Source organism: Plesiocystis pacifica SIR-1 (genome assembly GCF_000170895.1).
In the GTDB taxonomy this organism is placed as follows: domain Bacteria; phylum Myxococcota_A; class Polyangia; order Nannocystales; family Nannocystaceae; genus Plesiocystis; species Plesiocystis pacifica.
Map to the genome: position 1 here is coordinate 1 of NZ_ABCS01000024.1, position 113,884 is coordinate 113,884.

The 113,884-nt window shown below is 71.4% G+C and carries 88 protein-coding genes, 7 tRNA genes and 1 pseudogene; 53 read left to right on the plus strand and 43 right to left on the minus strand.

Annotated elements, in window-relative coordinates; translation table 11 throughout:
* Positions 1–515, minus strand: a 515-nt coding sequence (locus PPSIR1_RS14470) for an MBL fold metallo-hydrolase (protein ID WP_006971825.1), incomplete at its 3' end; no start/stop codon positions are given.
* Positions 516–871: 356 nt separating this feature from the next.
* Here PPSIR1_RS14470 and PPSIR1_RS14475 point away from each other — a divergent pair.
* Positions 872–1,501, plus strand: a complete 630-nt coding sequence (locus tag PPSIR1_RS14475) for a hypothetical protein (protein ID WP_157595552.1) — start codon at positions 872–874, stop codon at positions 1,499–1,501.
* A 7-nt stretch (positions 1,502–1,508) separates the two neighbouring features.
* Here PPSIR1_RS14475 and PPSIR1_RS14480 read toward each other — a convergent pair whose 3' ends face one another.
* From PPSIR1_RS14480 to PPSIR1_RS14490, 3 genes are read right to left on the minus strand one after another with little or no spacing between them, the layout of a single operon-like run.
* Positions 1,509–1,913 (minus strand): hypothetical protein, encoded by a 405-nt coding sequence (locus PPSIR1_RS14480; RefSeq protein WP_006971827.1) that lies wholly within the window; start codon positions 1,911–1,913, stop codon positions 1,509–1,511.
* 9 nt (positions 1,914–1,922) lie between these two features.
* Positions 1,923–2,861 (minus strand): alpha/beta fold hydrolase, encoded by a 939-nt coding sequence (locus PPSIR1_RS14485; protein ID WP_006971828.1) that lies wholly within the window; start codon positions 2,859–2,861, stop codon positions 1,923–1,925.
* Complete coding sequence (locus tag PPSIR1_RS14490) at positions 2,858–4,099, minus strand: SpoIID/LytB domain-containing protein (protein WP_006971829.1); 1,242 nt, start codon at positions 4,097–4,099, stop codon at positions 2,858–2,860. Before PPSIR1_RS14490 ends, PPSIR1_RS14485 begins: the two co-directional genes overlap by 4 nt.
* An 85-nt stretch (positions 4,100–4,184) precedes the next feature.
* Here PPSIR1_RS14490 and PPSIR1_RS14495 point away from each other — a divergent pair, with 85 nt between their 5' ends.
* On the plus strand, positions 4,185–5,093 hold the full coding sequence (locus tag PPSIR1_RS14495; protein ID WP_157595553.1) for a hypothetical protein: 909 nt from the start codon (positions 4,185–4,187) through the stop codon (positions 5,091–5,093).
* On the opposite strand, the gene PPSIR1_RS14500 is transcribed toward PPSIR1_RS14495, so the two are convergent.
* Both PPSIR1_RS14500 and PPSIR1_RS14505 read right to left on the minus strand, forming a co-directional pair.
* Positions 5,080–6,564 (minus strand): ABC transporter permease, encoded by a 1,485-nt coding sequence (locus PPSIR1_RS14500; RefSeq protein ID WP_006971831.1) that lies wholly within the window; start codon positions 6,562–6,564, stop codon positions 5,080–5,082. The genes PPSIR1_RS14495 and PPSIR1_RS14500 overlap by 14 nt on opposite strands.
* Positions 6,561–7,352, minus strand: a complete 792-nt coding sequence (locus PPSIR1_RS14505; RefSeq protein ID WP_006971832.1) for an ABC transporter ATP-binding protein — start codon at positions 7,350–7,352, stop codon at positions 6,561–6,563. The genes PPSIR1_RS14500 and PPSIR1_RS14505 overlap by 4 nt, the downstream gene beginning before the upstream one ends.
* Before the next feature lie 165 nt (positions 7,353–7,517).
* On the opposite strand from PPSIR1_RS14505, the gene PPSIR1_RS14510 reads away from it, so the two are divergent.
* On the plus strand, positions 7,518–7,943 hold the full coding sequence (locus PPSIR1_RS14510; RefSeq protein WP_006971833.1) for an HIT family protein: 426 nt from the start codon (positions 7,518–7,520) through the stop codon (positions 7,941–7,943).
* 92 nt (positions 7,944–8,035) lie between these two features.
* Positions 8,036–8,503 carry a hypothetical protein gene (locus PPSIR1_RS14515; RefSeq protein ID WP_157595554.1) on the plus strand — a complete coding sequence of 156 codons (468 nt, stop codon included), beginning with the start codon at positions 8,036–8,038 and terminating at the stop codon, positions 8,501–8,503.
* 12 nt (positions 8,504–8,515) lie between these two features.
* Here the strand turns inward: PPSIR1_RS14515 and PPSIR1_RS14520 are convergent, their stop codons facing one another.
* A complete protein-coding gene (locus PPSIR1_RS14520) occupies positions 8,516–9,418 on the minus strand; it encodes an SDR family oxidoreductase (RefSeq protein WP_006971835.1) in 903 nt (300 codons plus the stop codon).
* A 72-nt stretch (positions 9,419–9,490) separates the two neighbouring features.
* Here PPSIR1_RS14520 and PPSIR1_RS14525 point away from each other — a divergent pair, with 72 nt between their 5' ends.
* Positions 9,491–10,000: a DUF2505 domain-containing protein gene (locus PPSIR1_RS14525; RefSeq protein ID WP_086001327.1), complete on the plus strand. Its 510-nt coding sequence runs from the start codon at positions 9,491–9,493 to the stop codon at positions 9,998–10,000.
* A 53-nt stretch (positions 10,001–10,053) separates the two neighbouring features.
* Here the strand turns inward: PPSIR1_RS14525 and PPSIR1_RS14530 are convergent, their stop codons facing one another.
* Entirely contained in the window at positions 10,054–11,958 is a 1,905-nt protein-coding gene (locus PPSIR1_RS14530) for a hypothetical protein (protein WP_006971837.1), read from the minus strand.
* A gap of 303 nt (positions 11,959–12,261) precedes the next feature.
* On the opposite strand from PPSIR1_RS14530, the gene PPSIR1_RS46050 reads away from it, so the two are divergent.
* Together PPSIR1_RS46050 and PPSIR1_RS14540 are read left to right on the plus strand one after the other, a co-directional pair.
* On the plus strand, positions 12,262–12,591 hold the full coding sequence (locus PPSIR1_RS46050) for a PspC domain-containing protein (RefSeq protein WP_086001328.1): 330 nt from the start codon (positions 12,262–12,264) through the stop codon (positions 12,589–12,591).
* A 189-nt stretch (positions 12,592–12,780) separates the two neighbouring features.
* Entirely contained in the window at positions 12,781–13,383 is a 603-nt protein-coding gene (locus PPSIR1_RS14540; protein ID WP_157595555.1) for a hypothetical protein, read from the plus strand.
* Between the two features lie 252 nt (positions 13,384–13,635).
* On the opposite strand, the gene PPSIR1_RS14545 is transcribed toward PPSIR1_RS14540, so the two are convergent.
* From PPSIR1_RS14545 to PPSIR1_RS14560, 4 genes are all read right to left on the minus strand, one after another.
* A complete protein-coding gene (locus PPSIR1_RS14545) occupies positions 13,636–14,310 on the minus strand; it encodes a hypothetical protein (RefSeq protein ID WP_006971840.1) in 675 nt (224 codons plus the stop codon).
* Positions 14,311–14,337: 27 nt separating this feature from the next.
* Positions 14,338–14,817, minus strand: a complete 480-nt coding sequence (smpB, locus tag PPSIR1_RS14550; protein ID WP_006971841.1) for an SsrA-binding protein SmpB — start codon at positions 14,815–14,817, stop codon at positions 14,338–14,340.
* A 189-nt stretch (positions 14,818–15,006) separates the two neighbouring features.
* Entirely contained in the window at positions 15,007–15,405 is a 399-nt protein-coding gene (locus PPSIR1_RS14555) for a hypothetical protein (RefSeq protein ID WP_006971842.1), read from the minus strand.
* A gap of 14 nt (positions 15,406–15,419) precedes the next feature.
* Positions 15,420–16,289, minus strand: a complete 870-nt coding sequence (locus tag PPSIR1_RS14560; protein ID WP_006971843.1) for a hypothetical protein — start codon at positions 16,287–16,289, stop codon at positions 15,420–15,422.
* Positions 16,290–16,920: 631 nt separating this feature from the next.
* On the opposite strand from PPSIR1_RS14560, the gene PPSIR1_RS14565 reads away from it, so the two are divergent.
* The 8 genes from PPSIR1_RS14565 to PPSIR1_RS14600 all read left to right on the plus strand — a co-directional run bounded on the left by PPSIR1_RS14565 (position 16,921) and on the right by PPSIR1_RS14600 (position 18,416).
* Positions 16,921–16,993, plus strand: a tRNA-Ile gene (locus tag PPSIR1_RS14565).
* A gap of 62 nt (positions 16,994–17,055) precedes the next feature.
* Positions 17,056–17,126 (plus strand) — tRNA-Val (locus tag PPSIR1_RS14570).
* 19 nt (positions 17,127–17,145) lie between these two features.
* Positions 17,146–17,218 (plus strand) — tRNA-Val (locus PPSIR1_RS14575).
* Positions 17,219–17,241: 23 nt separating this feature from the next.
* A tRNA-Ile gene (locus PPSIR1_RS14580) sits at positions 17,242–17,314 on the plus strand.
* Between the two features lie 144 nt (positions 17,315–17,458).
* Positions 17,459–17,532: transfer RNA gene (locus tag PPSIR1_RS14585), tRNA-Phe, on the plus strand.
* A gap of 130 nt (positions 17,533–17,662) precedes the next feature.
* Positions 17,663–17,736 (plus strand) — tRNA-Lys (locus PPSIR1_RS14590).
* Positions 17,737–17,813: 77 nt separating this feature from the next.
* Positions 17,814–17,887: transfer RNA gene (locus PPSIR1_RS14595), tRNA-Lys, on the plus strand.
* Positions 17,888–18,068: 181 nt separating this feature from the next.
* Entirely contained in the window at positions 18,069–18,416 is a 348-nt protein-coding gene (locus tag PPSIR1_RS14600) for a PilZ domain-containing protein (RefSeq protein WP_045116024.1), read from the plus strand.
* Between the two features lie 228 nt (positions 18,417–18,644).
* Here PPSIR1_RS14600 and PPSIR1_RS14605 read toward each other — a convergent pair whose 3' ends face one another.
* The gene (locus PPSIR1_RS14605) at positions 18,645–20,195 is read right to left on the minus strand and encodes an SGNH/GDSL hydrolase family protein (RefSeq protein ID WP_006971845.1); all 1,551 of its coding nucleotides are present in this window, start codon (positions 20,193–20,195) and stop codon (positions 18,645–18,647) included.
* Positions 20,196–20,298: 103 nt separating this feature from the next.
* Here PPSIR1_RS14605 and mnmG point away from each other — a divergent pair, with 103 nt between their 5' ends.
* Positions 20,299–22,050, plus strand: a complete 1,752-nt coding sequence (gene mnmG, locus PPSIR1_RS14610) for a tRNA uridine-5-carboxymethylaminomethyl(34) synthesis enzyme MnmG (protein WP_045116025.1) — start codon at positions 20,299–20,301, stop codon at positions 22,048–22,050.
* Between the two features lie 58 nt (positions 22,051–22,108).
* Here the strand turns inward: mnmG and PPSIR1_RS46055 are convergent, their stop codons facing one another.
* Complete coding sequence (locus PPSIR1_RS46055) at positions 22,109–22,471, minus strand: PilZ domain-containing protein (RefSeq protein WP_086001331.1); 363 nt, start codon at positions 22,469–22,471, stop codon at positions 22,109–22,111.
* A gap of 466 nt (positions 22,472–22,937) precedes the next feature.
* Here PPSIR1_RS46055 and PPSIR1_RS14615 point away from each other — a divergent pair, with 466 nt between their 5' ends.
* The 9 genes from PPSIR1_RS14615 (at position 22,938) to PPSIR1_RS47840 (ending at position 35,824) form a co-directional block, all read left to right on the plus strand.
* A complete protein-coding gene (locus PPSIR1_RS14615; RefSeq protein ID WP_006971848.1) occupies positions 22,938–24,833 on the plus strand; it encodes a GNAT family N-acetyltransferase in 1,896 nt (631 codons plus the stop codon).
* 19 nt (positions 24,834–24,852) lie between these two features.
* Positions 24,853–25,404 carry a YeeE/YedE thiosulfate transporter family protein gene (locus PPSIR1_RS14620; RefSeq protein ID WP_006971849.1) on the plus strand — a complete coding sequence of 184 codons (552 nt, stop codon included), beginning with the start codon at positions 24,853–24,855 and terminating at the stop codon, positions 25,402–25,404.
* Positions 25,404–25,745, plus strand: coding sequence for an NADH-quinone oxidoreductase subunit NuoK (locus PPSIR1_RS14625; RefSeq protein WP_006971850.1), 342 nt, complete (start codon positions 25,404–25,406; stop codon positions 25,743–25,745). The genes PPSIR1_RS14620 and PPSIR1_RS14625 overlap by 1 nt, the downstream gene beginning before the upstream one ends.
* A gap of 1 nt (position 25,746) precedes the next feature.
* Positions 25,747–28,149 (plus strand): hypothetical protein, encoded by a 2,403-nt coding sequence (locus PPSIR1_RS14630; RefSeq protein ID WP_006971851.1) that lies wholly within the window; start codon positions 25,747–25,749, stop codon positions 28,147–28,149.
* Positions 28,146–29,897, plus strand: a complete 1,752-nt coding sequence (locus tag PPSIR1_RS14635; RefSeq protein WP_006971852.1) for a proton-conducting transporter transmembrane domain-containing protein — start codon at positions 28,146–28,148, stop codon at positions 29,895–29,897. Before PPSIR1_RS14630 ends, PPSIR1_RS14635 begins: the two co-directional genes overlap by 4 nt.
* Positions 29,887–31,815, plus strand: a complete 1,929-nt coding sequence (locus PPSIR1_RS14640; RefSeq protein WP_006971853.1) for a proton-conducting transporter transmembrane domain-containing protein — start codon at positions 29,887–29,889, stop codon at positions 31,813–31,815. The genes PPSIR1_RS14635 and PPSIR1_RS14640 overlap by 11 nt, the downstream gene beginning before the upstream one ends.
* A 25-nt stretch (positions 31,816–31,840) precedes the next feature.
* Positions 31,841–33,133: a diaminopimelate decarboxylase gene (lysA, locus tag PPSIR1_RS14645; protein WP_006971854.1), complete on the plus strand. Its 1,293-nt coding sequence runs from the start codon at positions 31,841–31,843 to the stop codon at positions 33,131–33,133.
* Positions 33,134–33,158: 25 nt separating this feature from the next.
* Positions 33,159–33,524, plus strand: a complete 366-nt coding sequence (locus tag PPSIR1_RS14650; protein ID WP_006971855.1) for a VOC family protein — start codon at positions 33,159–33,161, stop codon at positions 33,522–33,524.
* 128 nt (positions 33,525–33,652) lie between these two features.
* Positions 33,653–35,824 carry a hypothetical protein gene (locus PPSIR1_RS47840; protein WP_157595556.1) on the plus strand — a complete coding sequence of 724 codons (2,172 nt, stop codon included), beginning with the start codon at positions 33,653–33,655 and terminating at the stop codon, positions 35,822–35,824.
* 9 nt (positions 35,825–35,833) lie between these two features.
* On the opposite strand, the gene PPSIR1_RS14665 is transcribed toward PPSIR1_RS47840, so the two are convergent.
* Positions 35,834–37,210, minus strand: coding sequence for an OmpA family protein (locus PPSIR1_RS14665; protein ID WP_006971858.1), 1,377 nt, complete (start codon positions 37,208–37,210; stop codon positions 35,834–35,836).
* 64 nt (positions 37,211–37,274) lie between these two features.
* Positions 37,275–38,345 carry a vWA domain-containing protein gene (locus tag PPSIR1_RS14670; RefSeq protein WP_086001333.1) on the minus strand — a complete coding sequence of 357 codons (1,071 nt, stop codon included), beginning with the start codon at positions 38,343–38,345 and terminating at the stop codon, positions 37,275–37,277.
* Positions 38,346–38,560: 215 nt separating this feature from the next.
* Here PPSIR1_RS14670 and PPSIR1_RS14675 point away from each other — a divergent pair, with 215 nt between their 5' ends.
* Entirely contained in the window at positions 38,561–39,610 is a 1,050-nt protein-coding gene (locus PPSIR1_RS14675; protein WP_006971860.1) for a glycoside hydrolase family 16 protein, read from the plus strand.
* On the opposite strand, the gene PPSIR1_RS14680 is transcribed toward PPSIR1_RS14675, so the two are convergent.
* The 4 genes and pseudogenes from PPSIR1_RS14680 to PPSIR1_RS51220 all read right to left on the minus strand — a co-directional run.
* Positions 39,595–40,443, minus strand: a complete 849-nt coding sequence (locus tag PPSIR1_RS14680; protein WP_006971861.1) for a TauD/TfdA dioxygenase family protein — start codon at positions 40,441–40,443, stop codon at positions 39,595–39,597. The genes PPSIR1_RS14675 and PPSIR1_RS14680 overlap by 16 nt on opposite strands.
* Positions 40,444–40,477: 34 nt before the next feature.
* Complete coding sequence (locus PPSIR1_RS14685; RefSeq protein WP_006971862.1) at positions 40,478–41,638, minus strand: HRDC domain-containing protein; 1,161 nt, start codon at positions 41,636–41,638, stop codon at positions 40,478–40,480.
* A complete protein-coding gene (locus PPSIR1_RS42725; RefSeq protein WP_006971863.1) occupies positions 41,635–41,919 on the minus strand; it encodes a hypothetical protein in 285 nt (94 codons plus the stop codon). The genes PPSIR1_RS14685 and PPSIR1_RS42725 overlap by 4 nt, the downstream gene beginning before the upstream one ends.
* Positions 41,920–42,353: 434 nt before the next feature.
* Positions 42,354–42,557, minus strand: a pseudogene (locus PPSIR1_RS51220) (LysR family transcriptional regulator); the annotation flags it as partial.
* 98 nt (positions 42,558–42,655) lie between these two features.
* On the opposite strand from PPSIR1_RS51220, the gene PPSIR1_RS42730 reads away from it, so the two are divergent.
* The 3 genes from PPSIR1_RS42730 (at position 42,656) to PPSIR1_RS14705 (ending at position 46,746) form a co-directional block, all read left to right on the plus strand.
* Entirely contained in the window at positions 42,656–44,407 is a 1,752-nt protein-coding gene (locus tag PPSIR1_RS42730) for an iron-containing alcohol dehydrogenase (protein ID WP_086001335.1), read from the plus strand.
* A gap of 14 nt (positions 44,408–44,421) precedes the next feature.
* Complete coding sequence (locus PPSIR1_RS14700; protein WP_006971865.1) at positions 44,422–45,756, plus strand: homogentisate 1,2-dioxygenase; 1,335 nt, start codon at positions 44,422–44,424, stop codon at positions 45,754–45,756.
* A 90-nt stretch (positions 45,757–45,846) separates the two neighbouring features.
* Complete coding sequence (locus PPSIR1_RS14705; RefSeq protein ID WP_006971866.1) at positions 45,847–46,746, plus strand: DUF1554 domain-containing protein; 900 nt, start codon at positions 45,847–45,849, stop codon at positions 46,744–46,746.
* A 24-nt stretch (positions 46,747–46,770) separates the two neighbouring features.
* Here PPSIR1_RS14705 and PPSIR1_RS14710 read toward each other — a convergent pair whose 3' ends face one another.
* From PPSIR1_RS14710 to PPSIR1_RS14720, 3 genes are all read right to left on the minus strand, one after another.
* Complete coding sequence (locus PPSIR1_RS14710) at positions 46,771–48,426, minus strand: long-chain fatty acid--CoA ligase (protein ID WP_006971867.1); 1,656 nt, start codon at positions 48,424–48,426, stop codon at positions 46,771–46,773.
* A 169-nt stretch (positions 48,427–48,595) separates the two neighbouring features.
* Positions 48,596–49,672 (minus strand): hypothetical protein, encoded by a 1,077-nt coding sequence (locus PPSIR1_RS14715; RefSeq protein WP_157595557.1) that lies wholly within the window; start codon positions 49,670–49,672, stop codon positions 48,596–48,598.
* 242 nt (positions 49,673–49,914) lie between these two features.
* Positions 49,915–51,837: an ATP-dependent DNA ligase gene (locus tag PPSIR1_RS14720; RefSeq protein WP_006971869.1), complete on the minus strand. Its 1,923-nt coding sequence runs from the start codon at positions 51,835–51,837 to the stop codon at positions 49,915–49,917.
* Positions 51,838–51,899: 62 nt separating this feature from the next.
* Here PPSIR1_RS14720 and PPSIR1_RS14725 point away from each other — a divergent pair, with 62 nt between their 5' ends.
* Together PPSIR1_RS14725 and PPSIR1_RS14730 are read left to right on the plus strand one after the other, a co-directional pair.
* Positions 51,900–52,541: a hypothetical protein gene (locus PPSIR1_RS14725; protein WP_006971870.1), complete on the plus strand. Its 642-nt coding sequence runs from the start codon at positions 51,900–51,902 to the stop codon at positions 52,539–52,541.
* Between the two features lie 58 nt (positions 52,542–52,599).
* Positions 52,600–53,427: a hypothetical protein gene (locus tag PPSIR1_RS14730; RefSeq protein WP_157595558.1), complete on the plus strand. Its 828-nt coding sequence runs from the start codon at positions 52,600–52,602 to the stop codon at positions 53,425–53,427.
* Here PPSIR1_RS14730 and PPSIR1_RS14735 read toward each other — a convergent pair.
* Together PPSIR1_RS14735 and PPSIR1_RS14740 are read right to left on the minus strand one after the other, a co-directional pair.
* The gene (locus PPSIR1_RS14735; RefSeq protein ID WP_006971872.1) at positions 53,412–54,803 is read right to left on the minus strand and encodes a sensor histidine kinase; all 1,392 of its coding nucleotides are present in this window, start codon (positions 54,801–54,803) and stop codon (positions 53,412–53,414) included. The two genes, PPSIR1_RS14730 and PPSIR1_RS14735, sit on opposite strands and share 16 nt — an antisense overlap.
* The gene (locus PPSIR1_RS14740) at positions 54,800–55,489 is read right to left on the minus strand and encodes a response regulator transcription factor (RefSeq protein ID WP_006971873.1); all 690 of its coding nucleotides are present in this window, start codon (positions 55,487–55,489) and stop codon (positions 54,800–54,802) included. The genes PPSIR1_RS14735 and PPSIR1_RS14740 overlap by 4 nt, the downstream gene beginning before the upstream one ends.
* A gap of 104 nt (positions 55,490–55,593) precedes the next feature.
* Between PPSIR1_RS14740 and PPSIR1_RS14745 the strand changes: the two genes are divergently transcribed.
* The 4 genes from PPSIR1_RS14745 (at position 55,594) to PPSIR1_RS14760 (ending at position 61,475) form a co-directional block, all read left to right on the plus strand.
* A complete protein-coding gene (locus PPSIR1_RS14745; RefSeq protein ID WP_006971874.1) occupies positions 55,594–56,433 on the plus strand; it encodes an SDR family oxidoreductase in 840 nt (279 codons plus the stop codon).
* A 266-nt stretch (positions 56,434–56,699) separates the two neighbouring features.
* Complete coding sequence (locus tag PPSIR1_RS50155) at positions 56,700–60,242, plus strand: vWA domain-containing protein (RefSeq protein ID WP_086001336.1); 3,543 nt, start codon at positions 56,700–56,702, stop codon at positions 60,240–60,242.
* Positions 60,239–61,024, plus strand: coding sequence for an integrin alpha (locus tag PPSIR1_RS42735; RefSeq protein ID WP_232296483.1), 786 nt, complete (start codon positions 60,239–60,241; stop codon positions 61,022–61,024). Before PPSIR1_RS50155 ends, PPSIR1_RS42735 begins: the two co-directional genes overlap by 4 nt.
* Entirely contained in the window at positions 61,017–61,475 is a 459-nt protein-coding gene (locus PPSIR1_RS14760; RefSeq protein ID WP_198154515.1) for a hypothetical protein, read from the plus strand. The genes PPSIR1_RS42735 and PPSIR1_RS14760 overlap by 8 nt, the downstream gene beginning before the upstream one ends.
* Positions 61,476–61,535: 60 nt before the next feature.
* Here PPSIR1_RS14760 and PPSIR1_RS14765 read toward each other — a convergent pair whose 3' ends face one another.
* On the minus strand, positions 61,536–62,279 hold the full coding sequence (locus tag PPSIR1_RS14765; RefSeq protein WP_157595559.1) for a hypothetical protein: 744 nt from the start codon (positions 62,277–62,279) through the stop codon (positions 61,536–61,538).
* A gap of 76 nt (positions 62,280–62,355) precedes the next feature.
* Between PPSIR1_RS14765 and PPSIR1_RS14770 the strand changes: the two genes are divergently transcribed.
* Positions 62,356–64,266 (plus strand): hypothetical protein, encoded by a 1,911-nt coding sequence (locus tag PPSIR1_RS14770; RefSeq protein ID WP_157595560.1) that lies wholly within the window; start codon positions 62,356–62,358, stop codon positions 64,264–64,266.
* Here the strand turns inward: PPSIR1_RS14770 and PPSIR1_RS14775 are convergent.
* Both PPSIR1_RS14775 and PPSIR1_RS14780 read right to left on the minus strand, forming a co-directional pair.
* Positions 64,245–70,022: a protein kinase domain-containing protein gene (locus PPSIR1_RS14775; protein ID WP_198154516.1), complete on the minus strand. Its 5,778-nt coding sequence runs from the start codon at positions 70,020–70,022 to the stop codon at positions 64,245–64,247. The two genes, PPSIR1_RS14770 and PPSIR1_RS14775, sit on opposite strands and share 22 nt — an antisense overlap.
* Positions 70,023–70,166: 144 nt before the next feature.
* Entirely contained in the window at positions 70,167–70,988 is an 822-nt protein-coding gene (locus PPSIR1_RS14780) for an enoyl-CoA hydratase/isomerase family protein (protein ID WP_006971881.1), read from the minus strand.
* A gap of 107 nt (positions 70,989–71,095) precedes the next feature.
* Here PPSIR1_RS14780 and PPSIR1_RS14785 point away from each other — a divergent pair, with 107 nt between their 5' ends.
* The 4 genes from PPSIR1_RS14785 to PPSIR1_RS14800 all read left to right on the plus strand — a co-directional run bounded on the left by PPSIR1_RS14785 (position 71,096) and on the right by PPSIR1_RS14800 (position 75,180).
* Positions 71,096–72,142 (plus strand): AraC family transcriptional regulator, encoded by a 1,047-nt coding sequence (locus PPSIR1_RS14785; RefSeq protein ID WP_006971882.1) that lies wholly within the window; start codon positions 71,096–71,098, stop codon positions 72,140–72,142.
* Positions 72,143–72,155: 13 nt separating this feature from the next.
* Entirely contained in the window at positions 72,156–72,683 is a 528-nt protein-coding gene (locus PPSIR1_RS14790; protein ID WP_006971883.1) for a hypothetical protein, read from the plus strand.
* Between the two features lie 99 nt (positions 72,684–72,782).
* Positions 72,783–74,252 (plus strand): hypothetical protein, encoded by a 1,470-nt coding sequence (locus PPSIR1_RS14795; protein ID WP_006971884.1) that lies wholly within the window; start codon positions 72,783–72,785, stop codon positions 74,250–74,252.
* 49 nt (positions 74,253–74,301) lie between these two features.
* Complete coding sequence (locus tag PPSIR1_RS14800) at positions 74,302–75,180, plus strand: hypothetical protein (RefSeq protein ID WP_006971885.1); 879 nt, start codon at positions 74,302–74,304, stop codon at positions 75,178–75,180.
* Here PPSIR1_RS14800 and PPSIR1_RS14805 read toward each other — a convergent pair.
* The 5 genes from PPSIR1_RS14805 to PPSIR1_RS14825 all read right to left on the minus strand — a co-directional run bounded on the left by PPSIR1_RS14805 (position 75,177) and on the right by PPSIR1_RS14825 (position 81,150).
* Entirely contained in the window at positions 75,177–75,704 is a 528-nt protein-coding gene (locus tag PPSIR1_RS14805) for a hypothetical protein (protein WP_006971886.1), read from the minus strand. The two genes, PPSIR1_RS14800 and PPSIR1_RS14805, sit on opposite strands and share 4 nt — an antisense overlap.
* A gap of 65 nt (positions 75,705–75,769) precedes the next feature.
* Complete coding sequence (locus PPSIR1_RS14810) at positions 75,770–76,894, minus strand: hypothetical protein (protein WP_006971887.1); 1,125 nt, start codon at positions 76,892–76,894, stop codon at positions 75,770–75,772.
* Between the two features lie 139 nt (positions 76,895–77,033).
* On the minus strand, positions 77,034–78,329 hold the full coding sequence (locus tag PPSIR1_RS14815; protein WP_006971888.1) for a metallophosphoesterase family protein: 1,296 nt from the start codon (positions 78,327–78,329) through the stop codon (positions 77,034–77,036).
* Positions 78,326–79,888 carry a hypothetical protein gene (locus tag PPSIR1_RS14820; protein ID WP_006971889.1) on the minus strand — a complete coding sequence of 521 codons (1,563 nt, stop codon included), beginning with the start codon at positions 79,886–79,888 and terminating at the stop codon, positions 78,326–78,328. The genes PPSIR1_RS14815 and PPSIR1_RS14820 overlap by 4 nt, the downstream gene beginning before the upstream one ends.
* Positions 79,889–80,040: 152 nt before the next feature.
* A complete protein-coding gene (locus PPSIR1_RS14825) occupies positions 80,041–81,150 on the minus strand; it encodes an RAD55 family ATPase (RefSeq protein ID WP_006971890.1) in 1,110 nt (369 codons plus the stop codon).
* A gap of 65 nt (positions 81,151–81,215) precedes the next feature.
* On the opposite strand from PPSIR1_RS14825, the gene polX reads away from it, so the two are divergent.
* Positions 81,216–83,447, plus strand: coding sequence for a DNA polymerase/3'-5' exonuclease PolX (gene polX, locus PPSIR1_RS14830; protein WP_006971891.1), 2,232 nt, complete (start codon positions 81,216–81,218; stop codon positions 83,445–83,447).
* Positions 83,448–83,510: 63 nt separating this feature from the next.
* On the opposite strand, the gene PPSIR1_RS14835 is transcribed toward polX, so the two are convergent.
* Positions 83,511–84,464 carry a YHYH protein gene (locus tag PPSIR1_RS14835; protein WP_006971892.1) on the minus strand — a complete coding sequence of 318 codons (954 nt, stop codon included), beginning with the start codon at positions 84,462–84,464 and terminating at the stop codon, positions 83,511–83,513.
* Positions 84,465–84,754: 290 nt separating this feature from the next.
* Between PPSIR1_RS14835 and PPSIR1_RS42740 the strand changes: the two genes are divergently transcribed.
* Positions 84,755–85,636 carry a formylglycine-generating enzyme family protein gene (locus PPSIR1_RS42740; RefSeq protein WP_157595561.1) on the plus strand — a complete coding sequence of 294 codons (882 nt, stop codon included), beginning with the start codon at positions 84,755–84,757 and terminating at the stop codon, positions 85,634–85,636.
* Between the two features lie 54 nt (positions 85,637–85,690).
* Here PPSIR1_RS42740 and PPSIR1_RS14845 read toward each other — a convergent pair whose 3' ends face one another.
* Positions 85,691–86,983: a hypothetical protein gene (locus tag PPSIR1_RS14845; RefSeq protein ID WP_006971894.1), complete on the minus strand. Its 1,293-nt coding sequence runs from the start codon at positions 86,981–86,983 to the stop codon at positions 85,691–85,693.
* Positions 86,984–87,207: 224 nt separating this feature from the next.
* Here PPSIR1_RS14845 and PPSIR1_RS14850 point away from each other — a divergent pair, with 224 nt between their 5' ends.
* On the plus strand, positions 87,208–88,716 hold the full coding sequence (locus PPSIR1_RS14850) for a lamin tail domain-containing protein (protein ID WP_006971895.1): 1,509 nt from the start codon (positions 87,208–87,210) through the stop codon (positions 88,714–88,716).
* A gap of 75 nt (positions 88,717–88,791) precedes the next feature.
* Here PPSIR1_RS14850 and PPSIR1_RS14855 read toward each other — a convergent pair whose 3' ends face one another.
* Positions 88,792–92,286, minus strand: a complete 3,495-nt coding sequence (locus PPSIR1_RS14855; protein ID WP_006971896.1) for a serine/threonine-protein kinase — start codon at positions 92,284–92,286, stop codon at positions 88,792–88,794.
* 35 nt (positions 92,287–92,321) lie between these two features.
* Between PPSIR1_RS14855 and PPSIR1_RS14860 the strand changes: the two genes are divergently transcribed.
* From PPSIR1_RS14860 to PPSIR1_RS14885, 6 genes are all read left to right on the plus strand, one after another.
* Complete coding sequence (locus tag PPSIR1_RS14860; RefSeq protein WP_006971897.1) at positions 92,322–92,858, plus strand: HD domain-containing protein; 537 nt, start codon at positions 92,322–92,324, stop codon at positions 92,856–92,858.
* Between the two features lie 74 nt (positions 92,859–92,932).
* Entirely contained in the window at positions 92,933–95,353 is a 2,421-nt protein-coding gene (locus PPSIR1_RS14865) for a gluzincin family metallopeptidase (protein ID WP_157595562.1), read from the plus strand.
* A complete protein-coding gene (locus PPSIR1_RS14870; protein WP_006971899.1) occupies positions 95,350–96,039 on the plus strand; it encodes a hypothetical protein in 690 nt (229 codons plus the stop codon). Before PPSIR1_RS14865 ends, PPSIR1_RS14870 begins: the two co-directional genes overlap by 4 nt.
* Entirely contained in the window at positions 96,036–97,091 is a 1,056-nt protein-coding gene (locus PPSIR1_RS14875) for an HTTM domain-containing protein (RefSeq protein ID WP_006971900.1), read from the plus strand. The genes PPSIR1_RS14870 and PPSIR1_RS14875 overlap by 4 nt, the downstream gene beginning before the upstream one ends.
* A complete protein-coding gene (locus PPSIR1_RS14880) occupies positions 97,088–97,342 on the plus strand; it encodes a hypothetical protein (RefSeq protein WP_006971901.1) in 255 nt (84 codons plus the stop codon). Before PPSIR1_RS14875 ends, PPSIR1_RS14880 begins: the two co-directional genes overlap by 4 nt.
* Before the next feature lie 7 nt (positions 97,343–97,349).
* Entirely contained in the window at positions 97,350–98,861 is a 1,512-nt protein-coding gene (locus PPSIR1_RS14885) for a sodium:solute symporter family protein (RefSeq protein ID WP_006971902.1), read from the plus strand.
* Here PPSIR1_RS14885 and PPSIR1_RS14890 read toward each other — a convergent pair.
* On the minus strand, positions 98,845–100,773 hold the full coding sequence (locus PPSIR1_RS14890) for a DUF885 domain-containing protein (protein ID WP_006971903.1): 1,929 nt from the start codon (positions 100,771–100,773) through the stop codon (positions 98,845–98,847). The two genes, PPSIR1_RS14885 and PPSIR1_RS14890, sit on opposite strands and share 17 nt — an antisense overlap.
* Positions 100,770–101,432, minus strand: coding sequence for a histidine phosphatase family protein (locus PPSIR1_RS14895; protein WP_045116027.1), 663 nt, complete (start codon positions 101,430–101,432; stop codon positions 100,770–100,772). The genes PPSIR1_RS14890 and PPSIR1_RS14895 overlap by 4 nt, the downstream gene beginning before the upstream one ends.
* Before the next feature lie 56 nt (positions 101,433–101,488).
* Here PPSIR1_RS14895 and PPSIR1_RS14900 point away from each other — a divergent pair, with 56 nt between their 5' ends.
* Positions 101,489–102,355 (plus strand): hypothetical protein, encoded by an 867-nt coding sequence (locus PPSIR1_RS14900; RefSeq protein ID WP_157595563.1) that lies wholly within the window; start codon positions 101,489–101,491, stop codon positions 102,353–102,355.
* 96 nt (positions 102,356–102,451) lie between these two features.
* Here PPSIR1_RS14900 and PPSIR1_RS14905 read toward each other — a convergent pair whose 3' ends face one another.
* The 3 genes from PPSIR1_RS14905 to PPSIR1_RS14915 all read right to left on the minus strand — a co-directional run bounded on the left by PPSIR1_RS14905 (position 102,452) and on the right by PPSIR1_RS14915 (position 107,653).
* Positions 102,452–102,778 carry a hypothetical protein gene (locus PPSIR1_RS14905; RefSeq protein WP_006971906.1) on the minus strand — a complete coding sequence of 109 codons (327 nt, stop codon included), beginning with the start codon at positions 102,776–102,778 and terminating at the stop codon, positions 102,452–102,454.
* Between the two features lie 293 nt (positions 102,779–103,071).
* Positions 103,072–106,449, minus strand: coding sequence for an error-prone DNA polymerase (locus PPSIR1_RS14910; RefSeq protein ID WP_006971907.1), 3,378 nt, complete (start codon positions 106,447–106,449; stop codon positions 103,072–103,074).
* Between the two features lie 127 nt (positions 106,450–106,576).
* The gene (locus tag PPSIR1_RS14915; RefSeq protein ID WP_006971908.1) at positions 106,577–107,653 is read right to left on the minus strand and encodes a hypothetical protein; all 1,077 of its coding nucleotides are present in this window, start codon (positions 107,651–107,653) and stop codon (positions 106,577–106,579) included.
* Positions 107,654–107,795: 142 nt separating this feature from the next.
* On the opposite strand from PPSIR1_RS14915, the gene PPSIR1_RS14920 reads away from it, so the two are divergent.
* Genes PPSIR1_RS14920 through PPSIR1_RS14930 form a run of 3 tightly spaced genes read left to right on the plus strand, consistent with a single transcriptional unit; the run spans position 107,796 to position 110,247 of the window.
* Positions 107,796–108,866 (plus strand): hypothetical protein, encoded by a 1,071-nt coding sequence (locus PPSIR1_RS14920; protein WP_157595564.1) that lies wholly within the window; start codon positions 107,796–107,798, stop codon positions 108,864–108,866.
* Positions 108,867–108,868: 2 nt separating this feature from the next.
* Positions 108,869–109,420 carry an RNA polymerase sigma factor gene (locus PPSIR1_RS14925; protein ID WP_053335368.1) on the plus strand — a complete coding sequence of 184 codons (552 nt, stop codon included), beginning with the start codon at positions 108,869–108,871 and terminating at the stop codon, positions 109,418–109,420.
* Positions 109,417–110,247, plus strand: a complete 831-nt coding sequence (locus tag PPSIR1_RS14930) for an outer membrane protein assembly factor BamD (RefSeq protein WP_006971911.1) — start codon at positions 109,417–109,419, stop codon at positions 110,245–110,247. Before PPSIR1_RS14925 ends, PPSIR1_RS14930 begins: the two co-directional genes overlap by 4 nt.
* A 312-nt stretch (positions 110,248–110,559) precedes the next feature.
* Here PPSIR1_RS14930 and PPSIR1_RS42745 read toward each other — a convergent pair whose 3' ends face one another.
* Together PPSIR1_RS42745 and PPSIR1_RS14940 are read right to left on the minus strand one after the other, a co-directional pair.
* On the minus strand, positions 110,560–111,867 hold the full coding sequence (locus tag PPSIR1_RS42745; RefSeq protein WP_006971913.1) for a vWA domain-containing protein: 1,308 nt from the start codon (positions 111,865–111,867) through the stop codon (positions 110,560–110,562).
* Between the two features lie 183 nt (positions 111,868–112,050).
* Complete coding sequence (locus tag PPSIR1_RS14940) at positions 112,051–113,574, minus strand: YihY/virulence factor BrkB family protein (protein WP_006971914.1); 1,524 nt, start codon at positions 113,572–113,574, stop codon at positions 112,051–112,053.
* Positions 113,575–113,884 lie beyond the last annotated feature (310 nt).

Consider the following 113,884-nt stretch of genomic DNA (forward strand, 5'->3'; position numbering starts at 1 on the left):
GAGGCGCCGCCGTGGTCGACGCGCCAGGCCACGCAGCCGTTGGGGTGGTCGACGAAGGCGTGGCGCACCCGGGCCTCGCCGACGCGCACGACCTCGCTCGCGCCGAGCTCGTGGAAGGCCAGGTCCGCGCGCATGGCCTCCATGCCCACCGGGAAGGTCGGGGGGCGCATCTGCTCGGACAGCACCTCGCGCACGCCGGGCTCGTCCGCCGCCCCAGCCCCGCGGACGTGCCACAGGTCGACGCGGTTGCCCGGCATGTAGGCCGGCCCGAAGAAGGGGAAGCCCTGGATGTGGTCCCAGTGCAGGTGGCTGAAGAACAGGTTGACGTGGAGGCGACCGGCCCCCGTCGCTCGGGCCAGGTCGCTGCCCAGGCGACGGATGCCCGTGCCCGCGTCGAAGATCAGCACCTCACCGGCGACCTCGACGGCGACGCAGGGCGTGTTGCCGCCGTAGCGACGGGTGGACTCTCCAGCGGTGGCGATGGAACCTCGGACTCCGTAGAAGCTGACTCGCATGCCCGGCTACATTGCAACCTCCGTTCGAGCTTGAAAGTTGCGTGATTTCAATGGCTTGCTCGAATGGGCGGGCGCGGGTGATCCACAGCTGATCCAGCATGGAGCAGGGCCTGCGCCAAGTTGGAGCAGGGGACCAGGGCTGGCTCGGAGCCCCGCTCGGTGTGGGGGGGCGCCGCAGCTCCCCCCGATCGTCGGTCGAGAGTGACCGCTCCGTCTGAGTCGTGGACGTGGGGCAGGGAGGGAGTGGCGTCGTCCACGACGGCTAAAATAGTCAGAGGGGTGGCCAAACTCGTTTTGGCCGACCTTCTGAGAGCGGCCGGCTTTACCCTCGGCAGAGTCGGGCCATACTCGAATGCATGTTGGATGGTCGTCGCGTGGCGGAGGAGGCCTGGCCCTTCGCCCTCGGTGAGAGCCCCTTTCGGGTTCGCGCGGCCGCCTACGCCGAGCTCGTCGAGTTCGTCGACAGCCACCTCAGCGGGGGCTTCGTCGAGGCGCTCGAGGACGTCGATCCGGCCGTGCTCGCGTGCTTCGAGGAGCTGCCCGGCGCGGACGCGTGGCTCGACCTGACGCCGCTGGTTCACGCCAGGCGCTGGTGCGCGCGACACTGCGGCCTGCGCGAGGAGCAGCTCGGTCGCAAGTTGGCGCGACTCCGAGCCGAGCGCCAGCTGCGGACCTGGGCCCGGTGGACGCTCCGCATTGCGCCGGCGCGACTGCTGGCCCGGCGCATGCCCGAGGTCTTTGGCTTGCAGATCGATTTTGCCCAGGTCCAGGCCCTGGCCCTCGACGACGGGCGGGTGGGCGGTCGGATCCAGGGGATCCCGGCCTGCCTCGCCGAGCACGTGGTGGGCGACGCCTGCGCCCACGCCGAGCGGGTGCTCGAGCTGTGCGCCGAAGGGTCGCGCCTGCGTGCGGGAGCTCCGACCGTCGACGGCTCCGAGCACGGGGTCGATCTCGTGAGCGTGTCCTTCGAGCTCGAGCTCGTTTGAACTCGGACTAGTTGGGGGCTTCGCCCTGCCCGGAGGCGGGCTGCTCGAGGCTGAAGTAGGCCGGCCGCGCGAACCCGCAGCGGACGCAGCGGAGCTGGACGACTCGCAGCCGACGCCCGCCGAGGGTCTCGACCTGCTGGCCCTGGCTGCGCATGTCGCCCTCGCACACCGGGCACGGCCAGCGCTCGGCTCGACCTTCGATGACCGCGGGCGAGCGCACGTGGATCGGCCGGGAGGGGTCGGCGCCCGGGAGCTCGGCGGCGTCGGGGAGCGGGAGCATGGCCGGGAGCTCGTGAGCCTGGCCGCGGGCCTGCTCGAGGACGCGGCGACGGCTGACCCGGCGCTCGTGCCCGCGCCGGAGCAGGATCGCCACGCTAGCGAGCACGAATGCGACGAGGAGGATGTCGGCCACGACGGGCTCCTAGCTCAGCGTCTCGACCAGCTCCTCGCCGAGCTCGTCGTCGGCGGCGAGGATGAAGTCGGTGATCAGCCGCGAGACCTCGACGGGCGCCATGACCGGGCCCATGTGGCCGACGCCCTCGAGCTCGACGTAGCGGGCCAGCTCCCGGGGCCAGGCGCGGGCGAGGATGCGGCTGCAGTCGCGGCCCGAGCGGGGCGAGTCCGAGCCCGCGAGGGTCAGCAGCGGCAGGCCGGCCTTGGCCAGGGTGCGGAGGTAGCGAGACAGGGGCAGGGCGTCGAGGGCGGTCTCGCGGACCTCCTGGAACATCTTGCGCCGCGCGGCCAGCCACGGGCGGCGCTGCTCGGGCCCGAGCTCGGCCCAGGTCCCGGGTCCGCTCCAGTAGTCGAGGAAGCGCTCGACCCAGGCCTCGGTCACGCCGAAGGTCGGGTCGAGGAAGCGCCCGTCGGTGTTGTACTGGTCGAGCTCGGACAGGGCCTCGGTCGCGCCGGTCGAGCGCAGCACGCCGAAGCAGGTCGGCTCGTACAGGGCGATGGAGCGCAGCCGGGTGGCGAGGGCGCTGCGCTCGTGCGTGGCCTCGAGGGCTTCGACGGCCTCCACGGCCGCGCGCAGGCCGACGCGCCCGCCGTAGGAGTGGCCGACGAGATGCACCGGCCCCTCGCCCTCGCAGGTGCGCAGCACCGCCTGGACCAGCTCGACGTCGTGGGTCGTCTCGAATTCCTCGTTGGCGGGCCAGGGCGCGGACTCGCCGTAGGCGATGAAGTCCGGGGCGAGCACGCGGTAGCCGGCCCGGGACAGGCGCTTGGCCAGGCGCCGCCACTGCTTGCCCGAGAGCCCGGTGCTGGACAGGCACAGCACCGTCGCGTCGGTGCGCGGGCCTGGGACGGGGCGCCACTCGTGGACGCAGATCCGCAGGCCGTGGGTCGAGACCTGGAAGCTCAAGGGCGGGCGCTCCCGAGCGCGGCCTTGGCCCGGCGCGCGCGGGATCGGGCGCGCAGGGGCGCGCCGAGGAGCAGCAGGGCGAGCCAGGGCAGGGCGCGACGGTCTCGGTCTTGGTTGGGGCTGGGCTCGGCCGCGCACGCGCAGCCGGCCTCGTCGAGCTCGAAGGCGTCCGCGCCAAAGCCCCCGCCCGGGCCCTCGTCGCCGAGCTCGTCGTCTCCGCCGTCGTCCTCTTCGTCGCCCAGGCCGGTGTCGCCTCCGTCCGCGCCCTCGTCCGTCGCGGGTCCGCAGATGCCGTCCTCGCACACCAGGCCCGGGTCGCAGCCGCCGCCCATGGTGCAGGGGCAGCCCTCGGCGCCGATCGGGCAGTCCTCGGTGGTCGCGTCGCCGCTGTCTTCGGCGGAGCTCTCGCCCTCGTCTTCCGGCGAGGGCTCGCCCTCGTCTTCGGTCGTGGTCTCGCCGCCGCCGGTGGAGCTGTCCTCGTCGCCCCCTTCGACGCACGCGCCCTGGGCCTGGACGACGTTGATGTCGGCGCCGTAGTAAAAGCGCAAGATGGCGTCGTAGTCGTAGCCGTTGTGGTTCTCGAGGCAGCGCGCGCCCCACTGCGACATGCACCCGCGGTTTTGGCCGTAGCCGACCTCCCCGGGCTCGAACACCCAGCCCAAGGTGGTCTGCTCGACGTCGAAGCCAGACAGGCCCTGGTTGTAGGTCACGAAGCCCTCGGTCCCGCCGCCTTGGCCGATGCACTCGGGCGGGGCGGTGCCGTTGTCGCCGGCGACGTAGAAGCTGTAGGTCAGGGTGTCGCTGTGGCTCAGGTAGATGCCGCTCGTGGCCGCGACCGCCTCGTAGACCGCCTGGCTGGGCTCGGAGGCGCAGGAGTAGACCTGGCAGCCCTGGCTGTCGCACACGCTGCCGTGCTTCTCGACGTAGTAGTAGGCGACCGAGCGGGCCGCGATGGCCTGGGCCTTGAGGGCCTCGAGGTTCGCCCCGCCGTTCTCGCACATGACCACGTGGGGCAGGTAGTCGGTCTCCATGTCGACCACGCCCGTCCCCTCGACGAGGATCTCGCAGTGGGCTTCGTCGAGGGGCGCGGGCACGGCCTGGGCGTTGTTGTAGGTGCCCCGGAGCATGGCGGCCGCGTCCCCGTTGCCGTCTTCGCCGGAGCACGCCGCGAAGCTCAGCGCGGCCGCGCACGCTGCCAGGGCCAGAGCCGGGAGGGAGCGATGGGGCGCGCGAACCATGGGTTCATGGTCGCACGTCGGGCCCAGGCCGCCAACGATGCGCTATGGTCTCGCCCGTGTTGCGGGAGCCCGTCGGATGATCTTCGTGTCCGGGACCAAGCGCAGCGGCACCTCGATGTGGATGCAGGTGCTGGCGGCGGCGGGCGTGCCGATCCTCGGCCGAGCTTTTCCGCGCAATTGGGCCAGGACCCTGCGCGAGGCCAACCCCGAGGGCTTTTACGAGAGCCTGCTGCGCCAGGGCGTCTACTACCGGACCAACCCCCACCCGACCACGGGCGAGTACTTCTTGCCGGACCAGGTCGAGGGCTACGCGGTCAAGGTCTTCGTTCCGGGCGTGGTCCGATCGGAGCGGGCCTACATCCGCCGCCTGGTCGCCAACGTGCGGGCGTGGCGAGACTACGCGGCGTCCATGGCCCGGCTGCACGCCCTCGAAGACCGGGCCATGGCCGAGGCGGCGGCGCGCTCGGCCGAGGCCGAGCCGAGCCCCTCGGAGCCCGTCCGCTTCCCCCCAGTGTTCGAGTGGTGGATGGAGAACTTCGCCCTCGTCCGCGACATCAGCCTGCGTCGCTATCCGGCGCGCTTGCAGGCCTACGACCGCGTCGTGGATGCGCCGGCGCAGATCCTCGGCCCGGCGCTCGAGTGGCTCGGCGTGCCGGACATCGACGCTGGACTGGCGGCGGTCCGCCCCGAGCTGCGCACCCAGGTCGACAGCGAGCTCGCGCTCGAGGCGGCCCCCGAGCTCCCCCTCGAGCCCCGCCACGCCCGCGTGTTCGACGAGCTCTACGCGGCCATCCACGACGGCGCGGCCCTCGACGGCGCGCTGCTGTCGACCCTGAACCAGACCAACCGCGAGCTGCTCCCGCGCCTGCGCCAGGTCCAGGCCAAGGTCGCCGCCTATCAAGTCCGCGTGTCCCGGGCGAACCCGAGGCGGGCCGAGGCCGTCGCCGGGCTGCCCGAGTGCTCCTCGGGAGCCGGGCCGCTCACTGACCCGTGAGCACGCGGGCGGGGTCGGTCCGCGCGGCCCGGGTCGCGGGGAAGAAGGCCCCGACCACGCAAAAGGCGATGGCGAAGCCGAAGGCCGCGAACAACAGGGCCGGGTGGAACTCGAAGTAGGTGTGGGGCTTGTAGGGGAACTCGGGGATGTAGCGCTCCGAGACCCAGTCGAACAGGCGCCCCGCGCCGATCGCCACGGCCACGCCGACGCTCCCCGCGAGGGCTCCGACCACGGCCGCCTCGCTCAGGATGATGCGCCGGATGTCGCGGCGGCTGGCCCCGAGGGCGCGCATGATCCCGATCTCCTGCTGGCGCTCGTACACCAGCATGAAGAACACGTGCATGATGTTGACCGCCGCGATCCCGACGATCACGATGCTGACGAAGCCGAACACCATCATGAAGATGGTGATCAGCAAGGCGGCCTCCTCGGCGCCCGTGTCGGTCACGTCGAGCTGCATGTCCTTGACCGCCGCGGCCACGCCCGCGACGTCGTCCTTGGACCGGATCTGCAGCACCGCCGAGTGGTAGATGCCCGCGGTCTTCTCGTCGCCAAACTCGACGTTGAGCCGGCGGATGTAGCCCACCGGCATGGTCATGCCGAGGTTGATGGCCGTGTCCGAGAAGCCGACCAGCATGCCCTTGGCCGAGAGGGTCCGGTCCTTGGCCGAGGCCTCGACCATGGACGCGCCGAAGGTCAGGTCGAACTTGAAGCCGACGGCCGAGTCGGGGTTGATCTTGGGGAAGCCGTGGGCCCGGCGGACCGAGCCGTTGTAGAGTTCGACGATGTGGTTGGAGACGATGATCGGGATGTATTGGCGGCAGCGCGGGTTGTCGACGGGCTTGGGCGGCGGCTCCTTCTTGCGCTGCTTGGCCCGCTTGACCTGCCGCTCCCAGGTGGCGAGCTCGTCGACGCCCCAGCAGTAGTAGGTCTCGCCGTGGGTCTCCGTGCACTGCTCGTCGGTGTCGCACATCGTGGCCGAGGGCAGGCTCTGCCAGCCGTTGAAGCCCTCGACCCCGGCCTCGAAGTCCTCGAAGGGGTACTCGCCGTCGACGTCCTCGCTGACCAGGACCGGCTCGACGCCGTCGGCGATGAGCTCGGCGCGGAGGTTGTTGCCGAACAATTTTTGGCCGCCGTAGACCATCGAGGGGATGGTCAGCTTCATCTTGGGGTAGACGGCCTCGACGTTGGGGATGGCCTCGAGGGCCTCGACCTTGGCCTCGTCGATGATCTCCGTGGCCAGCGGCACGCGCAGCACGCTGACGTCGATGTCGAAGCTGCGGGGGATGACCTCGATCTTGTCGAGGGGGAAGATCTCTCCGAGCACGACCTTGCGGACGCCGCCGCCGAGGGCGAGGAAGAAGGTGAAGGCGGCGATGCCGACGACGATGCCGATGGACGCGAGCAGGAAGTGCTTGCGGTTTTGCTTGAGGTCGTCGACGGCGATGCCGAGCAGGCGAGTGAGTCTCACGGCTGGGCCTCCTGGCTGGGCGCGGCGGCTTCGGTGGGCGCGGGGGTGTCGTCCCCCCCGTCTTCGGTGGGGTCGAGCTCCGGTCGTTCCCGGGTGGCGAATTCACCCGCTCCCTCGACGACCTTGCCGTCGTGGATGCGGACGACCCGCTTGCAGGCCTTCGAGATCATGTCGTCGTGGGTGACGATGATGAGCGTGATGCCCTGGTCCTCGTTGAGGGCGCGGAAGAGATCGAGGATGGCGTGGGCCGTGGACGCGTCGAGGTTGCCCGTGGGCTCGTCGCAGATCATCAGCCGCGGGCGGTTGAACAGCGCCCGGGCGATGGCCACGCGCTGCTTTTGCCCGCCCGAGAGGGTGTTGGGCAGGGCGTCGCACTTGTCCGCGAGCTCGACCTGCTCCATCACCTCGCGCCCGCGGGCCAGGGCGGCCTCGCGGGTCATGGACTCGCTGCCTCGGGCGAACACGGCGGGCAGCGCCACGTTCTCGAGGCAGCTCATGTGCTCCATCAGGTAGAAGCTCTGGAAGATGAAGCCGATGTTGCGGTTGCGGTAGTCGCTGATGCCGACGTCGTCGAGGCTGTCGAGCTGGCGCCCGTCGACCTCCACGCTGCCCTCGTACTCGCTGTCGAGGGCGCCGAGGATGTTGAGCAGGGTCGTCTTGCCCGAGCCCGAGCGCCCGACGATGGCGACGAACTCGCCCTCCCCGATGTCGACGTCTACGCCGCGCAGGACCTCGTTGACCACTTTGCCCGTGGTGTAGCTCTTGCGTACGCCGCGGAGGCGGATCATCGCGTGGACGATAGCCGCCGGTCTGGGGCCGGTCAAACTCGCGCACAGCGTCAAATTGTCAACGCGGGGGCCGGTCCTGGGGGGTGGCGGAGCGAGCGGGAGATTTGGGCCGGTGGCGCTGGGCTGGGGCGACTCGGGGCGACTATACTTCGCGCGAGAGGTCGCATGAGCCAGGGAACGGTATTTGACAAGATCCTCGACGGTGAGCTGCCTTGCCACCGCGTGTACGAAGACGACCAGGTCCTGGCCTTCCTCGACATCGCGCCCCTGGCTCCGGGCCACACCCTGGTCATCCCCAAGCAGCGCCGGGCCTTCCTCCACGAGCTCGACGACGAGGTCGCGGCCGCGCTCGGGCGCGCGCTGCCCCGGGTCGCGCGGGCGGTCATGGCTGCGACGGGGGTGCCCGAGTACAACGTCCTGCAAAACAACGGGAGCAGCGCGCACCAGGCCGTGTTCCACGTCCACTTCCACATCATCCCGCGCGTTGGCGAGCACGGCCTCGGGGTCGGCTGGGTGCCCGGACAGCTCGATGGGGAAGAGGCGCGGAGGCTGCTCGGGGCGATGCATGCCTCACTAGCGAGCGAGGCTTAGTCCACCCCCCGCGCGCCCAGGCGTCGTAGACTTCTGGGTGGACGGTCATGGTCACAGACCACCACAACCCGGATGCCGAGACGAAGCAGCCCATGAACTTGCCTCCCAACTACAATGGGGCAGGGGCCTCGCGCTCGAGCGGGAGCTACGGACAGGGGGGCTACAGCGTCGCGGCCTCTCAGAGCACGCCCGTGGCCTCGGTCTACGGCCACTCCGTCGAGGAGCTGCCCGGGGCGCAGCTGAGCGTGTCGCAGCCCATCGACGGGGGCGGGCCGCTCGACTCGACCCAAAAGGAGCTCGCCGAGCTCGAGGAGAAGGGGACGCTGTGGCTGCTCGCGGCGGCGGGCGGCTTCTTCCTCGGCCTGGGTTGGGTCACGGGCCCGCTCGCCTGGTACTTCGGTGGCAAGCTGCGCGGCCGCTATCGGGCCCTCGGCCTGCACCCGGCGCCCTCGGCCAACTGGGCCTGGGGGCTTGGCCTGGCGAGCACGGTCATCTACGTGTGCTCGATCGTCTCGCTCGTCGCCTTCATCTTGTTCGTGGCGCTGGCCGTCAGCGTTTGAACTCGACGTCCGCTAGCCGTCCGAGCGGGCGGCGAGGCAGGCGTCGAGGCCCGCGCGGTAGTCCGGGTAGCGCAGCTCGACCCCGAGCTCCTCGCGGATGCGGGTGTTGGCCACGCGCAGGTTGTCGCTCCAAAAGCTCCGCGCCATGGGCGAGAGCTCGGCGTCCTCGAAGGCGACGGGGGGGGGCGGGTCCACGCCGAGGAGCTGCGCGGCGTACTCGATCACCTCGGCGCTCGAGCAGGGCTGGCCGTCGCTCAGGTTGTAGGCCCGGGGCGAGCGGCGCGGCCCGTCGATGGACCGGACCAGGACCTCGACGATGTCGTCGACGTGGATGCGGTTGAAGACCTTGCCGGCCTTGACCACGCGCCGCGCCCGGCCGCTCTCGACGCGCTCGAGGGCGCTGCGCCCGGGCCCGTAGATGCCGGCGAGGCGGAACACGTGGGCGCCCGCGGCCAGCCAGCGATCCTCGGCGGCGACGCGCCGGCGCGTGCGCTCTTTGCTGGGGCGGCGGGGACCGTCCTCGTCGACCCAGGCGCCCTCGTGGTCGCCGTAGACCCCCGTGGTCGACAGGTAGGCGGCCCAGCGCAGGCCAGGGAGCTCGGCCGCGAACTCGGGGTGATGCCGCAGCACCGGATCGTCGGGGCCGGGGCGGATCGAGTGGACCACGTGGGTGACGCCCGCGAGCGCGCGCGCGGGCAAAGGCGCGCTCCCGTCGAAGGCGACGAGCTCCCACGGCCGCGTCGCCGCGGCGGAGGCGGGCAAGGTCGCGGCCTTGGCCTCGGGATCCCGCGTGGTCCCCACGATCTCGAAGCCGCGGGCGTGCAGGCGCAGGGCCAGTCGGGTCGCCGTGTAGCCCAGGCCCAGGCACAGCAGACGACCGGGAGGGTCGGCGGGAGACTTCGGAGATTCGGACACGCCCGCTAGCGATAGCACCCGCGGCGAGCCGCCTCCAGCGGGCGCTTGTCAGGGCCGAGGGCGGCTGATTAGATGAGCCCGATGATTGGCCAGACCCTCGTGCACGAGATCAACTGTACGCCCGAGCGCATGTGGGAGCTGTTCTTCGACGATCAGTACAACATCGACCAGTACGTGGGATCCCTGGGCTTCACCAAGTGCGAGATCCTCGACAAGCAGGACGACGGCGAGGTCCTGCGCCGGCGCATGGAGTGCATCCCCAAGATCGACATGCCGCGGGCGATCCAAAAGGTCGTCGGCGACCGCACCGGCTACATCGAGTCCGGCGAGTGGACGCGCAGCACGGGGGAGTGGCGCTGGTCGCTGAACCTGTTCGCGTTCGGGGAGAAGCTGCGCGTGGGCGGGACCATGCGCCTCGAGCCGCTCCCCGGCGGGCGCTGCAAGCGGGTCACGCCCTTCGAGGTCGAGGCCAAGGTGTTCGGCATCGGCAAGATCGTCGAGAAGACCTCGGCCGACAACATCGTCAAGGGCTGGAACGACAGCGCCGCGTTCGCCAACCAGTACGTCGCGCGGAATCCTTAGGATCCACCGAGTGCTGCGACGCTGCCACGGCTCGACCTCCGCCAGCGATCGGGCTACTTCTGGGTCTTGCGCATGTGCGCGTCGAGCTCTTCCTGGCGCAGCTCGACCAGCTGCTGGCGAAGGTCCCACACGGCCGTCTGCGCGCGGTCGTACTCGTCGTAGTCGACGATCCGCCCGTTCATGTAGGCCTGCGCCGCCGTGGCGAAGGGCGGGGCGGCGTTGGGGTAGCGCCAGCGCATGTCGGCGCGCAGGCCATCGCTGACGACGCCGAGCTGGACGCCAAAGTCCCCCATGAGCTCGGCGAGCTCGTACTGGTTCACGAAGCGCTGGCTGGCCTGCTTGCGGTTGACCCGGTTGAGCTCGTCGAGGGCGCGGAGGAACTCCTTTTTGCGCGCCTTGAACTTCCGGGAGTGCGGGACCTTGGCGGCCTCGTCGGGGCTCAGGGTGTGGTGGTCGTCGATGCCGTAGAGGAAGTCCTCGGGCTTTTGCTCCCAGGGCTCGTTGGTCTCGACGAGGGAGATGAGCTTCCAGCTCCAGTAGCTGCGGAAGGCGGGCGTGGGCTGGCTGCCGCGGGCCGGGTGATCGGCGCTGGCGAGGGTCTCGGCCTGGGCGCCCGCCTGGGCGTTGGTGGTTCGGCTGATCAGCCCGGGGTCCGTGGTCATCAACAGGTGATCACCGACGATGGCCAGCTCGACCCGGCGCCAGTCGGGGACGCTCAGCTGCCAGCGCCCACGCTTGGCCTTGAGCGCGCCGCCCATGGCCTTGTTGCGCGCGAGGCCGTCGAGGGCCGCGGTGATCGCCGCGGGGTCGCGCAGCCCCACGTACACGCCGCCGCCGAGCTGCTTGGGGATCTCGCCGAGCTTGGCGCTGTTGGGCGCGCCGTCGAGGGTCACGGCCAGGCCCGCGTCCCCGCGCAGGGCGGGGAAGATGTCGGCGAGGAAGTCGACGCCGATCTCGGACTTGGCCTCGGCGTTGAGTTTTTGGAGGTTCTCGCCCTCGGTGCGCAGCACCATGTCGAAGAGCTCGAGGGCGGCGGTCACGTCGACCTGGCCCTCCTGCAGCATGAGCAGCTCCTGGTCGAGGCCGCGCAGCAGCGGGGACTCGTTGGCCATCGGCGTGAACACCCGGCGCAGCAGGCTCTCGGGGCTCATGCGCACCCGCGCCTGGGCCTGGATGCCGCCGCTTTGCAGGTCGCCGGAGATCAGCGCGACCTCCATGGGCCCGAACAGCTCCCGGACGAGGGCGCGCTCGCCCGCTCGCTCGCGCTGGCGCTCGGCCTGCCACTTGCGCTCCTCGGCGAGGCGCTCTTCGAGCATGCGAATTTCCTCTGCGTCCGCGCCGCGGCGACGCGCCGCGTCGATCTCGTCTTCGAGGTAGCGGACGCTGTAGTCGTCCCCGGACTGATCGGCCTCGATCGCCGCGAGCACCTCGGGGACGTTGACGAAGATCATGCCGTCGTCCTCCTTGCCGAGCTGATCCCGAGACCAGCCGAACAGCTCGGTGCGGCCCAGGGACTCGCGGGGGTCGAGGGTCGCGGCCATGGCGGTGTAGTCCCGGCGCAGCTGCTCGGGATGGTCGGCGACCACGAACATGGCCACGTTCTCGCGCAGGACCAGGCTCAGGCCGCTCTCGAGGCGCATCACTCGGCCGAGGCCGACGTCGGAGACCGCCGGGCTCTGCCCCCCGGTGTCCCGGAGCACGCGCATCACCGACTCCTCGAACAGCTGCGCGTCCTTGGTGGTGACGTAGGCGAAGGCCGCGAATTCGGGGGCCTCGAGCAGGCCGCCGCCGACGGGTCCGTCGATGTCGATGCCGAGCTTCGCCCAGTCGCCGGGGGACAGGGGATCGGCGCCGATCGGCCCGACGAGCTGGGACCAGATGAGCTCGAAGTCGGGGATCTGGCGGAGGGGATCGAAGTAGGCCAGGAGCTCGGCCGGATCGCTGACCTCGACCAGCAAGAGCGCGTCGTCGGGCAGGAGGTCGGCGGGGTGCTCGAACGGGGAGGGCCTCGACGGTCTCGGCCGCCTCGCTGCCGGGCTTGCGACCGTCGGGCTCGGCGGGCGAGTCGAGGCCGCCGACGTCGATGGTGCTCGACGGCGTCTTGCAGCCCTGCGTCGACGCGAGCAGGAGAGACGAGAGGGCGAGGGGAGCGAGGCGCTTCATGCCGGGCAATGGTACTGCCTGGCCAATTCGTGGGGGCCACCCGCGCGCGGGTGGGGTCCGGGAATGAAGCGGCGCGGGCTCGTCTTGGCGGGGGAGCAATGAACGACGCGAGCCAAAGGCTGACTCGATCCAACAAAGAACGCATGGTCCTGGGTGTGTGTGGCGGCATCGCCGAGCGCCTCGACCTCGACCCGACCCTCGTCCGCCTCGCCTTCGTCGTGTTCTTCTTCGCAGGACCCGGCTTGCTCGCCTACCTCATCGGCGCGCTGGTGATCCCGAAGGCGCCGGCGCTCCCGCCCTCGGTCCGGATCCGACCCCTGCCCTACGAAGGGGCGAGGCCGCCGTCGGGGTCCCCCGCGTACGCGACGCCGGGCGATCGCGCCATGGCGCGGGTGCCGAGCGGTGGCGCCGCGGTCCGGCGCTACTGACGTCGAGTCCGGCCAGGGAGCCGCGCGAATTTGGCCAAGGATGGCCACTCTGCGTGCACTCAGCTGCACTTCGTACGCTAGAACACATTCCTTCCACGACTAAAGGCGTTGATTTGTAACGTCTTTTTGTCCGTGAATTTCTTTTCGCGGACTCGTGCACGGGTGTTGTATTTCATGTACAGTCAGCTCGTGAGCTTCCCTAAGATGATGTGCTCGGTGTCACTCGGGACCCTCATGGTCCTCGGGGCTGCCTTCTTCGTGATGACCGACGTGAGCGCGAGCGGCCTTCACGACGTGGACCTGCCCCTCGAGAGCTCGGTCCCCTCGGACACCCTCAGCCAGGCCGAGCGCTTCGCGGGGGAGTACCGCTTCGTGGGCGGTCAGCGCGAGGCCGACGGCATCGACGCCGCCATCGAGGCGAGCGCGGACGCGCTCTCGCCCATGCTGCGCGGCCTCGGGCGCAAGAAGCTCAAGGCCACCAACCCCGTGCCCAAGGGAATGCGCATCGCCGTCAAGGGCGACGCGCTCGAGCTGACCATCGACGGCAAGGGCTTCAAGGCTGGCCTCGACGGCAAGCCGGACTCGCAAAAGTCCTCCGAGGGCGACGCGGTCAAGGTCAGCTTCAAGTTCCGCGACGGCAAGCTGGTCCAGTTCATCGACGGGGCCAAGGGCGACCGCCACAACTACATTCGCCTGAGCGAGGACGGCAACCGCCTGACCATGAAGGTCAAGGTCTCCTCGAGCCACCTGCCCGTGCCGGTCGAGTACAAGCTGACCTTCAAGCGCAAGTAGACGCCTGACTCCGGTACGAGTCCTCAGAGACTGTGAGTAACTCACAGTCTCTGTCTATTTTAGCCGTCGTGGACGACGCTACGGCCTCTCTGCCCCACGACCCTCTCACAGGCCGTGAACCAATCGCCCCCTCCAGGGGGCGACCCGATGTCCACGCGAAGGCACGAACTCCATTGCTCACGAAGCTAAAGCGGAGGAGCGGAGCGACGAAGCGCCCCCGGTCTCGAGGCGCTCGTGGGGGCAAAGTTGAGCTCAGCCGATCGCGTCGCGGATGTCGTCCGCCGACTCGATCGGCGCTCGCGTTTCGGCGTCGCTGCTGAGCGCCCAGTCGAGCCAGGCGCGGAGCAGGGGGCCGCGGCGGCTGGGCCCGAGGGCGCTGCCGTCTTCGAAGCACCAGCCGTTGAGCCACAGGCGCGTGCCCTTGAGTCGGGCGAGATCGCGGTGCAGATGGACCAGATCGAGCTCCACGGCGCGGGCGTCTCGGCGCAGGCGCGCGCGCTCGGGGGGATCTTCGAATAGCGAGACGCGGTAGTGCAGCTGGGCCCCGAGCTCGAGGCGCTCGAGCCGGGCGCCGAAGCCCGCCTCGGCGTGGGCGAGGAGCTCGGGGAAGCGCTTGGATCGGGACGCGCGAAACTCGAGAGCCAGCATGCGCGGGCAGGGGCGTCCGTCGATCTCGCGGGTGACGCCGTCGCGCAGGGCCCCGAACACGGCCTCGACGACGCCGGGGGTCTTGGCGGGTAGGGTCAGCAGGGCGTCGATGGCCGCGGCGTCGCGCTGGTGGCTCAGGGCGTTGACGACCTTGCGCTTGCGCCCGGGCGCGGCCTCGGTCAGCGCGATCACGCGGGCGCAGTCGGTGGCCGACAGCGGCGCGGTCGTGGCCAGGGCGAGCAGCCCGTCGAGCTCCGCGAGTCGGTCGAGGTCGTCCATGGTCCGCGCCGGGCCCGATCGAGGACGCTAGCGATGCTCCCGCAGCGCCCGCTGCATCTCCCGCTTTTGATCGCGCTCTTTGATGGCCGCGCGCTTGTCGTGGACCTTCTTGCCGCGCCCCAGGCCGATGAGGATCTTGATGCGTCGGCTCTTGAGGTAGACGACCAGGGGCACGATGGTCAGGCCCTGGGTCTTGACCGCGTCGTGGAGCTTGTCGAGCTCGCGCCGGTGCAGCAGCAGCTTGCGCGCGCGCAGGGGCGGGTGGTTGCGGGCGTGGGCCTGGGGGAACTCGGCGATGTGGGCCTGGAGGAGGAACAACTCGTCACCCCTGAACTGGCAATAGGCCTCCTTGAGGCTGATCCGGCCGTCGCGGATCGACTTGACCTCGCTGCCCTGCAGGGCGACCCCGGACTCGAGCTCCTCGAGGATCTCGTAGTCGTGGGTGGCCTTGCGGTTCTCCTCGAGGACCTCGTCCCCGAGTTTGCGCTTCTTTTTCTTCTTGGCCAAGACCGGCAAACCTACGCCGGGCCCTGGCCGCGGGCAAGGCTGAGCTCACCAGGCGGCGTCTGGGGCCGCGGACGTACAAAAACCGCCGCGGGAAGCCCGCGGCGGTCGAGGGATCAACTTCAGACTCGCTGGCTCACAGGGTCGACCAAAAGCGAGTTCTGCCCAACCCTCTGTCCCCAGGTCCACCACTCAGGCTTCGCGGGCGATCGCGTAGCTCTTGGACAGGTCGGGGTCCTTGGCGATCTCGTAGAGCAGGGCCTCGAAGGACTCGCGGTCCATGCCGGCGGCCTCGAGGATCGTGTCGGCGTTGGCGGGCGTGGCGGCGATGTCGTTGGCGAGGGTCACGGCCTTCTCGACCTTGGGGTCGAGGGGCTCGGCATCGGCGACCTCGGCATCGGCGTCGCCAGCTTCCGCGGCGCCGGCATCGGCAGCGGCCTCGGGGGTGCCGGCGTCGGCCTTGGCCTCGCCAGCTTCGGCCTTGACCTCGCCGGCGTCGGCCTTGGCGTCACCGGCCTCGCCGCTGTCGCAGGCCGTGGCCGCGAGGGTGATGGAGAAGGCGAACAGGGTGGTCTTGATGAACGTGCGCATGATGGTCCTCCTCCTCACTGCGGCTTCCCGCCCTTGGGGCCCTTCTTGCCGGGACCCTTCTTGCCGGGGCCCTTCTTGCCGGGGCCCTTCTTGCCGGGGCCCTTCTTGCCGTCGGGGCCGGGACCCTTCTTGCCGTCGGGGCCGGGGCCCTTGTTGCCGGGACCGGGCGCGCCGTCGGGACCGGGCGCGCCGTCGGGACCGGTTTGGGCCTTGTCCTCGGCCTTGTTGGCCTTCTTCATCGCCTTCTTGGCCGCTTTGTGCTTGGCCTTGGCTTTGGCGTGGCGCTTTTGGGCCTTCTCGAGCATCTTCTCGTGGCGATCCTTGCCGGTCAGCTCGACCTCCTTGCCCTCTTCGCGCAGCTTCTTGCGGAGCTCACGGACCTTGCGGCGACGCTTGCGACGCTTCTCGCCGAGCTCGGCGATCTTTTGCTCGAGCTCGGCCTTCTCCTCGTCGCTCATCTCCTTCATCTCGGCCTTGCGCTCGGCGATGGCCTTGGCGAGCTCCTCGCCGCGCACGCCCTGGGCGATCTGGCGCTTGACCCAGATGCCGAAGGCCTTGCGCTTGCCCTTGGTGCGGACCTGATCGGCCTCCTCGTTGATGACCTCGGCCATGTCACCCGCGGACACGGCACCCTGCTCGGCGGCGTCGAGGGCCTCGTCGAGATCGGCCTCCTCGACGCCGGCGTCGCGGGCATCGTCAGCCGCGATGGGCAGGTCGATGACCAGCAGGATGTCGTCGGCGAGGGCCTCCTCCTCGGTGGGCTCTTCGGTCTCTTCGGCTGCCGCCGCGTCGCCGTCACCGTCATCTGGCATCGCAGCCAGGGCGGGGACGGCCACCAGCATCGGCACGGCCATCAGCATCATCTTCAGCGTGGTCTTGGTCATGGGGGGTTCTCTCGAAGGCGATGGTAGCCCAATGGTTCTGGTGCAACGCAGCGGACTGCGTTGCTCGTACGTAAAGCCAACGGCCACTGTTGGGGGCGTGAGGCCTCAGAGAGTTGGCCAAAACGAGGTCTGGCCAACCCTCTGTCTGTTTTAGCCGTCGTGGACGACGCCGCGCCCTCGTCGGCCAAAACGAGTTTTGCCCGACCCTCTGCCTATTTTAGCCGTCGTGGACGACGCCACGCCCTCCCTGTCCCACGTCCACGACTCAGAGACGTGAATGAATCCACAGTCTCTGACTATTTTAGCCCCACGTCCACGACTCAGACCCCGGGGGCAAAAAAACAAAAAAGTTCGAGCCTCTCGCCTTGACTTTCGAAAGGCTACAGCTAATCCCTAAGACGTCGGCGCCAAATGGGGCGACGACGAGTAGGTAGAAGAGACGATGAAACGCTTCGTGACCAAGCCCCGCATGACCGCCCGAGTTGCCGCTCGCGTCGAGAGCATTGCGGTCGTCGGCTTTGGCTCGCGTCGAGTGTTTTGATTCTCGACCGCGACCACGGCCGGCACGCAGGGAGGCTGGGGGACCTCGGGTCCCGAGCAGCCTCGGCGGCGCCCTCGAGCGCACCGCACTCGGCCTGTAGTTCAACGGTGAGAACGTCCGTCTGATGAGCGGGATGTTGCTGGTTCGATTCCAGCCGGGCCGACTCTCACGCCACCGCCACGCTGGCGCGCAGTCCAGCACCTCGACCGCCCGTGGGCGCGTCGCGGGTCCTTAGCTCAGGGGTAGAGCGTCGCTCCGACACGGCGAAGGCCCTGGTTCGATTCCAGGAGGACCCACTCGACATCACTCGAATTCCGACCTCTAGCTCATTCGGAAGAGCGCTGCTTTCACACGGCGGAGGTGCCCGGTTCGAACCCGGGGAGGTCGACTCGACCGCGGAAGCGGTCGCACGCTGGGATGGCCGAGTGGTTCAGGCAGCGGACTCATAGCCCGCCCGACGTGGGTTCGATCCCCACTCCCAGTACTGGTGACGCGCACACTCGGTGCGCAGCGCCCCAGCGCGCGCCCTTCGGGGCTGCCGCGCGACCCCAGAAAGGAAACAGACCAATGTACGAGCGATACCACTGCCTCGACTGAGGCCCGGGCCCTGCGCCAGCAGGGCCAACTACCCGGAGAAGCTGAAAGGGTTCAAGCGCTCGGCTGAAGACCGAGAGAAGATAGGTTCGACTCCTTCCTCCGGGATCCGATGTAGATAGAACTACATCGTGAATGATGACAGTGGAGAACGCGATGTTTCGCTACGGAATTCGACTACATGAATGGTTCAGGTCGTAGGTTCACCGTCCCCACCGCGTGATCGGTGAACCGAAACGGGGGTGTAGCTCAGATGGTCAGAGCGACGGATTCTTAACCCGTAGGTCGTGGGTTCGAAACCCACCTCCCCCTCTTTTCGCCGCCTCGCGCGTCAATCCCCCTTCGGGCCTCGAGCCCGGACGGTGGCGCGAGGCGGCGATGTTCTTTAAGGGCTCGAAGCTCAACCTGGTCGAGCTGCGGATTTTTAACCCGCTGGTTGTGGGTTCGAATCCCACCGGGCCCTCGCTCTTTGTTGCGTCACGCCATGCCGCTCGCGCATGTGTTACTGGAAATGTGCACGGAGTACATCGGGTGTCGGTAATTCATGTGCGGCGGATCGATTAATTTCGGGGCGTGGTCCAGCTCATGCCATGGACGCCGTGGCCGAGTTGGAACCCACCCTTGCGTGGGTAAAGCTGCCAATCATGGAGAGCACCACCAGCGAGCGACGTCGTCAGCCTCGAGCCCCGCTGATCACGGACGGCGAGATTGACTTCGGAGACCACCGCGCGCCCTGTCGGGTGGTGGACGTCTCGCGCACGGGGCTGGCGGTGATCACCGAAGCTCGGCGTCCGCCCATGCGGGTCATTCGGGTGCGCTTTCGGATCGGCGGAGCAGACGCGAGCTGGGCCGAGCTCGACGCGACCGTCGTGCGCGCCGAGCCGGCGGACGAGGCGGGCGTCAACGCGCTGTGGGGCATGGAATTCCAGCCCATGGAGCCGGGGACTCGCATCAAGCTGCGCAGCTATGTGACCACCGAGCTCAGGAACTAGTCCCTGTCCACTTTAGCCGTCGTGGACGACGCCACGCCCTCCCTGCCCCACGTCCACGAGTCAGAGACTGTGAGTAAATCACAGTCTCTGACTATTTAAGCCGTCGTGGACGACGCCACGCCCTCCCTGCCCCACGTCCACGACTCAGGGACTGTGAAATTTTCACAGTCTCTGACTATTTTAGCCGTCGTGGACGACGCCACGCCCTCCCTGCCCCACGTCCACGACTCAGGTGCAGTCGGGATCGTTGGCCTCGCAGGCGAGCACGGCGAAGGTGTACTCGCCGCCTTGTTCGACGCCTTCGCCGTTGACGTAGGTGTCGAGGGAAAAATAGTAGGTGCCGGGCTCGAGCGCGGTCTCGATCAGGCGGTCGTCGCGGAGGATGCAGCCGGCCTCGCTCGCGCTCGCGTCGAGCAGGTGGACGTCGACGTCGACGCCGCTGTGGTCGAGGACCAGGGCGCGGAGCTTGGTCGGGGTGTCGAGCTCGAGGCGGTAGAGGTGCTCGGGCCCGGACTCGTCCGCGCTGCTCCCGCAGCCCGTGTAGACGTCGAGGAACACGCCGGGTCCGTCGTTGCTGTCGCGGGTGTCGGCGAAGGGCAGGGCGTCGATGGCGAAGGCGTCCTCGAAGCTGCCGTCGCCGACGAGCACTGACGCGTCGTCGGGATCGCTGGGGGCCTCGTCGACGAGCGCGCGCTCGAGGCGAGCGAGGACCTCGAGGCCGAGGAGGTTGCGGACGTTGTAGCCGTGCTCGAGGGCCTCCGGGGTGAGCAGGCAGGCGCCGCCGGGGAAGCCCTCGAGGTGCAGGCCGTCGTTGGACAAGCCGTAGCCGCCGAGGGGCTCGAGGGCCTCGCGCAGATCGACGAAGGGGACCTGCCGGGCCTGGGCGAGGCCGCGGGCGACGGCGTTGTAGCTCTGGACCCACAGATCGGCGGGCGCCTGGTCGAGGCGCCGGGAGATGCCGAACACCACCGGCACGACGCCCGCGTCGATGAGCCCGTCGAGCAGGTCGCTCATGTTCGCGTGGTAGCCGGGCAGGGCCGAGGCGTAGGTCAGCCCCTGCTGCATGTCGTTGGCGCCGTAGTGGACCAGGGCGAGGCTCGAGCCTTCGGGGTGGACGGCGGCTATCTCGGCCTCGACGGGCGAGGGGTCTCCGTCGATGGCCCAGCCCGCCGTCTTGCCGACCTCGGCGGCGAGGGTGTCGCGGTCGAAGGGCGTGGTCTCGCCCGCGTCGCCGAGCAGGAAGAAGTCGAGGCTCGGGCCGAGCTGGGCCTCGTAGTCGCCGAGGTCTACGGGCTCGGTGGCGAAGCAGTACAGGGTCTTGGTGTTGACGGTGCTCGACGCCCCGACCTTGATGAACAGGTCCTCGGGGGCCGCCGGGGCGGCCGAGCGGATCGCCGCGAGGGCCTCGAGGGTGGCGGCGGTGATGGGCGAGTGGACGCGTCCGCCGGGGTAGAGCGGCGGGCTGAGGGGAGGGGGAGGTTCGCCGCCGGTGTCGCTCGACTCGTCCTCGCTCTCGGACGCCGCGCTGTCGTCCGAGGCGCCAAGGTCGGGGCGCGGGTCGGGCGAGGTGTCCGTCGTCGAGCTCGCTTCGGTCTCGCCCGCTTCGTCGGCGCCTTCGGTCCCGGTCAGCCCGTCGTCATCGAGGGCGGGCGGTCGCTCCGAGTCGTCCGCGCAGCCTCCCACCGCGAGGGCGAGGACGAAGGTCACGCGGAAAACAGCGGTGCGCATGGTGCGGGCTGAGTCGTGGACGCGGGGCAGGGAGGGCGTGGCGTCGTCCACGACGGCTAAAATAGATAGAGGGGCGGACAGGACTTGTTCTGGCCGACCCTCTGAGTCTACGCGACAGCGCAATCCCAGTCTCTTGCTAGACTCCGCCGCGACCATGGACGCGAGGATGATCGTAGTCGGGGCTGGTCACGCCGGCCTCGAGGCGGCCTTCGCCGGGGCGCGCCTGGGCGTGGCGGTCACGGTGGTGACGGGCAGCGTCGGGACCATCGGGCAGACGCCCTGCAACCCGAGCATCGGTGGCGTGGCTAAGGGCCACCTGGTCCACGAAATCCACGCCCTGGGCGGCTTCATGGGCAAGGCGGCGGACGCCTGCGCGATCCATGGCCGCAAGCTCAACCTCAGCAAGGGGCCGGCGGTGCACTCGACCCGCCTGCAGGTCGACAAGCTGCGCTACGGGGCCTTCGCCCAGGCGGCGATCCTGGACCACCCGGGGGTCGTCGTCCGCGAGGGCCTGGTGGTCGCGGTCGAGGTCGGCGACGACGGGGCGGTGACCGGGGTGCGCCTCGCCGACGGCGAGCGCGTGGCCGGCCAGGCCGTGGTCGTGACCACCGGGACCTTCCTGGGCGGTGTGCTGCACACCGGTTCGACCAAGACGCCGGGCGGCCGCGTGGGCGAGGCCCCGGCGACGGAGCTGTCGACCCAGCTGGCCACGCTCGGCTTTCGCCTGGTCCGGCTCAAGACCGGCACGCCGCCGCGCCTGGACCGGACGACCATCGACTGGGGCGCCCTCGAGGCCCAGGGCAGCGACGACCCCTTCCCGCGCTTTTGTGCCCCCGACGAGCCCGACGCGCCGCCGCGTCTGCCGGAGGCGCACTGCTACATCACCCACACCAACGCGGAGGTCCACGCGCTGATCCGCGAGCGGCTGTACGAGTCGCCGATGTACTCCGGGCAGATCGAGGGCGTGGGCCCGCGCTACTGCCCCTCCATCGAGGACAAGGTCGTGCGCTTCGCCGACCGCGAGCGCCACCAGATCTTCCTCGAGCCCGAGGGCCTGCAGCCCGACGCGCTGATCTACCCCAACGGCATCTCGACCAGCCTGCCCGCCGAGGTCCAGGTCGAGATGGTCCGCGGCATCGCGGGGCTCGAGGCCGCGCGCATCGTCCGGCCGGGCTACGCGGTGGAGTACGACGCCGTGGATGCGCGCGCCCTCAACCATGCCCTGGCCAGCGACGCGATCCCGGGGCTGGCCTTCGCCGGGCAGATCAACGGGACCTCGGGCTACGAAGAGGCGGGCATCCAGGGTCTGCTCGCCGGGGCCAACGCGGCCTTGCGCCTGCTCGGTCGCGAGCCCCTCGAGCTCGGCCGCGACCAGGCTTACGGCGGCGTGCTCGTCGATGACCTGGTCACCGTCGGCTGCGACGAGCCCTATCGCATGTTCACGTCGCGGGCCGAGTACCGCCTGCTCTTGCGGGAGGACAACGCCGACGAGCGGCTGGCCGGCATCGCCCACGCCCACGGGCTGATCCCCACGGCGCGCTGGGAGCGGATCCTGCGACGACTCGAGCGCGTCGCGGCGTGCGTCGACGGACGAGCCAACGAGGAAGGGGAGGAGGCTTGGATCGTGGCCAAGGCCCGGGCCCGCAAGACCTACGCCGGCTACCTCGAGCGCCAGCGCCGGGAGGTCGCGCGGATCCGCGGCGAGACCGGCAACCTGCCCCTTCCGGCGGACCTCGACTACTTCGCCATCGAGGGCTTGACCCGTGAGTCCGCCGAGCGCCTGGCTCGGGTCCAGCCCAGCTCGACGGCCCAGGCAGCCCGCATCCCCGGCATGACCCCCGCGGCGCTGTCGTGCGTGTGGGCCCACGCCCGGATCCTCAAGCGCCAGCGCGCCCGCCAAAATTGACCGCGCCCGCGGTCCCAGGTGGCGGGACGGCGGGCGCCGAGGGGTCGCTCTGGTGGAATCAGGAGCGGGTGCGATCGATGAGCTCGGACAGCAGCGACTCGTCGAGATCGCTCATGTCACGAAAGCGCACGGCGATGCCACGCTGGCGGCCGCCGTCGGCCGTGCCGGAGCGAACGACCTCCGCTTCGAGCATCAGCGGGTTGCGGTTCACGCCTCGGTTGAAGGCGAGTGTCACCGTCGCCCCAGGAGGCAGCGGCCGGTTTGTCCGAACGAACGCTCCATTGGTCGATAGATCGATCGTGCGCGACATCAGCATGTAGTGATGATCTGGCGCATGAAGCTTGAGCTCGATGGCAACCGACACCCGCGGACGGGCGCGACGTTCGGCGGAAGAGGTCGAGTCACTCACGGCGAGTTCCACTTTCCCCGTATAGCACTAACGAAGTCGTTGAAAAAACGCCTGAATCGCTAGAAAACAGCATAATTGGGAAGTTTTTGTGGTGGCTAGACTACGTCTTCGACAGGTCTTGAAAGATGGGTGAGAGCCACGCTCGGAGCGACGTTGAAGTCACCGAGTGGGTCAAAATGCACCAATGAGGAAAAACGGGCATCTAGACCCAAAGGACAGCAGCGGAGAAAGCGGGGTTCGAATGCGAGCCAGCAGGGTCTGGCGCGGATCGAGCGGTGCCTGCTGCGCATTTTGGAATGGAGATCTCTTTTCGGCGCGGCACGAAAATCCACACATTGGGCGCCCCCCAGGCCTGCGCGCTCGGCGTCCCGTCTTGACCCAGGGCCCTCGCCGAGCACAATGCACCCGCCTTGGCCCACCTCTTTCAAGCTCGATGGCCCACTCTCTGGTCGGCTGTGGCTCGCAGCGGAGCGCTACGATGAAGGTCCACTTCATCGGCATCGGCGGCACGGGCATGGGCGCCCTCGCTGGTCTGTTGAAGGCGGCCGGCCACGAGGTGCGCGGATCGGACGGTCCGCTCTATCCGCCCATGTCGACGCAGCTCGAGAGCGCCGCGATCCCGGTGTTCGAAGGCTACGCGGACGCGCACCTCGACTGGGGCCCCGATCGGGTGGTCGTCGGCAACATTTGTCGCCGCGATCACGTCGAGGTGTTGGCCGCCAAGGCCCGCGACGTCCCCCTCGAGAGCTTCCCGAGCATGCTCGCGGCGAGCCTGCTCAGCGAGCGCCGATCCTTCGTGGTCGCGGGCACGCACGGCAAGACCACGACCTCGAGCCTGCTGACCTGGCTGCTGCGCGTGGCCGGGGCGGACCCCAGCTACTTGATCGGCGGCGTGCCCCAGAACCTCGGGCGCGGCTCTCACCTCGGGCGCGGCGACGTCATCGTGCTCGAGGGGGACGAGTACGACACGGCCTTCTTCGACAAGAAGTCGAAGTTCCTGCACTACCGGCCGGTCAAGGCGATCCTGACCAGCGTCGAGTTCGACCACGCGGACATCTTTGACTCCTACGAGCAGATCCGCGACGCGTTCGTGGAGTTCGTCGAGCTGATCCCCGCGGACGGGCTGCTGGTCATCGACGCGGCCAACGAGGGCGCGGTCGAGGTCGCCGCCAAGGCCCAGTGCGAGGTCCAGAGCTACCGCGTGCTCAATCGCGGCGAGGCGCCCAGCGAGGACCTGGCGACCTGGTGCGTGCGCGTGACCAGCCGGCCCGGGGCGCGGCGCACTGCCTTCGAGCTGTACGAGCGGGGCTCGCTGGTCGGCAGCTTCTCGACCCTGCTGACGGGGGCCTACAACCTCGCCAACATCACGGCCGCGTTCGCGGTCGCGCGCTCCGAGGGCTACAGCGTCGAGGCCCTGGGCGAGGCCATCCGCTTGTTCCGCGGGGTCAAGCGCCGCCAGGAGCTGCTCGGCGTGGTCCAGGGCGTGCGCCTGATGCAGGACTTCGCCCACCACCCGACGGCGGTCGATCTGACCATCCGCGCGCTGCGGCGGCGCTACCCCGAGGGGGCGCTGCACGTGTGCTTCGAGCCGCGCTCGTCGTCCTCGCGCCGGGACGTGTTCTTCGACGGCTACACCGCGGCCTTCGACGCGGCCTCGCGGGTCTACGTGGCTCCGGTCTACGCGCCCGAGCGCGTCCCCGACGGGCAGGTGCTCGACACGACCGCGCTCGCCAGTGCGCTGCGCAGCCGGGGCGCGACGGCGTCCAACTACGGGAGCATCGCCGAGCTCGGCGACGCCGTGATCGAACACGCGGCCCCTGGTGACACGGTGGTGCTGCTCTCGTCGGGGGCCTTCGGGGGCCTGGCGGACACCCTGCTCGAGCGCTTTGGCGACGCGGTGACCTTTGGCCACACCGAGGACCTCGGCGCCATCAATACGCTGCTCGAGACCTGCGGCATGGCGCGGCTCATCGACCCCGAGGCCGTCGAGACCCTGGTCCTGCGTCCGAGCCGGGAGCGGCGCGAGGCCGCCGAGGCGCAGGGCAAGGCGATGCCGCCGATCCTCGGCTGCGTGCACCTGCAGATCGCGGGCGAGCGCGCGTTCTTGTTTGGCCTGGCGGTGGCGCCGGAGACCCGCGGCGAGGGCCTGGGCTGGGTGCTGGCCGACAGCATCATGCGCCGGGCTCGGAGCCTGGGCGCGCGCTGGGTCAACCTGATCGCGGGCCAGACCGCCGAGTTCTTCACGCGCAAGCTGGGCTTCGTGACCATGGACTTCGACGAGATCGAGCCGAGCCTGCGCGCGCTGTCGAATTTCGAGGCGGCGTACAGCGAGGGCGCGCTGTGCATGGCCCACGAGCTGACGCAGGAGCAGTGAGCGCGCTGGAGGGGGCGAGTTGAGCGCGGCCTCGGTGGCCTTCTTCGCGTCGGCGCTGCTGTGCCTCGGCGGAGCCGGCTACGCGGTCACGGCCCGCCGCCTCGATCGTGCCCTGGCGGCCTTCGCCGTGTCGATCCTGGCCGCCGCCGTGCCCCTGGTTCAGCTCGGGGCGGGCTCCGTCGCCGCGCTCGTCGTGCTCGCGGGCGCCGGGGTGCTCGGGCTGCTCGCTGGCGTCGATCACCTGGCTCGGGCGACGGCGCGGACACAGTCGAGCGAGGCGGACACCGAGGCCACGCCCCCGCGGGCGCGCCCGTGGAGCTACTGGATCCTCGCGGGCTCGGGCGTCGCGGCGCTGATCTGGGTGTTGCTCGCGACGGGCTCGCGGCAGGTCGTCGAGGCCCCCGAGCCGCCCCGCGGCTTCGCCGAGTCGAGCCAGGCCGCGTGGCTGAGCCTCGGCTCCGAGGGGGCCTGGCTGTGGCCGTCGACGGTGGTCGCGCTCTTGGCCCTGTGCGCGGTCCTGGCCGGGGTCTTGTCGATGGTCTCGCCAGCGACCGGGGAGGGTGGACGCTGATGTTGCCCACGACCCACTACCTCTACTTCGGCATCGCGCTGTTCGCCCTGGGTCTGGGGGGCGCTGCGCTGCGCCGCTCGCTGATCGCCGTGTTGCTCTCGGTGCAGCTGATGTTCATGGCCGCCGCGGTGCTTTTGTGCGCCTACGTCCCGGTTCACGGGGCGGCGCAGGGGCGCGTCGCCGCGCTGCTCATCGTCCTGGTCGGCTTCGTCGAGGTCACGATCGCGGCCGCCGTGGTCGTCCGCGCGATCCGCTCGGGCGAGCCGGAGTCCTCGCCGGTGGCCTGGCTCGAGGACTGGGCCGAGGACTGGGCGGCGCGCTCGGAGGGGGAGGGGAGCTGAGGTGGCCCGCGACTTTCCGCTGTGGGTGTGCGTGCTCTTCCCCTGCGTCGTCGGCTTGCTGGCGGTGTTCGGCGCCCGCGTCGGCGCCCGGATCCTGGGCTCGCGCCGCCTGGTGCTCTTCGCCCACTACCTCGGCCTCGGGGCCATGGCCCTGTGCGCGCTGTTTTGCGTCCAGGGCATCGAGCTGCTGGCGATCCCCGACGACCCCCGGGGCCTGGCCCACACGCCGTGGCCGGACTGGCTCGTCCCGGGGCGGCTGGGCGGCAGCGACTCGGGCGAGCTGCGCCTGAGCCTGACCCTCGTGGGCGATCGCCTGTCGATGCTGGCGACCCTGAGCGTGGCCGTCCTGGCGGCGATCGCCCGGGTCTTCCTGGGCGGCAACGCGGGCCTGCGCGACCTGGGCCTGGGCCCCGAGTTTGGCCCGCGGACCTGGCTGAGCGCCGACTCCGAGGCCCTCGCGGCCATCGACGGGCGCCTCGACGGCGACCCCGAGGTGCGCGAGGCCGCGATCGCGGCGGTCCGGGACCTGGGCCTGCTCGGTCTGCTCGAGGCCGGCGCGGTGCTGGTGATCCTGGCTTCGAACCTGGCCTTGGGCGCGCTCGGGTGGGCGCTGCTCGGCCTCGGCGGGGCCGTGGCGGTGGCGCGCTCGCGCGGGGGAGGCGAGCGCAGCGGCACGCCCCTGGGCGACGAGGCGCGGGCGAGCGCGGCGAGCCGGGTCTTGGTGATCGGCGTCAGCTCGGACCTGGCCCTGGGCGCGGCCGCGGTCGCCCTGGTCGTCGCGGGCATCGGCCTGGACCATTCGCTGCTGTGGTCGCCGGACGTGGGCTTGATCTTGCTCGAGCGCGGGCTGCTGAACGCGCCCGTGGCCGAGCTGCTCGCGGCGATCTTCGTCGCGGCCGTGCTCGCGCGCGGGCTGGCCCTGGCCTGGTCGGGCCCCTCGGCGGTCGAGGCGGTGCTCGAGACGGTGCTGGTCCCGGCGGCGGGGGTCTACCTGCTCCTGCGTCACAACCGGATCCTCGCGTTCGCGCCCACGGTCCTCGCGGTGGTCGCGGTGGTCGGGCTGGTGGTCGCGCTGGCGGGCGCTGGCGCGGCCTTGCTGCGGCCCGAGGGCGGGCGCGGAGCTGGCCACGAGCGCCGGGGCGCCCGGGCGCTGCGGGGTCGCCGTGGCGTCTCTGGGACGGGGGTCGCGTGGCTCGGTCTGATGCTCATGGCGCTGGGTGTGGGCTCGTGGCGGACCCTCGTGGCGCTGGTTTTGGCCCACGGGGTCGGGCGCCTGGGTCTGCGCCTCGCGCTGCTCTTGCCCGCGCGGGCGGAGGTCGGCGGGGCGCTGCCGCTGTGGACGGGGCGCGTCGCTCGGGTCGCGTGCTGGAGCGCCGCCGCGATCGCGCCGGGGCTGGGCTTCGCCGCCCTCGCGCAGACCCTCGTCGACGTCCTCGGCCGCACGAGCCTGCTCGGCTCGATCTACGCATGGTTCGCCGCCTTCGCCGTGCTCGCGGTGGGCTTCGTGCACGCGGCCGCGGTCGCGCGCCTGTGGTACGAAGAGCTCGGCGTGCGCGGGCGAGCGGGCGAGGCTGAGGGCGCGGACGGCCTCGACTGGCTGTCCCTGGTGCTCTTGTCGCTGCTCAGCCTCGGGCTCGGGCTGGCCTTCATCGGATCGTGGTTTGGCCTGGCGCCGAGCCCCATCGCGTGGCTCGACCAGATGCTGCCCGTCGCCGGTGGCCACGGCGGGGCCCCCCTGGGCCTGCGCGAGGACTTCCGCGAGGGCTTTGACTTCGCGCGCTCGTGGCGGGTTGGGAGCGCGGCCGTGCTGGCGATCGTCACCGGCTTCGCGTGGATGTGGACCCGCGACCGCTTCCGCCGCGGCGACGAGCGGGTCCTGGCGGGTCCGGTGCGGGCGGCTGGCTTGGTCCTCGACGGCCCGCGCAAGCTGTGGGCCGGGCTGACCTTGCTCGCTCGAGGCGTCGCCGAGCTCGCGGCCCAGGGCGTCGGCCGGGGCGCGCTCGAGGAGGGCCCCCGGGTGCTCGCCGTGCTGCTCCGCGACCTCGCCCGCAGCTTGCCGCGCGGGCCGACGCGGCGGGCGTGGCTGCTGTCGGGCTCGCGGCGGGGCGTGGTCGGCCTGATGCTCGGCGTGACCCTGGTGCTCGGCTGGCTCTACGCCAAGCCCCACGTCTCGAGCCTGCTGCCGGCCGAGGGCTACGGCTTCGGCGGCCTGCGCCCGCGCTTGATCCGTGCTGGAGGCGACAAAGAAAAAGGGGGGGCGAAGGGCGAGGCGGCCCAGCCCCTGCCGCGGAGCGTCGAGGACGCCCGGCGCCAGCAGCTGCAGTTCGAGCGCAAGCCCGGCGACCCGCGCCCCGACGGGGGCGAGACGGACTTCCCTGCGCCCGCACCGGAGGGCCAGCCGTGACCGAGACCCTGCTCGCGCTGGCGCCCCAGCTGCTCACCTGGGCCGTGCTCATCCCCGGGCTGATGGCCGTGCTGATCGCCGCCCTGCCCCGCTCGGAGCCGGCGCTGGTGCGCGGCCTCGGCCTGGTCGGCGCGCTGATCGAGGCGGTCGTGCTGCTGGCGCTGCTGTTCGCGCTCCAGACCACCGCGCCCGTAGAGGCTGCTGCAGAGGCTGCAAACGCCGCGGGGGCCGGCGCCGAGCTGGTCCCGGAGCTGCCCAGCCTGGCCGTGAGCCGCGCGTGGATCCCCGGCCTGGGCGTGCGCTGGTCGCTGGCCCTCGACGGCACGGCGGTGCCCTGGCTGCTGCTCGTCGCCTTGCTCTTTCCCCTCGCGATCATGACCGGCGGGGACCCCAAGCCCGGCGAGCCGCCGCTGATCGTGGGCATGCTCGGCCTGCAGTCGGCCTGGGTCACGGTGCTGCTCGCCCAGGACCTGGTCGTGCTCGTGGGCGGGTGGGAGCTGGGCGTGGTCCTGGCGGCCGTGCTGATCGGTGAGCGCGGAGACGGGCGCACGGGCGTGCCCGGCCGGACCCGGGCGGCGCGGCGCTACGCGGCCCACGCTCTCGTCGGCGCGGGCGCGCTGCTCGGGGCGGTGGCGCTCGTGGGTGTCGGCCACGCCCACGCGACCGGAGGCGTGCTGAGCTGGGAGCTCGCCGTGCTCGAGCAGATCACCCTCGACGCGAACACGCAGGCGCTGGGCTTTGGCCTGGTCATCGTCGCCGTGCTGGTCAGCTTGCCCCTGGTTCCCGCGCACACCTGGACCGTGCAGCTGGGGGTCAGCGGGCCCACGCCGGTGGTCGCGGTCATGCTCGGCGCGTCGACGGCCATGGGCCTGTTCCTGCTGCAGCGCGTGGCGCTCCCGCTGTTCCCGCTGAGCGCGGGGGTGTGGGCGGAGACCCTCGCCGGGCTCGCGGCGATCGGGGCCGTGTACGCCGCCGCGGTGTGCTGGGCCGAGCGCGAGCCTGGGCGTTTGCTGGCCCACGCCGCGCTCTTGCACCTCGCCCTGGGCGTGGTCGCGGCGCTCTCGGGCAACGTCGCCGCGCGCGTCGGCCTGGGGCCCTTCGTGCTCGCCCACGGCCTCGGGCTGATCACGCTGACGGCGGTGCTTCACTCCTTGCGCCGCAGCGGCGTGGGCGACCTCGGCGAGCTGGCTGGCTGGGCCGCGGTCGCCCCCCGGGCCGTGAGCCTGGGCCTGCTGTCGATCCTCGTCCTCGCCGGCGCCCCGCTGAGCGCGGGCTTCTTCGGCGAGCTGGCCATCGTCGTCGGGGTGCTGCGCGACGGCAGCCTCGAGCTGCTCCGCCCCGGGCTGTGGACGGCCCTGGCCATCCTCGCCCTCGGCGTGGGCACCCTGGGCCTGCTCGTGCGCCTGTGGCAGGCCAGCCGGGGCAGCCCGCGGCCGGGCCTGGGCGATCGGGTCGTGGACCTGTCGTTGCGCGAGACCCTCGTGGGCGCGGCGGCGATGGTCTTGGCGCTGGTCATCGGCGTCGCGCCTGGAGCCCTGATCGCGCGCACCGAGCCCGCCGAGCAGGAGGCCGTCGAGCGCCTCCACCTCGGCCGCTGCCTGGCCATCGAGGCGCGCAACAGCCCGCGGCCCCGGGTCCGGGACGAGTTCGAGAGCGTGTGCCTGGATCCGGGCGCGCGCATCCTGCAGTTCTACGGCCGAGCCACAGCTGCAGCTGACGCGCACGCGGGAGGGCACCATGACGACTGACGCCCCGAGCCTGGCGGCGCAGCTGTGGGCCGTCGCGCCCCTGTGGATCCTCGCCCTGGGCGCCCTGCTGACCCTCTTGCTCGACGCCTTCGCCCGCGCGCGCGAGCCGGGCTTTTTGCGCGGGGTCGCCCTGGCCGTCGTCGGCCTCGCCGGCTGGGTCAGCCTCGGTCGCCTCGACCTGCGCGGGACGGGGGAGACCCTGCCCGAAGTCCTTCCGGGGGTCACCCAGGCCCAGGGCGCCTACGTCCTCGACGGGGCGCTGGTCGTCGACGCCACGGCGACGCTGATGGACGCGCTGATCCTGCTCGCGCTCGGGGGGGTCATCGCCCTGGCCCGCGAGCACGGGGCCGCGCGCAGCTCGGGCGGGCGGGGCTTTGGCGAGCGCGAGGCCCTGCTCCTGCTCGGGGGCGTGGGCGCGCTGACGCTGTCCCACGCGGGCGACCTGCTGGTGGTCTGGCTCGGCGCCGAGCTCCTCGCCGTGTCGGCGCTGGTGTGCATGCTGGCCACGCACGACGCCGCGTCGACGCCGGCCAAGCGCGGGGCCGTGCTCGGCCAGCTGGTCCCCTCGCTCATGGCCAGCGGATTGTTCGTGCTCGGCCTGGCCCTGACCTTCGCGGCCCTCGGGAGCACCTCCCTCGACGGCCTCGGCGGTCGGGTGACCTCGGTGTTCGCGGGCTGGGGCGGCGTGCAGCGCTGGCTCAAGGTGTTCGCGACCTACGGCGACACCATCGCGGAGCTCGACCCGGCGCGCATCCAGCAAGGCCGGGCCGAGATCGTCCGCGGCCTCGCGCCGGCGGCCCTGCTGCTCCCGGGCCTGCTGCTGATGCTCGCCTCCTTGCTGGCCAAGCTCGGCCTGCTGCCCTTCGCGCGTCGGCGCGAGCTCGCCGAGGACGGGCCGCTGCACGTGACGGCCCTGCACGCGACGGTCGGGGTCAGCGCGCTGATCGCCGTGCTGTTGCGGGTCTACGTGGGCGCGCTGCACAGCCCGCGCCTGGTCAACGAGCCCTACGGCTGGACCGGCGCGCTGCCGACGGTCGCGCTGCTCACGGGGCTGTGGGCGGCCCTCGCTGCCCTGGGCCAGCGCCGCCTCTCCCGGGTGGTCGCGCTGCTGAGCCTGGTCCAGCTGAGCCTGGTCGTGCTCGGGCTGACGGCGGCGGCGAGCTTCCACGGGCACATCGGCGTGGGCGGGCGCTCGCTGGCCCCGGAGTTCGAGATCGTGTGGGCGCAGCTCGCCGGGGACGAGGCCTACGTGACCACCCTGGCCCTGCTGCTGACCCACGTGGTCGCGGCCGTGGGCGCCTTCTCGGCCATCGCGGCGAGCCAGGGCTTTCGCGGGCCAGAGGTCCGCATGCAGCACTGGGCTGGGATGGCCGCGCGCCGTCCGGCCCTGGCCTTGGCCTTCTCGGTCTGCCTGCTGTCCCTCGTCGGGCTGCCGCCGCTGGCCGGCTTCGTCGCCAAGCTGGGGCTGCTGCGGACCCTGGCCGAGCACAGCGCGCTGCGCTGGACCCTGGCCGTGGTCGGCCTCGAGCTGGCGGTCTGCGCCTGGGTCGTCCTGCGCATCCTCGCGGCCATGTACTTCGGCGACGAGACCGTCAGCGAGCCGGGCGATCGTCGCCCGCCGGGTCCCTGGCCCGCCCGGGTCGCGGCGGCCTGCGCCCTCGCCTGCGTGCTCATGGGCATCGGCGGCCAGCACCTGCTCGCGGTCTTGCGCGTGCCGGCGGCGATCGGCTCCTTCGAGGTCGGCGTCGAGGAGCGCCTCGACTGGGTGCTCCAGCGCCAGCCGAGCTGGGCGGCCGAGGACGCGCTCTTGGACGCGGACGCCGATTCGGATGCGGATGCCGCCGAGGTCGAGGACGCGGGCGCCGAGGACGAGGGGGACGCGCGGATGAGCCTCGACGAGCCCGGGCGCGTGCTCTGAGCCGGGTCTTTGTTAGGCTCCGCCCGTGAGCGTCCTGCCTGCCCAGCTCCTCCCCGACAACGCCAGCGTCACCGCCGACGGGCGCCTGCAGATCGCGGGCGTCGACATCCTCGAGCTCGCGCGCGAGTTCGGGACGCCGCTGTTCGTCCACGACGAGGACCACATCCGCGCGCGCTGTCGCCAGGCCCGGGAGGCCTTCCCCGACGGGGTCGCCTACGCGAGCAAGGCCTTCCTGTGCCGGGCCATCGCCGAGCTCGCCCACGAAGAGGGCATGCACATCGACGTCGCCTCGGGCGGCGAGATGCACCTCGCCCTGCAGGCGGGCGTGCCCGCCGACCGGCTGGTCCTGCACGGCAACAACAAGAGCACCGCCGAGCTGCGCTACGCCCTCGAGCAGCGCGTGCACCGGGTCGTGGTCGACTCCTTCGACGAGCTCGATCGCATCGAGGCCCTGGTCGCCGAGGGCCTGCCGGCGCCGCGCGTGCTCCTGCGCATCACCCCGGGGGTCAAGGCCAACACCCACGAGTTCATCCAGACCGGCCAGGACGACTCCAAGTTCGGCTTCGGCGTGCGGGTCGGCCACGCCGATCGGGCCATCGAGCGGGCCGCCGCGAGCCCGGCCATCGAGCTCGTCGGCCTCCACGCCCACGTCGGCAGCCAGGTGTTCGAGGTCGGCTCCTTCGAGAAGGTCGCCGAGGTCCTCGCCGGCATCTTCGCCCGCTTCCAGGCCAAGACCGGGCCCAACGCCCGGATGGAGGAGCTGTGCATCGGCGGCGGCCTCGGGGTCGCCTACGTCGAGGGCGAGGCGGACTGCGGCATCGTCGAGTGGGGCCAGGCCGTGCGCCGGGCCTGCGCCGCCGCGGGCATCTCGGCCAAGATCACCGCCGAGCCCGGCCGCTCGATCATCGCCAGCTCGGCGATCACCCTCTACACCGTGGGCACCATCAAGGACATCCCCGGCGTGCGCACCTACGTGTCCGTGGACGGGGGCATGAGCGACAACCCGCGCCCGGTGCTCTACGGCAGCGGCTACGAGACCTTCCTGCCCCGGGCGACCGACGCCGACCGGCCCAAGACCATCCGCCTCGTCGGCAAGCACTGCGAGTCCGGCGACCTGCTCGTGCGCGAGGGCCTGGTGCCCGCGGACATCCGCGTCGGCGACATCATCTCGACCCCGGTGACCGGGGCCTACGGCTACTCCCTGGGCTCCAACTACAACAAGGTGCCGCGCCCGGCGGTGGTGTTCGTCAAGGACGGGCAGGCCCGCCAGGTCATCCGCCGCGAGACCTGGGACGACCTGCTGCGCTTGGACTGCTGAGCTGGGGCAGGGGTAGTCTTCGCCCATGCCGGTCCCCGCCCACTGCGTCCACTACCTCGAGATCATCACGGACGACCCCGAGGGGACGGCGGACTTTTACGCGCGCGCCTACGGCTGGAGCTTCGCGCCCCCCGACGCCGCCTTGGGAGGCGCGCGCGTGGGGACCCTGGCCGACGGCTCGCTGTGTGGAGTCCGGGCGCCGATGCACGATCAAGAGCGGCTCCTCGTGCGGCCCTACCTGCGCGTCGACGACATCGACGCGGCGGTGGCGAAGGCCGTGGCGCTCGGGGCTCGCCTCGCTGTCGAGCCCATGCCGCTCCCTGGCCACGGCCGCATCGCCATCTTCTTCCTCGGGGAGATCGAGCAGGGCCTGTGGGAGGTCGGCGAGTAGCCGTCTCGGCCGGTCCGTTCTCGGCTATCGAAATCTAGAGGCGCTCGAGCGAGCCGTGACCGAGCGCCGCCGCTGCGAACCCGAGATCATCGCGCACCTCGGAGCCTCGGCCGCTGTATGGTGGGAGCTTGGATGCCGAGCTCAGGGCCGTCTCGCTGCGCCGGGGCAACACGCTTCCGGGCGGGGCCTCGCGCTGGCACCACTCGCTCTTGGTCCCTGGGCTGCGGGCCTACGCCGTCGAGTCGCGGGGCCTGACCCTCGAGAGCCGCGCGCTCGGGCCCACCACCCACGGCTACCTCGTCGAGGGCCGCCAGAGCCGGGCTCAGGTGACGATCGTGCGCGAGGGCGAGCTGCTTTATCGCCGAGGGGGCCGCAGCTACACCCTGGGGCCGGGGGATGTCGCCCTGGATCCCGAGATTCACTACGACGAGCGCTGGATGGGCGGGCGCTTTTGCGTGCTGATGCTCGACTACGACGCGCGCTGGGGGGAGGCCCCGCGCAGCTTCGAGCTCGGTCGGCTGTCGGCGATCGATCGCGGACGCACGCAGGCCATGGCGGCGGCGCTCGAGTCGGGGGTCGGCGGCGGCCCCCTCGACGGCCTGCTCGAGCTCTACCGGGGCCTCGGCGTGGGCCTGGCTCGCGGCCGGCGGTGGGAGCCCGAGCCGGCGCTTCAAGAGCTCGCCGGGGCCCTCGGCCCGTGGATGTCGCGGCTGGACGGGCAGCCGATGTGGTGTGACTTCGAGCGCGCGACGCAGAGCCCGGAGCGGACCTTGCGTCGTCGCCTCGGCGCGCTCTTGGAGCTCGTCGGGGGTGGCCGAGCCCTACCAGGGGCTGAGGCCGCTGCTCAAGGTCCACAGGCTGATGACGGCGGCGCTGTTGATGAGCGCGGCGAACACCAGCGTGGCCGAGGTCGCCGCGGCGGTCGGCTACGGCAGCGCCCGGGCCTACTGCAACGCGGCTCGGCGGGCGGGCTGGGCGACCCCGCGAGCGACCCGAGCGCGGACCCTCGGCTGAAGGGGCGGGCAGCGGGTGGCCGAAGCGATGCATTGCGAAGGTCCCGAGGGCCGCTCATCGTGGCGCGCATGTTTCGTTCCCGCTACGCGCGCCGCACCGCACTGAGTCATGGACGTGGGGCAGGGAGGGCGTGGCGTCGTCCACGACGGCTAGAGTCCCTGGGCTCGACAGCGTCCATCGCGCTGTTTGCCTCGCTCGTCGGGGGGTGCGGCATGGGCAGCCCTGACTGGGGCGACGGCTTGGCCGTGGAGTGTGGGCTGTACGAGGAAGACGCCCTGATCAACGCCAGCACCGTGGAGCGCCTGCCCGAGGGCGCGGTGGTCGAGGTCCCCGAGCTGCCCGAGCTCGACGACACCGTCAACGCCAGCGGCGTGTACATGACCGCGGCCTCGGCCTTGCCCCTCGCGCCCGGGCTCCAGACCCTGACCTTCAACGTCACCGTCGACGGGAAGTCGGCCTCGACGACCTGCTCCATCGATCGTCCGGTGTTCCCGGTCAGCGTCGAGCCGGTCGCGCGCACGACCGAGCCCTTCGCCCGCGCCGAGATCGTCTACGCCCTCAGCGGCGACGACGGCAGCTCCAGGAAGGCGCGCCTCGACGCCGCCCTGACCCCCGCGGGGCAGTTCGAGGTCAGCTTCAAGCCGTGGAAGCCCAAGTCCGTCGAGGTCAACGGCGCCGCCGCCGAGGTCGACGAGGGCGGCTACGTGCAGGTGCCCGTCGACGCCGCCGTCGGGGCCAAGGCCAGCTTTCGGGTGACCAACCTCGACGACCAGAGCGTGGACTTCGAGGTCGAGCTCGTCGAGCTCCAGCCCTGGGCCGACGACGACGTCGAGGCGCTGGCGAGCGGGGCCGAGGCGGGCTACGCGTGGGCGGCGAGCGGCCGGGATCCGGCGGCCGAGGAGGGCTCGATCAGCGCGCTGCTCGTCGAGCCGAGCGCCAAGAAGATCCTGCGCCACGTCGGGCCCATGCGGGCGCTGAGCGAGGTCGAGCGCGTCGCCGTGGTCGAGCGCGACGAGCTGACCGTGGATGTCTGCGAGTACAGCGGGGGGGCGAAGATCTGGCGCATCGCCGAGCGCGCCAAGATCACGCTCTTCGACGCCAAGACCGGAGCCAAGCTCGCCTCCAAGACCCTGCGCGGCAAGCCGTCGCGCTGCCCCAAGACGGCCGAGTTCACCGTGCTCGAGACCGACGAGAACGACCCCGGCGGGGCGGCCTTCGACCAGCGCCTCGAGGGCCCCATCGGCGAGGCCCTCGACGAGTGGTTCGACACCCACTCGCAGCGCTGACGCGCGCGCTCAGTTCTTGGCCCCGTCGCCGCTGACCGGGCCGCCGCCGAGGATCGTGAACTCGATGCGCCGGTTGTTGAAGCGGCCGGCCGAGGTGTCGTTGGTGTCGATGGGCTCGTCCGGGCCGGCGCCGCGGGTCTCGAGCCGGCTGCCGTCGACGCCGTTGTCGACGAGCCACTTCTTGACGGCCTCGGCCCGGCGCCGCGAGAGATCCATGTTGTGCTGGTAGCCGCCGCGGGAGTCGGTGTGGCCGCTGATCTCGACGCGCAGGTCGGGGAAGCGGTTGAGGACCTCGGCGGCCTGCTCGAGCTGCGGGATCGAGTCCTTGGTGATGGTGTCCTTGTCGGTCTCGAAGTTGACCCCCTGCATGATGCCGCTGAGCGAGGTCAGCTCCTCGGGCACCTCGTCGGGGCAGCCGTCGTCGTCGAGGAAGCCGTTGCGGTCCTCGGGCTCGTTGGGGCACTGGTCCTGGGGGTTGGGGACCTTGTCGTTGTCGTCGTCGGGGATGCAGACCGTGGGGCAGCCGCTGGGCGGGTCGCCGGGCACCTCCGGGCAGGCGTCGTCGCGGTCGCGCACGCCGTCGCCGTCGGCGTCGTTGAAGGTCGGGCGCGGCCGGTCGCGCTCGCGGCCGAGGGTGATCGACAGGCCGACGAGGATCTCGGGCGAGACGATCACGCCGTCCCCGACCCCGCGCTTGTTGCTGATGATGCCGCGGCCGTCGACGCGCAGCATCACGTAGCGGTTGATGAAGAACTTGAGGCCGCCGCCGAAGTGCAGGCCGATGTCGACCTCCGAGCCGACCGCGTCGCCGTTGCTGTCGACGCCGAGCACCCCGACGCCGAACAGGCCGAAGGGGGTGATGCTCCAGTTGCCGACCTGGCCCAGCAGGTGCGCGCGGGCGGTGTACATGGTCGCGGAGTTGGTCGGGCCGTCCTCGCCGAAGCCCACGCGCATGGGCATGGCCGCGCCCTCGGCCTCGGCGCCGAAGTGGCGCAGGGGCATGTAGGCGAAGCGCAGGCCGAAGTCGGGGCCGATCGGCGACCAGCGCCGGTAGCCGCGGTCGGGGGCGTCGGGGTTGTCCTGGAACAGCTCGAGGTCCGGGTGCGGGAAGATGACGCCGCCGAACAGCCCGACCTCGAACATGTTGGGCTCGGGGGCCCAGCGGTCGATCCACCTGTCGTTCTCGTTGCCGCGGGTCCGGGCCTTGCCCTCGGACTTGGCCGAGGCGCCGCCGCCGTCGACGGCCACGGACGCGCTGCCTTCGGCGGACGCGTCGGGGCCCTCGTCGGGGGGCGCGGCGTGGGCCGAGCTGGGCGCGAAGCCCAGGCCCACGGCGGTGGCGAGGATGCAGGAGAGGGACAGGGGGACGCTCGCAGAGCGGGGCATGGACGGTCTCGGAGGAGTGCGGGGAGAGGGAGGAGGCGCGCGGGGAGGGGAGTCGGCGGTTCGACTATTCGACGGCTTCGCAGTCGCAGTTCATCTCGATCACGATCTCGCCGTCTTGGATCGAGTCACAGGCCGCGCCGACGAGCTCGATCTGCAAGCTGCCGTTGAGCTGCCAGCCGTCGCTCTCGTCGTAGGGCACGGGCTCGTCGTTGATGGTGACCTGGCAAAAGTCGATGGCCTCGGGCAGCAGCGCGGTGTCGAGGTCGATGGTGCACTCGCGCACGCCAGCGATGATCTCCGAGAAGGCGTCGATGAGCGAGGCCTGATCGAGGGCCTGGTAGTAGACCGCGTCGCTGCCCCCCGGCTGCACGCCGGCGCCGGCGTTGGCCATGTCCTGGAGGTGGTCGGCGGAGATGCCGGATCCCACGGACACGATCACCGTGCGCACGCCCTGGGCGTAGGCGGCCTGGGCCGCGGCGACGGCCTCGGGCTGGCCCTCGTCGGGGTTGGGCTGCGCGCAGGTGTCGGGCTCGCCGTCCGTCGCCAGCACGATGACCTTCTCGCCGGGGTCGGGGTCCTGGGCGACGACGTCGGCGACGCTGGTCAACGCGGAGCCGGTGGGGGTGTCGCCCTCGGGCGCGGCCGACTGGTAGAGCGCGGTCATGTCGGCGAGGGCGTTCAGGGCCAGGGGCGTCGACTCGACCCGCGGGCACATGTCTCCGGGGTTGTCGTAGAGTGACAGGCCGAAGCGAATGTCGCCCTGCAGCGGCGCGACCACGCCGACGTCGGGGTCGAGGAGGGTGTCGCCCACGGCCTGCCAGCGCGAGATGCCGCCAAAGTCCTCGTCCATGGAGCCCGAGCGGTCGACGAGCAGGGTGATGTTGGGGGTCTGGGGGCTGAGCTCGACCTCGGCCACGGGGCACTCGAAGCCGTCGTCCTCCATGGCCTCGTCGCCGTTGTCGGTGGTGTCGGTCTCGGTCGGGCTGGTCTCGCCGACCTCGTCGGCGGCGGTCTCTTCCTCGGGGCAGAATTTTTGCCCGAGGCCGTCGTCGACGCAGGGCACGGCGCAGCCCGAGAGCGCCGCGAGGGGCAAGGCCGCGGCCGCCCACATCATCCAATCCCGAGTCCAAGTCATGTCTAGTAGTGTCCCGCGATCGCGGCTGCAGGGCACGGACAAACGCCGAGGAAATCTTGGCGTCGCAGCCTACGGGATGAGCGGGCTCGGGGACGGCCCTGGCGCGAGGCTCGGGAGGGTCTTGAGCCTTGTTGGCTTTGCCGAGCCCTGTCCTCGGGGTGGTGCTCTCGCGTCCGAGCGCGCATGCTCGGCCCATGACGACGAGTCGTGTTTCCGTGGATGGGTCGGCCTGTCGGCTGGGCGTTGGGGTCCTCGCGCTGGCGCTCGCGTCAGCGTGCACGCCCGCAGAAGACGGCGGGATCCCGCAGCCCACGGACGAGGGCGCGGCGTCGGAGGGCGAGCGCGACGACGAGGCGGGCACGGACACGACGACGGGCACCGACACGACCACGGATACGGACACGAGCAGCAGCTCGGACGGCTCCGGAGAGACCGGCGAAGAGAGCTCGGAAGACAGCGGCGAAGAGACCGGGCCGCTCGCTGGAGATTGCGACCACGCGCCGCCGCCCGGGTGGACGCAGGTCTGGTGTGACGACTTCGCCGAGGCCATCGATCCGGCGAACTGGTCCTTCGAGGTCGACGGCCTCGGCGGCGGCAACAACGAGCTGCAGTACTACACCGACCGCCCCGAGAACGCGCGCATCGAAGACGGCGCGCTGGTCATCGAGGCCCTCGAGGAGCAGTACACCGGCCCCGACGGAACCCGCGACTACACCTCGGCCCGCCTGCGCACCTTCCAGCTCGCGCAGTGGACCTACGGCCGCGTCGAGGCCCGCATCCGCCTCCCCAAGGGCCAGGGGCTGTGGCCGGCTTTTTGGATGTTGCCCACGGACTGGGTCTACGGCGGCTGGGCGGCGTCCGGCGAGATCGACATCATGGAGCTCGTCGGGCACGAGCCGGAGACGGTCTACGGCACCCTGCACTACGGCGGGGAGTGGCCGACCAACACCTCGAGCGCCAGCGTCCCGCCGGACTTTGGCAGCCACGGCTACAGCCTCGAGTCCGGCGACTTCTCCGAGGACTTCCACGTGTTTGCGATCGAGTGGGAGGAGACGCAGATCCGCTGGTACGTCGACGGGCAGCACGTCCAGACCCAGAGCCAGTGGTGGTCCGAGGCCGCGGACTACCCGGCGCCCTACGACCAGGACTTCCACCTCCTGCTCAACGTCGCCGTGGGCGGGACCTGGCCGGGGTCTCCAGACGAGACCACGGTCTTTCCTCAGCGCATGACCGTGGACTGGGTCCGGGTCTACGAGGCGGGCTGAGCTGGGCCGACGGGGACGTCGCCCGCGATGGTGACGCGCTCGAGCTCGCGGTGCGCCGGCCAGTAGTCGTTGACCGGGCGGTGGATGGTGCAGCGGTTGTCCCAAAAGGCGATCGCGTTGGGCGACCAGCGGAACCGGCAGGTGTGCTCGGGCTGCTCGAGGTGCTCGTAGAGGTAGGCGAGCAGGCTGTCGGACTCGCGCTCGGGCAGGTCGAGGATGTGGGTGGTGAACAGGCGGTTGACGAACAACCCGGGCTTGCCCGAGCGCGGGTGGACGCGGACCACCGGGTGGACCCGCGGCGGGTGGGCCTTGGCGGCGGCGCGCAGCCGGGGCGAGGCGTCGGGCTCGGCGAGGCTGTGGCGAAAGCCGTGGGTGAAGCTGTGCGCGGCGCGGAGACCCTCGAGGCGCCGCTTCATGGTGGGCGAGAGCGAGTCGTAGGCGGCGATGGTGCTGCCGAAGAGGGTGTCGCCGCCGCACTCGGTGAGGACCCGCGCGCGCAGGATGGAGCCCAGCGGCGGCGCCTCGAGGAAGGTCATGTCCGTGTGCCAGGTGTCGATCTTGGGCTCCTCGTCGGGGGTGACCCGGAGGATGTTGACCGCGTCGAAGCCCGGCACGCTCGGGAAGGAGGGGTGGGGCACGGGCTCCCCGAATGCCCGCGCGAGCGCCAGGTGATCGGCGGGCGAGATGTCCTGGTCGCGGAAGAAGAGCACGCCGTGGGCGAGCAGCGCGGCCTCGAGAAACTCGGACTGCTCGGCGCTCAGCGGGGCTCGGAGATCGACGCCGCGGACCTCGGCGCCGACGGGGGGCGTCAGGGGGTGGATGCTGGGCTGCATGGCGCGCGGAGTATGACGCGCGCGCTCGCTGGGGTCACGAATTTGGGTGGCAGCGCTCGCGCAGCTGGTCGCCGTAGCGGGCGATGCGTTTCGGCCCGAGGTCCGGGCAGGCCTCGAGCTCCGCGGCTCCGTGGGTGGCCAGCCAGTTCAGCGCCCGAGGCGGGAGCACGACCTGCATGGGCACCTCGCGGGCCTCGGCCTCGGCCCGGCGCCAATCCTTGAGCCGGCTGGCCCGGGACACCTGCGACGAGGGCGGGCGCTCGCGCTTGGGCTTGGGCGGGACCTCGGCGAGGGGGTCGCCGCCCTCGAGCCCGGCGGCGATGGCCGCGAGCAGGCCCTCGCCGTGGCTCTGGATGAAGCCCCGGCGCAGGCGCATGCGCTTTAATGCGGCGGCGTCCCGGGGTGCCCGGCGGGCGAGGTGGACGAGGGGTTCGTTGGCGATCAGCCGCCCCGGGGGGTGGTCGAGCTCGCGGCCCTTGTCCTCGCGCCAGCGGTAGATCGCGGCGAGCACGGGGAGGCGCTCGGCCGGGAGGTCGCGGGCGCCCTTGAGCTTCCACATCCGGCTGGGGTCGAAGGCGCTGCGGTGGGCCGGCGCCGCGGCGACGCTGGCGTTGGCGATGGCCAGCTCCTCGTCGAGGTCGGCGGCGCCGATGCGGGCCTCGAGCTCGCGGCCGACCCGGGGCAGGTGGACCACGTCGTCGAGGGCGTAGCGCAGGGCCTTGGCGTCGATGGGCCGGCGGCCCCAGTCGTGCTGCTTGTGGGCCTTGGGCAGCTTCTGCTCGCACACGGCCTCGACCACGGCGGCGTAGCCCGTGCGCGACCAGCCCAGGAAGCTCGCGGCCTGCTGGGTGTCGAACAGCCCGCCGAGCGCGATGCCGAAGTCGCGCTTGAGGCAGGCGACGTCGTACTCCCCGCCGTGGATCCACAGGCGCAGGCTCGGGCTGGCGAGGGGCTCGGCGAGGGCGGCGAGGGCCTCCGCTCGGGGCTCGCCGGAGTCGCCGGCGAGGGCCAGGGTGTCGACGAGGAAGAGCGCGCCGGCGACGTTGAGCTGGAGCAGGCAGACCCGCTCGCGGTAGGCGAACATCGAGTTCGACTCGCTGTCGAGGGCGACCCAGGCCGCGTCCCGCATGCGCTGGGCGAGGGCCGTGAGCTCCGCGTCGGTGCGCACCCAACTGTGCTCGGGGAGCTCGGTCATCGCGGCACCATAGCAGCCCCGGAGATCTGGGCAGCCCCCTCGAACAGCGCGCGCCGCTTGGCCAGGGCCGCCCACAGATGATCGGCCAGGGCGCGGACCCGGGCCGTGTCGCGCAGATCGGGGTGCCGCAGCAGCCACAGCGCGCTGGCCTTGGGCAGCAGGGGATCGAGGCGGCGCAGCTCGGGGTCCGCGTCGCCGACGAAGCAGGGCAAGATCCCCCGGCAGCTCGAGCAGCGGACCACCCGGTGCATGGCCGCGATGGTGTTGACGGCCAGCAGCACCGGGGCGTCGCCGTGCTCGCGCGCCCACCAGCGCGCGGCGGCGAGGCCCTCGAGGCCGCCGGTGAAGCGCGCCCAGGGCAGGGCGCCGTCGGCCTCGACCTCGACGCTGGCGCGGACGTAGGGGGCCCAGGCGACCGCGGCGATGCGCCGGCCGAGGGCGTCCTCCGGCGGCCGCGGGCTCGGGCGCAGGCGACGTCTGCCTCGCGCGCGGCCAGGTCGTAGAAGCGGTCAGCGAAGGACACCTGGAGGTCGATGGCCGGGTAGCGCCGGCGAAACTCGGCCAGGGGCTCGACGAGCAGGCCGACGAGGGTCTCGGGCGCGGTCAGGTGCACCGTGCCGGCTGGTGCGGCGTCGAGGCCCGCGACGGCTCGGAGCAGGTCGTCGACCCCATCTTCGAGGCGCTCGGCCAGGGGGCGCAGGGCTTCGCCAGCGGCGGTGGGTGTCAAGCCGGTGGGCGCACGCTCGAACAGGCGCGTGCCGAGGCTGCGCTCGAGCCCGGTCAGCCGGCGCTGCACCGTCGAGGTGTTGATCCCCAAGTGCGTCGCCGCAGCGGAGAGGGTCCCGGCCCGAGAGATGGCCAGGAACACCGGGATGTCGTCCCACTTGAGGGGGTTGTCGCTCGCGCCATGGCTTTGCATTTATGCAATTCCTCTTGGCAGAGTTTTCTATTTCGTGGCGAGGCTGCAAATCCTAGTCTTCGAATGTGCCCAGCCGAGGGCGCCACGGAGCCAGGTAAATGCGGGAATTCGAGCTTCAATCACCGATTCGAGTCGTCTTTGGGCCCGGCGCGGAGGCCCGGGCCGCGTCGGTGCTGGAAGAGCTCGGCGCAAAGCGCGTGCTGCTCTTGGCCCAAAGCCGGCACCGCGAAGGCGCCGAGCGCGTGGCGGCCGCGCTGGGCGAGCGTTCGGTCGGGATCTTCGACGGGGTGACTGTCCAGGTGCCCGAAGACGTCGCCGCCGCGGCCACACAGATGGCCAGGGAGCGGGACGCGGACTGGGTCGTCGCCCACGGTGGTGGGTCGGCGATCGGCGTCGCCAAGGCGGTCGCCCTCGAGCTCGAGGTCCGCGTCGGGGCCATCCCCACGACCTACGCCGGCTCCGAGCGCACGCCGATCTGGGGCCGGACTCGGGCGGGCATCAAGGAGACCGGACGCGACGAGCGGGTGCGGCCGCAGCTGGTGATCTACGACCCGAGCCTCGCCGCCGGCCTGCCCCAGGCGCTGTCCCTGCTCAGCCTGCTCAACGCCCTGGCCCACAGCGTCGAGACCCTCTACGCGGCCGAGGCGAGCGACGCGGCTCGAGACGCGGCGCGGGCCAGCTTGGCGCCGCTGCGCGCCGGCATGGAGGCCCTCGCCGCGGACCCGGGCGACCTCGACGGTCGGGCCGAGGCGCTCTACGGCGCGGCCCTGGCCGGGGAGGCCCTCGGCGGCGCGTCCATGGCCCTGCACCACAAGCTGGCCCACGTCCTCGGGGGCGAGCATGGTCTGCCCCACGCCCAGACCCACGCCGTGCTGCTGCCGCACACCTTGGCCTTCAACGGCCCCGAGGCGCCGGCCATGCTCGCGGCGATGCGCGAGGTCTTTGGCGACGATCCTGCGCGCTGGCTCGCCGAGCACATGCGCGCTTGGGGCCTGCCGACTTCCCTCGAGGCCCTGGGTCTCGGGCGGGCGGACCTGGGCCGGGTCGTCGCCCGGGCCGTCGAGGGAGCCGCGCGCTACCCCAACCCGCGGACCATCGACGCCGCGGGTCTGGGCGGGCTGCTCGACGACGCCTGGCACGGGCGCACGCCCATCGCCGAGCACGGGCGTCGCGTCCTCGCGGATCGATCTGGAGCGCACGCGGGTGTGCCCGCGACCCTCGCCGGGGCGCCGCTGGAGAGCGCGCGTCTGGCCGTGCTCGCCGTCCACGGCCGGGGCAGCAACGCCGATGCTTTCGTCGCCCAGCTGCGCAGCTTCGCGGGCGCCCACGAGGACGTCGCCTGGCTCGCGCCCCAGGCCCTCGCCAACAGCTGGTACCCCCACGGCTTCCAGGCGCCCTGGGTCGACAACCAGCCCCAGCTCGACGGCGCCCTCGCGGCCCTCGACGCCGCCTGGGCCGAGCTTCGCCGCGCGCTCCCGGCCGAGCGCATCGTGGTGGTCGGCTTCAGCCAGGGGGCGTGCCTGGCCCTGACCTGGCTCGAGGGGGCGCCCGCCGAGCTCCGGCCCAAGGCCGTGCTCGCGTTCAGCGGCGCGCCCACGCCGAGGCCCGAGGCCCTCGCGGTCGCCGATGGCTGGGCCAAGCTCCGCGGCGTGCCCGTGCACCTCGGCAAGAGCGAGGACGATCGCTGGGTCCCCTGCGAGCCCTTCGACGCCGCCGCCGAGGCCCTGCGCGCCGCCGGGGCCGAGCTCTCGGTCCACCGACGCCCCGGAGACCTCCACGCCATCCACGACTTCGATCGCCGCGCCCTCGTCAACCACCTCGACCCCCACCTCGAGCAAGCCACGCCCTGAAGCAGAGCCGAGCCATGACCGACCCCAACCAGACCCCGTCCTCCACCCCCGAGTACCAGATCGGCTACGGCAGCGCGCTGCGCAGCGAGGCCCGCCCCGGCGCGCTGCCGACCGATCAAAACGCGCCCAAGCGAGCGCCCTACGGCTTGTTCGCCGAGCAGATCAACGGCACGGGCTTCACCGTCGAGCGCGCCCACAACCTCCGCGTGTGGCTCTACCGCTTGCGCCCGGCGATCCACGATCGGCCCTTCGCGCGCATGACCGCCGGCGAGGCCCCGCCCCACTTCAGCGGCGACTTCAGCGAGGCGGTGAGCACCCCGGAGGTCCAGCGCTACCAGCCCCTCGCGCTCGCCAGCGGCGGCTCCACGGACTGGCTCGACGGCGTGCAGACCTTCGCCGGCGCCGGCGACCCGCGCATCCGCCGGGGCATGGCCATCCACCTGTTCACCGCCGACGCCGACATGCAGCGGGTGTTCGCCAACATCGACGGGGACCTGCTCTTGGCCCCGGAGCACGGCCGGCTGCACATCCGCACGGAGCTCGGCCGCCTCGAGGTCGGACCCGGCGAAGTCGCGATCTTGCCCCGCGGCATCCGCTTCCAGATCACCTTGCCCGAGGGCCCCGTGCGCGGCTTCGCCAGCGAGCTCTTCGACGGCCACTACCTCCTGCCCGAGCGCGGCCTGATCGGCGCCAACGGCCTGGCCGACGAGCGCCACTTCGAGGCCCCCGTGGCCGAGTACGAGGACGTCGCCGAGGACACGGTCATCGTCGTCAAGCAGGGCGGAGTGTTCTGGCAGACGACGGCGCCCAACAGCCCCTTCGACGTGGTCGCCTGGCACGGGAGCTACGCGCCCTTCAAGTACGACCTGCGCAAGTTCATGAGCTACGGCTCGGTGAGCTGGGACCACCCCGACCCTTCGGTGCTCACGGTCCTGACCTGCCCCATGGACGGCAACACCCGCGGCAGCGGACGCAACGCCGTCGACGTGGGCGTGTTCATGCCGCGCTGGGACCCGACCGAGCACACCTTCCGCCCGCCTTACTTCCACCGCAACAGCGCCATCGAATTCAACGCGGTGATCCAGACCCCGCGGACCAAGGGCGCCTACCCCTCGGGGGCGTTCAGCTTCACGCCCTACCTGACGCCCCACGGGGTCAGCCACGTCGGCCACGCCGCGGGGGTCGAGGCGCCGGACGAGCCGCGCAAGACCAGCACCGGGGACATCTGGCTACAGTTCGAGAGCACCTACTCCCTGGGTGTGCTTCCGCGCTGGCTCGGGAGCGAGCGTCGGGACGGGGAATTCCTCCAGAACTTCACGGGCTACGCCGAGGGCGAGCTGACGAGCTGAGGGCGTGGGGCAGCAGGGGGCTCTTTCTGGCCGACCCTCGGATTTGAGCGCGCTGTGGTCCTTTGGGGGGAAGCTTGGCATGCTCGCGGGGTGCGAAGCCTTCCCCTTGCGCCTGCTCTGAGCTCGCTCGCCCTCGCCGTCGCCCTGTCCGGTCTCGCCTGCTTCGAGGACACGCCGCCGCCGTCCGGGGGCGAGGGGACCGACGAGTCCGAGTCCACGTCCGAGGACGAAGCGAGCGCCGACGAAGACACGAGCGCGGGGACCGAGGTCGGGACCGAGTCGACGAGCGAGTCCGAGTCCGAGGAGTCGACGAGTGAGGCCGAGACGACCGAAGACGAATCGGCCGACACCGAGCCCGAGCCCGAGTGCGGCAACGGGGTGGTCGAGGACGGCGAGGCCTGCGACGACGGCCCCGAGCCGCCGCTGGCCGAGGGGGCGTGCAAGCCCGACTGCTCCGGGGTCATCGAGACCCGCCAGCTGCTCCTGGGCGAGGTGCTGAGCGACGGCGACCTGGGCAACAACCCCGTCGCCACCGTGGACGCCGCGTGCCCCGTGGGCTTCGAGGCGATGTTCGCCGACGGCGTGGCCCGGCGCGCGACCACGACCCCGTGGCAGAGCGCCGACCCCATCGACTGGCCCGTCCAACCCTACACCCGCTACGTCAACGACCAGGCCCAGGAGGTGTGGATCACCGACGCCGTCGCGCTCATCGGGGTCCGCGACGGGGCCCACGTGCCGATCACCAACATCATCGCCAGCAACGGCCGCTGCGACCCGTTTTGCATCTCTCGGGACATGGTCTCGGGGCTCAAGGACGACGGCACCACGCTGACCAGCGACAATTGCAACGGCTGGTCCGAGGGCGGCATCGGGACCCAGGGCAGCGTCGGCGACTTCGAGACCGGCGAGTACGTCACCGGGACCGTGGCCTGCAACTTCAACGTCGACCTGCTCATCGACACCTACCGCCCGGTCTGCGTGGAGCAGTGAGGCGGCCGAGGTGGACCGGCTGGGCTAGCCCTCGGCGTTGGCGAACCAGCCCGCGAGCTCCTGCCGGAGCGTGCGCTTGAGGAACTTGCCCGTGGCCCCGCGCGGGATCTGCTCGCGGTGGGCGTAGCCCTCGGGCAGCCACCACCTCTCGAAGCGCTCGGCGAGGTAGGCCGTGAGCGCGGCGTCGTCGAGGGTCTTGCCCTCCTTGGCGACCACGACCGCGACGGGGCGCTCGGACCACTTGGGGTGGGGCACGGCGACGACGGCGGCCTCGGCCACGTCGGGGTGGCCCATGAGCGCGTTCTCGAGGGCCACGGAGCTGATCCACTCGCCGCCGGACTTGACCAGGTCCTTGGTCCGGTCGGTGATCTGCATGGAGCCCTCGGCGTTCATGGTCACCACGTCGCCGGTGCGGAACCAGCCGTCCTCGGTCCACTTGTCCTGGGCGTCGACGCCCCCGTGGTAGCTGCCGGCGATCCACGGCCCGCGGACCTGCAGCTCGCCCATGTGCACGCCGTCCCAGGCGACCTCCCTGCCCTCGTCGTCGACGATGCGCATCTCGACGAAGGGCGGCGGGGTGCCCTGGCGGGCGCGGATCTTCAGCTGCTCCTCTTTGGGAAGCTCGAGCTGGTGGGGGCGCAGGCGGGACACCGAGCCCAGGGGCGTGGTCTCGGTCATGCCCCAGGCGTGGATCACCGTCATGCCCATCTGATCCATGGTGTCGATCATCGACTCCGGGGCCGCCGAGCCGCCCACGACCATGCGCAGGCCGGGCTGCAGCGCCCACTTGTCGGGGTTGGCCCCGACCAGCTTCATGATGCCCATCCAGATCGTCGGCACGCCCGCGGACACGGTGACCTTCTCCTTGGCGTAGAGGTCGAGCAGCGCGTCGGGGGCCAGGTGCGGGCCGGGGTGGACCTGCTTGGCGCCGACCATGGTCGCCGTGAACGGCAGGCCCCAGGCGTTGACGTGGAACATGGGCACCACCGGGCACAGGCAGTCGCTGATCGACAGGTTGAGGCTGTCGGGCAGGGCCGAGGCGAAGCTGTGCAGGATGGTCGCGCGGTGGCTGTAGACCACGCCCTTGGGCCGACCGGTGGTCCCGGAGGTGTAGCACATGCCGATCGGATCGTTCTCGTCGACGGGCGGGGACTGCCAGCCGTCGAGCTCGGCGCTCCCGGCCTCAATCAGGGACTCGAAGTCGGCGCCCTTGCCCCCCTCACCCGTGAGCGTGTCGGGGAGCTCGGCGGGGGTCCAGCGGACCACGAACACCTTCTCGAAGGGCAGCTCGCCGCCGAACTTGGCGAGCAGGGGCAAGAGCACGTCGTCGATGACGAGGTAGCGGTCGCCGGCGTCCTGGACGATGTGGCCCAGATCCTCGGGCGACAGGCGCAGGTTGAGGGTGTGGTAGATGCCGCCGGCCATGGGCACGCCGAAGTACACCTCCATGTGCGCGTGGTGGTTCCACATCAAGGTCGCGACCCGGTCGCCCTTTTGCAGGCCCGCGTCGAGCAGGCCCTTGGCGAGGGCCCGGCTGCGCCGGCGCAGGTCGGCGTAGGTGTGCCGCCGCAGGGACTTGTCCGGGGCCTGGCTGACGACCTCGACCTCGGGGAAGAGCTGGGCCGCGCGGTCGAGGAGGTGGTTGGTCGTCAGCGGGAAGTTCATCATCGTGGCGTGCATGGGCGAGCTCCTATTCCTCTCGGGTGTGGGCGGTGAGGGGAGGGCATGATGCCACGGGCGCGCCCCAAACGCGGAGGAGCCCGGCCGGGTCGGCTCGGGCTCCTCGCGGGTCTCGTGGTCCTTGGATCGCTCGACTCGCTCGACCCAGGGCTCGCTATCGCTGCGGGCTTTACTGGGGATTGGGGATGCACTCGACGTCGCCAAAGGGCGCCGCCAGGTTGTCGCAGTTGCCCGTCAGCACGTCCGAGGCCTCGAGGGTCACCTGGCCGGTGTCGACGTCGACGGAGTAGAGCGAGCTGCCGTCGCCCGAGATGCCGCAGGCGTAGAGCTTGTCCTCGCTGGGGTGGAACTCGATGCCCACGGAGCCAAAGTTGTCGTCCATGGCGATGGAGCCGAGCTCGCTCGCGTCGTCGCCGTTGAAGGTGTAGAGGCGGTCGTCGCTGGCGTTGATGCCGTAGAGCACGTTGTCCAGGGGGTCGGACCAGGTCAGCCCGGTCGCGCCCCAGTCGCCCGGCAGCGGGTTGAGCACGACGGACGCGGCGGTGTTGGGGTCGATGTCGAGGATCACGTCCTGGTTGGAGGACGAGCCGAACATGTTCTGCAGCTCGTTGGAGGTGATGCCGTTGACCCCGGTGAAGCCGCTGTACTGACCGACCTCGGTGCCCTCGCAGGTGCAGGGGTCGATGAGCAGCATGGTGTCGCCGGTGGTGCTCTTGCCGACGGAGGCGTAGAGCTGGTTGCTGTTGAAGGTCAGCGAGGTGAAGTTGGCGTTGGCCGGGATGCCCTCGGGCAGGATGAGGTCCTCGCAGATCACCGTGGTCGTGCCGACGTCGCCCTCGACGGTGCTGATCTGCAGGAGCTGGTCGATGTTGTCGCCGAACTCGTCGACGGTGAGGATCCACGGCGCGAACTCCTCCCCGCCGGTCTCGGTGTCGGTCTCCGTCTCGGTGCCGGTGTCGGTGTCGGTCTCGGTGCCGGTGCCGGTGCCGGTGTCGGTGTCGGTGCTCGTCTCGGTGCCGGTGTCGGTCTCGGTGCCGGTGGTGTCGGTGCTGGTGTCGGTGCCGGTGGTGTCGGTGCTCGTGTCGGTGTCGGTGCTCGTGTCCGTCTCGGACGACTCGGAGCCGCTGCCGGACTCGGACTCGCTGCCGGACTCGGACTCGCTGCTCGACTCGGCGTCCGTGCTGTCCGAGGCGGTCTCGCCGACCTCGTCGGCGCCGCCGTCGGCGTCGTCATCCCCGCAAGCCATGGGCGCGAGGCTGAGGCCGAGAATGGCCGCGCCTCGCATTACGTTTAGTGAAAAGCCGGTGCTTCGCATCACCGACAGTAGAGCGGTGAACCATGGTGCGCGCAACTCGAACAGACGTGATCGTCGCCCCATGGCGCCGTGTGAAGGCGTTTTGGGGCTGACCCCACGGTCGGGCCGATCCCTGGGCAGAGCCCGTGCAGCTGGCGCCTCGTGCAAGGTCGCCCGCGAGGCGTCGACAGCCGTCAGCCCATGCGCTGCTGGAAGTAGAGCTCTTCGATGGCCGAGACCTTGTCGGCCTCGCCCGCGTGCTTGTCGGAGCGAATCGCGACCAGCTTCGGATCGCGCAGCTTGAGCTCCTTGGTCACGTTGTCCTTCACGATGCCCTCGAAGCGCACGACCACGACGATGTGCGGGCGCAGCTCGACGCCCGGGCGCACGCCAGAGGAGCTCTGCCGCTCGACCCGCTTCCCGGTCATCAGGCCGTTGCGCATGATCTCGGCTTGGATCTCGCGGTCGCGGTGGACGTCGACGCCGGCCACGTCGCCCACGTCGACGAAGCCCCCGTCGGCCGTGCGTGCGCCGATCGCGAAGCTTCCGAACATGCCGGCCTTTTGCTTGGTGGTGACGGAGAAGATGCCCTGCAAGAGCACCAAGTCGAGGGTGATCTCGGGCTTGCGCTTGAGCCAGTTGGGGTCGCGGCGGGCGAGGGCGTAGACCCCGTCGAGGTCCTTGGTGATGATGCCCTCGTGGCCCTGGTTGCGGAAGTATTGGTAGAGACGATTGACGTCGTTCTTGTTGTTGGCCAGCTGCCCCTCGGCGATCTCGAGGGGGATGGGCAGGGGCCAGTTGGTCGCCGGGCCGAGGAAGCTTTGCAGGGCCTGGCGGCGCTGGCGTAGCTGCAGCTGGGTGAGGTCCTGGCCGTTGAGGTACACGAGATCGAAAGCCGCGTACTTGAGGTTGACCGGGCGCTGGACGACCTCGCCGGACAGGCTCGCGTAGACCTCGTAGACCGTGGCCGGGCGCGGGCCGTCGAGGTCGAGGACCGTGCCGTGCAGCTCGCCGTCGATGATCACGTCGCGGCAGGGCAGGTTGGTGATGGTCTGGCGCATGCCCCGGATCTGCTCGAGCCAGTCCTTGCGCCCGCGGGTATAGGCGGCGCACAGCACCGAGCCGTGGGCGTCGCTGGACTTGTGCAGCATCATCCGGATGCCGTCGTACTTGCGCTCGACCCACGCGGGGTACTTCTTGACGCCGTCGGTGCTGCCGCTGGCCAGGGCCGGCTTGATGGCCACGAGGGGCTGGAGCCGGACCTCGCGCAGGCCCTCGGCGCCCTTGGTCGCGAGGGTGTTGGCGACGGCGAAGGGGTCGCTCAGGGCGATGGCGTGCTGCACCGCCTCGGGCTCGACGTCGTAGTAGGTCGCCAGGGCCTTGGCGATCACGGCGCCCTCGTACTCGAAGCCAAAGTCGGCCTTGCGCAGGATCAGCCGGGCGAGGAAGTAGGCCTCGACCTTGCCCATGCGCGTGAGCAGGGAGCGGAGCAGCTCGAATTTTTTGCTCCGGACCGCGTCGGGCAGGAACTCGAGGGTCAGCAGGACCTCGCCGGCGGTCAGCGGGGTCTCGCCCTTGAGCTCGCGGCGAGACTCGGCGAACAGCACCCCGACGTCGCCGACTTGGGTCAGGCGGTCGAGCATCTGGCGGCGGGTCTTCATGTCGACCTGCATCAGCAGGCGGACCAGGCTGTCGCGCTTGAAGGTGCTGGTCCGGCCGACGAACACGTCGCCGACCAGGCAGCCGATCTTTTGCACCGCCGACAGGCCGATGTCCTTGTCGAGGAAGGACTCGACCAGGGCCGCGCGCCCGGCCGTGTCCGGGGGCGGGCTGATCTGCAGCTGAAACAGGCGCGCGCCCTTCTCAGGGTGCATGCGCATCAGCGGGATGAACAGGCCGCGGCACAGGGAGTAAAAGGGGATGGTCTCGAGCTCGGACAGCGATCGCCCTCGCTCGGACAGGCGGCTGACGCAGAACTGGACGTGCAGCGGCAGGCCGAGGGTCTGCTCCATGTAGGCCGCGCCGGGGCGGTGGCTGCCCAGGGCGCCGGTGAGCTGCTCGAGGTTGTCGCCGGAGTGGAACCAGCGGCGGACGGTGGCATCGTCGACGATGTGCACGGCCGGGCGAGGGTAGCAGCTTTGGGGCCGCTCCTGGGCTGGGGATCCGCTAGCATGCGCCCGTGTCAGCCAAGGCGCTCATCGGTGGCCTCGTCCTCGGCCTGGCCCTCGGGGCCGGGGGCTCTTACGCCGTCCAGACCTACGTGCTCGAGGCCCCCGCGTGCTCGGGCCGCTGCGGGTCCGGCACGGTGTGCGTCGAGGATCTGTGCGTCGCGGCGGAGCCCGAGATCGACGCGCCCGAGGCCGAGCCCGAGGAGCCGGCCAAGAAAAAGCGCAAGGGCAAGCGCAAGAAGAAGAAGGGGGCTGGGGCCGAAGCGGACGCGGAGGCGGGCGGCCCCGCGATCGACGACGACTCCGACGTGCCCGGCTTCGATCCCAGCGCCGACCGCAGCATCGGCGAGCGCGACGGGGTGGGGCGGCTCAGCGACGCCCAGGTCGACGCCGAGCTGGCCAAGCTCGACCGGCCCTTCCAGCGCTGCGTCCAGCAAGCCAGCGAGCGCGTCGACGATCTCGGTACGGGCAAGGTCAGCCTCAGCTTCGGCGTCGACGGCAAGGGCAAGGTCACGGGGGTCAACGTCTCGGCGCCCGCGAACCTGAAGGACGCGGGCATCGTCCCGTGCGTGCGCAAGGCGATCTTCGCCCACAAATTCCCCGCCTACGACGGGCCCGAGACCCGGGTCCGCTCGAGCTTCCACGTCGACTGAGAGGGTCGAGCTGGCGCCGCTCATCCTGCGCTCAACCTTGGTCGCGCAGGGTCTGGCCATGCAGATCGCACTCCGTCGTTCGTTTCGCTCGCTCCACCTGCTGTTCGTGCCCCTGGCGCTGAGCTCGGGCCTCGCCGGCTGCGAGGGGTCGACCCTCGACGAGGACCCGCCCGAGGTCCGCGAGTCCGTCCGCGGTGCGCGGGTCTGCGAGCTCTTCGAGCTGACCCTCGAGGGGGAGCACCTGGCCATGGACGTGTGGAACAGCGGCGACTTGCACGATTGCCCCGACGCGTGGCTGGCCGCGGTCGATCCCCAGCGCTACGCCGTGGGCGGCCCTCGGTGGCGCTCGGTCGACGAGCAGTACACCGTGGACGCAGACGGCGAGCCCGTCGGCTTCGACGCCGAAGCCCTCGAGGTGCCGGCGGGGCTCGGTCAGGACATGTTCCTGGCGGCCCAGGTGCTGTTGATGCCGCTCGCCGTGCTCGAGCACATGCTCGGCGTCGACATCGAGTCCCTCGACGATCTACCCCCGATGGTCCACCAGACCATCCTCGACGGGACCCTGGCCACCGAGGGCTACGCGATCAACGAGGTCGAGCGCGCGCTGACCACCCGCATGGTCCACCACGCGGGCAGCGAGGTGTTCGTCCTCGACGACGGCGAGTGCCGCTACGCGATGAAGTACTACACGAACATCGTCGACCCGACGCTCACCAACGAGGACGCGGTCGCGGAGCTCGGCGACAAATTCGAGCACCTGCCCCAGGGCTGGCGCTTCGAGGTCTTGAGCTTCGAGGAGGACCTGGTCGTCGCCGAGCTCGACGGCGTCGCGCACGTGATCGCCGACGAGTTTGGCAACTCCTACGATCGCTACGCGTGCGATTGATCGATGCCGCTGGTCTCGGGCGCGGCGAGGGCCGGGCCGCGGATGTGGACGGCGAGCCCGGGCGGGTCGAGGACCTCGAACGCGAGGGTCCAGCCGAAGCGCTCGCAGACCTCGGCGACGATCGCCAGGCCCAGGCCCGTGCCCGAGGGTCCACGCGAGCGCGCGTCGTCCTCGCTGACGTGGCGCTGGGCCAGGCGCGGGAGCTGGGCCGGGCTGAGCCCGGGGCCGTCGTCGATGACCGCGAGCTCGAAGCCCTCCTCGCCTTCGTCGAGGACCAGGGTGACCTCGCTGGTGGTGTGCACGATCGCGTTGTGGGCCAGGTTGGCGAGGGCCTGCTCGAGCGCGGCCGGCTCGCAGGTGGCGAGCAGGGGCCGCTGTGGCCAGCTGCCCCGCACCTTGATCCCGTGCAGCGCACCCAAGGTGGCGAAGCGCCCGACCACGCGACGCAGGACCTCGCCCAGATCCTGGGCGCGCTCGCTCGGCGCCAAGCCGTGCTCGAAGCGGCTGGCCAGGCGCAGGTTCTCGGTCAGCTGGGTCAGGTAGACGACGTCGTCGATGGACGCGGTCAGCTGCGCGCGGGTCGAGGGGTCCTCGGCCTCGCGGACCAGACCCTCGAGGCGCAGCTGCAGGGCCGCGAGGGGGGTGCGGACGTCGTGGGCGACGTCCTGGAGGTGGACCTCGAGGGCCTGGGTGCGCGCGTGCAGGGCGTCCGTGGTGGTCACGATCCGCTCGTGGCTGTGGGTGAGCTGCCGAGCCAAGCGCCCGAGGGCGTCGTCGCCCGGGGCCTCGATGGGCACGAAGTTCGCCGCGTCACCGACCTGCTCGGCCCGCTGGGCGAGGCGCTCGATCCGTGCGAGGAGCGGGCGGATCGCCACGAAGATCGCCAGCGCGCTGGCGAGGGCGAGCACGACGGTGAGGCTGAACACGAGCACCGAGGAGCCGCGGCGCCGGTTGGCCTCGGGGGCGCTCCACTCGAGGCGGAACAGCTCGCAAGGCCCCGGCGGCCCCAGTCGGGCCAGCGCGCGACCGCTCCGGGGCGGCGTCCGCGTCGCGGTCACGACGGCGTCCGAGCTCGCCCGCAGCTCGGCGACCAGCGCGGGGTCGAGGGCCGGGGCCGCGGGGTTGGCCGAGCGCAAGGTCGCGCCGTCGTAGGCGTAGATGGACTGGCCGTCCCCGCGGACTCGCCAGCTCGCAGGCTCGCGCAAGCAGGCGTCGACGCGGGATTGTTGCAGCGCCCCGTCTACGCTGAGGTTGGCCGCGCTCGCCAGCTCGGCCGCGTTCTTCGTGGCCAGGACGAAGACGAAGGTGCCGCCGAACAGGACCCCGAACACCGAGACGAGCAGCACCCGGGCGATCAGGCCGTGGGCCCGCCTCATGGCCTCGAAGCCTCGCTGGGCTCGAAGCAGTAGCCGACCCCGCGCACGGTCTGGAGGGCCTCTCCGGCGACGCCGAGCTTCTTGCGGATCCGCGCGATGTGGCTGTTGAGGGTGCGATCGCTGCGCCTGCCGTCGACGGGCAGGGCCGCCTCGGCCAGCTGCCGACGCGACATGACCCGCCCGGGGTTTTGGACCAAGGTGGCGAGGAGGTTGAACTCGTGGGCCGTGAGCTCGGCGTCGCGTTCGCCAACTCGGACCAGGCGGCGGTCGAGATCGAGGCGCACCTCGCCCCAACGCAGCTCGCGGCGCGAGCTCGGCCGCGCTTCACCGAGGCGCGCGCGGATCCTGGCGAGCAGCTCGTCCATGAAAAAGGGCTTGCTCATCCAGTCGGCCGCGCCGAGCTCGAAGCTGCGCAGGCGATCGTCGAGCTCCGTGCGCGCGGTCAGGACCAGCACGGGCACGCTCGAGCGCCCCCGCCGGGCCTCGAGCAGCTCGTAGCCGTCGCGCTCGGGCAGCATCATGTCGAGCACGACCAGGTCGAAGCCGCCGGCCAACATCTGGCGCATGCCCGAGGCGCCGTCGAGGCACAGCTCGCACGCGTAGCCGGCCCCGCGCAGCCCCCGGACGAGGCCGCTGGCGATGCCGGGGTCGTCCTCGATGATCAGGATTCGGCGGGGCTGGGCCACGCTCGAGCGTATCAAGGGGCCCGGCTGGCTCGGGGGAGGGGCGCTGAGCGGGCTCGGGGAATCGAGGCTTTTTCTCGCGCCGCGTCCCGTCGTAGCGTGGGCCCATGGCGACCATCCTCGTCACCGGAGCGTCCTCGGGCATCGGCCTCTCCACGGCGCGGCTGCTCGCCAGCCGGGGCCACCGCGTGTTCGGGACCAGCCGGCGCAGCCCCGAGGCGGTCGTCGCCAAGCTCGGCGCCCAGCCCTTCACCTTCGTGACCATGGACGTGCGCGACCCCGGCTCGGTCGCGGCCGCGATCGCCGAGGTCCACCGGCAGATCGCGGACGAGCTGGGCCCGGATCAGGGTCTCGACGTGGTCGTCAACAACGCGGGCATGGGCGTGGCCGGGGCCCTCGAGGACACCTCGGACGCCGAGGCCCTCGAGCAGCTGGACACCAACTTCCTCGGCGTCCACCGGGTGTGCCGGGCCGTGCTCCCCGACATGCGCGCGCGCGGGCGGGGGCGCATCGTCAACGTCGGCTCCCTCGCGGGCCGGATCACGCTGCCCTTCCAGGGCTTTTACAGCGCGAGCAAGTACGCGCTGTCGGCCTACACCGAGGCGCTGCGCATGGAGCTGCGGGCCTTCGGCGTGAGCGCGACGCTCATCGAGCCGGGCGACTTTCAGACCGGCTTCACCGACGCCCGCCAGCTCGCCGCCGCGAGCGAGGGCTCCGCCTACGCGCCGACCATGACCAAGACCATGGCGGTGTTCGAGGCCGACGAGCTCAGCGGCCGCAGCCCCGACGAGGTCGCGCGGGCCATCGCGCGGGCCATCGATGTCCGCAACCCGCGGGTCCGCTACACCGTCGGTCCGCTGGGTCAGCGCCTGGGCGTCATGCTGCGCAGCCTCATGCCCGAGCGGGTGTTCGAGGCGATCTTCTCGAAGCTGTACAAGCTCCGCTGAGGCCGGCCAGCCGGTCGTGGGGCGCGTGAGCCCGGCGTGCGCGCGGCAGGGATCAGTCGTCGGCCGAGCTGCACTGCCTCATCGAGTTCATCGAGCTCATCGACCGCGAGCGCGGTGGGTCTGTCTCGTGCCCTGACGAGAGCCCAGCAGAGGCTGGGTCCGTGGTTTTGGTTCGAGAGAGGCCACTGAGCCGCACCTGACACTTGGTCACTCGCGCACTCATCAACTCATTCACCGATCCCCGATCCAGAGAGAAGCCAACACCCATGACCTCGACCGCACTGCGCCGCATCACTGCGTTGATGGCGCTTCCACTCTTCCTCGTGCCGCTCTCGAGCGCCCAGGCCGGGCAGCTCACCCAGGGCGCCGGCGCGACGACCTCCGTCCACGCGACGATCGACGTCCACGTCGCCTTCCCGCCGACCCAGGACGAGCTCGACGAGCTCGACGAGGTGCTCCAGGAGAGCGCCCGGATGATCTGCGACGTGACCGAAGGCGGCGTGCTGATCACCGACTACAACCTGGCCAGCAATGGCTACTCCTCGGCGCACGCGGACATGTACGTCTACCCGCCGGACTGGAACAACAAGGCCGTGGTCAGCCCCTCGGGGCCCTTCGGCTTCGGGCGCTTCCTGACGGCCGTGTTCGGCCAGGGCCCGGGGGTGTGGGGCCACGAGTTCGCCCACCTGCTCCTCGGCCTCAAGGACCAGTACTTCGACCAGGACTTCAACTACGGCTGCGGCATTGGCCACGGCGTCGACGACGTGGTCGATCGCCACAACAACTCGATCCTTCAGTCCTACACGGCGCGCTGCTACGACCCGACGGTGATGAACAACGTCGCGGCCTACTCGAGCGAGTCGTGCACCAACGACCAGCACTGCATCGACAACGCCCCGGGCTTTCCCAAGTGCGGCGCGACGGCGCCGCTGACCTCGGAGCTCAACGTCCCGGCCAACTTCGAGTCCCGGCTCGGCGACAACAACTACCCCGGCCCGCGCCAGGGCGAGATGCTGTGGCTGCAGGCCAACGTCGGCGTCAACGTGCCCCAGGACGACTGGAGCGAGACCTCGCGGACCATCTGGTTCGTCGAGGCCGACGGGACCGAGGCCTGGAGCTACGACATCTACATCGACGCGCGCCAGACCGCGACGGGGACCTACGAGCTCCAGGCTAGATTGCGCGACGTCCAGGGCAGCGACAAGGTCGTCCTCGACTGGCAGGTCGACGGGACGGAGGTGGTCCCGACCCTCGAGGTCGAGTTCGACTCGATGGCCGCCTCATGCCGCGGGCACGCCTCGCTCCGCCCGGCGGACGCCGTGATCGTCGACGGGATCCCGACGGGCACCGACCAGGTGCAGCTGATCATCCCGGCCTCCGAGCTCAACGCCCCCGGCGCGACGGACATCATCCTCGACGTCACCCTCGACGGTGAGCTGTGCATGCACACCAACGACGACGCGATCTACATCTACTCGGCGACCTTCCCGGATCCCCTGCCGACGAACTCGGCGGCGGCCATGGGCGGGGCCTTCGTCGGGGCCAAGTACGACGCGAACTCGGACCCCGAGTACCTGCAGATCGAGCAGTGCGACTCCTACGCCGGGGAGCGCTTCAACTCCGTGACCCAGCTGTGGGAGGCGAGCAACCAGTGGGCGAAGGTCCGCAAGGAGGCGGCCAAGCGCTTCGCCAACACGCCCTGCGACATCACCAAGATCGGCGAGCTCGGCTACTGCTGCGACGCCCAGGCGGGCTGCAAGGACTCGAGCCACCAGTGCATCTACGGCGCCTGCGTCGATCCGGACGCGGTCTGTGACCCCGACGTCGACTCGCAGTGCGGCCGCCACCTGCTGGGCACGGGCTCCGACTGGGAGTACCTGCGCTACAACCTCGAGTACAACTGGCAGCGCTCCGCCCCGGGCTTCGCCAAGGACCTCGACCTCTCCTTCTTCATGCCCGCGGGCACGCCGAACTCGGACCCGCGCTCGCCCCTGACCGACTGCGTCACCCACACGGCGACGGTCCACCACGACTTCGACGCCTACGACACCGTGGCGCTGGTCCTCGATCGCTCGAAGTCCATGGACCAGGACCAGGGCTCGCGCAAGCGCATCGAGTGGGCCCAGCGGGCGATCTTGAAGTGGACCGACCACGTCGCCGACGGCGGCTCGGTGCAGGCCTCGCTGCGCAAGTTCAACCAGGACGCGCCGCCGGCGGTGTTCGGGTTCAAGACCGTGCTCGACGCCGTCGTGGGGGGCGAGACCGCGACGGAGATCGACAGCACGGCGATCGAGGAGTACCTCGAGGACATCGAGCCCGACGGCTCGACGGCCATCGGCGACGCCATCGACGCGGCCGTCGCCGCGCTCATGGCCCACGACGACCTCGATCCGAACTCGAGCAACAACAACGCGATCTTCCTGATCACCGACGGCGAGCAGACCAGCGGAGACAAGGATGTCTGCGACGCCCTCGAGGATGCGGCCAAGGACGACGTCCCGGTCTACATCGCGCCGGTCGGCTCGTTCAAGGAGGACGGCTTCGCCTGCGTCGAGGGCACGGGCGGCAAGCTGCTCGGGGCGGTCCTCGACCACGAGATCCCCGGGGCGCTGTTCGAGATGCACACGGACTACGAGGGCCAGGCCCTGTCCCTCGCCTACGAGCGCAGCGCCGTGTCCGGGCCCATGGGCGGCTACCCCTCGGACCGCAGCTACACGCTGCGCGTCGAGCCCAACGCCGAGGCGTTGAGCTTCCTGATCACCCCGGACTCGACCTACTTCAACACCTGGGACCTCGAGTTCACCCTCTCGGGCCCGCTGGGCGAGAGCATCACCGAGATCGACGCCAGCTACGTGACCGTCGACCCCAACGGCTACTCGATCAGCGTGCGCGTCCCGAACCCGAGCGCGGGCGACTGGGAGATGAAGCTCTCGGCGCCGAACATGCCCTCGAAGCTCGAGCCCGAGGTGCAGACGCTGATGGCCCGGGTCGAGCACCCGGGGCCGCGCTGCGACGCGCGCGTGGCTCAGCCGCTGATCGAGTCGAGCACGGACGCGGTCGAGATCACGGCCGGCGCGGTCTGGGACTACCCCCTGGCCGAGGGCGTGACCTACACGGCCACGGTCCGCGACCCCGCCGGGACCACGTCGACGGTCCCACTGACCGTCGACGAGGACGGCCTGGCCCGGGGCAGCTTCGACGGCTACTCGACCGACGGCATCTACCTCGTGCGCGTCAACTGTGACGTCGCCGACGACGCCAAGCACGCCTACGGCGAGGACGCGGACGGGCGGCTGACGGAGACGACCACGGTCGACTCGGGCTTCGAGCGCGTCCAGACCGTGGCCTTCACGGTCGACGCCGGCCTCTACCCCGACCCGATCGGGGACTGCGACGACGACGGCGTGAGCGACAGCGTCGAGGGCCTCGGCGACATGGACGGCGACGGCGTGCCGGACTACTGCGATCCGGACACGACGGCGACGAGATCCCCGACAGCGTCGAGGGCCTGCTCGACGGGACAAGCGACGGCGTCCTCGACTTCCTCGACGTCGACGCGGACGACGACGGCGAGCACGACAGCGTCGACGACGACTGGGAGGACGCCCTGTCGGGCGTGCGCTACGCCGAGGGCGACCTCAACGGCGACGGCCTCGTCGACCGCGTCTGGGGCGAGCCCGACTACGACTCCGGCCGCGGCCGCGTGGTCGTGGACTACGGCGGGGTCGGGGCGGACAGCAGCTACGGCCTGGACACCCCCGGCATCAACGGCGTGGCCGCGGTCGACGACCACTTCGGCGCGACGGTGACCATCGGCGACTTCGACGGCGACGGCTACGACGACCTGGGCGTGGGCACGCCGGACTCGGACTACTCGGGCCTGACCGAGGCCGGGACCATCAACGTCATCTACGGCTCGTCGACGGGCCTGACGACCCTGGGCGACCAGTACCTGAGCAGCGACAGCCCGGGGATCAACGGCGTCGCCGAGACCAGCGAGCGCTTCGGCCTGCGCCTGTCTCACGGCGACTTCAACTGCGACGGCTACGACGACCTGGTGATCGGCGTGCCCGACGAGTCGGTCGGCAGCACCGTCGACGCGGGGGCGGTGCACGTCATCTACGGCTCCGCTGGCGGCCTCTCGACGGTCAACGACCTGTGGTACCAGGGCAACTCCGGGGTCAACGGCAGCTCCGAGGCGGGCGACCGCTTCGGAGAGACCGTCGCGGCCGGAGACTTCGACGGCGACAGCTGCGACGACCTGGTGATCGGCGCGCCGACGGAGAACTGGGGCTCGACGGTGGACGCGGGCAACGCCTACGCGATGTACGGCGGCGCCACGGGCCTGAGCACGACGGGCGACTGGACGGTGATCCAGGGCGTCATCTTGGGGGCCATCGGCGTCGACGAGTTCTTCGCCACGCGCTTGTGGGCCGAGGACCGCAACGACGACGGCTACGACGACCTGCTCGTCATGACCCCGGGCGACCCCTGCGGCGTGGGCGAGAAGGGCTTCAACGAGGTGTTCGGCTCGGCCTCGGGCCTGAGCGCGACCGGCAGCACCTGGACTTGCGAGGTGCATCGTGACTGAGCGTCGACGCCTTCGAGTGGCCGCGGCGCTCGCCGCCCTCGGCCTGGCCGGCCTCGTCGTCGCGGGCGTGGCCTGGACCCGAGGGGGCGGGAGTGAGGGCTCGGCCCGGGGCGAGCTGCCCCCGGAGGCCCTCACCGACACCCGGGGCCAGTGGGCGGAGGTCGTCCACTACGGGGCGATTCCCTCTCGACCCGTCGACCCGGCCTCGCCCGGCTTCGAGGGTCGGGAGGACGACGACTGGCAAGAGCTGTCCGCGGACGAGCGCCGCGAGCGAGCCGAGCGGGCGGTCGAGGAGCAGCTGGCGGTGATCGAGGCCAGCGTCGACGAGGCGGAGCGCGAGCAGTTGCGCGCCCGAGCGTTCATGGACCTGTCCGCGGCGCGGGCCGAGTTCTTCGCCACCGAGGCGGGCGAGCGCCGCTACCTCGAGCTCGAGCTCCGGCTCGAGGGCTGAGGGCGGGTTTGACCCCGCGCTCGAACGCCGGCCGTCCCCAGGGGCGGCCGGCGTCTTTGCTCAGGGGCAGCCGTCGGTGATGTCGCCGACGTAGAGGCGGACGTCGCGGAGCTCCGCGCCCTGGCCGTCGTAGATCCACGCCACGTCGTAGGGCCCGCCGTCCATGGCGTAGGAGATCGAGCCGAGCACCCCGCCGACGCAGTCGTCGTCGGCGAGCTCGAGGTCGGTGAGCTCGTAGACGTTGACCCCGGTGCCGAAGGCCCCGACGGTCACGGGCGCGGAGGGGTCCACGGTCGAGTCGAGCACGGGCAGATCGACGGGCTCGATCTGGAACAGATCGACGGGCAGGTTGACGGAGCAGCCGCTGTCGTTGAGGTCGATGACCAGGGTCGTGAACTGGGTCGTGAAGGTCTGCTCGTTGAGCTCGTGATCCACGTAGAGGTAGACCCGCTCGCCGCCGCCGATCGACGAGGGCCCGGGGACCGCGAGGGCGGCCGCGCCGTTGTCGGTGAGCGGGGAGGGGAAGTCGCTGGTGCTGGCGAGCAGGCGGAACAGCTCCGCGGTGGTCGCGGGCTCGCAGCTCGAGGTCGTCTCCTCGGTGCTCTCTTCGGTCTCGGTGGTGGTGTCCGTCGAGTCGCCGCTGCTGTCCTCGGTGGCCTCGTCGGTCAGGTCGCCGAAGCTGGTCTCCTCGTCGCCGTCGTCGTCGCTGGGGCAGGCGAGGAGGGGGAGGGCGAGGAGGGGGAGGGTGAGCAGGGGGCGGGCGAGGGCAGGCAGGGCCAGGGAGCGGGAGCCGGGGGCGGGCATCGGGGCGATCATCGGCCCGGGACGCGGGCCTTGTCCAGGCGCGTGCGCGCTCGGTCGTCCCGACTATACTCGGGGGGTGGGAGCTGCGAGCCTGCGTGGATCGGCCGTCGCTGCGGCTCTGAGCCTGAGCCTGGGCCTGAGTCTCGGCCTGAGCGTGGGCGGGTGTCAGGGGGAGCGCCGCCCGAGCACGCCCGGCTGCGAGCCCGAGGCCCTCGATCGTCTGGGCGAGCGCCTCGCGCTGATCCCCGTGTCCGAGCGAGGTCGCCAGGTCTGGCCCGGGGTCGAGGGCGCGTGCCCGCGCTTGCCCGAGACCTTCCGCCGCCACTTCGATCCCATGCACACCGCGGAGGCGGGGACCCGCTTTCTCCGCGAAAGCTCCATGCCCGAGACGCCGCTGACCAAGGCGCGCGAGGAGGCCCTCGCGGCCGAGCGCGTCGCGCTCGAGGCCAAGGCCTGCCCCGCGCGGGCCAAGCTGCGCGGGGTCGGTCGCGGGGACGCGGCGCAGGCCCGGGCCGAGGCGGTGTTCGAGACCTGCGGGTTCGACCGCTTCGGGGTCGTGGACGCCCAAGCGCTCGGGCCGACGCCGGGCGTGATGAGCTTCGCCCTCTACCAGTGGTTCCTCGACCAGGGGCTGAGGCCGGCGAGCGCCCAGCCCGTGGTCCGGGCCCTCTACGGCCTCGAGGCCTCGGCGGCCCAGGGGGTCACGCGGCCCTCGGGGCTGCGCCTGCCGGAGGTCCAGGGCGGGCCGTGGCAGGCCGAGTGGGGCCAGGAGCCGCAGCGCGGGGGCGGGGCCGAGACGATCGTCATCGGCGTCGCCGCTGACGGCATCTTCGTCAACGCAGAGCAGGTCCACGTGTTCGAGGGCGATCGGGCCTACGGGGACTACGAGGCCGACTACCCCGTGCTGATCCCCCAGCTCTACGACGAGCTCGAGCGCTGGTCCCTGGGCGCCCGCGAGGCCGCAGCGGCGACGGGGGACGAGTGGGTGGGGACGGCGGTGCTCGTCGTCGACGCGCCGGCCCCTTACGCGACGGTGATCAACGTGCTGCACTCGGCCCGGGGCGCGGGCTACGAGCGCTACGCCTTCGCCGTCGAGCCCGAGGGCTTCCGCAACCGCTACGTGCCCACCCACGCGCCGGGCGGCTACCGCGTCCTGGACGACGTGAAGCCGGGCGACCGCGGCCACGACTCCCGCTACGCCCCGGACACCCTCAGCCTCGAGCTGATGAACTCGGGCCTGACCCTGCGCTCGCGGGTCGGCCTGGACCTGAGCGCGCAGCACCCCCGGGGCTCGACCGAGGCGGTCGCGCAGTGGGCCGAGACCTTGCGGGCGCTCGAGCCCAAGGCGCGGCGCGTGGTGATCTCGGCCTACGACACGATCACGACGCAGGAGCTGCTGGCGGCGATCGTGGCCGCGCGGGGCCCCGAGTGCGGGGCCGCCGAAGACCCCGCCTGCGCCTTGCCCGAGGCCGTGCTGCTCACCGAGTACGCCCACGAGGACGAGTCCGCTGGCGGGACGATCTACGTCAGCGGCCGCTTCGCGCACTCCGAGCGGGTGTTCCCCGGCGAGGTCCTCGACTACTCGGACGAGGCGCGCGGGTACGGGCACGAGGACGCGGACTCCGAGCCGCCCAAGACCGCGCTGGGTGTGCGCGTGATCGTCCCAGAGGTGGAGGGCGCCGTCGATGCGCTGCTCGTCCACCGGGTGGTCCGAGCGCGGCTGTCGGGGCTGCTCGCCTGCTTGGACGACGGGACCTTCGAGGAGACGGGACCCGTCGGCCAGCTGATCGTCGCGCTCGCCCTCGACGGCGAGGGGGCGGTGCAATCGGCGACCCTGGGCGAGAGCACCGTGCCGGGGGACGCGGCCGCGCCGTGTGTCGTCCGCAGCTTCGAGGGCCAGCGCTTCCCGGCGCCCCTCGACGGGAAGCCGGCGTCGGTGCGCGTGCCCCTGGAGCTGCGCTGGGGCTACGAACCAGCGACGCGCTGAGGCGCGGGGCAGGGGGTCTCGGTCGGGAGCTCGAGGGTGAAGCAGGTGCCCACGCCGAGCTCGGTCTCGAAGCTCAGCCGGCCGCCGTGCTCCGTGGCGATGCCGTGGCTGATCGCCAGGCCCAAGCCCGTGCCCTTGTCCCGGGCCTTGGTCGTGAAGAAGGGGTCGAAGAGCTGGGCGCGGGCGGACTCGGGGATGCCCGGGCCGCGGTCGCGGACCTGGAAGCGGACCCAGGTCGCCCCTTCGCGCTCGCAGGCGTCGACCTCGAGCTCGAGGGTCATGCGCTCTCGGGGCAGCTCGGCCTCGACGAGGGCGTCGCGGGCGTTGGTGACCAGGTTCATGAGCACCTGCTGGATCTGCTGGGGGCGGCAGGGGACCTGGGGGAGGGCCGGCGCGAAGCGGGTGCGCAGCTCGACCCCGTCGCGGCGGAGGATGGTCTTGACCAGCAAGGAGCTGGCGTCGACGAGCTCCCGGGGCGCGACGCGCTCGAGGGCGGGGGCCTGCTCTGAGCCCTCGCGGCGCGCGAAGGTCAGCAGGCCGCGGACGAAGGTCGTCACGCGCTCGGACTCGTGGATGATCTCGCGGGCGAATTCGTCGACGGTGGCCTCGTCGCAGGACTCACCGCGGAGCAGCTCGGCGTAGTTGCGGATGCCCTGGATGGGGTTGTTGATCTCGTGGGCGACGCCGCTGGCGAGGGTGCCGATGCTCTCGAGGCGCTGCTGCTGGCGGAGCTTGGCCTCGAGCGCGGCCTTGCTCTGCTCGGCGACGCGGCGCTCGTGGATGTCGGTGAGCACGGCGAGGACGCGGGCGAAGTCGCTGCTGCCCGAGTCTGCGCCGGACTCGGAGCCCTCGCGGCCGAGGACGTTGGGGCTCAGGGGGTTGAGCCGGACCATGGTCCAGCGCTCCGGGGGGCTGGGCTGGACTGGGGCTGGGGCGCGGGGGGAGCTCGGCGGCGGGATGGCGAGGCACAGCTCGAGCTCGCGCAGCTCCTTGGTGTCGAGCACCTCGGCGAAGCACCGCCGCCAGCGCTCGAGGCCCTCGGGGTGGTCGGGGTGGATGAGCCCGGCGAAGCTCGAGCCGAGCACCTCGTCGAGGCCCGCGTGGGCGCCGAGGGTCGTGTCGACCAGCTCGACGCTGGCGTCGAGGTCGAGGACGGCGATGCTGTCGGGGACGCCGTCGATGAGCGAGCGCAGGCGCTGCTCGCTGCGCTGCAGCCGGGCGAACAGGCGCGCGTTCTGGAGCGCGTTGCCGGCCTGGGCGAGGACCATGTCGAGGATCTCGACGCGCTTGCGCGTGAAGGCCCGGGGCCCGTGCTCGTTCTCCAGCACGATCAGCGCGACGAGCTCGCCGCGGTGGGTCATGGGCGTGCACAGCAGCGAGGGCACGCCGGTGCGCACGATGTAGGGGTCGACGGAAAAGCGCGGGTCCTCGCGGGCGTCGTCGAGGACCTCGGGGCGCAAGGTCCGGGCGACGTAGCGGGCGACGGAGGCGGGCAGGCGATCGCCCGCGCGCTCGAGCTCGAGGGGGGCGGCGAGGGTCTCTTCGGTGGCCAGGGTGTCGCCCTCGGCGACCACGGCCAGGGTGCCGCCGCGCTCGAGCAAGATCAGCCCCCGGCTCGCGCCCGCGTTCTCGATGGCGCTGGCGAGCACGCGGCGGACGACCTCTTCCAACCGCAGCTCTTCGCCGATCGCCCGCAAGGTCGCGAGCACGGAGTCGAGGTCGAGGACGTGGTCGCTCTCGGACACGGAGCGGTGGGTGTCGAGGCGAGGGCGGGGCGGGAGCCCGATGCGGCTGGTCGTCGAGGTGTTGGGGGCCCGGGGCGCGCGGGCCTCGGAGGTGGTCCGCGCCAGGGTCGTGGTCGCGGTGCTGAGGATCGACGCGTGGGTCTCGGCCGAGAGCACCTCGGGGAACTCGTAGTCCATGCGCGCGACGACGGCCTGGGCCCCCCAGCGGGCGTAGCTGCGCCGGGCGCTGACCCGCATGGCGTGGGCCAGGGAGCCCCAGCCGCGGGCCTCGGCCAAGCAGGCGAGGCGCTCGCAGGCCAGCCCCGCGAGGCCGTGGACCCCGCTGCGCGCGCTCTGGGCGTGGGCGCGCTCGTAGTGGGCGAGGGCCCGCTCGGGCCGCCCGTCGACACGGGCGAGCTCGCCGGCGACGAGCTCGGCCATGGGCTCGTAGTTGATGGCGCAGGCCCGGGCCCACTTGCGGAGCAGCCGCAGGCGCTGGCGCATCCGTCGACGCATGCGCCAGCGCTCCCGCGCCGAGCTGCTGCGCGCGTGGCGGTAGCTGGCGAACAGCGCGCTGGCCATGGCGTGCTCGGCCGTCAGCCACATCCCGACCAGGTCGCGCTCGAAGCGGTGGGCGATGGGCTCGGCCCGCTCGACGGCCCGCTCGCGCTCGCCGAGCAGCCACAAGCCGTAGCTCTCGAGGTGGATCAGGCTGGTCCGCTCGACCCGGGCGGCCTTGCGCTGGAGCACGTAAAAGCCGGGGCCCGGGATGACGCCGGGGCGCCAGTCTCGAGCGCTGAGGGTGTCCGCGAAGTGGGTGGCGATGGCGGTCGCGGGCTGGTCGAGGAGCTCCAGGGAGCCCGCCCCGGGCAGGTTCTGGACCCGGCGCGCGACCTCGAGGACCTCGCGCAGGTGCATGCCCGAGGACAATCGATAGCCCATGCTCGGGCCGAAGCCCTGGGTCGCGTTGAGGCGGTCGCCGGCCTCGAGGGAGTAGCGCAGCAGGTCGAGCTGCTCTTGGTGGAGCTCGGCGAAGGGCCGGTGCCGCGGCGCCGTCAAGATGGAGTAGGCGTAGCGGACCCGCGACTGCGCCTGGGGCGGCAGGGCCCGGGCCTCGGCGTAGCGGACCGCGAGCTGGCCCAGGCGCGCCCCGTGGGTCGAGCTGAACAGCGCGGTCACGATGTAGGCGAACTGGGCGAAGGCGTCGACGAGGGCGGGGTGGTGGCCGCGGCGCAGGAGCATGCGCGCTTGCAGGGCGAGGAGCCAGGCGAAGTGCGGCGCGCTGACGCTGAACGCGGTCCGCGAGGCGATGGTCAGGAGCTGGATGCGGGTCAGCTCGAGGGGGTCGTCGACGGGGCGCAGGGCCATGAGCGCGTCGAGCTCGACGGCGCGGACCAGGGCGAAGGAGCGCAGCGCCGCAGCGAGCACGCGCACGGGGTGGACCTTGGCGGGGATGTCGACGCCGAGCTCGCGCAGGCCGGCGGTCGCGAGGGCGAAGGCGTCGGCGTTGCGCCGCTGGATCGACAGGATCTCGGCCCGACGCACGGCGACCTTGGCCCGCTCGATGGGCGAGAGCTCGAGGCGCTCGAGGGCCTCGAAGGCCGCGGCCTCGGCCTCGGTCTCGCCGGACAGGCCGATGGCCAGGGCGCGGCCGAAGTAGGCCCGAAAGTGACCCGCGCGGCCCGAGCGGGCGGCGTCGGGGTGGCCCGCGAGCCGCGACTCGATCAGCCCGACGGCGTCCTCGAAGTAGCGCCGCGCCGAGCTCCACGCCCCCGCGTCGAGGGCGGCCTGGCCCGCGCGCAGCAGCCAGGGCTCGACGGCGCCGTCGTCCCCGCTGGACCGGTCGAGCCCCGAGGTCAGCGGTCGACCGAGCTGCTCGCTGAGCTGCTCGGGATCGAGCGCGCCCGCGAGCGCGGCCTGGAGCTGATCGGCGATGGCGAAGGTCTGTTCATCGCTGACGCTGCGCTCCCCGTCGCGGACGCTGTCGGCGTCGACGCGGGCGAGCAGGGCCCGGGCGATGCGGGCATGGACGAGGGCGCGGGCGTCGGCCTCGAGGGCCGCGATCGCGGCCTCTTGCAAGCGATCGTGGACGAAGGCGTAGGTCCGCGGCCCCCGCGAGTGGATCAGCCCGGCGGCCTCGAGGGTGTAGAGCCCCGCGATCAGCTCGGCGCGCGACAGGCCCTCGCGGGCGCTGACCTCCCCGAGCAGCTCGAGCTCGAAGTCCGCGCCCTGGCAGCCGGCGATGGCGAGCAGGTGGCGGTCGGTCTCCGACAGCCGCGCGAGCTTCGACGCGAGCACGCCGAGGATGTCGTCGGGGATGCCCGCGCTGGCGATGGCCTCGAGGTCCCAGCGCCAGCCCTCGAGGCTCGGCCGCAGCAGCCCGCGCTCGCCGAGGTGGACCAGGAACTGACGCAGGAACAGGGGGTTGGCGTCGGTCTTGCGGACCAGCAGCTCGGCCAGGGGCGCGACGGCCTCGGCGTCGCGGCCGAGCAGGTCGCCGAGCATGGCCTCGACGGCGCGCCGATCGAGGGGCCCCAGGCGCAAGGTCGGGGCCTCGAGCTCCCGGGCCCTCACCAGGGCGGGGTGGTCCGCGCGAATCTCCCCGGTGCGGTAGGCGAGGATGAACAGCACGGCGCCGAGGGAGGACTGGCCGAGCAGGCGCGCGAGCAGCTCTCCGGTCCCGCCCTCGCTCCACTGCAGGTCGTCGATGATCACCACCAGGGGCGCCGGGGCGGACAGGGTCGCGAACAGGCGCTCGAAGGCGAGGTGCAGGCGGTTGCGGCCCTCGGCCAGATCGAGCTCGGGGGCCGCCTCGACCTCGCCGAGGATCAGCGCGAGGGGAGGGATGCGCTCGGTCAGCATGCTGGCGACGGCGCCCAGGCCCCGGCGCAAGCGCTTTCGCCACCGGCTCAGGGCGTGCTCGCTGCGCGTGAGCAGCTGCTCGAAGTAGGTGCTCAGCCCGGCCAGCAGCGCGGCGTAGGGGCTGTCCCGGGCGTCGAGCTGAAACTTGACGTGGACGGCCGTGCTGCCCTCGGCGATCATCGGCGCGTCGAGCTCGCGGATCAGCGCCGACTTGCCCTCTCCAGGCGCGCCGCTGATCAGCAGCAGCTGGGGCGTGCGGGCCTCCCGGAGCCGAGCGAAGTGTTCGCGCAGCGCCGCCTGCTCGGGCTCGCGGCCGTAGAGCTGGTGGGGCATCAGCAAGGTCGCGCTGTAGTCCGCCGAGCCCAGGGGGAAGTCGGGCTCGGCGTTCTGGCCGAGGGCCGCGGCGAGGCGCTCGAGGTCCGCGAGCAGGCCCCGGGCCGACTGGTAGCGGTGCTCGGGGGCCTTCTCGAGCAGCTTCATGACCATCGCGGACAGCAGCGCGGGCAGGCCCTCGCGCAGCTCCTGGGGCGGCCTCGGTCGCCGGGCGAGGTGGGCGTGGATGAGCTGCTGGGGGATGTCGGTCTCGAAGGGGCGGCGGCCGGTGAGCAGCTCGTAAAAGGTCGCGCCCAGGGAGTAGAGGTCGCTGCGCAGATCGACCTCGCGCCGGGTCTTGCCGGTCTGCTCGGGCGAGATGTAGGGCAAGGTCCCGGCGATCACGTCGGGGTCGTGGACCAGGCGGCGCTGGCTCTCGAGCAGCACGGAGATGCCGAAGTCGGCGATGTAGACCTTGCCCGTGCCCGCCTCGATCAGGATGTTGCTGGGCTTGATGTCGCGGTGGATGATGCGGCGCTCGTGGACCTTGGCCAGGCCCGCGGCCAGGCGCGTCGCCACGCGTAGGAAGGTGGGCAGGGCCATGGGCTTGCCGCCCGCGAACTCGGCCAGGTTCTGGCCCTCGACGTAGTCGAGCAAGAGCACCAGCTGATCGCCGCTGCGCTCGATGCCGCGGGCGCGCACGACCTCCGGGATGTCCAGTGCCTGCAGCAGGCCAAACTCGTGCTCGACCCGGGCCCGGCTGGCCTCGTCCTCGAGCTCGAAGACCTTGGCGACCACCGAGGTGCCGTCGCTCTCACGACGCGCGGCGTAGACCTGGGCGCGCGTCGAGGCGCTCAAGCGCTGCAACGTCACATGACCCGGGAGCGGGAGGACCACACCCCATCATAGTGCGCCCAGCAGCACGACCGCGCCCGTCCTTGGGGCGTGGGGGCTCGCGCGGGGCGATTGTCGTTGCCGGGTGCGTTCGCGCCCCCCGTCGAGTCAGAGCATCCGCGACCAAAGCGGCCGGGTGACCAGCAAACCCAGGAACATCATCGCCGGCCCGCGCTTTTTCTTGCCCCACAAAAAGTCGAACTGGGCGCGCAGGAAGGGCTTGCCGAGGAAGGCGTCGGCGAGGGCCTCGGACTCCCGGGCGTTGATGGCGAGGAGCTCCTCGCGCGTCATGTCGCCGCGGTAGCTCCGCCCGCCGCCGGCCTCGATGGCCGCGCGGGCCCGGGCGTGGGCGGCGTCTTGGAGTTTGTCGTGGTCGACGAGCTCGGTCACGAAGCCGGCGGCGAAGGCCTCGGCGGCGGTCGGCTTCCAGCCCTGCGCGCCGAGCATGCGCTCGGCGTTGCGCGCGTCCATGATCTTGGCGAAGAGCACGGACGAGCAGCCCTCGGGGGTGATGCCCAGGCGCGCGAAGGGGGTCGAGAAGGTCGCCTTGTCCGACGCCACGATGGCGTCGCACAGCGTCGCCGAGGTCACCGCAGCGCCGATCGCCGGGCCGTTGGCGGCGACGATGATCGGCTTGGGGAAGTTGATGAAGGTGTCGAACAGGCCTCGGTTGCGCTCGATGATGAACGCGCGGAGTTTCTTGGGGTGCTCGGGGCGCATGACGCCGCTGAGGTTGACCCCGGCGCAGTAGTAGGGGTCGGCCCCGGTGAGGATGACGGCCTCGGTCTCGTCGGCGTCCGCGAGCCGAGCCAGCGCCTCGTAGAGGGCGGTCATCATCTCGACCGTCCAGCCGTTGAGGCGGCGGGGGTTGTTCATGGTCAAGGTCGTGACACCCTCGCGGGTGGACTCGAGGAGCAGCTCGGAGGCCATGGCGGCGGAGCATACCCGAGGGCCAACGCAGTTCCAGGGGGCCCTGGGGGGATGCGAAGGGAGCGCTGGGCTGGGGTCGGCGTTGGCGCGGAGGGTAGACTGTGGTCATGGCGCGCAGCGACGCGGGGGACGCGGGGGACGAGCGGCTCGAGGACGGCATGTCGGGGCACCTGGTCACGGCGACGACGGTGTTCGCGATGACCCTCGGGATCCCGGCCGCGCAGCTCGAGTCGGCCACGGGCCTGAGCATGGCCGAGCTGACCGATCCGGACGCGCGCCTGCCCAACGTGACCGTCGCCAAGATCTGGCCGCTGATGCTCGCGGCCCAGCCCGAGCGCAGCTTGCCCCTGGCCATGGCCACGGCGGCGCCGCGGGACTACATGGGCCCGCTCGCCTACGGCATGCAGTACGTCGACAGCCTGCGCGAGGCGATCGCGTGCATGAACACCTACCGCAAGGTGCTCTCGTCCGAGCTCGAGTTTGGCGAGGAGCTGCGCCCGGGGCAGACGGTGTGCTGGTTCACCCACCCCAACGACGCCCTCGACGAGGGCGCGAGCGGGCTGGTCGGCCTGGCCCTGGGCTTTCGCTTCGTCACCGACCTGCTCGCCATGCCCGACGCCGTCGCTGGCGTCGAGCTCTACGGCCGCCCCCTCGGCCCGGCCGCGGACTACGAGGCCTTCTTCGGGGTGCCGGTGCGCTTCGAGACCGGGCGCCTGGCCATGGTGTTCCGCAGCGACCGCATGGACGCGCGCCCGCCCAGCTGCAATCCCGAGATCTACGCCTACATCCAAAAGCGCCTCGACCTGGCCCGAGAGCGCCTGCGCGTGGCCGACGGCCTCGGCGGGGTGCGCGAGGCCATGGCCCGCCTGGCGACGCGCTCGGAGTACGGGGCCGAGGCCCTGGCCAAGGAGCTGGGCATGAGCCTGCGCGCGCTCCAGCGCCACGTCGCCGCCGAGGGCACGACCTTGCGCGGGCTCATCGACGAGATGCGCGAGGCCAACGCCCGCGAGCTGCTCACCGATCGCCGGCTGAGCGTCGAGGAGGTCGCCTTCTTGCTGGGCTACTCCGACGAGCGGGCCTTTCGGCGGGCCTTCAAGCGGACCAGCGGGTCGACGCCGGCGCAGTACCGCCGCAGCCTGCGGCCGCGGATCTGAGTGGGGCCATGCCATGCAGGCGGTCGAGTTCTCCCACGCGCGCTTGCCCTGGATCGTCGGGGCCGTCGCGCTGGCTTGCGGCGCCGCGGGCTGCGTCGGCCTGGGCATCGCAACGCCGCACCTGGCCATGATCGGCTGGGGGCTGGCGGTGCTCGCGGCCTTCGTCGCGTTTGGCTTTTGGCTCGTCGATCGGCGCGAGCGCGAGGGCGTCGCGGCCATGCGCGGCGGGGCGGTGCTCGGATCCTGGGGCGGGGAGGGCCGCGCGCGGGTCGACGTGGGCGCGACCTTGGCCGTGGTCGACGGGAAGCCCCGGCTGTTTCACGTGAATTTTCGGCGGGCGACGGGGGTTCGCCTGAGCCAGGACGAGGGCGGGGGGACGCTGTGCTTGGACGGCGTCGGCAACGACGGCAACGGCGACCTCGCGTTCCGCTTCGAGCTCCCCGTCGCGCCTGCGGACCTCGGCGCGGCCCGGGCTTGCGGCCACGCCCTGGCCGAGCACTTTGGCGTGGGCTTCAGCGAGGGTCCTCCAGACGCCCGTTGAGCGCGGGGGGCGGCGGAGCCACGACCGCATTTTTCGCAGAAGCGGATTGCGAGGCCTCGCACAATCGTGCTCAATTCTCCGGTGGCCTCTCGGTACCGGATGAACTTCGTTTGTGCGCTCTTTTCGCTGGGGGCCCTCGCTTGCACGGCGCCGCCCTCCGGCGATGAGCAGGGCGACGACGACATCGGCGACACGGACGCGACCGAGGACACCGACGAGGGCGAGAGCTCGACCTCGGCGGGCACCGACGACGGGGACACGAGCTCGGACACCGGCGCGGCGCAGCGGCCCAACTGGCACGAAGACATCGCGCCGCTGGTCTACGAGCACTGCGTGGGCTGCCACCGCGACGGCGGCATCGCGCCCTTCGCCCTCGAAGAATTCGGGCAGGCCTCCGCGTTCGCCACCTTGATGCACGACGCCGTCCAGGCCGGGACCATGCCGCCGTGGGGCGCCCAGGAGACCGAGGACTGCCAGCCCATGCACGGGTGGAAGAACGACATGCGGCTCAGCGACGAGCAAAAGCAGCTGGTCGCCGACTGGCTCGACCTGGGCACGCCCGAGGGCGACCCCGCCGACGCCGTCGAGCTCCCCGAGCCGCCCAGCCTCGAGCTCGAGAACCCGACCGTCAACCTGGTCAACCCCGCGCCCTACACCGTCGGCGGCACCCAGGACAGCTTCAAGTGCATGGTCGTCGACCCGGGCAACGAGCAGGACGTGTGGATCACCGGCATGCAGATCGTCCCGGACAACGCGGAGGTCGTGCACCACGTGCTGACCTACATCGACACGGAGTCCGTGACCGACGACATGGTCGACCAAAACGGCATGTTCGACTGTCCTGGGGGCCTCGTGAGCCTCGACGGGGGCAACCAGATCAGCTCCTGGGTCCCGGGCGGCGTGCCCATGCAGACGCCCCCCGAGGTCGGCTTTTACATGCCCGTGGGCGCCAAGATCGTGATGGCCTACCACTACCACCCGACCGGCGCGGGGGACCAGGTCGACCAGAGCTCCATCGACCTGCGCTGGACCACGGAGGAGCCCGAGGTGGCCGCCTACGCCGGGGTCATGGGGGCGGCGTTCAGCTCCTGGAACGTGCAGCCCGGCCCCAACGATCCGCCCGGGAGCAACGGCATCTTCGAGATCCCGCCGGACATCTCCGACCACCTCGAGGTCTTCGAGCTCACCGTCCCCAGCATCCTGCCGCCCGTCGAGGTGTTCACCGTGGGCAGCCACATGCACTACATCGGCGTCGACATGAAGGTCATCATCGAGCGCGACGGCGAGGAGCTGTGCTACCTGCAGACCCCGAACTGGAACTTTGACTGGCAGCGCCTCTACGACATCGACCTGCCCGTGGGCGAGCTGCCGACGATCCAAGGCGGCGACATCCTGCGCCTCGAGTGCACCTACGACAACACCCTCGACAACCCCGCGGTCGCCGAGCTGCTCGCCGAGCAGGGCCTCGACGAGCCGGTGACCATCGGGGTGGGGGAGCAGAGCCTCGAGGAGATGTGCGTGCTGCTCTACGGCGTGGCGACGAACCTGCCGATCGGCGACTTCCTCTAGCGGGCCAGGCGTGGGAATGACGCGCGGGTGCTGGCGCGTCGCATGGGCCATGCTTGCCCTCGCGCTCGTCGCCGCGCTCTTGGCTCCGGAGCTCGTCGAGCCCGTGATCGCGCTCGAGGGCGTCGCCGCTCACCGCCAACGTTTGCGCGGCGGCGGGGTCGTGCAGGTCAACGCGTGGTGCAGCGAGTGGGGCGGGATGACCGCGGGCGTCGCGGCCCCCACGCCCGGAGACGCCGACGCGCCGATCCACACCTTCACGGGCGGCCCCTTCGTGGAGATCCTCGACGATCGCCTGCTCATCGAGGAGCACCACGGCGCCGGCTCCGATGGTTCCGGTGAGCCCCCGCGGCCGCCCGTGGGCGCGACGGGGGTGGTCGACGCCCTCAACGGGGCCTACCACGTGACCCGGATGGTGCGTCTGGACCTTCGAGATGGCTCGCGCATCGACGCGGGCTGGGACAGCTACGCCGGCCTCGCGGCCCTGGGCTCGCAGCGCTTCGTGATCGTCGCCCGCGACCCCGTCGAGCGCTCGGGCCATGAGCCGCGCCGGGCCCAGACCCTCGAGCGCTGGGACCTGCACCGCGGGGAGCTGCGCGTGCTCGCGCGGCCCGACATGCCGCTCGAGGCCCGGCGAGACTCGCGGACCGTGACGGTGCGGGTTGGCCTCGACGAGGTCCTGCAGCTCGACGGGACCAGCGGCGCCGTGACCCGCTCGAAGCTCGAATCGCCCCTCGAGGCCCACACCATCGAGCTGGCCGCGGATCCGCTGGCGAGCGACTGGGGGCCGCTGCGTACGACCGAGCCCTCGCTGCGGGTGCGCAGCGGCGGCGAGCTCATCGCGCCGGCGGTCGGCGGCTGCGGCTGGGGGGCGCTGCGCGTCGGCGAGCTGGTCTTCGTCGACGGCGGCGTCTACCGAGCTCCGAGCTAGGGCTTGGGGCTGCCGGCGACCGAGACCAGGTTGATGCAGTAGCGGTTGCGCCCCTGACGGTCGGGGATGTTGTGGCCGAGGTGGGTCCCGTCGATGGACACGCACTCCCCATCGGGGAGCACCCGCACGTAGTTCCAGTTGACCTCTTCGTCGCGGAAGCTCGGCCACCCGTGGGCCTTGGACTCGGCGAGGAAGTCCTCGAAGCTGCGGCCGATGGGCGCCCGGAACAGCTCCTTGCCCGAGTTGGCGTCGTAGTAGCTCGTGGGCTCGCCGCTGCGGTCGACCTCGCTCAGCCACTGGGTCGTCAGGAAGTAGCCCGAGCGCTCGGCGTAGTGGCGGTTGAAGTTGCAGATCCGGTCGGCGAGCTGGGTGTCGCAGCCGTAGCGCAGGGGGTCTTGGACCGGGGTCTCGGAGCTGCCGTGGGCCTTGGGCCGCATGAGCGAGTCGTGGCCCATGACCGGCAGCTTGCCGGCTTCGGGTTTCCAGTCGGGCGGGGTTTGACAGCCTTCGTAGTTCTCGGACATGGGACCTGAGCTCGCTCCGTGGGCAAGCTAGCACGCGCTCGGTGCGCTGTCGGCCAAACCCGCGCTCACGGGCTCTCCTCGCTCAGCAGGCCCGCGAGCCACGCCTCGACGTCTTCGTCGGCTGCGCGCACGTAGATGTCGGCGCGGTTGGTGTTCACGACCACGCCGGCGGGCTTGCAGCGCTTGGCCTCGCGGCGCGAGTACTCGAAGGTGCGCTCGGCGACGACGGCGTCGCGGACGACGTCGTGCACGGTCACGGTGCGGGTCACGCCGTAGATCGCGGGCCCGTAGCAGCGGCGGACCTCGACCGCTTGTGTCTCCTCCCGCGCGACCCAGCGGGTCGTCCAGCGCGGCGGGTCCCCGACGGTGATGAACGCGCGGGCGCGCGGCCGTCCTTTCGAGGTGGCGTCGCTCGCCGCGGCGGCGAGCCCCTTGGGAGAGGTGTGCTCCGGTCGGAAGGGACGCCACAGGATGCCCGGGCTCGCTTCGACCTGGGCGGTCGGGGGATCCTCGAGCCAGCGCTGGAGGAAAGGATCGAGGCCGTCCTCGCTCAGCTCGAAGGTCGAGGTGCCGGCGTAGACCTGCGCGTCCCCGTCGAAGGCGAGGAGCTCGGCCTCGACCTCGCTCGGGTCGCCGCGCAAGGCCGCGAGGGCGCTGAGGAGGTTGACCGAGCCCGAGCCGATGCCGTGCGCGTCGACCTCGATGGACGCGCCCGCGACCGCCACGCGATCGCCCGTGGTCGTCGCGACGGTCACCTCCACGTCGCCGTTGGTGTCGAGGGTCCCGGTCTGGTCCGAGAGCACGGCGGCCCCGTCCTCGGGGAGCTGCTGGATGACGCCCGCTTCGTAGTCGAGGGTGAGCTCGATGAAGGCGCTCGCGTTGGTCAGCGTCGACGAGCGCGCCACGTGCAAGTTGAGCGCGCGCGTCTCGGGGTAGTAGCCCTCGAGGCTCTGTTCGAAGCGGGCCACGCCCGAGGCGTCGGTGCGCGCGCGGACCATCGCGTCGTCGCTGGCCCCGAGCATTCCGGCGTAGGGCACCACCGAGCCCTCGGGGGCGTGGAGCTCGATGGTGACCGAGGAGGGGCCATAGCCGACGATCTCCGCGGTGGCCTCGAGGTCGCGCTCGCACCCGGTCAGCGTGACGGCGAGGACAGCCAGTGACAGCCCGAGTCGTTCGATCTTGCTCCGCACCGGCCCAACGCTACGACTCCTCGCGCGCCGTCACCAGGCCCGAAGCGCAGGAACATGGACGCTCGCGGAGGCAGGCGCGCTCGCCTTGGCGTTTCGCCGTGGAGCATCGATCGGCGATCGCCCATGGCGCGGGGAGACTTTAAGCCTCGTCACAGATCGGCATGTCGCTGGTCGTGTTCTGGACCGGGATGGCCCCCGGCGTAGGCACCTCGACGAAGCAGCGCTCGATGGTGTCGCCGGTGAAGGTCAGGCGCACGTAGCCGTAGAGGGGGTGGCCGGCGCCCTGGGCCGCGCCGGCGGTGCCGGCGATGATCTCCTCGATGTCTCGGCCGGCGACGTTGAGGTCGAACTCGTCGAGCATGTGGGCGTGGCCCGCGATCACGGCGTCGCCGTCTTGGTGGGCGAACTCGCCGAGCATGATCATCGCCATGGCCTCGTCGCTCCATCCGGCCGCGCTCAGCTCGGCGTAGGGCGGGTGGTGCATGACGGTCAGGGAGTGGGCCTGCTCGCCCTTGGCGAACAGCTGGGGGAGGCGGCCGATGATCGAGGGGGCCAGGCTGCCGCTGCCGGTGTCGAGCATGGCGAGGTGGCTGTCGCACACGTCGAAGGCGTAGTTGCCCGGGCCGAAGGCGAGGTTGTAGTGGGGCTGGTAGCCGTCGTAGACGTCGTGGTTTCCGGGGACCAGGGCGATGGGGAAGCTCGCGGGCTCGAGGGCCTCGGCGAAGGCGATGAACTCCTCCTCGGTGGCCGTCTCGGTCAGGTCGCCGGCCATCACGGCGCCGACGAAGAGCTGCCCGGCCTGCTCGGCGTAGACGGCCTCGTCCTGCATGCGCTCGAGGATGCGGGCGAACTGCGTGGGGTTGGTCTGGACGTCGCCGAGGGCGGCGATGCGGTAACCGTTCGCGTAGCCCGAGCAGTCGAGCTCGACGCGGACCCAGGTGGTCTGGCCCGGGCTGACGGGCGCGGTGATGGAGCGGGTGGTGCCCTGTCCTTCCGCGACGAGCTCGACTCCGCCGGGCGCCAAGGTGCGCACGAGCGCGCGGGGGTGGACGTTGGTCAGGCGCAGCTGGACCTCCTGGGCCTCGGAGCTCGCGTCCGGGCGCAGGCTCAGGGCGTAGGCGCCCATGTGCGCGCCCCGGGCCTCGACGATCTCCCCGAGCTCGCGCACGACCCCCTCGGCGGCCCAGCTCGAGTGGTCCTGGACCTCAGCGGCGGCGTCGGTCTGGAAGCGGACCTCGACGCCTTCGGAGCTGCGCAGGCGGGCGACCTCGTTCTCGGCGAGCACCCGGCACTCGGCGCGGGTGTAGTCCGGGGTCGCGCACTCGACCTCGGTGCAACCTTCGAGGGTGGTCAGGCCGAGGGCGCCGAGGCCCAGCAAGGAGGCGGCGCCGATGAGGGCGTGGCGGGGGCGGAGGCGGTGGAGACGCTGGATCATCGTCGGGCTCCAGGGGTGATGTCGGGCAGGACCACGCCGAGGCGCAGGAAGGGGGTCAGGGCTGAGCCGACGCGCGCGCCCACGTCGACCTGGTAGGCGACGAAGGATCCGCGCGGGCGGAAGCGGACCGCGTATTGGACGACGAAGTGGCCGAAGAAGCCGACGACGGCGCCGGTGTTGTAGCCGGGGCTGGTCAGGCGCGAGTGGATGTAGCCGAGGGTCAGCTGGCTGACGGCCCAGGTCTTGCGATCGGCGGGGCCGCCCAGGTGCGGGCGCAGCAGGGGAACGTCGAGGTCGAACCAGGTCTCGCTGTAGAGCGGGCCGAGGGCCGGCTTGCCCCCTTGGACGGCGCCGGGCTGTCCGTAGCCGACCATGTCCCAGCGCGGCCCGAGGTAGAAGGTGAAGCGTTGGCGTGGAGAGACCTGCCAGCGGGCGCCGACGTTGAGCGGGGTCAACGAGACGCGCTGACTGACGCGCTGCTCCCCGCCGGCGAGGTTCAGCTGGTCGCGCTGGATGAAGAACAGCGGCTTGTAGCGCAGCTCGAAGGAGCGGAACTGGTCCGGGCCGCGCAGCGCTCGGGCCTCGGCCCGGGTCTGGCCCCGGCGGCGACGCGGGGGCAGGCGCATGGCGAGGTCGAGGCCGAGCTCGACGTCGAGGCCCTGGATCTCGAGGGCCGAGTCGAAGTTGCCGCCCGCGCCGTTGCCGACCCCGTTGGGGTCGAGGGCGGTCTGCGGCCGGGGGTCGCGGTCCAGGGAGCTGCCCAGGTCGCCGCCCACGGAGCTGACCAGGCGCAGGCGCCCGAGGTTGCGGGGGAAGGCCAGGGTCGGCGCCAAGGAGCCGGACAGGGAGTAGGGGACGCTCTCGTCCGTGGTGCCCGAGCCCCCGGGCCCCACGCTCAGGCTCATGGTCGGGGTGTAGAGGCGGTCGTAGATGGCGGGCCCGTCGTCGCCGAGGAGGGCCGCCGCGCCGCCGATGACCGCCGAGCTCACGGCCACGAGCCCCCCGCCGATGAGGCTCACGCCCGGATCGCCGACCTTGTTGCGGTCGCTGGCGTTGTAGATCAGGTAGGTGGCTGCGCCCGCGACCAGGATGCCGCCCGTCGCGAGGTAGAGGCGGCGCTGGGTGGTCAGGAGGCACGGCTCGACGCCGGGCAGGCAGCGATGCAGGCGGCGCCCGGCGGCGTCGGGGGGCAGCACCGGGGGGTTGTTGGGGTCGAGGGAGGGCGGGGGAGGCTCGGGCGCGTCGGTTGCCTCGGCACCCTCGCTGGGCTCGGGCTCGGGCTCGGGCTCGGGCTCGGGCTCGGTTTCGGGCTCAGGCTCGGTTTCGGGCTCGGGCGTTTTTATTGGGGGCTCGGGCGCTTCGATCTCGACCGGGTCGGGCGCGGGCTCTGGAGCGGATTCGGGCTCTGGAGCGGACTCGGGCGGCGCGGGGCTCTCCGCTGACTCCGCCGGCGGGGTCTCGAGGGGCGCGTCGGCGGGCGCCTCGTCGGCAGCGTCGCCAGCGGCGTCTGAGCTCGGGGGCGCGAGGCCCAACAGCAACACGAGGCACCAGTTGATCATGACCAGGGTTCCACGGGGAGGGCGGGAGACTGCGCCCGAGGGCGTGTCGAGCCCGCTGCGACTGGAGCTGGGGTCCAGCTGCGAGCGGGCTCGACGAGGGCGCGAGGGCCTGCGCCTTCGAGGGCGCAGGGTTCATCGGGGCCTCGGTGGCCTCAGGGGAGGGGCAGCACGGCCTTGTCGTCGGGCTGCTTGTCCGACACGCCGAGCTCGCCCGTGGGCCCCTGCTCGATGCGGATCGGGTGGGGGAAGGTCGGCGCCGACACGCACTTGACCGAGCGGACGACGTCGATGCGCTCGCGGTACTTGCCGCCCCACTCCGAGGCCATGTCCTTGGAGGTCAGGCCCATCTCCTCGATGAGGAACACGGCGTCGGCGGTGTGGACCATGGCCTCGCCGCCCACGGGCGCGCCGGTGTCCTTGATCTGGCCGACGCACAGGCAGGTCACGCCCTGCTCGTGGTTGTAGGTCTTGAGCGTGCTCAGGTGGTCGGCGGTCTTGCTCCGGCTCGGGTCGAGCATGTTGAGGGAGTCGATGACCACGAAGCCGATGCCGGCCTTCTCGACGAGGTAGCGGTACTTGGCGATGAAGTCGTCCCAGCTCTGGCCGCGGTGGTACTGCGACTCGATCACCCACATGTTCTCGAGCACCTGGGTGCGGAAGTCCTCGGCGCTCAGGCCCGTGGCCGCCATGCCGATCTTGGCCATGCGCGAGCCGAGGTCGTCGCGGCCCGAGCCGGCCTTGTCGTGGAAGCCCTCCTCGGCCACGACGAAGGCGCACTTGATCCCGGTCTGGGCCACGCGCGCGAGGGTGCCGAGGGTGGTCCGGGTCTTGCCCTTCCCGGGCGGGCCGACCAGAGCCATGGTGCAGCCCTTGGGCAGGCCGCCGAGGCTGGTCTTGCTGTCCTCGCTCAGGCACAGGTAGTCGAGCACGGTGCCCGTGGCCAGGGGCTCTTGCTTGCGGATGAGATCGTCGAAGGTGGCCGGGCGGATGATGTCGGCGTCGAGGCCGGCGTCCTCGTCCTGGGCGAGGTCACCCTGGAAGGGCGCGGCGGCCGGGTCGAACTGGGGCGCCATGCCCATGCCGCCGCCCATCTGCCCCATCATCTGCATCATCTGCATCATCATGGGGTTCATGCCGCCCATCATCTGGGGGTTCATGCCGCCCATCTGGCCCATCATCTGGTTTGGCATCTGGCCTTGCATCTGGCCTTGCATCTGGGGGTTCATGCCGGGCATCTGCGGATTTTGATTGTCGTTGGACATGTCGGTGGGGCTCGCTCGCGAAGGTCGGATGGGAGAGACTGTGGGGGCCGGACGATACCGCGAAAATGCCCCTCGAAAACACCGAGATCGCCGCGATGTTCGTGGAGATGGCCGACCTCCTGCAGATCAAGGGGGGAGACCGCCACCGCGTGGGGGCCTTTCGGCGCTCGGCTCGGATCATCGAGGGCCTGCCCCGGCCGGCGGCTCAGATGCTCGAGCGTGGTGAACTGCCCAAGATCCGCGGGGTCGGCAAGGGCACGATCCACCGAATCAAGCAGATGTTGCGCCGCCACAGCTGCGACGACCTCGACGAGCTCCGGCGCAGCGTGCCGCTGGGGCTGCGCGAGCTCCTGAAGATCAAGGGCATCGGGCCGACCATGGTCCGCAACATCCACAACCGCCTGGGCGTGACCACCCTCGACCAGCTCGAGCACGCGGCCAAGGCCGGGGCCATCGAGACGATCCCGCGCATGGGCCTGTCCCACGCCCAGAAGATCCTCGCGGGCATCGAGGCCTACCGCAAGCGCCGGGGCAAGACCGCGCTGATCGACGCCGAGCGGGTCGGCCGGCGCATCGTCGCGGCCCTGCGCGAGCTCCCGGCCGTCGAGGGCATCGCCCTGGCGGGCAGCGTGCGTCGACGCAAGGCGACCATCGGCGATCTCGACGTGCTCGTGGCGACCCGGGACCCGGCCCCGGTGCTGGCGCGCTTTCAGACCCTGCCCGAGGTCGAGAGCGTGCTCATCGGCGGGCGCGGGACCGAGGGGCGCTGCTCCGTGCGCTTGCGCAATCAACAGCAGGCCGACCTGCGCCTGCTCCCGCCCGCGAGCTTCGGCGCCGGGCTGCACTACTTCACCGGCTCGAAGCAGCACAACATCGAGCTGCGCAAGCGCGCCAACGCCATGGGCCTCAAGGTCTCGGACAAGGGCGTGTTCCACCGCGAGGGCGAGGCGTTGATCGACGGCTGCGCCGACGAGGAGGCGGTGTTTCGCCACCTCGGCCTGCCCTGGATCGCGCCCGAGCTGCGCGAGGGTCGGGGCGAGTTCGAGGCCGCCGCGCGCGGGCGCCTGCCCCGGTTGGTCCGCGACGAGGACCTGCTCGGCGATCTGCACATGCACACCACGGACAGCGACGGGCGCGGGAGCTTGCGCGACATGGCCGCGAAGGCGGCGGCCCTGGGCCACCGCTACATCGCGATCACCGACCACTCCAAGGCGCTGCGCATCGCCAACGGCCTCGACGAGGCCCGCCTGGCCGAGCAGCTCGGGCGCATTCGGGCCTTCGAGGCTCGCGGCGAGTTCCCCCAGCTGCGGGTGCTCGCGGGCGTCGAGGTCGACATCCTCGAGGACGGGCGCCTCGACCTCGACCCCGAGCTCCTCGCCCAGCTCGACTGGGTCATCGCCAGCGTGCACCAGCGCACCAACCTCTCGCGCGAGGCGATGACGCGCCGGGTCGTGCGGGCCATCGAGAGCGGCGTGGTCGACTGCATCGGCCACCCCACCGGGCGTAGGCCGGGCAAGCGCGATCCTTTCGCCCTCGATCTGGAGGCCGTGATGGCGGCCGCGCGCGAGCACGACGTCGCCCTCGAGTGCAACGGCGGCCCCATGCGCATGGATCTTGGCGACGTCGACTGCCGGCGCTGCGGCGAGCGGGGCGTGTCCGTGTCCATCGCCACCGACGCCCACTCGCCGGCGCACCTCGGCCGCCACGAGTACGGCCTGGCCATGGCGCGGCGGGGCTGGCTCGAGCCCGCTCAGATCGTCAACGCGCAGCCGTGGGAGACCCTCGCTCAGCGACGGACCCGGCGGCTGCGCGAGCACGGCCTGGGCGGGGGAGGGGTCGCCGTGGCCGTACCGCGAAGCGAGGGCGCGGCTGGGTTTGCGGCTGGATACGAAGGTGGTGAGCTGGCCCCGGCCGGCTTCGTGCTCGAGTCCCTCGAGGTGGCCCAGGAGCACGCGTGGGGCGAGGGCGATGAACTCGAGGTCGAGCTCGTCTCGCCGGTGCCCGTCGAAGCGCCCGCCGAGGTCGAGCCCCGACGAGTCGAGCCCGAACTCGAGCTCGAGCTCGAACTCGAACTCGAACCGGCGACCGAGGAGGAAGCCGAGCCCAGCCCCGTCGACGCACTACTCGAGGCGCTCGCCCAGCGCCCCCTCGCCGAGGAAACCAAGACGCGGCTCTCGGTTTGGCTGATGCAGGGCGGAGGCGACAGCGATCCTACGCTCGAGGCCGCACTGCAAGCGCTCGGGGGCAACTCGTTGCAGCGAGCCTTTGAAATCATTTACGACGGTACCGAGGTGTAGGGGATCGGTAGGTCGATTGTCGCGAGAGCGACTACGTCGTCCGCTCACACACGGCGCCTGGGATCAAGGGGGGCCGCCCATGCCGACGCCTTGGGGCGTGCCCCGGTAGCAGCCGAGCACGTAGGGGAAGGTCGCGGTCGCGTGGTAGCCGTAGTTGCCGTTCGCGTCGTAGCGGCCGTTGCACTCGTCGAGCACGCTGGGGTCGTCGCTGGGCTGGTACTCGTGGTTGTCCCAGGCGTAGGTGGTCGGATCGCCGGTCTGCACCCAGCCCGAGTGGAACTCGACGACCTCGCTGCAGCCGGCGTCGAGGCAGCCCCGCGGCCCGTAGATGGGGAAGCCGTCGAGGGCGTAGCCGATGATCGGCGAGGGCTGGTCGGGCCCCGGGTCCATCTTGAAGCACTCGGTCACCATGGCGTGGAGGTGGTAGACGCCCTCCATGGCGGTGTGCCCCAGGCAAAAGTCGACGATGTCGTTGTAGACGGGGTCGCCGAAGGGGTCGGGGAAGGGGCCCTCGTTGGGGCCGAAGATGGGCAGGCCGCTGACCGAGAAGGCCTCGAGGCCGAGCAGGGGGACCTCCGTGGTCTGGGCGGCGACCTCGGGGAACTGGGGGATGCGCCACGCGTAGTCCTGGGCGCCGAGGGGGTTGGGGGTCAGCTGGACGAACTCGTAGTGGGGGATGCCGTTGGACTCCACGACGAGCTCGTCGTGCTCGCAGTAGACGTTCAGGAAGGGGTCCGCGTAGGCGCCGTTGTTGGGGTCGGGCTGGGGATCGACGAACTGGTCGACGGGGCAGTCGCTGGGCTGACCGCCGGTCGTCTCGCCGCCGGTCGAGCCGGTGCCGTCGTCGGTCCCCGCTTCGTCGGTCCCGCTCCCGTCGGTGCTGCCATCTTCGCCGACCTCGTCCTCGCTCCCGGCCGTCTCGCCGCTGTCGTCGTCGAGGGTGCCGGGGTCGTCGGTACAGCCTGCAAAGGCCAAGAGCGCGAGGGCGCACAGGGTCAGGGGTTTGGTGGTGGGCATGGCCGCCCCCGTGTGCAACCAGTGTTCCGCGCGTGGGCGCATGCCGCAAAGGGGGTGTTAGTCGGACGTAAAGGCGCTCCAGTGGGGTCTAGTGCAGTGAATTCTGCCAAACGCGTACTGTGCCGATTGCGCGCCGCGGGACCGTTCGCGCGTCGCCCGATCGGGGGAGGGCGGGCCTGGCTCGCGGACTGCGAGCTTTGCCGATGCCCCCGCGCGGAGAGTGCAGCTTCTGCGACGGCGCCCCGCGATTCCGCTCGTGCCACGGGTCTCATCGTGCCATCGTGCCGACCATGCGTTGGTCCTTGGCCCCCCACTTCGTCGTTTCCACCACCCTCGCTCTGACCGTGCTCACGGGCTGTCCCGGGGACGACACGGGGGGATCGGACGAGGCGGAGGAGTCGGGTACCCAAGCAGACGAGGCAGAAGAGTCGGACACCGGGGAGCCGCCGGACCCCAACCTCATCGCCATCACCGGCGGGAGCTTCGAGATGGGCTGCCCCGCCGGGGCCGAGGCCTGCGACGCCGACAACCCCCTGCGCACGGTCACGGTCTCGGACTTCGCCATCGAGCGTACGGAGGTCACCATGACGGCCTACACCGAGTGCGTGGACGCGGGCGGCTGCTCGGCGACGACCAACACGGACACCAGCTGCACCTTCGGATCGCCTGTGCTGCTCGAGCACCCGATCAACTGCGTGAGCTGGCAGCAGGCGGCGGACTACTGCGCGTGGAAGGGCCGGCGCCTGCCCACGGAGGCCGAGTGGGAGTACGCGGCCCGGGGCGCCGAGGGCCGGACCTTCCCCTGGGGCGAGACCCCGGCCAGCTGCACCCTCGCCCACATGTTCATGATGATGGGCGACGGCGGAGACTACGGCTGCCTGACGGGGATCACCGCCAACGTCGGCACCTACCCCATGGGCGAGACCCCCGAGACCCTGGCGGACATGGCCGGCAACGTCGACGAGTGGGTCGCGGACTGGTACGCCGCCGACTACTACACGACCGGTCCGAGCGCCGACCCCCAGGGCCCGGACACGGGCACCCAGCGCGTGCACCGGGGCGGGGACTTCCTCGACGCGAGCCCCAACAACCTGCGCAGCTTCGAGCGCTGGCGCTCGAACCCCGACAACGACGGGCCCTCGCGGGGCTTCCGGTGCGCCGCAGACGGTTGAGTCGTGGACGTGGGGCAGGGAGGGCGTGGCGTCGTCCACGACGGCCCAAAATAGTCAGTAGTCTTCGCCGGCGTCGTCGGCGAGTGTCGTGTCCTCGCCGTCGAAGGCCTGCTCCGCGCGCAGCTCGGCCTCGAGCTCGGGGCAGGTCCCCGGGTAGAGCAGGGCGTGGGGGTCGGGGCAGCGCAGCTCGGGTCGGGGGTAGAGCGGGGGCGCGGGCGGCTGGCCGTCGACGACGATGGGCGCGGCGGGGCGCTCGGGGAACAGGCCGACGTAGCTGAAGCCCTCGGGGCGCAGGGCGAAGACCAGGACGTCGAGGCCGTCCTCGCTGGTCCACAGGCACCACAGCGGGAGCTCGCCGCGCTCGATGGCGGGCAGCAGGCGGCGGTCGGGGAGGGGGCAGTGGGCCTGGGCGGCGGGCAGGCGGGCGCTCGCGCGGCGCAGGGCGTCGAGGGTCTCGCGGCCGTCGAGCTCGCGGGAAGGATCGACGATCGGGCGGGCGCCGAGCTCTCGACGATCGGGGAGACCGACGCGGGCGTCGGGGGCCAAGGTCGCGCGAAAGGCCTCGAGATCCTCGGCCGCGACGGCGCTCATGAGTACGCCGAGTCGACGCAGGGCGACGCTCGGGAGGGGTCGCCTCGTCTTCGTGCTCTCGTCGGGCGGGAGCATGGCCGCGACGGCGGGCGCCGACGCGTCGGGGGCGAAGGCGGCGAGCAAGCTCCCGGCCGCGACCTCGCCCGGCGCGTCGCCGAGGGCAGGATGAGCCCGCGGGGGCTGCTCGGCCTCGTCATCGGCCGTAGCGAGTTGCTCGATCACCCCGGCCATGGCCGCCTCCGGGCACGCGCTCGCCAGCCAGCTCGCCCGCCACGTCGTACCCGCGGGACCCTCGAAGAAGGCCCAGCGCCGGTCTTCGTGGGCGGACAAGCTCGCGCCGCCGTCGAGGGAGGTGATCGCGTGCTCGCCCTCGAAGCCGCGCGCGTGCAGGGCCAGGGCCGCGTCCCGGTCGAGACCCAGGACCGGGCTCAGGCGAAGCTCGCCGCCTTCGAAGGCGTGCACGCAGTCGGACTGCTGGGACTCGCCGCGGTAGGCCCCCCAACCACAAGCATCCGTCAGGGCTACTGGATCGACGCTGCTGCGGTTGATGCAGCAGATCGCGGGGGCGGAATCGTCCGGTGAGAGATCGCTGTGTGCCGCCTCATCGAGGTCGCAGCCTGGGTCGGGTGCGGAGGCTTCGGAGGACACGTCGGGGCGGACCGCTCGGTCCTCTCCACCCACGGGCGGCGAGCCTCCGCAGGCCGTGGCTCCGAGCACGACCAGCCCGAGGGCCGCGCAGACGCCGAGTTCGGCCACTTTGACCGAAATCTCGGTGATCGCAGAGACCCGGACGGAGCCCCGTGCGGGGAGCGAAGCGGTGGGGCGAGGGCGCACGGGCAGACAAATACAAGCGCGCACGGGGGTAGTGCAAAAGTCGACGGCTGCGCCCTTCGCGTCACGGGCGTTGCGTCTGCGAGGGCTCAGTGTAACGCACACGGTAGGTTTTCGGTGGCCGACCTTGGGGGTAGGTTCCGCTCGTCATGAAGTACGGAACCGCGACCAGCCTTTGCCTTGCTACCAGCCTGATCTTCACCTTCGCCTGCACGGACGACGCCACCGACGACGGCGCGGACGAGGTCGGCAGCGAGACCGACACTGACACCGAGTCCTCGACCGACGACGACGTTGGCACCGAGACGACGAGCGGGACGGAGACCGAGACGGAGACGGAGACCGAGACGGAGACCGAAACCGAGACGGAGACGGAGACCGAGACGGACACCGGGACCGAGACGGACACCGGGATGGAGACCGACACCGGGATGGAGACGGACACCGGGACCGAGACGGACACCGGGATGGAGACCGACACCGGGATGATGGGGGAGGACGACACCATCTACGACATCCAAAACGGCACCATCCCCACCGACACCCCCGTCGACGTCCAGGGCGTGTGGGTCACCGGCGTCGCGCCCTCGGGCAACGCCTTCTTCGCCCAGGAGCCCGAGGGCGGCCAAGAGAGCGGCGTCTACGTGTTCGTCGCCGACGCCATCGACCTCAGCGAGCTCGCCGTGGGTGACCTCGTCGACATCACCGGCGTGGCCGTCGAGTTCAACGACCTGACCGAGATCGACGCCAGCATGGGCACGGTCACCGAGGTCGGCGTCATCGAGCCCATCCCGGCCCCCGACCTGATCACCACCGCGGACTACGCCGTCGACGTCGGCGAGCCCTGGGAGGGCGTCTACGTGCGCATCGAGGGCGACCTCGAGGTCGTCAACCTGCCCGGCTTCGACGAGTTCGACGTCAACGACGGCAACGCCGACGGCCGCGTCGACAACTTCCTCTACAACATCTTCGACGACGGCGGCGCGAACTTCCCGAACTTCAACCTGGGCGCCAGCTTCACCGCTGCCCAGGGCCCGCTGAACTTCAACTTCGGCGCCTTCAAGGTCGCCCCCCGCAGCCCCGCGGACCTCGAAGGCTACATGGAGCCCGAGAACATCATCGCTGGCATCGACGACCTGCTGCCCGGCGACCTGGTCATCACCGAGATCATGTTCGACCCGGACGTGTGCGGCGACACCAACTGCGAGTGGATCGAGGTGTTCAACGCGACCGACGCCGACGTCGACCTGCTCGGCCTGCGCATCCAGGACGAGAACCTGTCCGCCGAGGGCGACGTCGACGTGTCCTTGGTGGTCGGTCCTGGCGCCTACGTGGTCCTGGGCAAGGGCCCCGAGGCCAGCTGGGGCTACACCGATCCGGCCGACGCCTACACCGGGTCCAACCCCGGCTTCAACAACTCCGGCGACGACCAGGCGGTGATCCTCAACAGCACCGAGATCATCGACTCGACCGCCAAGTACGTCGCCCAGGGCGGGGCCGACAACGGCATCTCGTGGAAGCTCGACCCCAACCAGATCGACGCCACGGCCAACGACGACCCGGCCAACTGGTGCTTCTCGACGGTCGACTTCGGCGACGGCGACCTGGGCTCCCCGGGCGAGGTCAACGAGGCCGCCTGCAACATGAACCTCCCCTGAGCCGAGCTCGGGTCTGAGCGCGAGGGCGGCCTTTGGGTCGCCCTCGTTTTTTGTGCTGCCCTCGTTTTGGGGCGCTCAACTGGGCCAGCCGGCGACCGTGGTCTCCATGCGCGCGCGCTCGATGGCCACGTCGGCCCAGTTCTCCGGGGCCTGGGCGAGGGCTTCGAGGGCCGCGGCGGCGACGGCTCGGGCGCCCTCGGGCCCCTCGTAGCGCGCGTTGGCGGCGAGGGCTTCGGCGTAAGCGAAGATCAGGTTGGCGCGCTCGACGGGATCGTCGATGCGCTCGCGGACGGCGTAGGCCCGGGCGCCGGCCTCGACGGCGCGGGCGGGCTGTTGGCTGTCGAGGTGAAAGCGAGTCAGCGCGCCGAGGGCGAAGGAGCACTCTTCGTCCCGGAGCGAGCGCCCGTCGCCCTGGGCGCGGTCGAGGCGGGCCTGGGCGCTGTCGAGCTCGGCCTTGCGGGCCTGGGCCGCGCACAGCTCGAAGGCCCGGTCAAAGCGCAGCTGGGCCTGCTCGCGCTGCCCGAGGGCGGCCTCGGCCCGGGCAAGGTCGACGACGCGCTCGACGTAGCGCGGGTGGTCCTCGCCGTAGGTGACCCGGGCGACGTTGGCCCCGCGCTCGAACAGGCGCAGGGCCTCGTCGGGCCGATCGAGGCCGAGGTTGAGCTTGCCGAGGTTGCCGAGCACCAGCGCGACCCACTGATGGTTGGGGTCGAGGGTCTCGAAGATGCGCAGCGCCCGGGTCTGCACGGCGATGGACTCCTCCATCTTGCCCAGCCGGCCGATCACGTTGCCGAGGTTGAGCAGGGCCAGGCCGACGCGGTGGTGGTCCGGGCCGAGGGCGGCCTCGGTGACCGCGACGGATCGGCGCAGGTGCGGCTCGGCCTCCTGGTGACGCTCGAGCCGGCGCAGCACCGCGCCGTAGTTGGACAGGAACTGGCCGAGCTGGCTGAGGTCGCGCTGGTCCTCGGGCAGGGCGTCGATCTGCGCGATGAGGCTCTCGAGCTCGAGCACGGCCTGGTCGAGCTGGCCCGCGCGGACCAGGGTCACGGCGAGGCCGTTTTGGGCGTGGAGCAGGCTGGGGTGCCCGGGCGGGTAGATGCGCCGGGCCATGTCGAAGGCCGTGTGCTGCAGGGCCAGGGCTCGCTCGCCGTCGAGGTCGCTGAGGTTGCCCGAGAGCGTGACCAGGGCGCGCACGGCCTCGGGGTGGTCGGGGCCGTAGATGGCCTTGGCCAGGTTGAGCGCGGCCTCGGAGGCCTCGGCGGCCTCGGCGGCCTTGCCCTGCATGTCGAGCAGGTCGGCCTGGAGGTTGTACCAGCGCAGCCAGGTGGGGTGCTGATCGCCGAGCACCTCGTCGATGCGCGCGCGCGCGGCCTCGAGCTCGCGCTCGACGGCCTCCGGCTGATCGGCCATGAGGTGCAGGTGCGCGCGCTCCATGGTCAGCTCGACGACGAGCTCGGGCGGCGACTCGAGGCGCTCGACGAACAGCGCCGAGAACTCGTGCCACACCCAGGCGACCTCGATGGCGTCGCGCTGGCGGGCGATGGCGGACAGGCCCTGGCTGGCGCGCAGGGCCGTGGGCAAGTCGTCGCGGGTCCCGGCCGAGCGCAGCACCGCGCGAAAGCCCGCCTCGGCCTCGTCGTCGTGGTTCAGGGCCAGATCGAGCTCGGCCGCGAGCACCTGCGCCTCGTCGTGGAGGGAAGGGCAGGTGCGCAGGGCGGGGCGGGCGAGCAGCGCCTGGGCCGCGGCGGCGCCGTCTTGGTAGAGGCCGGCGTGGTCGAGGGCGCGGACCCGGTGCAGCGCGCCGTGGAGCTCGGCGCCGCAGCCTTCGCCGGACACGAGGGCGCCGACCCCCGCGTCGACCTGCTCGCGGGCGTCCTCGCGGCAGGTGCTCGGGTCGGGCAGGGCGTCGGCGGTGGCGAGGGCGTGGGCGGCCACGCCGGGGCGCTCGGCGGCCTCTTCGAAGATCGCGAGCACGGCCTCGAAGGCGGCGAGCTGGTCGTCGAGGCAGCGGCGCTCGGCCGCGGCCACGCGCCCGCTGCGATCGACGGGCGCCCGCTCGTCGGCCGCGCGCCCGCTCCCGTGCGCCATGCACAGCTCGCGCCGCGTTCGACCCCAGCGCTGCGTCCAGCCCTCGAAGGCGGCCTCGACCCGCTCGGCGTGGGCGGCCGCGTAGTGCTCCCCGCCGGCCTCGAGGGCGCGGCGCAGGTCGGCGCGGCGGCTCGACCAGGCCGCCGCGGCGCCCTCGGCCGTGGCGTCGCAGGCCCTGGCCCGGCGCTGCTCGACCCCCCACGCGCCCAGCCCCACGCCGGTGACCAGGGCCAGGCTCAGGCCCGCGCTGATCACCGCCCGACGGCGACGCCGACGGCGGAGCCAGGGGTCGTCGGCGAGGGCCTCGAGCAGGGCCTCCATCGACGGCCAGCGCGCGGCGGGGTCGTGGCTGAGGCCGCGCTCGACGATGGCGTCGACCCAGCCGGGGACCTCCCGGGCGCGGGCCGAGGACGGACGGGGGCGGCGCTCGTCGAGGGCCAGGGCCTGGACCCGGGCCTTGATGTCGTCGCCGCAAAAGGGCGGCTCGGCGTAGAGGGCCTCGTAGAGCGCGATGCAAAACGAGAACTGGTCGCTGCGCCCGTCGATGGCGTCGCCCCGGAGCTGCTCTGGGGCCATGTAGGCGGGCGTGCCCATGGCCGCGCCCGCTCGGGTGACCCGCAGGGCGAGGGCGCGGCCGACCCTCGAGCCCGAGCTCGAGGTGCTCGCCAACATCCCGCCCCCGGTGCTTCGGGTCCCGCGCAGCTCCTGGCTCGAGCGACCGGACGCGTTGGACGAAGACGCGTCGGAGGAGGGCGCGTCCGCGACCGGCCCCGTCGGCACGTTGGCCCGGGGCTGGACCCGGCGCGAGCCCGAGCTGGAGCCCGCCTCGGCCTCCTCGACCGCGCTCGCGCGCATCGCCGCCCCGGAGTCGCCGAGGCTCTCGAGGGCCCGGGCGCTCGCGCGGACCAACCCAAAGTCCGTGACCTTGGGGACGCCGTCGAGGCCGATGAGCACGTTCGCGGGCTTGAAGTCGCGGTGGATGAGGTCCGCGGCGTGGGCCGCCGCGAGGCCCCGGCCCGCGGCGATGAACAGCTTGACGATCTCCCGCCAGCTGCGCTCGGTCTGCTCGAGCCAGTCCTCGAGGGTCCCGCCGGCGATGTACTCCATGGCCACGAAGGTCTCGCTGCCGAAGCGGCCGACGTCGTAGACCGCGGCGACGTTGGGGTGCGAGACCCGAGCCATGGCCTGGGCCTCGCGCAGCAGCCGGACCTGGGAGTGGTCGGCGCTGCGCGAGTGCAGCAGCTTGATGGCGACCTGGCGCTCGAGCTCGGGGTCCTCGGCGAGGAAGACCGTGCCCATGCCTCCGACGCCGAGGCGATCGAGCAGGCGGTAGCGCCCGACCATGGGGTCGGCCGGCTCGTCGTCGAGGCCGTCGGCGTCGTCGTGGGTCGCCTGGGGATCGAAGAGAAGTTCGCCCTCTCCCGGCCTCCGCGCCGCGTCGGCCTCGCAGACCGTATCGAGCAGCTGGTCGTCCCCGGGCACGATGCATGTGTAGACTAGACCAGGCGAGCGACGCCATGGCTGAATCGACGCACGATGCAATCCCCGCGCAGGCCCGAGCCTTCGCCATCGAGCACCACGGCGACCAGCGCTACGGAGACGGGCCCTACGTCACGCACCTCGACGAGGTCGCGGAGCTGATCCGAGCGCAGCTCGGAGGGGGAGCCGGCGACGCGTTGCTGCGCACGGTCGCCTACCTCCACGATGTGGTCGAGGACACGCCGGTCACCGCCACGCAGGTCGCCGAGCGCTTCGGGGCTGTGGTCGCGGGGGCCGTCGAGCTCCTCAGCGATCCCCCTGGGGCCAACCGCAAGCAGCGAAAGGCGGCCCTCCACGCCCGCTTTGAGCGGACCTCTCCCGAGGACGCCGCGGGCCGGGCGGCGCTGATCGTCAAGGCCGCGGATCGTCTGGCCAACGTCCGCGCCTGCGTGGCAAATGGTGACGCGCGATTGGCGATGTACGCCGACGAGCACCCCGCCTTTCGTGGGGCCGTCCACCGCCCGGGACTGTGCGACGCGGTGTGGTCCGAACTGGACGCTCTCGTTGCGCGCTGAATCGGTGGCGGCAGCCTCGGACTGCCTGGACTGGTAGCCCGGACGGGCGAGGTCTCGGTGATAAGCTGACCAGCATGCGGATGCGTCGGTGGCCGAGCAGTCTCCCCACTCCGGGTCGGGTCCTCCTGCTTCCCCTGGCCGCGGCGCTGGCCGTGAGCGCCGCCGCGCCGGCCCTGGCTGCGCCGCCCCTCGATGAGGAGGGAGAACTCGCTGCGCCAGACCCCGCGGTCTTGAACGCGCGCGCGGTCGACCGCGGCCTCGCGCCGGGCAGCCTGCGTTACGCCGCCGTGGCGCACAGCCCCGCGGGGGTCTGGGTGGGAGCCGGGTCCGAGCTCGCCGAGCGGCGGAGCCTCGCGCTCCACGGCCTGCCGGTGCGCGGCGCCTTCGAGACGGTCTGGCGGTCTCGGGCGGGGGCGGGAGCGGGCACGAGCGTAGAGCGCGTGATCGCGGCGCGCTACCCCGAGGCCCCGCCGCAGCTGCTTCCTTCGCAGGCCCGCCTCGACGCCGAGCAGGCCGCAGCCCAGCTCGCGCCCCAGCTGCTCCCCGCGCAGCGCGAGGGCATCGAGGCCACGCTGGTCTACCTGCTGATCCTCGATCGCCCCGTGCTGGCCTGGGAGCTCGACGTGCCCCTGAGCCACGGCGACGCCAACGGGGGAGCGCCCGCGAGCCGCCCGCGGGCCTGGGTCAGCGCCGCGACCGGGCGGGTGCTCGCCGTCGAGGACCAGGTCTTCTTCATCAACGAGGCCGAGGTCTACACCATCAACCCCGTGGACACGCCGGCGCCCGAGCTGGTCACCCTCGAGAACCTCGACCCCGAGCCCGAGCCGTGGGAGGAGGGCATGACCCTGCCCGAGGGCAATTTCCTCACGGGCAACCGCCTGCGGGTGTTCAACTGCATCGACGAGGAGCCCGGCGTGTTCGCGCCGTGGCGCCAGGACGAGGAGTGCTTCCCCACCCAGCAGGTCCAGGCCGACGCCGAGGGCGACTTCTTCGTGCCCGTGCCCGACGTGACCCTGAGCGAGGACAACCTCGACGCCCAGGACCTCTACGCCGAGCTGTCGATGTACTACCACGCCGAAAAATTCTTCGGCGAGCTCGAGGCCCGGGGCGTCGAGGGCTTCCCCTGCGAGGTCTCGAACATGGTCGCCAACTTCCACTGGCTGACCCCGGCCCCGGACTACCCGGAGCTGTCCTTTGGGCCCTACAACAACGCCTACTACTCGGGCAACTGCGACATCGCCAGCGGCCCGACCATGCTCTTTGGCCAGGGCGCCGCGGTCGACTTCGCCTTTGACGGCGACGTCGTCTACCACGAGCTCGGCCACGGCATCGTCCACCTGCTGACCCCCGAGGGCCTGCGCAGCTACCACACCCGGGCCGACGGGGTGCTGCGCGACGCGAGGGCGCTCAACGAGTCCATCGCCGACTACCACTCGATGATGATCACGGACCTGGCCGAGCTCGGGGACTACGTCGGCTTTTACTGGCCCGAGTTCGACCGCGCGTGGATCCGCAGCGCCGAGAACGACAACGTCTGCCCCCGGGACATGGCCGGGCAAGAGCACAACGACAGCGCCCCGTTCACGGCGGCGCTGTGGGAGGCCCGCCAGGCCCTGGGCGGCGACAAGCTCGACGCGGTCGTGCTCGGGGCCCTGCCGCTGCTGCCGGGGGACGCGACCCTCGAGCAGGCCAGCGCCGCGCTGCTCGAGATCGCCGACGCGGGGGTCGCCGCGGGCACTTGGAGCGCGGGCGAGCGCGACGAGCTCGAGGCCATCCTCGACGGCCGCGGGGTCGTCGACTGCCCGCGGGTGGTCGAGACCGACATCCTCGACGAGCTCGAGGACCCGCCCTTTTTGTACCTGCGCAACAAGAGCGACGGCGTCTCGCCCTTTTGGCCCGGGCCCGTGCAGTACCGCCACGTCGTCCCCGAGGGCTCGGACAACCTGCTCATCGACTTCGAGCTGTCCGCCAAGGGCAACTCGGCGGGGCAGCCGGTCAACACCGACCTCGACACCACCGTGGTCATCAAGCGCAGCAGCGTGTCCGAGGACGCGCCCGTGAGCTTCACCTACACCCTGACCAGCCTCGGCAGCCAAGACGGCGAGGGCTCCGACGTCGACGAGGTCACCTGGGTGCAGGGCGACTGGGACGAGATGTACGAGACCACGCGCCTGGGCGAGCGCCGGCGGCAGATCCTGATCCGCGGCCTCGAGGTCGGGGAGGTCGTGCACGTGGCCTTCGTCAATCCCGAGCGCGACATCGCGGTCGTGCGCGAGCTCTTCCTCGGCAGCATCGACAGCGACATCCTCGACGAGGGCAGCCCCAACGCCGACGCCGACGACCCGAGCGTCGAGGACGGTGCTTCTTGCGCTTGCGCGGCGGGCGGGGAGGACGGTAAGCCAGGAGCGCTGGCGCTCGGGCTCCTCGTTTTGGTGGGCCTGGGGACGGCTCCGGGAGTTTCCGGCCGTCGACGCCGTCGGCGTTCCCCGCGGTGACCGAGACCTCCACAGCTTCTCCCCCACAGCCCGAAGCGAGCCCCGAAGCGGAGCGCCGCCCGGGCCTCGCCGCGCGCGCGCTCGACTGGTGGCTCGAGCGCGAGGGCGCGCGGCGCTTTTGCAACCTGCTGTTCTCCGCGCTGCTGATGGCGACCATGGTGTTCGCCGCCACGCCGCGGGATCGCCTGCCCGAGTCGACCCACGCGCGGCGCACCGAGCTGAGCAAGGCCATGCGCAAGATCTCGCTCAGCCAGACCTGGAAGATGTATGCGCCCAACGCCGCGCGCAGCCACAACTTCATCGAGGTCGTCGCCCACGACAGCGAGGGCAACTACTGGGTCGTCGAGGAGGAGCAGGCGATGGTCGACTGGGGCACGGCGTGGTTTTGGAAGCGCGACCGCCGGTCGATCTGGCAGCACACGACCACGCGCAAGCCCAAGCAGACCAACCGCAACCGGACCTGGTACATGCGCGGGATTTGTCTGCGGGAAGCTCGCAAGGGCCGGGAGGTCCGGCGCGTGGAGATGTTTCGGTTGTTCCGGCGGATCCGCAAGCCCTCGCGGGTGCGCGACGGGGCGGAGGTGCTCGGGCCCGTCAAGCGGCTGAAGATGCAGGACACCAGCTGCCGGGTGGAGGTCATCAAGCGGATGGTCGCCGAGGACCGGAGCGTGGAGGCGCGGCGGTGACGGAGGCGCGGTCAGGCTGGGACTTCACCGAGTGGCTGGTGGGCATCATCGGCCGCCTCGCTGGGGACGAGGACCCGCTCACCCTCGGCGTCGCCCGGGCCGTGATCGCGGGGGTGCTGCTGGTCTCGGCGCTGTGCCACATCGGCGCCGTGGCCGAGTACTTCAGCGACGAGTCCATGCTCTACGGTCGCTTCGCGGCCCTGGCCTTCCCCAGCCGGCGCTCGATCTTCTTCGACATCGGCGACCCCTGGGCCGTGCGCGCCATCTTCGGCGTGGGCGTCGTCGCGCTGGCGCTGTGGTGCGTCGGCCTGTTCACGCGGGTCAGCGGCTTCGTCGGCATGTTCGTGTGGATCAGCCTCTACGGCCGCAACCCGCTGCTCTACGCCTACCCCGACCAGCTCGCCATGGTGCTCGGCTTTTTGCTGCTGTGGATGCCGGCGGGGCGGGGCTTCTCCCTGGACGCGCGCTGGCGCGGCCTGGGCGGGCCGGTGCCGCTGTGGTGCCGGCGGGTGCTCCAGCTCCAGCTGGCGATCTTGTACGTGGCGACGGGCTACGAAAAGACCGGCGAGACCTGGGACCCCGACGGCACGGCCATCTATTACACCGTGGTCAACCCCTACAACCGCCACTACGACGTCGGCCAGTTCGCGGCCGCGGTCCAGCCGTGGCTGCTGCGTCCGCTGACCTTGGCGGTGCTGTGCTGGGAGCGGTGGTTCGGCTACTTCGTGCTCCTCCACTGGGCCTACGAGGCCCTCGGCCGCCGGCTGCCGGCGTGGGGAGAGCGCGCCCGAGAGGGGCGCCCGGGCTGGCCGCTGCCCGATCTGCGCTGGGTGTTCCTGGGCTTCGGCGCGGCCATGCACCTGGGCATCCAGCTCTCGGTCTACGTCGTGCTGTTCTCGCCCCTGGTGGTCGGGACCTACGTGTGCTTCTTGACCGGCGACGACCTGCGCGGGCTCGTCGGCGGGCTGCGTCGACTGCTGCATGGGCTGGGCCGACGACTGCTCGGCCGCGGCTCCGAAGCGCCTCCGGATCCCGTACCATCGTCCGAGTGACGCAACCGGTCCAGGTCCAGCCTGAGCTCGACCCCGGCGATCGCGCGCCGGCGGGCCCCGGGGAGCGGGTGGCCTTCGCCCTCGCCGTTGTCGCCTTGCTGGCCACGCACATGCTGGCCTTCGAGCAGGGCGAGCACGGGTTGGTGCTCGGCTGGATGCCCCGGGACCTGGCCTACCGGGTCGCGTGGATGCTGGCCGCGGCGGGCGTGGTGTTCTGGATGACGGCCCGGCTGTGGCCCAACCACGAATAGAGCAGCGATGGCCGAGTACGGGATCCACGTCGCGGTCGTCGTCGCCTACTTCCTCGTGGTCTTGGGGATCGGCGCGGCGGCCTTTCGCCAGTCCGAGACCACGGCGGAGGACTACTTCCTGGGCGGGCGCACGGCCAAGACCGTGGTCCTGTTCATGGCCCTGTTCGGGACCAACGTCACCCCCTTCGTGCTCATGGGCATCCCGGGCCTGGCCTACCACCACGGCGTCGGCGTGTTCGGGCTCAACGCGGCGATCGTGGTCCTGGGCATCCCGCTGACCTTTTGGCTCATCGGCTACCCGGCGTGGATCGCCGCCAAGCGCACGGGCGCGGTGACCCCGGCCGAGCTCTACGTGCGCCGCTTCGGCGTGCGCTGGATCGGCTACCTGATGTTCGCGGTGTTCTTCGCTTACACCGTGCCCTACATGGTCACGGCCGTGGCCGGGGTGGGCATCGCCGCCGACACCCTCAGCGGCGGGGCCCTGGGCTACGCGCCCGCGACCGGGGGCATCCTGGTCATCACCTTGCTGTACACGAGCCTCGGGGGCATGCGCGCGACGATGTGGACCAACGTGTTCCAGGGCGCGGTCTTCCTGGGCTTCACGCTGCTCGCCTTCTTCCTGATCGGCGACCGCCTCGGCGACCAGGTCGGCCTCGGGGCGGACGGCCTGCGCGGGCTGATGACCCGCATCCACGCCGACAACCCGCGCCTGTTCGAGGTCCCGCGCGAGGGCCCCTTCGCCCCGGGCGAGTGGGCCTCGTGGGCCCTGGCCATCGCCCTGACCGTCATCGCCTTCCCGCACATGATGGTCCGCATCTTCGCGGCCAAGGACGTCGAGGCCCTCAAGAACGCCTGCCGCTACTACCCCCTGGCGATGATCCTGCTGTGGGTCCCGGCCGTGCTGTTCGGCGTCTGGGCCACGGTCGAGCACCCGGGCCTGGTCGGCAAGGAGTCCGACGCGGTGTTCCCGATGTTGATCTTCGACCACCTCGGGCCCGTGCTTCAAGGCCTCGCCCTCGCGGGCATCCTCGCCGCCGTGATGTCGACCCTCGACGCCCAGCTGCTCACGCTCTCGTCGATGCTGACCCGCGACGTGCTGCCGGCGGGCCTCGACGAGCGCCGCCAGGTCCAGCTCGGCCGGGTCTTCCTCGTGCTCGTGGCCGGGCTGACCTGGGCCGTGGTGCTCGCGCGGCCAGCCTCCATCTTCAAGATCGCCAAGCTGAGCTTCTCGGGCTACGTGACCTTGGTGCCGACCCTGTTCCTGGGCCTGCGCTGGCGCCGGTTCACGGTCGCCGGGGCGGCGAGCTCGATCGTGCTGGGCAACGCCGTGCTGCTGCTGACCTGGCTCGAGGTGGTGCCCAAGGCGGCGCAGCTGGGCCTGTTGCCGGTCGCCTGGGGCTTGCTCGCGGCCATCGCCGGGGCGGTGGCCGGGTCGCTGCTGAGCCCGCCGACGAGCCCGAGCGTGGCCGAGGCCGTGCTCGGCCCCGTCCGCGAGGCGACGACTACTCCCAGCCCATGAGCTCGGGCAGGCGGTGGACCGGCGGCGCGCCGTGGCTCAAGGCCGCGGCGTGGAAGTCGAGCAGCGAGAAGTTGGGTCGGGCCTCGGCGCGCTCGCGCAGCCGGAACCAGGCCGTGGCGCCGACGAAGTAGGTCGAGAGCTGGGCCGAGGTCAGCTGCGCCCGGACCCACTTGCCCTCGGCCTCGCCGCGCTCTTGGAAGGAGCGCTCGACCATGAGCTCGATGGCCTGCTCGCGGCTCATGCTGCCCGCGTGAATCTCGTGGTCGAGGATCGCGTTGGTGACCGTGCGCAGGTAGAACTTGAGGCCGTGGAGGCGGATGGCCTTGGCGCGCAGGGCCGGGTCGGTCTGCACGGTCCACAGCGCCCGCGACACGCCCTTGGGCCGCTTGTCGGACTTGGGGTCGGGCCCCGCGCCCGCGTAGCCCGCCTCGACCATGACCCGCTCGGTGTAGACGGCCCAGCCCTCGACGAAGGCCCCGTTGGGGAACACCCGGCGGACCTTCGAGGGCTCGCGCTTGCCCCAATAAAGCTGCACGAAGTGGCCGGGGATGGCCTCGTGGATCGAGAGGATCTCGAGCATGAAGCTGTTGTATTCGCGCAGGAAAGATTCGCGCAGCTCCGCGCCCCAGCTCGCCGGGAGCGGCTGGACCAGGTAGAAGCTCGGCAGCCCGGGGGTGTCGGCGTCGAGGGGGGCGGGGGCGGCCAGGCCCGCGATCGCGACGCCCTGGGCGTGGGGCGGCGTCCAGATGACCTCGAGGACCTCGCGCTCGTCCATGGGCACGAGCTCGCCCTCGCGCACGAAGCGGTCGAGGCGCTCGAGGTTGGCCTCGGCGGCGTCGCGCAGGTCCTCGGGCCTGGGGTGGTCGGCGGCGAGCTCGGCCAGCACGGCGCGGACGATGGCGTCGTCGTCGGAGCCCACGCGGGCCAGGGCGCGCTCGCCAAACATGGCCGCGTAGAGCTCGCGGGACAGCTTGGCCATGTCCCGGCGCACGCGCTCGTGCTCGGCCGCGGCGAGGGTCACGAGCTCGTCGGCGGTCAGGTCCGACTGCAGGGTGAGGGCGAGCTTGGTGGCGAAGGCCTCGGCGCCCAGGCGCCACTGGCCCTCGGCCCGCGGCAGGGCGTCGCGCAGCTGGTTCTCGAGCTCGGTCAGGGCGGCCAGGGCCGGGCCGCGGGCGGCCTCGAAGCGGGCGTGGACCTCGCTGGCGTCGTCGAGGGCCGCGGTCCGCTCGGGGATGGTGACCTCGATGAGCTCGCGGACGCCCCCGAGCTGGGTGACGGCGACCTCGGCGTGGGGGCGGCGGATGGCCTTGGCGTCGGACAGGTTGGCGCGGGCCTGGGCGAGGAGCTCGGGCAGGCCCTCGAGGCGCTCGGCCAGGTCGGCCGCGCGCTCTTCGAGGGGCGCGAAGTCCCGGGACAGCAGGTCGTCGAGGCCCATGGAGATGAGCGTGCTGTAGGCCAGGGGGTCGTTGACCCAGCGCCGCTCGACCTCGGCCTCGAAGCGGGCGAGCTCGAGCTGGTTGCGGATCGTGTCGAGCTCGATGCGGCCCTCGGGGCCGAGGGCCTCGCGGGGGATGGCCGCGAGCTCGTCGAGGCGCAGCTCGACCCAGGCGTCGGTCTCGGTCCGGCCCTCGGCGGACAGGTCGGGCCAGCGCCCGTCGTGCTGGTGCTCGCCCGAGGCCGTGGCGATCACGGGGTGGCGGGCGAAGTAGTCGGCGAGGAAGTCCTCGGCGAACTCCTCGAGCATGCGCTGGGGGTCCTGGACCCGGCCGATCGCCACGTCGGAGGTCGGCGGCGGCTTGGCCGGGGGCGGCGGGCTGGTGACCGGCGCGCAGCCCAGGCCCAGGCTCAAGCCCAGGCTCAAGTTCAGCAGGGCCCCGAAGGCCCCCACCTCGAGCAGGCGAGGGCGGCTCACGAGCTGATCATCTCCGGCGGCATGTGGCCGGTCTCGTTGAAGGAGATCAGCGCCGTCGCGTCGCCCGGGAATACGCGCAGCTCGGTCACCGACGCGTGGTCGATGGCGATCTGCATCCACGACTCGTAGGGCAGGCCGAGGGTGTGGGCGAGCAGGTAGCGGATCAGGTTGCCGTGGATGAACAGCAGGTAGGTCGCGGGCTTGGTGCTGGCCTTGAAGAAGCGGGCGACGATGCGCGCGACCTGGCGCGAGACGATCTCGCGGTCTTCGTCGGTGGTCACCGGCAAGGTCGGGTGGCTCGAGCGCCCGTCCGGGAGGGCCCGGACCAGGGGGATGGCCTCGTGCAGGTAGCTCTTGACCCGGACGCGATCGAGGCCGAGCTCGTGGGCCGCGATCTCGGCGGTCTGGAGGGCGCGCGGCCAGGGGCTCGAGTACACGCCCTCGAGCTCGCCGTCGAAGTGGGCGAGCAGGCGGTCGAGGCGTCGGGCCGTGCGCGCGGCCTGGCGCCGGCCGAGTGCCGACAGCCCCCAGACCGTGTCGCCGAGGTTGTCGACGCGATCGTAGTGGCCGTGGCGGATGAGCAAGAGCCGACGGGCGGGGACTTCGGGCTCGGGTTCCCAGGCCAAGATGCCATGCTGCGGTCCACCGTCCTTGCTCATCCAATGGTTGGTAACACAGACTTGCCCGCTCTCCCGAGCTGGGCCATGGTCGACCGATGGTGGCCCCGCGCGAGCCCGGTGCATGGAGCGACCCCCGCGCAGGCCAGGGTCGGATCTGGGGTCGGATCTGGGGTCGCGCGCTGGGCTTGGCGCTAGCGAGCGCGGTGGCGCTGTCGGGCTGCTCCGGCACGGCCAACCCCGGGGGCTTCGAGGACGACGGGGAGGAGAGCGAGACCGAGAGCCCGCCGCTCCCAGACCTGCCCCAGCCCGAGTGCAGCCCGACCAAGCTCGACGCCTGCGACGAGGGCTTCAAGTGCAGCTACGTCGTCGACGCGCTCGGGCCCACGAACCGCTGCGTACCGATCTTGGGCGACAAGCAGGCGGGCGAGGGCTGCGAGCAGATCGAGGACTCCGACGACTGCGACCTCGGGCACCTGTGCTGGGGCACCGAGGCCGACGGCAGCGCGGGCATCTGCGTGGCCTTTTGCACGGTCCAGCTCAGCTGCGGAGACGAGGACCACGTGTGCTCGATGTCGACCAACGACTTGCTGCCGCTGTGCCTCGAGCGTTGCCATCCCCTGGACGCGGATCCGGGCTGCCCCGAAGGGTGGGGCTGCTACCCGGACCCGGACAAGCGCTGGAGCTGTGATCGTGATCGCTCGGGCGAGGCCGGCGTGCACGGGGATCCCTGCGAGTGCCTCAACTGCTGCGACCCGGGCCTGATGTGCGCGGCCGGCAAGCTCGTCGACGCGGAGGGCTGCGGGGAGGGGGGCGCGGTGGGTTGCTGCGCGCAGATCTGCGATCGCATGGACGGCATGCCCCTCGACGACGCGTGCCCCACGGAGAGCGAGAGCTGCCGGGCCTTCTACTCGCAAAACAACCTGCTCTTGGGATATGAGCAGGTCGGTATCTGCGAGCTTTGAGTAGGTCGGTATTTGCGAGCTATGAAACGCAGATGCCAACCTGCTCGGTGAGCAGATTGGCATCTGGGAGCTTTCGCTCGAAGGGGGGCGCAGCGCTCAGTCGAAGATGAACTCGACGGCCTCGCCGGTGCGGGCGTCGAGGACCACGGTGTCCTCGGGCCCCTCGACCCGCCAGACCAAACGGTCGCTGCTGGGATCGACGCTCAGCTGAGCGGAGTTGCTGGCAGCGTCGCCGTCGACCCACCAGGCGCCTTCGGCTCGCGCGTCCTCGATGTCGAGGAGGCCGCCGACGACCTCGCCGGCCTGGATGACCGTGTGGCTCGACTCGGTGCTGGTGAGGAGCTGCGGGTTCAGCGTGAGCGTGGAGATCGCACCAAACGCGGCGATGAGGGCAGCCTGAATGTCGCGACGAAGACGGTTCATGGAGCTTCCGTTTCTCAAATGTAACATGCCCGAACTGTTTCGGACTCAAAAATTTTGTGGAGAAGTCGAGCTGCGAAAAGGGCGCGAAAGCTGGACACGCGCCGCTTCCTCCGTCGCCGTCCCATCGCGAGGCTCGCCGATGGGTTGGGTTCGATCGCTCGAAGATTCGAGTGAGGAATTTTGGGCCAGCTGTCGCGAAAGCGACGGCAAGCCAGAGGATCAACCTATCACGAAATGTGGTCGCTGGCTGCTCGGCCCTGCGATTTTTTTCGCCGCTCGGCCGGGCGGTCGGCTCAGTGAAAGTCGCGGCTGCGCAAGGACTGTTCGTCGAGCTCGAGGGTGGCCTTTGGTCCAAGGACCAGCGGCGACTCGGAGGGGTCCCACAGCGCGTCGGCGATCAGGTGGGTGACCCCTTCGGCACGCTGCACGCGACCGTCGACGCCGATCAACACGGCCGTCCGCGCGAGCACGTTGTGGGCCTCGAAGACCTGCTTCCAGATCACCAGGTTCACGAAGCCGGTCTCGTCCTCGAGGGTGCAAAAGGTGACGCCGCTGGCCGTTCCCGGGCGCTGGCGGCAGATCACCAGCCCGACGTAGCGGACCTTTCGCCCGGTGGGGAGGGCGGCGAGTTGTTCGGCGTGGGGCACCCTCGCGCGGCGCAGGCGGGCGCGCAGCTGCTCGAGGGGGTGGCCGCGGGTGCTGTGAAAGCTGGTCCGGTAGTCCCAGGCGACGGCCTCGTGACGATCGAGGCGGGGGAAGGCGGGCTGGTGGGCCGCGGCCTCGCCGAGGCTGAGGCGATCGTCGGCGCGGACCAGGGCGCCGCGCACGGCCCAGGAGGCGTCGCGGCGCGTGCTCGTGCGGTCGGCCAGGGGCCGCGGGGCGCGGTCGAAGGCCTCGAGGGCGCCGGCCTCGGCGAGCAGGGTGAGGCTCTTTTTGGGCAGCCTGGTGTCGCGCACGAAGTCGTCGAGGTCGCGCCACGCGGGCCTGCCTGGGTTCTTGCCCGAGTTCTTGGCCAGGCGCGCGCGTCGGGCCGCGACGACGGCCGCGGCGTCCTTGTGGGCCAGGCCCTTGATCCACCGCAGGCCCATGCGCATCGCCCAGCGCGAGCACGGGTCCGGCCCGCCGGCGCCCTCGAGCTTGCGCGGCTCGAGCAGGCAGTCCCAGTCGCTGCTCCGCACGTCGATGGGCCGGACCTCGACGCCGTGGCGGCGCGCGTCCTCGACGAGGGTGGCCACGGAGTAAAAGCCCATGGGCTGGGAGTTGAGCAGGGCGCAGCTGAACGCGGGCATGTGGTGGGCGCGGAGCCAGGCCGTGACCCACGCGATGAGAGCGAAGGAAGCGGCGTGGCTCTCGGGGAAGCCGTACTCGCCGAAGCCCTTGATCTGCTGGAAGACCCGCTCGGCGAACTCGCGCTCGATGCCGTTGGCCATCATCCGGCTGACCAGGCGCTGCTCGTGGGCCTCGATGCGCCCGCTCGATCGCCACGCGCCCATGTCCCGGCGCAGCTGGTCGGCCTCGCCGGGGGTGTAGTCGGCGACGGCGATGGCCAGCTTCATGACCTGCTCTTGGAAGATGGGCACGCCGCAGGTCTTGGCGAGCACGCGCTCGAGCTTGGGGTGGGGGAACTCGATGGGCTCGTGGCCCTGACGCCGGCGCAGGTAGGGGTGGACCATGTCGCCCTGGATGGGCCCGGGGCGGACGATGGCGACCTCGATGACCAGGTCGTAGAAGCAGCGCGGGCGCAGGCGCGGGAGCATGGCCATCTGCGCCCGGCTCTCGACCTGGAACACGCCCACGGTGTCGCCCCGGCACAATAGGTCGAAGGTCGGCGTGTCCTCGTAGGGGATCGTGGCCATGTCGAGGTCCACGCCCTCGTGGGCGCCGATCAGATCGAGGCAGCGGCGCACGTGGCTGAGCGCGCCGAGGCCGAGCAGGTCGACCTTGAACAGGCCCAGGTCCTCGACGTCGTACTTGTCCCACTGGATCACCGTGCGGCCCTCCATGGACGCGGGCTCGATGGGCACCATGGAGTCGACGGGGTCGCTGCCGAGCAGGAAGCCGCCGGGGTGGATGGACAGGTGGCGGGGGAAGTCGAGGAGCTCGGTGCTCAGGCGGATGAGGTGCTCGTGGATGGGGTGCTCGGGGTCCAGGCCGACGGTGCGCAGCAGCTCGGGGTCGACGGAGCCCCCGTGGTAGTGGTGGCCCAGGAGCTTGGACACGCGGTCGAGGCAGGTCTGGGGCAGGCCCAAGACCTTGCCGACCTCGCGCACGGCAGAGCGGGCGCGGTAGCGGATCACGTTGGCGACCATGGCCGCGTGGCGCCGGCCCCAGCGGGCGTAGACCCACTGGATGACCTCTTCGCGGCGCTCGTGCTCGATGTCGAGGTCGATGTCCGGGGGCTCGGCGCGCTCGCGGCTCAAGAAGCGCTCGAACAATAGGTCCATGCGCACCGGATCGATGGCGGTGATGCCCAGGCAGTAGCAGACCGCGCTGTTGGCCGCGCTGCCCCGGCCCTGGCACAAGATCCCCTCCCGCCGGCAAAACTCGACGATCTCCTTCATGGTCAGGAAGTAGCCGCCGTAGTCGAGCTCGGCGATCAGGCTCAGCTCGCGCTCGAGCTGGGCCGTGACCTCGGGGGGGATGCGATCGGCGTAGCGGGTGCGGGCGCCGGCGAAGGTCAGCTCGCGCAGGTGGTCGCCCTCGCTGCGCCCGGCGGGCAGGGTCTCGCCGGGGTAGACGTAGCGCAGCTGATCGAGGGAGAAGCTGCAGCGCTCGGCGATCTCGAGGCTGCGATCGAGGAGCTCGGGGCAGTCGGCGAAGCGCTCGCGCATGGCGACGATGCTGTCGAGGGCGTGCTCGGCGTTGCCCTGGATGGCCTGCCCGGCCTCGCGCAGGGTCGCCCCGGCGCGCACGCAGGCGAGCACGTCCTGGAGCGGACGCCGGGCGCTGCGGTGGTAGAGGACGTCCGTCGAGCCGACGCAGGCCACGCCCACGTGCTGGGCCGCGGCGCGCAGCTTGTCCTCGAGGGCGAGCTCCTCGGCCCGGCGGTGGCGGGTGACCAGGGCGTAGACGCGGTCGCGCCCCCAGGCCTCGGCGAGCAGGGGGAGGTGCTGGGGATCGCGGACCAGGGCGATGAGCCCGGCCCCGGGGCGGGCGTGCATGGAGCGGGCGGGGGAGTTGGCCGCCTCGCCGTAGACGCCCGTGCCCGCCTCGCCGGCGAGCTCGTCGAGGGTCAGCCGCGCCTGGCCCTTGGGTCCGCGGCCGTGGGCGATGGACAGCAGTCGGCACAGGCGCGCCCAGCCGTCGCGGTCCTCGGCGAGGACGGTGACCCGGGAGCCCTCGCCGAGCTCTGGCGGGGGCTTGCGACCGCGACCGCGACCGCGACCCCGGCTGCTCCTGCGGTTTTGCTGGGCGCGGCGGGGCGTGGGCGAGGTCAGCATCAGCTGCTCGGGCAGCGAGCCCAGGCTCAGCTCGGCCCCGAGCAGGAGCTTGAGGTTGACCTCCTTGGCCGCCATGTGGGCCCGCACGACGCCGTGGACCCCGTCGCGGTCGCACAGGCCGAGGGCCGGCAGGCCCAGCTCGGCCGCGGTCTCGACCAGCTCGCTGGGGTGACTCGCTCCTTCGAGGAAGGAGAAGTTGCTCTTGACCGTGAGGGGGACGTAGGGGCGCACTGGACCGGATCAGGGAGACTGGACCCGTGTTCAGTCTCTGTGACCCAAAGCCCCGGGACTACTGGGCTAGTGGTCGGTTTACGCCCCACCCGAGGGCGAGGTGAGGGGGCTGCGCAGCTCAGCCGCGTCAGCCGATGGGCGGCGGGAGGGTGTCGCAAGACTCGACGATGGTGTCGAGGGCTTCGTCGAGGGCCCCGCTCAGATCGCCGAGGCAGATGTCGCCCTGGACCCCGTTGGCGACCGAGGTCGTGAACGCGTGGAGGATGGGCGCCGCCGTGGCGTCGCCGAAGGCCGAGCTGCACCCGCCCACGGCCGGGCCCGAGATGTTGACGATGACGTAGCGCTCCGCGCCCTCGGCGAACTGGTCGAGGATGGCCTGGGTCTGGGCGGGCGTGGTCGTGGTGTTCTGGACGTCGTCGTCCTCGTCGGTCAGCAGCACGATGACCAGCAAGGACTCGGCGCCGCGGTAAAAGCCCTCGTTGACCCCGCCCGGCCCCGCCTTGTCGACGAAGTATTCGATCGCGTCGAGGGGCCGCTCCTTGCCGATGTCCGAGCAGTTGTTGCAGTCGCTCTTGGGCTGCTCGGCGGCGCAGGTGAAGGACTCGGTCACGCCCGGGGCGGGGCCGTCGATCCACAGCTTGCCCATGAAGTTGCAGTCCGGGAAGAAGAAGCCGTCGCCGACGGCGGGGAACAGCTCGCCGTCGAGGCCGAAGGTCGCCTGGCCGTCGGCGTTGTCGACGATGGTCGAGTTGGTCAGGCCCAGGCGGTAGCCCAGCGCGGCCGTCTGGGGGTCGGCGACGTAGTCGTCGAGGACCTGGACGAAGGCCGGGAAGTTGGCGTTGAGGTTGGCCTTCTCCTCGTTCATCGAGGCCGAGATGTCGACGACGAAGAGCACGTCGATGGACTCGCAGCCCTCGCTCCCGCCGACGCCGTCGTCGACGGTGTCCGGGGGCAGGGTGTCGAGCTTGGGCCCGGACTCGCTCTCGTCCTCGGCCTCGGCCTCGTCGCTGCTGTCTCCGCCCCCGCTGCTGCCCTCCGAGTCCGTCGTCGAGGTGCCCTCGTCGTCCATCTCCTCGCTGCCGATCTCGTCGGCCGCGTCGCCCGTGAAGATGCTGCCGGCGTCGTTGTCTGGGGCGCACGCGGAGGTGAGGGGGAGCAGCGCGAGGCCGAGCAGGGCGAAGGGGAGGGTGCGGCGACGGTCCATCTCGACCTCGGGTTGGCCGCGCGTGTTTGGGATTGTTGGTCGATGTTTGCTCGGGGTTCGAAGCGCGAGCTGGGTCACCGAGGAGGCGGCGTGCGAGGGGCTCGGGGGCGCGAGCGTCGAAGGATTCGTTATGCTCTGGAGAATGGGTGCGGCGGCCTCTTTGGCGTGGTGGCTGGTGGTTGCGCCTGCTCCTGCACCTGCTCCCGCGCGGGAGTCCACCGAAGACCCGGGCCTCGAGCTGCGCTGGGAGGGGGAGGGCGGCTGCGAGGACCCGGACGCCCTGCGGGCTGCTCTGCGTGGCTATCAGCTCGAGCCGGCCCACGAGCGGATCGCCGTGGGCATCGACGTGCAGCCCGTGGACGGGGGCTGGGCCGTCCGCCTGGACATGGACCTGGCCGACGAGGGCGTCGAGCGCAGCTTCTGGGCCGAGAGCTGCGAGCTGGCGATCGAGGCGGCGGCGCTGATGATCGCGGTGACCCTCGACCCGGTCGGGGTCTACGGCGAGCTCGACGACACAGAGGCGGCGACGGCCGAAAGTGAGGCGCCCGAGGTCGAGGCGCCCGAGGTCGAGGTGCCCGAAGTCGAAGCGCCCGAGCCCGAGCCCGAGCCCGAGCCCGAGCCCGAGCCTCCTCCAAGCCGCGTCGGCTTCGTCGCGACCCTCGCCGCGCGCGGGGCCCTCGGGCCCCTGCCGGGGATCAACGCCGAGCTGTTTGGGAGCGCGGGCGCGCGCGTGGGTCTGGCCCGCGTCGAGCTCACGGGCATGGTCGGCCTGCCGCGAGAGCGCGCCGTGGACATCGCCGGCGCCCCGAGCGGGAGCGACGCGCGGGTGCGCTTGTTCGGCTGGGCCGTGGGCGCGCGCGGGTGCGGAGAGCCGCGCTTGGCCCGCGCGCCCGTGTTCTTTCCGCTGTGCCTCGGCGTCGAGCTTGGGCCGCAGACCGTCCAGGGCCTCGGGCTCCCCGTCGAGCGCCGGTCCCGGGCGCTGTGGTCGGCGGTGAACGCCGCGGCCTCGCTCAGCTGGATGGCCTCGCGCTCCGTGGGCGTGTTCGCGGGCGTCGAGGGCTGGCTGGGGCTGTCCCGGCCGCGGACCCTCGTGGACGGGGCTGGGCTGGTCCACGCGACGCCGCTGGCGGGCGTTCGCGCCCTCGTGGGCGCGGAATTTCGCTGGCCGGGGGTCGGGTCCAACAATCCCGGCGGGCGGCGGCCAAGGCAGTGACGATGGGTCGAGGGGACCGAGCCGAGGCCGCGGTGGCCGAGCGCGAGCGAGACGAGCGCCTCGCGGCGATCTACGCCGAGCACTTCGACTTCGTGTGGCGGAGCTCGCTGAGCCTCGGGGCGGCCGAGGCCGAGGCGGAGGACATCGCCCAGGACGTGTTCCTGGTCGTCCGTCGCCGCCTGCCCGACTACGACCCGAGCCGGCCGATCCGCCCGTGGCTGTTCGGCATCGTTCGCCGCGTGGCCAAGGACCGCCGGCGCAGCGCGACCCGGGCCAAACGGCGCCTGCGCCTGCTGCCCGCCGACTCCGCTCGCGGGAGCGACAACCCCGACCCCGAGCAGACCGCAGCGCGCAGCGAAGCCACGGACTTCGTCGAGGCCTTCCTGGCGACCCTGGACGAGTCGCGCCGCTCGATCTTCGTGCTGTCCGAGGCCGAGGGGCTCTCGGGCACGGAGATCGCCGAGGCCCTGGGCATCAACCGCAACACCGTCTACACCCGCCTGCGCGCGACTCGGCAGCTGTTCGCGCAGGCCATCGAGAAGCGAAGGCAATGACCATGGAAGACAAGGGCGAGCAGGGACGAGCGCTCATCGAGGCGTGGACGCAGGCGCGGACGCCCTCGGCGGAGGTGCGCGCGCGGACTTGGGAGGCGGTGCAGTCCAGGGCGGCCGTCGGTGAGCTGGGGCCCGACCTCGGCCCCGAGTCCGCGGGCGACGTTGGGGCCTCCGTGGCCACGAGCAGCTCGCCGCAGCTGGTCTTGCTGACCACCACCTTGGTCCTCGGCGTGGGCCTGGGGGCCTTCTTCGCCCTGCGCGACCGCGGGCCCCAGCTCGACCTGCGCGCGGTGGTTGCCGACGGTCGCCAGGTCAGCGCGGAGGACCTCGGGCAGCCGGAGCCGGAGGCCGATCCCGCGCCAGCGCGGGTCGAGCTTCCGCGAACGCCTTCGCCGGCGGAGCCCAGCGTTGCCCCGCCGACCGAGCCGAACTCGACGGACGAGGTCGGCGCGCTCGAGGCTGCTACTCCGGCGCCCCGGCGCACGGCCGCGCGTGTGGACGCGGACGCCAAGAAGGGCACGGAGGCCGAGCCGGCCAAGGGCGCCGACAGCCTGGCCGTCGAGATGCAGCTCCTCGGTGCTGCGCGCTCGGCCTTGAAGGCGGGCGACGTGAAGAAGGCGCTGACCAAGCTCGACGCCCACGCGCAGCGCTTCCCTCGGGGCGCCCTGGCGACGGAGCGCGAGCTGACCCGGGTCACGGCCCTGTGCGCCGCGGGACGCAGCGACGAGGCCGAGACCGTCGCGCGCCGCTTCATCGCCACCCGACCGCAGGCGGGCTACCGCAAGCGCCTGGCGGGCAGCTGCGTCGCGGACCGCCTGGGCGACTGAGCGCTGCTTTGCCCCACAGCCGCCTCGGACCGGGGGCGCTTCGTCGCTATCCGCTGTCATGGCGTTATCGGTGCGGGTGTTGTGGTGAGCGTCACAATCGACAATCGGGCAAACGCGAGAAAGCCGAGCGATGCTCGGCTTTCTGTTCGTCCTCCCCGGGAAGGGGCGGACGATCGGGTCTGCAGACCTCGGCTCAGAGACTGTGAATCATTCACAGTCTCTGTCTATTTTAGCCGTCGTGGACGACGCTACGCCCTCCCTGCCCCACGTCCACGACTCAGTTGGGGTTGCAGTAGAAGTCGACGTCGGCGGTCAGGACCTCGCCGAAGTCCGCGCAGGCCTGGCCGCACAGCTTGATCTGCGTGTTCTCCATGTTGTTGTAGATGAAGCCGCTGGTGTCCTCGCAGTCGGCGGGGTTGTCGAGCAGGTCGTACTCGATGCCGTCGACGACGACCTTGGTGTACTCGGGGAAGAAGGGCGCCTCGTCGAGGTTGATGAGGCAGCTCTTGCCGTAGGAGTCCTGGACGACCTGGTCGAGCGCAGCGCGAGCATGTCGGCGTCGTCGGCGAGGTAGTACTCCTGGCCGAAGATGCCCGAGGGCGCGCCGCCGGCCACCGCCATCTGGTTGAGCTGGTCGATGATCGGGCCGAAGATCGAGGGCGCGATGCAGACGACGTAGGTGGTGATGCCGTGGTCCTCGCGGGCGGCGGTGATGGTGCTGACGGCGGCCGCGGTGGCAGCGTCGTCGTCGTTCTCGCAGCCGATGCGGCCGTCGGTGATCAGGATGACGAACTTGTCGCCGTCGGCCTGGTAGGACTCCATGTAGTTCATGGTGTTGGTCAGCGCGAGGTTGGTCGGCGTGCCGCCGTTGACCTGCGCGAGGGGCCCGGGGATGGTCGACAGCAGCTGCGCCGCGTTGCTCAGGGCGATGGGCACGTCGGGGGTCGGCGACACGCCGCAGGCGCCGAAGCCCTGGGTCGAGAAGGTCTTCGCGCCGAAGGCGATCTGCTGGTCGGCGTCCTCGTCGACGACGCCCTCGACGGCCTCGTAGAGCGCCTGCCAGCGGGTCTTGTCGGGGTCCTGGACGTCGAAGCCGACCTCGAGCATGGAGCCCGAGCGGTCGAGGAGGAAGAGCACGTCGGGGGGCAGGGGGGCGGCCTCGCCGGACTGCTCGACGCAGGCGCCCTCGTCCTCGGTCGTGGTCTCGGTGGTCTCTTCGCCCATGGTCGTCTCGCCCATGTCGGTCTCACCGTCCATGGTCGTCTCACCGTCCATGGTCGTCTCACCGTCCATGGTCGTCTCACCGTCCATGGTCGTCTCGCCCATGTCGGCGGTCTCGCCCATGTCGGCGGTCTCGCCCATGTCGGCGGTCTCGCCCATGTCGGCGGTCTCGCCCATGTCGGCGGTCTCGCCCATGTCGGTTCCGGTCTCGCTCTCGTCGGTACCGACCTCGTCGTTGCCACCCGTCGTGGAGTCGCTCTCGCCGGTGTCCTGGTCGCCGAAGTCGTCGTTGCCGTCCTCCCCGCCGCCGCTGTCTCCGCAGGCGGTCAAGGTCAGAGATCCGGCGAGGGTGGCGGCGGAGGCGAGGATAAAGAGAGGACGGTGGGTCCGAGATGCCATGGCCAATAGTCTACCGTGCTTTGCTATCCTGCCAATGAGATCAACGCGATCAAAGCGTATGTAGTTCTAATCTGTACAGTTGGATATGTGCAGATTCGCGCAGCTCGTGCCGAGAGCACGACCTCGAACCCGCCCGATCCACCACGCGAACCCCTGCTGAAAGCACCGACGTGTATGTGGCTGTCACCCTGAATGCGCGTCGGGTGCTGCGGCGATCTGCGCAGTGGCTGGGGCGTCCGCTGGCGAGCCCGCCTTGCCCGCAGTCGCGCCAGCTTTGCGCCGCCGCGCAGCTCGACCCTTGCGGTCCTTGCCCTCCCGGCGATTGCGCTCGAGGTTGACCAGATCCTGGAAATTCAAGGATCCAACCTTACGCTTTTGACCGTCGTCCAGTTCACCGAAGAGCTCGGACAGCGCGTCTGTGCGGGCCGCTTTGACGTCTCCGCCATCAAACATCTGCAGGATGGGCGCGAGCTCGATCTGCTCGAGGGGCATGCCCGGGACGTAGCCCTGGTCGTTGCCGAGGGCGACGATGATGCCGGCTCGTTCGAGGGTGTCGGCGAGGGCGACGATCGGGGCCAGGCCCAGGTCGAAGCGCTCGTTGAGCTCGTCGGGGGTCAACCCGACGCTGCGTTGGGCCGGCTCCTCGTCGAGCAGACCGAGGGTCGAGCCGCCGGCCCACAGACCGCTCCGAGGCTGCGCGGCTTTCGTGCGCCGCAGCTCGGCCGCGCGATCGTAGTTGTCGGCGATGGCGAGGAGCAAACGTGCAGCGGTGCGCCCGGGAGCGGGGAGCAACCGGCGCTGCACCCGGTGACTGGGCTGGACGTAGCCTTCGCGGGCGACGGCGCTGATGTGGTGGACGACGAACGCCGTCTCGGCGCCGAGCAGCACGATCATCCAGCTCACATAGGCCCACACGATGAACACCGGGAGGATGGCCAGGGAGCCGTAGAGGCCGCGGTAGGTGCTGATGGCGACGAGGCTCAGGTACTGACCAAAAGCGATCTTTCCAAACTCGAACAGCGCCGCCGACAACAGCCCGCCGATCACGGCGGCGCGCCAGCGGACGTTGACGTTGGGTAGGAAGCGGTTGAGCAGGATCAGGCCGATGCTCGTGGTCACGACCGGCGTCACCACCCACGCGCTGACCTGCGCGAGCACCGGCTGGGCGAGGCTGTAGAAGATGATGATCGGCCCCAGCGTGGCCAAGGTGTAGAACATCGTGAACTTGGCGACGATGGTCCGCGACTTGGAGATGCGCCAGATGTCGTTGACCGTGTTCTCGAGGGTCGAGAAGGCCATGTAGGCGAGGACCACGATGACCAGCAGGCCCCAGCTGCCGAGCTCCTGGAGGTTCACGGCCTCGGCCAGGCGCACGACGGTGTCGCCGATCTCGCTGGCTTGCGTGGAGTCGGGGCCGAGGGCGGTCGCGGCCAGCTCGACGAAGGTCGAGCCGAAGGTCGGATCGATCTTGCTCATGAAGAACAAGATCACGCCCGCGGCCGGCACGATCGAGAACAGGGTCTGGAGCGTGAGGCTCGACGCCAGCGAGGGGCTGCGGTCGGTGACCAGCCAGCGCCGCAGCGTGTAGGTGATCAGCAGCCAGATGCGTCGACCCGGCTTGGGGTCGTGCTCCGGCTCCGTGGGCAGCAGCCAGTTCTGGACCCGCGTCAGCCGCGAACGCAGGTTGTGAGCGGCCTGGAACTCCACCGCGGGCACTCTAACTCAGAGACTGTGATTGAATCACAGTCTCTGTCTATTTTAGCCGTCGTGGACGACGCCACGCCCTCCCTGCCCCACGTCCCTGACTATTTTAGCCGTCGTGGACGACGCCACGCCCTCCCTGCCCCACGTCCACGACTCAGAGGGTCGGCCAAAACGAGTTTTGCCCGACCCTCTGTCTATTTTAGCCGTCGTGGACGACGCCACGCCCTCCCTGCCCCACGTCCCTGACTATTTTAGCCGTCGTGGACGACGCCACGCCCTCCCTGCCCCACGTCCACGACTCAGCCGTCGTGGA

Bases quoted from the DNA above. Each gene is read 5' to 3' on its own strand.
- PPSIR1_RS14475 (WP_157595552.1), top strand. From the start codon at position 872: ATGTTGGATGGTCGTCGCGTGGCGGAGGAGGCCTGGCCCTTCGCCCTC.
- PPSIR1_RS14490 (WP_006971829.1), bottom strand. From the start codon at position 4,099: ATGGTTCGCGCGCCCCATCGCTCCCTCCCGGCTCTGGCCCTGGCAGCG.
- PPSIR1_RS14505 (WP_006971832.1), bottom strand. From the start codon at position 7,352: ATGATCCGCCTCCGCGGCGTACGCAAGAGCTACACCACGGGCAAAGTG.
- PPSIR1_RS14510 (WP_006971833.1), top strand. From the start codon at position 7,518: ATGAGCCAGGGAACGGTATTTGACAAGATCCTCGACGGTGAGCTGCCT.
- PPSIR1_RS14515 (WP_157595554.1), top strand. From the start codon at position 8,036: ATGAACTTGCCTCCCAACTACAATGGGGCAGGGGCCTCGCGCTCGAGC.
- PPSIR1_RS14525 (WP_086001327.1), top strand. From the start codon at position 9,491: ATGAGCCCGATGATTGGCCAGACCCTCGTGCACGAGATCAACTGTACG.
- PPSIR1_RS46050 (WP_086001328.1), top strand. From the start codon at position 12,262: ATGAACGACGCGAGCCAAAGGCTGACTCGATCCAACAAAGAACGCATG.
- PPSIR1_RS14545 (WP_006971840.1), bottom strand. From the start codon at position 14,310: ATGGACGACCTCGACCGACTCGCGGAGCTCGACGGGCTGCTCGCCCTG.
- PPSIR1_RS14555 (WP_006971842.1), bottom strand. From the start codon at position 15,405: ATGCGCACGTTCATCAAGACCACCCTGTTCGCCTTCTCCATCACCCTC.
- PPSIR1_RS14560 (WP_006971843.1), bottom strand. From the start codon at position 16,289: ATGACCAAGACCACGCTGAAGATGATGCTGATGGCCGTGCCGATGCTG.
- PPSIR1_RS14600 (WP_045116024.1), top strand. From the start codon at position 18,069: ATGGAGAGCACCACCAGCGAGCGACGTCGTCAGCCTCGAGCCCCGCTG.
- mnmG (WP_045116025.1), top strand. From the start codon at position 20,299: ATGGACGCGAGGATGATCGTAGTCGGGGCTGGTCACGCCGGCCTCGAG.
- PPSIR1_RS14615 (WP_006971848.1), top strand. From the start codon at position 22,938: ATGAAGGTCCACTTCATCGGCATCGGCGGCACGGGCATGGGCGCCCTC.
- PPSIR1_RS14625 (WP_006971850.1), top strand. From the start codon at position 25,404: ATGTTGCCCACGACCCACTACCTCTACTTCGGCATCGCGCTGTTCGCC.
- PPSIR1_RS14640 (WP_006971853.1), top strand. From the start codon at position 29,887: ATGACGACTGACGCCCCGAGCCTGGCGGCGCAGCTGTGGGCCGTCGCG.
- PPSIR1_RS14650 (WP_006971855.1), top strand. From the start codon at position 33,159: ATGCCGGTCCCCGCCCACTGCGTCCACTACCTCGAGATCATCACGGAC.
- PPSIR1_RS14665 (WP_006971858.1), bottom strand. From the start codon at position 37,210: ATGCCCCGCTCTGCGAGCGTCCCCCTGTCCCTCTCCTGCATCCTCGCC.
- PPSIR1_RS14670 (WP_086001333.1), bottom strand. From the start codon at position 38,345: ATGACTTGGACTCGGGATTGGATGATGTGGGCGGCCGCGGCCTTGCCC.
- PPSIR1_RS14680 (WP_006971861.1), bottom strand. From the start codon at position 40,443: ATGCAGCCCAGCATCCACCCCCTGACGCCCCCCGTCGGCGCCGAGGTC.
- PPSIR1_RS14685 (WP_006971862.1), bottom strand. From the start codon at position 41,638: ATGACCGAGCTCCCCGAGCACAGTTGGGTGCGCACCGACGCGGAGCTC.
- PPSIR1_RS42730 (WP_086001335.1), top strand. From the start codon at position 42,656: ATGCGGGAATTCGAGCTTCAATCACCGATTCGAGTCGTCTTTGGGCCC.
- PPSIR1_RS14700 (WP_006971865.1), top strand. From the start codon at position 44,422: ATGACCGACCCCAACCAGACCCCGTCCTCCACCCCCGAGTACCAGATC.
- PPSIR1_RS14710 (WP_006971867.1), bottom strand. From the start codon at position 48,426: ATGCACGCCACGATGATGAACTTCCCGCTGACGACCAACCACCTCCTC.
- PPSIR1_RS14715 (WP_157595557.1), bottom strand. From the start codon at position 49,672: ATGGCTTGCGGGGATGACGACGCCGACGGCGGCGCCGACGAGGTCGGC.
- PPSIR1_RS14730 (WP_157595558.1), top strand. From the start codon at position 52,600: ATGCAGATCGCACTCCGTCGTTCGTTTCGCTCGCTCCACCTGCTGTTC.
- PPSIR1_RS14735 (WP_006971872.1), bottom strand. From the start codon at position 54,803: ATGAGGCGGGCCCACGGCCTGATCGCCCGGGTGCTGCTCGTCTCGGTG.
- PPSIR1_RS14745 (WP_006971874.1), top strand. From the start codon at position 55,594: ATGGCGACCATCCTCGTCACCGGAGCGTCCTCGGGCATCGGCCTCTCC.
- PPSIR1_RS50155 (WP_086001336.1), top strand. From the start codon at position 56,700: ATGACCTCGACCGCACTGCGCCGCATCACTGCGTTGATGGCGCTTCCA.
- PPSIR1_RS14765 (WP_157595559.1), bottom strand. From the start codon at position 62,279: ATGCCCGCCCCCGGCTCCCGCTCCCTGGCCCTGCCTGCCCTCGCCCGC.
- PPSIR1_RS14780 (WP_006971881.1), bottom strand. From the start codon at position 70,988: ATGGCCTCCGAGCTGCTCCTCGAGTCCACCCGCGAGGGTGTCACGACC.
- PPSIR1_RS14785 (WP_006971882.1), top strand. From the start codon at position 71,096: ATGGCGCGCAGCGACGCGGGGGACGCGGGGGACGAGCGGCTCGAGGAC.
- PPSIR1_RS14790 (WP_006971883.1), top strand. From the start codon at position 72,156: ATGCAGGCGGTCGAGTTCTCCCACGCGCGCTTGCCCTGGATCGTCGGG.
- PPSIR1_RS14795 (WP_006971884.1), top strand. From the start codon at position 72,783: ATGAACTTCGTTTGTGCGCTCTTTTCGCTGGGGGCCCTCGCTTGCACG.
- PPSIR1_RS14800 (WP_006971885.1), top strand. From the start codon at position 74,302: ATGCTTGCCCTCGCGCTCGTCGCCGCGCTCTTGGCTCCGGAGCTCGTC.
- PPSIR1_RS14805 (WP_006971886.1), bottom strand. From the start codon at position 75,704: ATGTCCGAGAACTACGAAGGCTGTCAAACCCCGCCCGACTGGAAACCC.
- PPSIR1_RS14815 (WP_006971888.1), bottom strand. From the start codon at position 78,329: ATGATCCAGCGTCTCCACCGCCTCCGCCCCCGCCACGCCCTCATCGGC.
- PPSIR1_RS14820 (WP_006971889.1), bottom strand. From the start codon at position 79,888: ATGATCAACTGGTGCCTCGTGTTGCTGTTGGGCCTCGCGCCCCCGAGC.
- PPSIR1_RS14825 (WP_006971890.1), bottom strand. From the start codon at position 81,150: ATGTCCAACGACAATCAAAATCCGCAGATGCCCGGCATGAACCCCCAG.
- polX (WP_006971891.1), top strand. From the start codon at position 81,216: ATGCCCCTCGAAAACACCGAGATCGCCGCGATGTTCGTGGAGATGGCC.
- PPSIR1_RS14835 (WP_006971892.1), bottom strand. From the start codon at position 84,464: ATGCCCACCACCAAACCCCTGACCCTGTGCGCCCTCGCGCTCTTGGCC.
- PPSIR1_RS42740 (WP_157595561.1), top strand. From the start codon at position 84,755: ATGCGTTGGTCCTTGGCCCCCCACTTCGTCGTTTCCACCACCCTCGCT.
- PPSIR1_RS14850 (WP_006971895.1), top strand. From the start codon at position 87,208: ATGAAGTACGGAACCGCGACCAGCCTTTGCCTTGCTACCAGCCTGATC.
- PPSIR1_RS14860 (WP_006971897.1), top strand. From the start codon at position 92,322: ATGGCTGAATCGACGCACGATGCAATCCCCGCGCAGGCCCGAGCCTTC.
- PPSIR1_RS14865 (WP_157595562.1), top strand. From the start codon at position 92,933: ATGCGGATGCGTCGGTGGCCGAGCAGTCTCCCCACTCCGGGTCGGGTC.
- PPSIR1_RS14885 (WP_006971902.1), top strand. From the start codon at position 97,350: ATGGCCGAGTACGGGATCCACGTCGCGGTCGTCGTCGCCTACTTCCTC.
- PPSIR1_RS14895 (WP_045116027.1), bottom strand. From the start codon at position 101,432: ATGAGCAAGGACGGTGGACCGCAGCATGGCATCTTGGCCTGGGAACCC.
- PPSIR1_RS14900 (WP_157595563.1), top strand. From the start codon at position 101,489: ATGGTGGCCCCGCGCGAGCCCGGTGCATGGAGCGACCCCCGCGCAGGC.
- PPSIR1_RS14905 (WP_006971906.1), bottom strand. From the start codon at position 102,778: ATGAACCGTCTTCGTCGCGACATTCAGGCTGCCCTCATCGCCGCGTTT.
- PPSIR1_RS14915 (WP_006971908.1), bottom strand. From the start codon at position 107,653: ATGGACCGTCGCCGCACCCTCCCCTTCGCCCTGCTCGGCCTCGCGCTG.
- PPSIR1_RS14920 (WP_157595564.1), top strand. From the start codon at position 107,796: ATGGGTGCGGCGGCCTCTTTGGCGTGGTGGCTGGTGGTTGCGCCTGCT.
- PPSIR1_RS14925 (WP_053335368.1), top strand. From the start codon at position 108,869: ATGGGTCGAGGGGACCGAGCCGAGGCCGCGGTGGCCGAGCGCGAGCGA.
- PPSIR1_RS14930 (WP_006971911.1), top strand. From the start codon at position 109,417: ATGACCATGGAAGACAAGGGCGAGCAGGGACGAGCGCTCATCGAGGCG.
- PPSIR1_RS42745 (WP_006971913.1), bottom strand. From the start codon at position 111,867: ATGGCATCTCGGACCCACCGTCCTCTCTTTATCCTCGCCTCCGCCGCC.